This window comes from Dactylosporangium sucinum (assembly GCF_014647515.1).
GTDB lineage: Bacteria > Actinomycetota > Actinomycetes > Mycobacteriales > Micromonosporaceae > Dactylosporangium > Dactylosporangium sucinum.
On sequence record NZ_BMPI01000017.1, the window covers coordinates 1 to 115,343 of the forward strand.

Sequence of the window (115,343 nt, forward strand, 5' to 3'; positions counted from 1 at the left end):
CTGACGGCCGCGGTTTTGTGGGGGGTTCCCACCCCACACCCCCCATGCGTCGCTTCGCGCCGCACAAGAGCTGTTTCAGTGCTTGGAGCCGGTGCCATGACACCGAGTACTTACGGGTTTGCTGGCGTAGCGTACACGACCTGCACTTTCGTCGGATATTTCGCAGCTAGCAGCCGTGCGGCCTCGATATTCGACGGTGCGAGCGGGTCACCGAACGCTACCGGCAACGGCTGTCCGGCCCGCACGGCGGGTCGGTTCGGATGCTCCACATCGACAACGAGCATGCTCGCCTCGGGGTCGTGGACGAAGAACCGCACGGTCACGGGGCTGTCCACGACCAGGCGCTCCAGGTCGGCGTACGTGCCGCCCTTGCCGCCGGGGTACAGCAGCCGTGACCAGCCGGGGACGTGCCGGTACTGCCGCTGCAGTGTCGATGCACCGAGCGTCGCCGACCAGTTACGCCACGGGTTCCCCATGAGGTCGACGTTGATCGCGTTTCCGCCGTCGGGGTACATCCGCGCCATCAGCAGGGCGTCGCGGGCCGCCTCCGGAGAGCCACGATCCTTCCCGAGGGCGAGTTTGACGCCCGGTGCGACCGGCGTCGCGTGCCATTTGCCGCCGGCGACGGCCATTGCCAGTACCACCGGGAAAGCCACCGCCGCCCGCAGCGGCAGGCCTCGCCGGGGCAGCACCCGCGCCAGGCCGCCCAGCCCGGCCAGGCCGACCACGATGAGCAGGTGGAGCAGCTTGTCGAAGTAGTAGACCGGCCGACCGATGGTGGCGATCTGATACAGGCCCAGCCCGGCCGCCATCGCGAGCGCGACGCCCACGGCGAACAGCGCGGCCCGCTGGCTCGGCGCCCGCCGGTTCGCGAGCAGCCCGAGCGTCGCCAGTACCGCCAGTGCCAGCGTCGCCGGCCGGTCCACGACCCGCGCGGTCCCGTTCAGCAGCAGCTGCTCGCCGGTCGACGCCGCGGCGGCGGTCAGCGGCCCGATCGCGGCGACGGCGAGTGTGACGATCGCCACTAGCCAGGCCCACCAGTGCCGCCACAGCCGCGCGCGCCACGCCCACCAGGCGGCCACGATCCCGGCGTACGGCAGGAAGAGCGGATAGCTGAACGACACCCCCACCAGCAGCAACGCCACCGTCACGAGCTGCTCGCCGCCGCGCGTGAGCGGGCGGGCGACCAGCCCGGTGAGCACCACGGCGCAGGCGAGCCCGGCCATCTCGTTCGGGTAGCCACGGGACAGCACGGTGACCGGGTCGCCGAGCACGAGCCAGGCGGCGATGACGAACAGCACCGGCAGCAGGCGGGCGGGGCTCGCGCCGGGCCCGGCGATGCGCCGCGCGGCCCACAGCACCGCGAGCGCCAGCAGCAGGAACGTCCCGACGAGCAGCCACACCAGCACGTCCACGGAGGTCGCCGGCGCGCCGTTGTGCCCGGACGAGCGCACGAACCGGTCGAGCACCGCGTACGCGAAGTGCAGGCCCTGCGGGTAGTTCGCGATGCCCTGCCACTCCTCGTCGGGCACGAAGGGCCGCAGCGCCTCCGGCCGGAGGAAGGGATATCCGCCGATGCGGCCGATCACGTCGTACAGCAGGAAGTGGCGGGTGATGTCCTCCCCGGCGAGCGGCAGGCCGAGCCGGCCGCCGAGGTCGCGGGCGACGTACGGGACGAGCGTGACGGCCGAGACGCCGGCGGCCGCGAGGGCGAGCAGCCGCTCGACGCGCGGCTTCGGCGGCTTGGTCAGCCGCTTCGTGGCCGCCGCGACGAGCACCAGGACGGTCAGCGCGACGCCGGCGACGAGCGTCGGGTGCAGGTGCCCCGGCCAGTACGTGATCGCCAGCCCGAACAGGCACGCGGCGCCGAAGAGCTGGGCGCAAGAAACGACGAACCGGTCGAACAGGCCCACGCAGCCGCGCTGCACGGCCATCGTCCCGGCCAGCACCACGAACGGCAGGAGCACGTCGAGGTGGACGGCGTGCGTGGCGAGCGGCAGCAGCCAGGCCAGGGCAATCCCGCCGGCGATCCACATGCCTCGCTGCCCGGTCGCCGCCGGGATCTCGCTGGTCCCCTTCGGGATCACCGTCACCACAGCACGCTCCGTATCGGTCAGGGCACCGCTCCGCCGGGACGTGACGATATCGCGTTGTCCGGGTACGGTGCATTTGGCTTCCGGGGGTCGGCAATGCTGACTCACCGTAATCAACTGTTCGGAGATGGCCCCCGTGGGACTTCGGGGACTGTCGGGGACTATCGGGGAGTGGAGGCGTTGGCGAAGGGCGGCGTGGCGCGGCGCACGGGCCGTGGCCGGCGGGACCCGTTGTGGGCTCGCATTCTCGTCGTGGTCGGCTCGCTGTTGATGATCAGCGCGGGCACCACGTTCGTCCTGAAGGACGTCGTGTTCGGGTATGCCACCCGGAGCGTCCACAAGGAAGATCTGCTCCCCGTCGAGGACGGCAAGCGCGCCTCGGTCAGCGGCGCCAAGAACCTCCTGCTGATCGGCATCGACCCCCGCCCGAACCAGAACCCCACCGACTCGATCCGCTCGGACTCGATTCTCATCCTGCACATCCCGGCCAGTCACGACATGGCGTTCCTCATCTCCATCCCGCGTGACACCTGGGTGTCGATCCCGAAGTACAACAACGGGAAGCAGGCCTTCAACGGCGGCAAGGACAAGATCAACGGTGCCTTCGCCGCCGGCGGCAACGGCCTGACCGGCAAGGACCAGCGCAAGCACGGCACGACGCTGCTCGCCTCGACGATCAAGCAGAACTGGGGCGTCACCTTCGACGCGGCCGCGATCATCGACTTCGTGGGCTTCCAGGAGGTCGTGAAGGTGCTGGGCGGCGTGGACATGTACGTCGACCAGCGCACGGTCTCGGTGCACAACGGCACGGACGCGCAGGGGAACCACAAGGTCCCGTTCGAGCAGCGCGACAACGGCCGCGGCGGCACGGACCTCATCGCGATCAAGGGCGTGACCCCGAAGGTCTACGAGGTCGGCTACCAGCACCTGGCCGCCTGGGAGGCGCTGGACTTCGTCCGCCAGCGCGAGACGCTGCCAAACTCGGACTACGACCGCCAGCGGCACCAGCAGCAGTTCATCAAGGCGCTGCTGAAGAAGATCGCCAGCAAAGAGGTCCTGGGCAACCCGAGCAAGCTCAACAGCGTCCTGAGCGTGGTCGGCAGCGCCATGACCATCGACACGGGCCCGATCGGCCTGGACGACTGGATCTTCGCGATGCGCGGCATCGACGGCGACCGCCTGCTGACCCTGAAGACGAACAACGGCGGCTTCCACGCCTCGACGGAGCACCCGGGCGCCGAGGCCCTGGACCAGACGACGCTGGACCTGCTGGCGGCGGTGCGCGACAAGAACGTCCCGGCGTTCGTGACGGCCAACCCAAGCATCGTCAGCTCCAGCTGACCCACCCCGGGCCGGGGTCGCCGCCGCGCCGGCCGTGCCGCAGCGGGGCTGTGTACCGACGGGCTGGCCGCCGTGCTGTGAGCTGGGCGCCGGCGGGCTGGGGTCGCCGCCGCGCCGGCCGCGCCGCAGCGGATGTTGTGCACTGATGGCTGGTCGCCGTGCTGTGGGCTGGGCACCGGCGGGCTGGCAGCCGCAGTGAGCGCTGGGCGTCGGCGCGTCGGCGGCGCCCGCGGGCACTTCACCCGGGGCGCCGGCGGTCCGCTGTTTCACAGACGTTGGTCGATCTACCCTCGTCTTGATCTTCCGGATCGAGGGTAGATCGACCAACGTCTGTGGGTGGGGGGCCGGGCGCGCGTCGACGTGGGGTCGGGCTCGCCAGGCGGCAGCCGGGTCGACCGGTGCCCGGCAGGTAGCCGCCCCTCGCCAGTCCGGTTCCGAAATGTCCGATCCGGGCGTCCGGCGTCCCAGGTGTGGCGCCGCCCCAGCCTCTCGCGGCGCAACCGAGTCGACCGGCCCCATGATCGATGGAGACTTCTGGCTGCCCGGACGACCAGAACTCTCCATCGATCACGAAACCCCGGGCTCGATCGCCACCTCTACAGAAGCGTCATGGACGCCGCAGGGCCGCGAAGGCGTTGGTCGTAGTGCGCCATTTCGCACAAGTCGGAATTGTGATTTGCGACGCATTCCGGCAGGGAGGCAGCGGGTGGGAAATGGACAGCGCACCGGCTCGCGGAAGGGTGCGCGAGCCGGTGCGCTGTCGTCGACTGCGGCAGTCGGGGAGCGGATGGGTCCGCGACCGGGGAGGCCGCGCGTCAGTCCGTGATGGCGGACAGTTCCGTGCGCAGGGTGCGCAGCGCGCCCGCCAGCAGGCGCGACACGTGCATCTGCGAGATGCCCAGCTCGGCCGCGATCTGCGACTGGGTCAGGTTGCCGTGGAAGCGCATCGCGATGATCTTCTGCTCGCGCTCCGGCAGCTTGGCCAGCAGCGGCCGCAGGGCCTCGCGGTTCTCGACGTTCTGCATGTCGGGGTCCTCGCCGCCCAGCAGGTCGCCGAGGCCGGCGGCGGACGAGTCGGCGTTGTCGCCCGCGGGGGCGTCCAGTGACAGTGCGCGGTACGCCTGGCCGCAGTCCAGGCCCTCGATGATCTCCTCCTCGGAGACGTTCAGGCGCGCGGCCAGGTCGGCGACCGTCGGTGAGCGGCCCAGGTCCTGGGCCAGGTCGCCGGAGACCTTGCTGATCTCCAGGCGCAGCTCCTGCAGCCGCCGCGGGACGCGGACGTCCCAGCCCTTGTCGCGGAAGTGGCGCTTGAGCTCGCCCACGATCATCGGGATCGCGTAGCTGGTGAAGGCGGCGCCCCGCGCGGGGTCGTAGCCGTCGACGGACTTGATGAGGCCCAGGTTCGCGACCTGGACCAGGTCGTCGAAGTGCTCGCCGCGGTTGCGGAAGCGGCGGGCGAGGTACTCGGCGAGCGGGATGTAGAGCTCGATGAACCGGGCCCGGACGCGGTCGCGGTCGGGGCCGGCGGGGAGGTCGGCCATCAAGGACAGCAGCGCCTTGGCCTGTGCGTCGGTCGCGCGGGTGTTGCCGGAGTGCTCCTGCTGGCCGGCCGGTCCGGCGGCGGCGAGTGCGCGGTCGATGGCGTGGTCGACGGAGATGGTCACTGGTCAGACCCTTCTGGTGCGGGTGACCGGGCGACGGTGACGGGCACGCAGGGCGAACGCCCGCGCGAAGGGGTTGGGTGACGTCACCGGCCAGCGAGGGAGCGCTGGCGCCGGTCGGAGTCGCTCTCGGCGCCCGTTTCTTGAGCGCCGGTGCAAGACCTGCGAGGTTCACCGGGGACGATCCGCCGCTGCTGGACGGGGTCCCACAGCCCGTGGCCGGTTGATTTGACCGTTCGGACGATGTGAACGGAGCCGACTGTACTAGATCCCGCCGACGAACGCGAGATGAGCGCTCCCATGAGGTTGAAGCAGGTCGCTATATCACTGACCGTTCAGTAGTTCAATACGCTGAGTGTTCACAACTATTGGTGGTGCATTTCAGTTTGTAGTCGATCAGGTCCGTATCCCGATACCGGGGCTGCGTTTTGGCAGCGCGCAAGCTACCGTCTCACCGTGGCGTGCGCCTGTTTCAACATTGACTCGTGAGGTGCGGGTCGGGGCGCCGTCGCTAAGGAGTTACACGTGGCATCAGGCACGGTGAAGTGGTTCAACTCGGAGAAGGGCTACGGCTTCATCTCGCAGGACAACGGCGGCCCCGACGTGTTCGCGCACTACTCGGCGATCCAGGCCACCGGCTACCGCGAGCTGACCGAGGGTCAGAAGGTCGAGTTCGAGATCACGCAGGGCCAGAAGGGGCCGCAGGCCGACAACATCCGCGCGGTCTGACACACCCCAAGTCGTAGGCCGAGACCCGCTTCACGGCCGAAGGATTCGCAAGCCCCCGCCCGACCGGGCGGGGGCTTCGCAGTTCCCACGAACGGTTCTCCCGGGCAGCCCCGGGGACCCCCCCCGGGCAGCCGCCCGGGCAGTTCCCACGAGCGGTTCCCGGAGCGATTCCCCGACGCGACACCCGACCAATCGCCAACCGTCGGCCACCAACCGCCAGCCACCAACCGCCACCAACCGTGCAAGTTTCAGGCCAGCGCCGCCCGGGGTGCGTTGAAGACCTCCGGCGTGCAGGACTCGGCGTAGGCGTGATGGATCATGCGCAGCGCCCAGTGCATCCGCGGGCTGGCCGTCTCGGGGTGGTCGCCGAACTCGGTCGCGACGCGCGCCACACAGCCCTGCACGCCAATCCCGCGCAGGGTCATGGTCACCGCCGCGCGCACGTCCGCGTCGGCCGGGGACTGGGACATCTGCAACGTGGAGGCGAAGAGCGCTTCGGCGCGTACCGCTTCGAACGTGGACTCCATCGTGCACCTCCTGCTGACAATCCCTGCTGTGGTCCAGCTAACTCCGATCCGGGTGCCGGGGTGATCATTGTTCGGTTGCCAACTGGTTGTCCGCGACACCGAACTCACCGAGCAGGCCCGTCATCCGGAGCAGCCGGTGCACGGCCGGGCTGGTACCGGTGATGCGTACCCCTCCCTTGACGTCTGCTTTCGCGGCGACGAGCACCTGGATACCCGTCGAGTCCAGGAACGGCACGCCGGACAGGTCGAGATCGACCCGTTCCGGCCGGTATCGCCGGATGGCGTCGCGGAGGACCGTGATCAGCTCGGGGGCGCTGGTCATGTCCAGGTCTCCGGTGGCGGTCACGGTCACCGTGCCGTCCGCGGCGGGGGTGGCCAAGGCGGCGAAGGCGGTCATAGCTTCTTCGTGACTTTCACGAGCAGGCCGTCGCTGTCCACGTCGACGGCGTCGGCGAGGGCGGCGACGATCCGGAGGGAATGCCCGGAGGTGGTCAGCGCGTTGATGACCTCAGAAGCCTGGTCCCCGGGATGCGTGACTTCAATCACACACTGGTCCTCGTCGACGGTCGCCCGCACCTGAAAGGCGGCCCCGACCCTGACGTGGGCGATCACGTTCGCCCAGGTCTCGCTGATGATCAGGCCGACGTCCTCGCGTGCCTGCGCGGCGACGCCGAGGCCGTCCAGGGCACCGTCCAGCACGTGCCGGAGCGTGTTCATCCGGTCGAGGTCCCGTGGCAGGTCGACGGTCAGGCGAAGGTCCACATCTTCACTGTTACCGCTGGGGCGCCGCCGGAAACGTCAGGCGTCAGCCCGCGTACGCGAACTCTTGGGAGGCGAGGTCCTCGTAGGCCGACCGGATCATCTCCAGCGCCCACGACATGCGGGCGGCGGCGGTCTCCGGGTGCTCGCCGAACTCGCCGGCGACACGGGCGGTGCAGCCGTTGACGCCGAGCCGGCGCAGGGTCTGGGTGACCGCGGTGCGGATCTGGAGCGGCGTCGGCTGCTGTGAGGCCTGCAGAACGGAGGCGAAGAGGGCCTCGGCCCGGACCGTGTCGAACGTCGTGTTCATGTCAACCCCCCGGTTGCTGTGCTCCATGACACCATCCAGAGAACCGGCGCCCCGGTGCCGGTCAGGCACCCTTTCGGGTGCCGGACGGTAGCGCGCCGGGCCGCGACACGCACCGCACGCTGGAGCGCCAGGGCTTGCTCAGGGCACCGGCACGCGTTACCGTCGAGCCAGTCCCGCGGATGTCGGCAATCTGGCCGCCCGGGGACGACCTTCGCCACCGCGTGTCACGCTCTCGCAGGAAGCCAGCCAAGTCAGCGGCCACCGCACACGCAGCGCCCATCGCGCACAGCCGGTCACGCGAACCCAACCAGGCACCACCGAACACCGGCCGCGAGTCCCTTAGGAGGACGCCCATGGCCCCAACCGAAGTGTTGGATCGCACCACCCCCAAACAAAGCGCACAGAACAAGACCCGTCGCACGCGCTCGCGCAACCGCGACCACAGCCGCCCGGCCAACCAGCCGCAGCCGCCGAGCTCGTCCGAGGCCCGCGACGTCGCCGGCATCGTCGACGTCCACCGCGACAAGATGATCCTCCGCGTCGAGAGCTACCTGCCCAGCCCCGAGGACGTCGCCATCCCGGCGGCCATGGTCCGCAAGTACGGCCTGCGGCACGGCGACGCCATCACCGGCAGCGCCAACGGCTCGACCCTCACCCGGCTCGACACCGTCCACGGCACCGACCCGGAGTGGGCCCGCAACCGGCCCGAGTTCAGCAAGCTCACCGCGCTGTTCCCGCAGGAGCGCCTGCGGCTGGAGACCGGCCCGCGGCAGCTGACCACCCGCCTCATCGACCTGGTCATGCCGATCGGCAAGGGTCAGCGCGCGCTCATCGTCTCGCCGCCCAAGGCGGGCAAGACGATGGTGCTCCAGGCGATCGCCAACGCCATCGCCACCAACAACCCCGAGTGTCACCTCATGGTCCTGCTCGTCGACGAGCGGCCCGAGGAGGTCACCGAGATGCAGCGGTCGGTGCAGGGTGAGGTCATCGCCTCGACCTTCGACCGGCCGGCCAACGAGCACACCGGCGTGGCGGAGCTCGCCATCGAGCGCGCCAAGCGCCTCGTCGAGCTGGGGCACGACGTGGTCCTGCTGCTCGACTCCATCACCCGGCTCGGCCGGGCCTACAACAACGCGGCGCCCGCCTCCGGCCGCATCCTGACCGGTGGCATCGACGCCAACGCGCTCTACCCGCCGAAGCGCCTGCTGGGCGCGGCCCGCAACATCGAGAACGGCGGCTCGCTGACGATCATCGCCTCCGCGCTGGTGGAGACCGGCTCGGCCGGTGACACGGTGATCTTCGAGGAGTTCAAGGGCACCGGCAACGCGGAGCTCAAGCTCGACCGGAAGCTCGCCGACAAGCGCGTCTTCCCGGCGATCGACGTCGACGGCTCCAGCACCCGGCGCGACGACGTCATCCTCCACCCGGACGAGCTGCTCGCCGTGCAGCGGCTGCGGAAGGCCCTCAACGGGCAGGCGTCGACCGAGCAGCTGCTCGACCGCCTCGTGCGGACGCAGTCGAACGCGGAGTTCCTGACCCTGCTGCTCCGCGGTCAGGCCTGACGGCCCCGGAGGCGGGCCTGCGGGGTGAGGCGGACGAGCGCCTCGTCCGTCGACAGCACCCCCAGCGCCGAGGCGAACGCCATGTCCCGGCCCCATGAGGCGATGTCCGCCGGGGCCAGGTCGGCCACGCCGTCGACCGCCTCGAGGTGCGCCCGGTAGGCGAGCCACTCGGCGGCGGCCAGCTGCCCCTCCGGCGTGTTCTGGTCGCTCCAGCCGAAGTCGACCACGAGGTACAGCGCGATGCTCAGGCCGATCGTGGCGATGGTCGCGCCGGTGAGCTGGTCGGCCAGGTTGGCGCCGAGGTCCCGGGCCACCCACCACCAGCTGAACCAGGTCAGCAGGACCGGGCCGACCGCGCCCAGCAGGAGCGCCTGGGTGGTCTTCCGGGAGAGCCGGCGGCGGGACAAACCGCGGTTGCGCGCCTCCTCGACGACCGCCCGGTAGAACGCGCCGCGCCAGCGCCGAGCCTCCGACCAGCTGCCGAACGCCAGGCTGCGCAGCGAGGTCTCGCCGTTGACCGACAGGTGGTGGACGCGATCGAGGATCTGCTGCTCGTAGGGCGTGAGGCTGCGGCCGTCGCCCTTGCGCAGCCGCACTGTCGTCTCGTCCGGGTCGTCACCCGGCTGGCGCAGCTCGAGGAAGCCGCGCGCGGCCAGGTCGAGCAGGGTGGCGTCGATCGCGTCCTCGTCGGCCCGCCAGCGGTTGATCATGAGGCTGACCACGGCCGGCGGCTCGTCGCCCGGCGGGTCGGTCCGGGCGGGCCCCGCCTCCGGCAGCCGGGCGCGGGACCGCCAGAGGCCGACCGCCGCGAAGGCGATCCAGATGGCCAGCGCGATCAGCGCGCTGTAGTCCAGCAACACGGACGGTCCCTTCCAGCGGGGCGGTTGGAAAGTTCGGCAACCACCCTACTGGCCCGGCGTCACCATCCGGCGACCACCACCTTGCCCGTCATGTGGCCCTCCTCCACGAGCTGGTGGGCCTCACGCAGGCGTACCGCGGAGATCGGGCCCACCTGCCGGGTCATCGTGGGCCGGACGGTCCCCGCGTCGACCAGCCCGGCGACCCGGTCGAGCAGCTCGTGCTGCACGCCCATGTCCGGCGTCTCGAACAGCGGCCGGGTGAACATGAGCTCCCAGTGGAAGGTGATGCTTTTCTCCTTCAGCGGGAGCAGGTCGAGCCCCGGCGGCTCGTCGATCGCGGTGATCTCGCCGCCCGGCCGGAGGATCCGGGCGAACGTCTCGATCTGCCCGGCGGTGTGCGGCGAGAAGACGAAGTCCACCCCTTCGGGGAGGTGGGCGTGGTCGACGACGTCGTGCGCGCCGAGCCCGAGCGCCCACTCGCGCGACTCGGGCCGCGACGCCGTCCCGACCACGGTCAGCCGGGTCAGCGCCCGGGCGAGCTGGACGACCATCGAGCCGACCCCGCCGGCGGCGCCGAGCACCAGCAGCGTGCCGGTGCTCTCCGGGCCCAGCCGGAAGCGGTCGAACAGCGACTCCCACGCCGTGATTGTGGTCAGCGGCAGGGAGGACGCCTCGGCGAACGTCAGCGAGCGCGGCTTGTGCCCGGCGATGCGCTCGTCGACCAGGTGCAGCCGCGAGTTGGTGCCGGGCCGGTCGATCGAGCCGGCGTAGTACACCTCGTCACCCACCCGGAACAGGCTGACCTCGGCGCCGACCGCGGCCACGGTCCCGGCCGCGTCGTAGCCGAGGACCTTCGGCTCGCGGCCCGGCTCGCTGCTCGCGCGCACCTTCACGTCGACCGGGTTCACCGAGACCGCCTCGACCCGCACCAGCAGGTCGCGCGGGCCGGGAACCGGGTCCGGCAGCTCGAGATCCTGCAGTACCGCCGGATCCCCGGCCTTCCGGTATGCCACCGCTCGCATGGTTCCGAAGGTACCGTCGGGGCCGTGGCCGTCCCGCTCCTTCCCGAGGTGACGCTGGACCTCGCCCACGAGGACGTCGGGCTGTTCGACGCGACCGGCGGCTACCGCAGCGACACCCCGCCGCCGTTCTGGTCCTTCGCCTGGCCGGGCGGGATCGCGCTGGCCCGGTTCGTGCTCGACCGCCCGGAGCTCGTCGCCGGGCGGACGGTGGTCGACCTGGGCGCCGGCTCCGGCCTGGTGGCGATCGCGGCGGCCAAGGCGGGCGCCGCGGCGGCGACGGCCGTGGACAGCGACCCGGCCGCGCTCGCGGCCGCCGTGCGCAACGCGGCGCTCAACGGCGTCCCGATCGCCACCGCGCCGGCGGTCGTGCCCGCGGACGTCCTGCTGGCGGGGGACGTGTTCTACAGCCCGACGGTGGTGGCAGGTGTACTGCCGGTGCTGCGCTCCGCGACCGGAACCGTCCTCGTCGGCGATCCCGGCCGCGGCTACCTCCCCGAACGGCTCTTCGAGCCGCTCGCCACCTACGACGTCCCCGTCCGCCCGGCCCTGGAGTCCACGGGCCGGATGCGGACGACGGTCTGGCGCCTGCGGGCTACTTCTTCTTGTTGAGGGCGTCCAGGCCCTTGTCGAGGCCGGCCCGGCGCAGGGCGTCGGCGAGGGCGCCGCCGCCCTGGAACGAGTCCCGGCTGCCGCCACGACCGTCGCGCGACTGGCCGCGCTGACCACCCTGGCCGCCCCGGCCGCCGCCACCCTGGCCACCCTGGCCACGCTGGCCGCCGCCGCCCTGGGCGCCGCCCCCGCGCTGGCCCCCGCGTTCGCCGCGCGGGGCCGACGGGTCGCGCTGCTGCGTGGCCTCGTCCTCCAGGCGCAGGGTCAGCGAGATGCGCTTGCGCGGGATGTCGACGTCGAGCACCTTCACCCGCACGATGTCGCCCGGCTTCACCACCTCGCGCGGGTCCTTCACGAACGTGCGGGACAGCGCCGACACGTGCACCAGGCCGTCCTGGTGGACGCCGATGTCGACGAACGCGCCGAACGCCGCCACGTTGGTGACCACGCCCTCCAGCAGCATGCCCGGCTTCAGGTCGGCGAGGGTCTCGACGCCGTCGGCGAACTCGGCCGTGCGGAACGCCGGGCGCGGGTCGCGGCCCGGCTTCTCCAGCTCCTTGAGGATGTCGGTGACGGTCGGCAGGCCGAACTGGTCGTCGACGAAGTCGGCCGGCTTGACCTTCGACAGCACCCGGGAGTTGCCGATCAGGGACTTCACGTCGCCCTCGGTCGTGGCCAGGATGCGGCGGACCACCGGGTACGACTCCGGGTGCACCGAGGACGCGTCGAGCGGGTCGTCGCCGTCGGGGATGCGCAGGAAGCCCGCGCACTGCTCGAAGGCCTTCGGGCCGAGGCGGGCCACGCTCTTGAGCGCGCTGCGGTTGCGGAACGGGCCGTTGGCGTCACGGTGGGCCACGATCGCGTCGGCCAGGCTGCCGCCGATGCCCGACACGCGGGTCAGCAGCGGCGCCGAGGCGGTGTTCACGTCGACGCCGACGCCGTTGACGCAGTCCTCGACCACCGCGTCGAGCGAGCGGCTCAGCTTCGTCTCCGAGAGATCGTGCTGATACTGCCCGACGCCGATCGACTTCGGGTCGATCTTCACCAGCTCGGCCAGCGGGTCCTGCAGGCGCCGGGCGATCGACACCGCGCCGCGCAGCGAGACGTCGAGGCCGGGCAGCTCCTGTGAGGCGAAGGCGGAGGCGGAGTACACCGACGCGCCGGCCTCCGACACCATCACCTTGGTCACCTTGAGCTGCGGGAACTCCTTGACCAGGTCGGCGGCGAGCTTGTCGGTCTCGCGGGAGGCGGTGCCGTTGCCGATCGCGATCAGCTCGACGTCGTGCTTCTGGCACAGCGCGGCCAGGACCGCGACCGACTCCTTCCAGCGGTTCTGCGGCACGTGCGGGTAGATCGTGTGGGTGTCGACCACCTTGCCGGTGGCGTCGACGACGGCGACCTTGACGCCCGTGCGGAAGCCCGGGTCGAGCCCCATCGTGGCGCGGGTGCCGGCCGGCGCGGCCAGCAGCAGGTCGCGCAGGTTGGCCGCGAAGACCCGGACGGCCTCCTCCTCGGCCGCCTGCCACAGCCGCATCCGCAGGTCGATGCCGAGGTGGACGAGGACGCGCGTGCGCCAGGCCCAGCGGACGGTGTCGTTGAGCCACTTGTCGGCCGGCCGGCCCTCGTCGCGGATGCCGAACCGGGACGCGATCGCCGGCTCGTACAGCGAGACGTCGTCGTCGGAGGCCAGCGGCTCCATGACGAGGTCGAGCATCTCCTCCTTCTCGCCGCGGAACATGGCGAGGATGCGGTGGGAGGGCAGCTTGGTGTACGGCTCGCTGAAGTCGAAGTAGTCGGCGAACTTGGCGCCGTCGCTCTCCTTGCCGGCGCGGACCCGCGAGACCAGCCGGCCCTGCGCCCACATCCTCTCGCGCAGCTCGCCGATCAGGTCGGCGTCCTCCGACATCCGCTCGACCAGGATCGCCCGCGCGCCGTCGAGCGCGGCGGCGGCGTCGTTGACGCCCTTCTCCGGGTCGACGAAGACCGCGGCGGCGGCCTGCGGGTCGACGCTCGGGTCGGCGAGCAGCCCGTCGGCGAGCGGCTCCAGGCCGGCCTCGCGGGCGATCATCGCCTTGGTCCGCCGCTTCGGCTTGTACGGCAGGTAGATGTCCTCCAGGCGGGCCTTCGAGTCGGCCGCCATGATCTGCGCCTCGAGCGCCTCGTCGAGCTTGCCCTGGCTGCGGATCGACTCGAGGATCGCGGCCCGCCGCTCCTCCATCTCGCGCAGGTAGCGCAGCCGCTCCTCCAGCGTGCGGAGCTGGGCGTCGTCGAGCATCTCGGTCGCCTCTTTGCGGTACCGCGCGATGAACGGCACGGTCGCCCCGCCATCGAGCAGCTCGACCGCGGCCGTCACCTGCCGCTCCCTGACGCCGAGCTCTTCCGCGATGCGCTGATGAATGGAGGTCGTCACGATCCTGCATTCTGCCCCACCAGCCGCGCTGTGCCTCACCAGCCACATGCCAAAACTTCGCCGCGTGACTGAGCGCGGCGACTGTATGGGACGGGCGCCTGAGAGTGACAGCAAGCGGGACACCGATCCGAGCCGAATTCACCTATGCTCTCGCGTCGTGATCGACTTCGACCCCGCGGCGCCCTTCCCGGAGCTGCGGCAACTGGTCGCCGCGGTGCGGCGGAGCGACTGGCCGGCCGTGGCGGCATTCTTCGCCGGCGTGACCGATCCGGACGATCATGAGTACGCCGTACGGCTGGTCGCGGACGTCCCCGGCAGCGACGCGTTCCTGCAGGCCGCCGCCCAGCGTGAGCCCGGCACGCTGGCCCAGGTGCTCCACGCCGCCCGGCTGATCAGCGTGGGCTGGGACATCCGCAGCGGCGCCCGGGCCAACCGGGTCAGCGCCGAGCAGTTCGCCGGCTTCCACGACCACCTGCGCCGGGCCGAGCGGATCCTGATCGACGTCACCGCACTGGAGCCCGGCAACTCCTCGGCGTGGGTCCAGCGACTGAAGATCAACCGCGGCCTGCAGCTCGGCCAAGCGGAGGTCCGGCGCCGCTACGACCGGCTCAGCCGGCACGTGCCGCACCTCTACATCGGCCAGGCCCAGGTCGTGCAGCAGTTCTGCCAGAAGTGGGGCGGCACGGACGAGAAGCTGCACGCGTTCGCGTTGGAGTGCCTGCGGGGCGCCCCCGGGGGCTCGCTCGCGCCGATCAGCCTGCTCGAGGCGCACCTCGAGATCGGCATGGACTGGCAGAACGAGGCCAACACGGTCGCCTATCTGCGCCGTCCCGAGGTGCGGACGGAGATCGACGAGGCGCGGGCCCGCTCGGTCGGCCACCCGGACTTCCGCGCCAGCGGCTACCGGGCGATCACCGCCCACAACAACTTCGCCCTGCTCTACGCCAAGATGGGCGACCTCGCCGCGGCCCGGCCGCACTTCGAGTTCATCGGCAACCACGGCGGCGGCTTCTTCTGGGGCTACTTCGGCGACGAGAAGATCGTCTTCTCGGCACTGCGATCGAGGGCGTTGAAGGCATGAGCATGCGGCAGCAGGAGGTCGACGGCGTCCCGGCGCTGCTCGCCCCGTACAACGGACCGATGATCGCCGGCCTGACGTTCCGCGTCGGCCAGGTCGACGAGACCCTGCCGTACCGCGGCATCACCCACCTGCTGGAGCACCTCGCCCTGCACGGCCGCGGCCTCACCGACTACCACTACAACGGCTCCACCGGCCCGATCGCCACCACCTTCACGCTGCAGGGCGGCGAGGACGACATCGTCGCCTTCCTCGGCGGCGTCTGCGCGGCGCTGCTCGACCCGCCGATCGACCGCCTGGAGGCGGAGCGCTCGATCCTGCGCGCCGAGGCGGCCGGCCGCAGCGGCGGGGTCAACGAGGCGCTGCCCCTGTGGCGCTACGGCTCCCGCGACTACGGCCTGCTCACGTACCGCGAGATGGGCCTGCCCCGGATCACCGGCGACGACGTGCGGCAATGGGCGGAGACCTGGTTCACGCGGCAGAACGCCGTGCTGTGGATCGCCGGCGACCGCATCCCCGAGGGCCTGCGCCTGCCGCTGCGCGACGGCGTGCGCCGCCCGGTGCCGGCTCCGTCCTCGGCGCTGCCGGTCACGCCGGCGTACTTCCAGGGTGACGAGGGCACGGTCGTCTTCGACGGCGTCATGCGCCGCAGCGTCACGGGCAGCGTCCTGGCCGGCGTCCTGGAGCGCGAGCTCTTCCGCGGCCTGCGCCAGGAGGACGGCAACTCGTACACCGCCAGCGCCTCCTACGACCCGCGCGGCGACGGCTTCGCGGTCGTGACGGCCTTCGCCGACGTGGTGCCCGGCAAGGCCGACGCCGTGCTCGGCGGGTTCGTCGACGTGCTGGCCAAGCTCAAGGTCGGCCGGATCGACCAGGCCGACGTCGACGCCGTCCGGGCCAAGGCCGAGGACTCGTTCGCCGACCCGGCCGTCGAGGTCGGCATGCTGCCGGGCCGGGCGATCAACCTGCTCACCGGCCAGCCGCTGCTGGGCGTCGAGGAGCTGCGGGCCGAGCTGCACGCGGTGACCGCCGCCGACGTGCACGCCGCGTTCCTGGAGGTGCACGGCAGCGGCCTGCTGCAGGTGCCCGACGGCCACGGCGCGGACTGGGCCGGCTACACGGCGGCGCCGACCTCGTCGCCGACGGCGGTCACCGGCGAGCGGTTCGGCAACCTGATCGTCAGCGCGGAGGGCGTCAGCGCCAAGTTCGGCGACGGCGCGGCGACGGTGCTGTTCAAGGAGTGCGCGATCGCCGTCGCGTTCCCGGACGGCGGCCGCCAGCTGATCGGCCACGACGGCATCACGATCCGCATCGAGCCCACGGTTCATCCGGTACCGCCGGAAGCCCTGCGGCGGATCGACGCGGCCGTCGCCGAGGTCACCGTCTGGCAGCCCGCCCGCGACCCGGCGAGCATCCCGAAGCCGCAGCAGCCGGACGCCAAGCGGGCGGCGGGCGACCGGCAGCCGCCGGGCACCGGCCGGCTCGTCGGCGGCATCCTCGCGCTGGTCGCGGCCACCATCGCGCTGTGCTGCGGCGGCAGCTGGACCTGGGTGGTCGCCGACAACAGCGACCCCGAGCTCGACGTCCCGTTCGACGCCGGCTCGGGCATCCTCATCGCGGTGTGCTTCGCCGCGGCGATCGGGCTGGGCCTCTTCGGCGTCTCGCTGTTGCGGGGCCGTCGCCAAAAGTAGTTTTCCGGAACCTGTTATTGACCCTGCGTGTCCGCGTCTCCTGAATAGGTTCGACAGGAGGACGCGGATGAGCACGGCCACGGTGATCGCGGCGCGCGCCGGCGACCAGCGGGCACTCGATGCCCTGGTCGGTGAGTACCTGCCGTTGATCTACAACATCGTCGGGCGGGCGCTGCAGGGGCACGCCGACGTCGACGACGTGGTCCAGGAGACGATGCTGCGCATCGTCGACGGCCTGCCGCGGCTGCGCGAGCCGGAGAGCTTCCGCTCCTGGGCGGTCGCGATCGCCATGTCCCAGGTGCGCGACCGCCACCGCCGCCAGGTCCAGGCGCCGCTGGTCGGCGACTGGGCCGACCCCACCGACACCGCCGACCCGGGCGCCGACTTCGCCGACCTGGCGATCACCCGGCTGCGCCTGTCCGGCCAGCGGCAGGAGGTCGCCGAGGCGACCCGCTGGCTCGACCACGACGACCGCGAGCTGCTGTCGCTGTGGTGGCTGGAGGCGGCCGGCCAGCTCGACCGCGACGAGGTCGTCGAGGCGCTGCACATCACCCGGCAGCACGCCGCGGTGCGGATCCAGCGGATGAAGGCCCAGCTCGACGCGGCCCGGGCGGTGGTGCGGGCGCTGGCCGTGCGGCCGCGCTGCCCGGAGCTGCACGCGATCGTCACCCGCTGGGACGGCCGGCCGAGCGTGCTGTGGCGCAAGCGGCTGGCCCGGCACACCCGCGAGTGCCAGCGCTGCGACCAGGCCTGGACCGACATGGTCGCCGCCGAGCGCCTGCTCGCCGGGGTCGCGCTGGTGCCGGTGCCGTTCGTGTTCAGCGCGATGGCGACCAAGACGGGCGCGCTGTCGGTGGGCGCCGGCGCGGCCGGGGTGAAGGCCGGCGGGATCAAGGCGGTGATCGCCGGTTGGTTCGCCGCGCTGAAGCCGGCCATGGTCGGCGTGGCCGCCACGGTCGCGATCGCCGGCGCGGCCGGCGCCGTCTACCTCACGACGCAGGGCGAGGAGCAGCCCGAGCAGCAGGTCGCGGCCGCCGCTTCGGAGACCCCCTCCGCGGAGCCGCCGTCCTCGGCCGCACCCCCGCCGTCCAGCGCGCCGCCGTCGTCCTCGCCGCCGGCATCGAAGAGCGTGGTGGCCGCACCGCCCGCGGTGAAGACGGCGAAGAAGGGCGTGAGCACCTACAACTTCTCGGGCAACGGCCAGGCCCTGCGCGACGTCAAGGCGTCCTGGTACTACAACTGGTCGGCCGACCCGAGCGTCTCGGCGATCTCCGGCGTCGAGTACGTCCCGATGATCTGGGGCGGCGCCTCGGTCACCACCGCCAACCTGAACAAGGCCAAGGCCGGCGGGAAGGTGCTGCTCGGCTTCAACGAGCCCGACCTCAAGGAACAGGCCAACATGTCGGTGCAGCAGGCGCTCGACCTGTGGCCGCAGCTGCAGGCGACCGGCCTGCGGCTGGGCAGCCCGGCCCCCGCCTACGGCGCCGACACGCCCGGCGGCTGGTTCGACCAGTTCATGAGCGGCATCCAGGCCCGCGGCTACAAGGTCGATTTCATCGCACTGCACTGGTACGGCGGCGACTTCTCCACCGCCGCCACCAACCAGCTCAAGAACTACATCCAGAACGTCTACAACCGCTACAAGCTGCCGATCTGGCTCACCGAGTACGCGCTGATGCGCTTCGACAACGGGACGGTCTATCCGACGACGGACCAGCAGGTGACGTTCGTGAAGAACTCGACGGCCATGCTGCAGGGCCTCTCCTACGTCGAGCGCTATGCCTGGTTCTCGCTGCCCAGCAGCAAGTCCGGCGACACCGGCCTCTACAGCAGCGGCACGACCCCGACCTCGGTCGGTGCCGCATACCGAGCAGCAGGAGGATGACGATGGACCCACGTTCGACCGGTGCCGCCACGCTGCTGGCCGCGCTCAACGCCAGCTGTGAGGACTTCCAGCGGTACGGCCAGCAGATCGCCGCCACCCACGGGCCGATCCACTGGGAGCTCATCGGCCGCATCGGCCCCGGCGAGGCGCCCTTCGCGCTCGTCGGTGTCGTCCTGCGCTACGACCGCACCACCGTCGACCTGGGCGTCGACCTGTGGGTCCGCGAGGGTGCGTTCGAGATCAGCGGCTACGGCACGATCGACGGCCGCCGGCTCCTCGTCGACCTGCCGGACGTGCTCACCGACGACCTCGACGAGGCGATCCGCGTCCTGCGCGAGTACACCGCCCGCCTGTGCGCCTACCGCAACGTGCTGGACGAGGTGGCCTGAAGCTCCGGGGTGACCCGGCCGCGCAGGTGCACGACCAGCGCCACGCAGCCGACCGCCACCGTCCCCGCGCCGCACAGCACGAACGTCGCCGCCGGCCCGGCCGTGTGCACCAGCGGCGCGCCGAGCAGCGTGCCCACCGGCGTGGCCAGCACCAGCACCGCGCCGCGGGCGGCCAGCACCGGCGAGATCCGCTCGGCCGGCACCGCGCGCTGGAAGAGGGTCGTGCTCGTCGCCGGGAACGGCGCCCAGGCCAGGCCGGCCAGGGCCAGCGTGAGCAGGTCCACCCACAGCGGCAGGCCCAGGCCGAGCGGCACCACGAGCAGGCCGAAGCACAGGACCGCGCCGATGGTCACCGGCCACAGCGGGAGCCGCCGCAGGTGGCCGACGGCGACCGCACCGATGACCGCGCCGACGCCGAACGCCGAGTACAACAGGCCGACCTCGGCCGCGGAGCCGGCGAACAGCGGTACCGCCACCGGAATCGGCCCGAAGAGCAGGAAGAACCCGGCCGAGAGCGCGGTCAGGCCGAGCAGCTGCCGGTCGTGCCGGATCACCGCCAGCCCCGCGGCGCGCCCGGCGCCCGGCCCGGCCCGCGGCATCGGCCGGACCAGCCGGAACGACAGCGCCAGCACCGCGAACGTTGCCGCGTCGACGGCCAGCACCGCCGGCGCGCCGAGCACCGCGATGAGCAGCCCGGCGAGCGCTGGACCGGCCACTGTGGACGCTTCGGCGATGGCTGTGAGCAGCGCGTTCGCCGCCAGGTGGAGTTCCTTAGGGAGCAGTTGGGCCACCAGGGTGTACCGCCCCGCCGTGCCCCAGGCGGTGAGCAGCGCCGACAGGGCGAGCAGCCCGATGTACCGCCCGATCGTCAGCGCATCGAGGGCCGACAGCAGCCCGATCGCGCCCAGGAACACCGCCCGCAGGGTCGCGTCGAGCCCGGCCAGGTGCGCGCCGCTGCGCCCGCGCAGGGCCGGGGCCAGCACGACCGCGCCGACCGCGCCGGGCAGCGCGTAGGCGGCCACCGCGAGCCCGACCCACAGCCCCCGGGCCGGCGGTGGCGCCAGCTCCAGCGCGAGCCAGCCCACCGCCACGGCGCTCATCCCGTCGCCGACCGCCGAGAGCACCAGCGCCGGCAGCACACGGCCGAAGACGGGGTGCCGAACCACCGGCCGATAGGGAGACATCAATTGATTCTCCCCTATGTGCTGCGCCTTTCCCAAGAATGTTCCGACGCATCCCAAATCGGCGTAACCGGCCCCGCAGCGGGTATCCGAGCCGCATGGTGAACTTCGGCTACACACTCATGTGTGAACAGTCCGGCCCCAACGAGCTCGTCGACGACGCGGTGCGGGCGGAAGAGGCCGGCTACGACTTCGCGGCCGTCTCCGACCACTTCAGCCCCTGGCTGACCGAGCAGGGGCACTCACCGTTCGCCTGGTCGGTGCTGGGCGCGGCGGCCTACGCGACCGAGAGCCTCGAGCTGATGACCATGGTCACCTGCCCGACCCGCCGCTACCACCCGGCGGTCGTCGCGCAGCAGGCGGCGACGATCGGCGTCATGTCCCAGGGCCGGTTCACCCTGGGCGTCGGCGCGGGGGAGAACCTCAACGAGCACGTCGCCGGCGCCTGGCCGCACCGCACCCAGCGGCACGAGATGCTGGCCGAGGCGCTGGAGATCATCAACCCGCTGCTCGACGGCGAGACGGTGCGCCATTCCGGGACCTATTACGAGGTACCGGAGGCCCGCCTGTGGGACCGCCCCGACGAGGGCGTCCCCGTGGTCATGGCCGTCTCGGGCCACGACTCCCTGGAGGTGGCGGCCTCCCTCTCCGACGGCGTCGTGGCGGTGCAGCCGGACCCGTCGCTGCGCATTCCGGACAAGCCGTTCTACGGTCAGGTGGCCCTCTGCTACGGTCCGGACGAGTCGGAGTGCCGCAAGCGGGCCCTGGACCAGTTCCGCTGGTTCGGCCTGCAGTGGCCGGTGATGGCCGAGCTGCCGGACCCACGTGCCTTCGACGCGGCGTCGTCGTTCGTCACGGAGGACGACGTGGCATCGTCGATCCCGTGCGGCCCGGACCTGGACCGTCACGTGACGGCGATCCGCGCCTTCATCGACGCCGGCTTCACGCACATCGCGTTGCTGCAGATCGGCGGCGGCAACCAGCACGACTTCCTCGACTGGTCCGAGTCGCAGCTCCTCCCAGCCCTACGCGCCTCCTGACCACCACTGCCCTCACGCCCGTCCTCGCCCCGCCGCCCGTCCTCGTCCCGCTGGCGTCGCGCCGCCGCCTCTGCCGCGCCCGCCGCCGCCCCGCGCGTCGCCCCCTCGCGTTGGCGTCTCCCGCGCCGCCCCCTTTGCCGCGATCTTGGAGTTGTGGTCCCGACTTTATGCCCACAAATCCGACAAATCCGGGACCACAACCCCAAGATCGGCGCGGGGAGGGTGCGTGCCGCGGGCAGGGCGCCGTCGTGGCGGGCGGCGCGGGGGAGGGTGGGTGTGGCAGGCCGTGGGTGTGGCGGGCGGCGGCGGGAGTGCGTGGCCGCCTGGAGGGTGCCAGGAGGAGCCGTCGGCATCCCGTTCCGCGGTGCCGCGGGTGATCGCGGCACCGACCCCCCGGGCGTCGTCCATGATCGATGGAGACTTCTGGTTGCCATGGCAGCCGGAAGTCTCCATCGATCATGAAGCCGGGCCTACACGCCGCCGGGGCGGAGGCGGGGGAGGCGGGTGTCCACGTCCGGGACGGAGTAGCCCAGTGCTCGCAGGCGGGCGCTCACGTCCTCGATCGGCTTGCGGGTCTTCTGCGCCGCGGCCAGCAGGTGGTTCAGCGGTACCGGCTGCGAGGCGTCCAGCCACGGCCGGGAGCCGTCGAGGTCGGTGCTGGCCAGCAGGAGGTCGTTCGGCTTCACCGAGTCGACCGCGATCGAGGTCAGGTCCACATCCACGTTGTAGCCGAGCGTCTCCAGCCGGGCCGCGATCTCGTGCACCGGGCGGCGGACCCGCCGGGCCGCCTGCAGCAGGTGGGGGAGCGGCACCTGCTCGTCCAGGTCCAGCCAGGGCTGTGAGCCGTCCAGGTCGCGGCTGGTGATGAGCAGGTCGTCGGGCTCCACCTGGTCGAGGGAGGGGCCGGCGCCGTGCAGGCTCACCGCATACCCGAGGAAGGTCAGCCGCGCAGCGATGTCGTGCACGCTGCGCCGGGTGCGCTGGGCCGCGCGCAGGACGCGGATGGTCGGGATCGGCTTCATCGGGTCGAGCCACGGGTCGGAGCCGTCGAGGTCCTCGCTGGTGATGGTGAGGTCGTCGGGCTCCAGGTGGTCGATGAGGATCGCGTCCGGGTCGACGTCGACGCGATACCCGCACGCGGCCAGCCGGGCGGCCACGTCGCCGACCTCGCGGCCGGTCGACTCGGCGGCGCGGAGCAGGTGGATCAGCGGTACCGGACGGGACGAGTCGAGCCAGGGCTGCGAGCCGTCGAGGTCTCGGCTGGCCAGCTGCAGGTCCTCCGGCTCGAGCTTCACCACCTCGATGGCGTCGAGGTCGCCGCCCAGCCGGAAGCCGAACGACCGCAGCCGGGCCGCCACCTCGGACACCGGCCGGGAGGTGCGCTCGGCGGCGCGCAGGACGTGCACCGGCGCCACCTCCTCGGCGAGCTCCAGCCACGGCGAGGTGCTGTCCAGGTCGCGCGAGATGAGCACCAGGTCGTCGGGCTCGGTGACCAGCGTCTCCCAGCCGGGCTCCAGCGGATACCCGAGCAGCGCAAGCCGCGCCGCCGTCTCGTCGGCCGGCAGGTTCACCTTGTGGGCGGCCCGGAGCAGGTGCAGCAGGGTCACCGGCTCCCGCGGGTCCAGCCACGGGTGCGAGCCGTCGAGGTCGCGGCTGGCGATGGTGAGGTCCTTCGGCCCGAACTGCTCGATCGGCAGCACGTCGACGTCCACGTCCACGTCGAAGCCCAGTTGCCGGAGGCGTTCGACGATCTGGGCGACGGGACGGCCGGACCGATGTGCTGCCCGCAGCAGATGCACAAGGTGTACCGGCTGATCGGGCTGCAGCCACGGCCGCGTCCCGTCCACGTCGCGGCTGGTGAAGATGAGGTCGTCGGGGTCGACGCCCACGGTCGCGGCGCCCACCGACGGCTCGAAGCCCAGGGCCTCCAGCCGGACGGCCACCTCCGGCGCGCTCCGGCCGGTCTTGCGGGCGGCCCGCACCAGGTGCACCAGGGGCACGATGTCGACCGGGTCCAGCCACGGGCCGGTGCCGTCGACGTCCACGCTCAGCAGGAGCGCGTCCGACGGCCGGGCCCGCATCGCCCGCCTCCAGTCCGCGCCGGGCTTGAGCACCTTGCGGTAGCGACCGCCGGCGGCCAGCGCGGTCAGGCGCCACTCCACCAGCTCGTCGGGGCCGCCGACCGGGCCGTCGTTGGCCACGAAGCAGCCGGTCACGGCCGCGTCGACGGTTTCGCCGTCCATGTCCCACTTGCCGTGGCCGCGCTCGATGGCCTGCTCGAAGATGAGGTCCGCCACCAGCGGTCGGGTCGGGGCGAGCCGGCACAGCCAGTCGTAGCCGAGCAGGGTCGTCCCCGGCGCCGTCAACGCCGGCACGGCCTCCCACAGCAGGCGGTCGACGTCCTCCTCGCGGTACGCGAGAATCTTGGTCCGATCGACGGACAGGCGCGGCGCGAGGTCGCGGTTGAGGTTGACGACCGCGCCGAAGATCTCCTTGCCGGCGTAGAGGCCGTCGGCGAGCAGCGCGCCGGTGCCCTTGCACCACCAGACCCGCGCGCCCTCGGCCGCCACGACGCCCGAGCCGACGAGGTCCTCGTCATCCTCGTCGTCGTCCTCCGAGACGGCCGCCTCGGACAGCTCGCCGGGCGCCCAGTGCTGGCTCTGCACGCCGTCGGTGGCCTCGGTCGCGAACTCGGCGACCCACAGCAGCTTGCGCAGCTCCTCGACGGAGGAGACGGTCACGCCCTCGCGCAGGTGCAGCCGGACGGTCGTGCCCGACTCGGTGCCGGGGCCGAGATCCTGGATGCGGAACAGGCTGCCCGGGCCGGCGATCGAGACCCGCAGCCGCTCGCCGGCCTGGCCGTCGCGGCCCATCCGGCAGGTCTCCACGGTCAGCTCGTCGGCGAGCATGAAGTAGCTCAGCACGCCGATGCCGAACCGGCTGTTGGGGAACAGCTGCACCGGCGGGTCGAGCCGGGCCCACTCGGCCTGCTCCTCCAGGAACTCCGGCAGGTCGGCCAGGCGCACGCCGGCCTGGGAGAAGACCTCGCTGAGCTCGCGCACGCCCATGCCGATGCCGTTGTCGACGCAGTCGAGGTAGGCGCGGCCGTCCACGTCCACGCCCTGCTCGAAGCGGATCCGCCCGTCCCACGGCAGCTTGCGGTCGTGGGCGCGGGTGAGGTACTCCGTGCGCGCCTCCCGGTAGCGGCAGGCGTCGAGGGCGTTCTGGTACAGCTCGCGGATGGCGAGGGCGGGGTCGCCGTAGAGCTGCTCACCCATGAGCAGCTCCCGGACCCGGTCCTCGGCCAGCCGGAAGCGGACCCCGGCCGACTGGTACGCGGGCACGCCGTCCTGCATCGCCGGCCCGACGTCGTCGGTCGCCGCCCGGTTGGGCAGGTGGCGCAGCGGCTGCAGGGACTCGTCGCGGGCGGCGGCCCGCTGCGCCTCGGCCAGCAGCTGGTTCAGCGTGTCGATGTGGGCGCGCAGCGCGACCTCGATGGACGGGTGGGCGCAGGCGGCGCTGAGCACCAGCGTCGCCCCGCGCGGCTCCCAGTGGCTCGCGCGCACGGTGTCGAGCACCTGGCGGGCGGTGACGGGATCGCCGATGCCCAGGTGCTCGCCGACGACCTCCGGCAGCACCGTGACCTCGATGGCCAGGCCCCGGGCGATGGTCAGCAGGAACGCCACCAGCCGCTCGCGCACGCCGGTGTTGTCGCTGACGAGGGCCTCGGGCCGGTCGTGCCGGTTGAGGAAGGCCGGGTCGGCGCGCACCGCCCGGATGAACTCGGCCGTGCGGGCCTCGCTCTCCCGGCCGGTCAGCGCCTCGATGGTCGCCGGCTGGTACGCGGCCGGGCGCCGCCCGATCCACCGGTGCAGCAGCCACCAGCCCAGCTCGGCGGCGGTCTCCCGCTTGCCGGCCCGGGTGGCCGCGAGCGCCCGGCGGTAAGGCTGGGCGTAGGTCTGGGTGAAGCGCTCGAACGCGGCCCGGTCGCTGGTCGCGTCCTGCGACGGCTCCAGGTCACCCGGCTCCACGACGCGCTCCGCGGTGGCGATGCTCGCCCAGAGGGCGTCATGCAGCAGCGGTACCGCCACGAGCAGCTCCGCCTCCGCGCCCGTGAACGTCACGTCCGCGGGCAGCGCGTCGACGAGGGTCGCGACCTGCGCGGACATCCGCGCGGCGAACTGCGGGTCCTGCCACGGGTCCGCGGCGAGCACGGCTTTTCGGCGGTGCTCCGCGAGGCGCCGGGCGAGGGCGACCGTGTGCGCACGGGGCGCGTCCGCATCCTGGACGCGGCTCCACACCGAGTGCTCCGCCGCGATCGTTTCCCAGCCTTCTGGCACCATGCGGGCAAACTTACCGGCCGATCGCAACGCAACGCCCTTGTGGCGCCCGTTTCGTGCCACTGGTTTCCCGCCGTCCCTTTATCTGACGGGCATCGGACGCTTGGACGGTAGAGGTTTGTTGCTTGCGCAAGCTACGGTGCTCCGGGCGGTACTGGCCAACAAGGGGGTAGGGCGGGAAATGTCGGTCTCTGGAGACGAGCAGGAACCGGAGCGGGACGCAGCCTCGTCCGCCCGGCGGGCCCGTCACCGTGTGCCGCCGACCGCCTCCGGTGCGGCGTCGGTCCCGGTGCTGCCGGAGCCGTTCAACCCGGCGAAGCCGACCTTCCCGGCGATTCCCCGCCAGCAGCGCCGCGAGGGCCCGACCGCCATCGCGACGGCGTCGGTGCCGGCCGCGGATCCGGCGACGGTCGGGACGTTCGCGGGTGAGGTCCGCGCGGCGTCCGCCGTCGAGATCGACCAGCCGCAGCACCTCGAGTTCGTGGTCAGCCTGCCGGGCGTGGAGGAGCAGACCGCCGTCGCGCCGGTGTCGGCCGCTCCCGTGTCGGCGTCGCCGGTCCTGCTCGAGCCGGCTCCACCGGCGGAGCCCGTCCCGGTGCCCGCGCCGCCGTTCGTGTCGGCGGACGACTCCCCGACGGTCGCCGACTACGTCCCGCCGGCCTTCGCCATCGTCACCGACGAGCCGCACGAGGAGGACGGCCCCGACTACCGGGGCAGCCGCCGCAAGCTGGCCCGTTGGCGCCGCATTCCGGTGGGTGCCGTGGCGGTGGCGGTCCTGATCCTGCTCGTCACCGGCGCCGTGGTCTTCCAGCTGGTCCGCGACGACGGCCCGAGCGACCCGCCGAGTGACCGTCTCCCGCAGAAGGTCCCCGGCGTGGGCGCCCTCCCGGGCGGCCCGGCCGGCGACCCGTCCGAGTCCCCGACGTCGTCGGCGACCGAGACGACGACCGGTTCCCCGGCGGCCAGCCCGTCGGCCACCCGCTCGCCGGGCGGCGCGGCCTCGCCGCTGCCGTCCGCCTCGACCGGCGCCTCCCCCTCCCCGTCCCCGCGCGTGAGCACGACGACCTCGCCGCCGCCCCCGCCGCCCTCGACGACGGGCCGGCTGGTCGGCGTGGGCTCGAACAAATGCGTCGAGTACCGGTCCGGCGACAACCGCCGCGTGGTGCTGGACACCTGCGACGGCCGCAGCAACCAGCACTGGGAGGTCCGGCCGGACGGCACGGTCCGCGCCGACGGCCTCTGCCTGGACGTCCAGAACGCGGGCACGGCCAACCGCACGCTCGTCCAGGTGTACGGCTGCAACGGCACCCCGGCCCAGAAGTGGGTCATCCGTGCCGACAAGACCTGGCTGAACCCCAACTCGGGCCGCTGCCTGGACGCCGAGAACGGCGGCACCGGCGCCGGCACCCGCCTGATCATCTGGGACTGCTCGGGCGCCCCCAACCAACGCTGGAACCTGATCGCCTTCTGAGCCCGGCCGGCGCCGCGACAACGACGCCCGCGTGATCCATGATCGTGCGCCGCGAGCGCGACGTTTCCCCTAACTGGGACATATCTTCCACCTGAGCGAAGAACCGGGCAGTCGGACACGGTAGGGCCTTCCGTGGGCGAAGCTGGGGCGTTAGTTTGTTAGGCAACACAACGAACCACCCTGCGGCTCGGACGCTCCTCGGCGGGAGGGTCCAAGCCGGGCACCACGAGACACAACTGAAAATGCTCAGCGGTATCGGCGACCGTCTGCGCGAAGCGACCTCGTGTCTTCACCCCGCACAAGGAGCTCCGTGTTCAAGGTCCGAAGGCGCGCGTCCCGCGCCTTGCTCAGCAGTGCCGTCCTCCTGCTCGCAGCGGGAGCGGCGGTCGCGCTGCCCGCCTCAGCTCAGGCAGCGCCAGCCCAAGCCCCCGCCGCGCCCGGCATTCCGCAGGTGCAGGTCGCGGCCGATCCGTTCGACGCCCTGGTCTTCTCCAAGACCGCCGGGTTCCGCCACGATTCCATCCCGGCCGGTATCACCGCCATCCAGCAACTCGGCGCGGCCAACAACTTCACCGTCGACACCACCGAGGACGCGGCGGTCTTCACCGACGCGAACCTCGCCAAGTATGAGGTCGTCATCTTCCTCTCGACGACCGGCGACGTGCTCAACGCCGACCAGCAGGCGGCCTTCGAGCGGTACATCCGCGCGGGTGGCGGCTACGCGGGCGTCCACGCGGCGTCGGACACCGAGTACGACTGGGCGTGGTACGGCGAGCTCGTGGGCGCGTACTTCACCAGCCACCCCGAGCAGCAGCAGGCCACCATCAAGGTCGAGGACCCGGCCCACCCGTCGACGAAGGACCTTCCGCAGAAGTGGAGCCGGTTCGACGAGTGGTACAACTTCCGCGCCAACCCGCGCGGGAAGGTCCACGTGCTGGCCAGTCTCGACGAGACCAGCTACACACCGGGCACCGGCGCGATGGGCGCCGACCACCCCTTCTCCTGGTGCCGTGACTACGACGGCGGCCGGTCCTGGTACACGGGCGCCGGGCACACCCAGGCGTCCTACACCGACCCGCAGTTCCTGAGCCACCTCCTCGGCGGCATCCAGTCCGCGGCCGGCGTCGTCAAGTCCGACTGCAGCGCCACGCTGACCAGCAGCTTCGAGAAGGTGACGCTGGACAGCAACACCAACAACCCGATGGAGCTGGACATCGCTCCGGACGGGCGGGTGTTCTACATCGAGCGCGACGGGCGCGTGCAGATCGTCAAGCCCGACACGCACACGACCGTCACGGCGGCCACGGTCCCGGTGTTCACCGGCAACGAGGACGGCCTGCTGGGCATCACGCTCGACCCGGGCTTCGCGCAGAACCACTGGGTGTACCTCTACTACGCACCCAACGGCGGCGGCCCGCGCAACGTGCTGAGCCGCTTCACGGCCGTCGGGGACACCCTCGACCTGGCCAGCGAGAAGCAGCTCCTGCAGGTCGACACGCAGCGCAACACGTGCTGCCACGCCGGCGGCACGATGACGTTCGACAGCAACGGCAACCTGTACCTCGCGACGGGCGACAACACCAACCCGTTCGAGTCCAACGGGTACTCGCCGATCGACGAGCGGTCGGGTCGCCAGGACTACGACGCCCAGCGCAGCTCGGCCAACACCAACGACCTGCGCGGCAAGGTGCTGCGGATCACGCCGCAGGACAACGGGACCTACACGATCCCGAACGGGAACCTGTTCCCCGTCGGTACCGCGAAGACCCGCCCCGAGATCTTCGCGATGGGCTTCCGCAACCCGTTCCGCATCGGCGTCGACCCGCTGACCAACACGCTCTACGTCGGCGACTACGGCCCCGACGCGAGCACGGCCGACCCGAACCGCGGCCCCGGCAACACGGTGGAGTGGAACATCGTCCAGCCCGGCAACTACGGCTGGCCGTACTGCACCGGCAACAACGCGCCGTACCGGGACTTCACCTTCCCGTCCGGCCCGTCCGGCCCCGCGTTCGACTGCGCGGCGCCGGTGAACAACTCGCCGAACAACACCGGCCTGACCAACCTGCCGCCGGCCCAGCCGGCCACGGTGGACTACGACTACGACGGCAACCCGCGCTTCCCCGAGATCGGGGGCGGCGGGGCGCCGATGGGTGGTCCGGTGTACCGCTACGACGCGAACTCCACCTCGGAGACGAAGTGGCCGGCGTACTACGACGGCAAGGCCATCTTCGGTGAGTGGAACCAGAACAAGCTGTACACGATGCAGGTCAGCCCGGACGGCAAGTCCCTTGTGGACATCAACCAGCTGCTCGCGGGGATGAGCACCATCCGGCCGATGGACATGGAGTTCGGCCCGGACGGCGCGCTGTACCTCATCGAGTGGGGCACCGGCTTCGGCGGCAACAACGACGACTCCGGCGTGTACCGCATCGACTACATCGCGGGCGACCGCGCCCCGATCGCGCAGGCGAGCGCCCAGCCGACCAGCGGCCCGGCCCCGCTGGCGGTGCAGTTCTCCAGCCAGGGCTCCCGCGACCCGGACGGGCAGGCCATCACCTACGCGTGGACGTTCGGTGACGGTGGTACCTCCACCTCGCCCAACCCGACGCACACCTACACGACGAACGGCAACTTCACCGCGCAGCTCACCGTGACGGACACGGAGGGCCGCAGCGGGACGGCGAACGTGCTGGTCACCGTGGGCAACACGGCGCCGACGGTCACCATCACGGTGCCGCCGAGCGGTGGCTTCTACGAGTGGGGCGACCAGATCAACTTCACGGTCACGGTCACCGACCCGGAGGACGGTCAGGTCGACTGCTCGCGCGTCCAGGTGCAGTACCTCCTGGGCCACGACGAGCACGCCCACCCGCTCAACCAGCTGACCGGCTGCAGCGGCTCGATCCAGACGTCGCTGGCCAGCGGCCACGGTGCCGAGGCGAACGTGTTCGCGGTCATCGAGGCGGCCTACGTGGACAACGGCGGTGCCGGTGGCGCCGCGCCGCTCACGGGGCGCTCGCTGATCCAGCTCCAGCCGAAGCGCAAGCAGGCCGAGTACTTCTCGGCGACCGGCCGGGTGCCCGGCTCGACGTCCGGCGGTGACCCGGGCGTGCAGCGGGAGACCACGGGCGACTCGCAGGGCGGCTTCCAGAACATCGGGTTCGTCGAGGAGGGTGACTGGTTCTCGTTCAACCCGACGAACCTGACCGGCATCACCAGCCTGCGGATCCGGGCCGCGACGAACAACGCCAGCGGCGGGACGATCCAGATCCGCACCGGCGCGCTCGACGGGCCGGTCGTCGGCTCGGTGGCGGTCCCCGGCACGGGTGGCTGGCAGCAGTACGTCAACCTCGACGTGCCGATCACCAGCAGTACCACATCTGGGCCTCTGTTCTTCATCGCGACGGGCTCGGGCGCCGGATACAACATCAACTGGGTCGACTTCATCGGCCGCGGCGTGACCGACAACGCGCCGCCGGTGGTCACCGCCTCCGCGGCGGCGACGTCGGGCACGGCGCCGTTCGCGGTGTCGTTCACCGGCTCGGCGACCGACGCCGAGGGCGACAACCCGCTGACCTACGCGTGGGACTTCGGTGACGGGGGCACGGCGGCGACCGCCAACGCCACCCACACCTACACGGCGCCGGGCAACTTCACGGCGACGCTGACGGTCACCGACGCGCGCGGCGCCAAGGGGTACGCCACCGTCAACGTGCGGGTCGAGGCGCCGAACACGTCCTGCTTCGGGGCACGGTCGGACGACTTCCTCGGGTCCACGTTGGACCGTACGAAGTGGACGGTCATCCGGGAGAACCAGACGTTCTCCGTCAGCGGCGGTTCGCTGCTGCTGCCGACCGCGGTCGGTGACCTCTACGGCGCCACCAACGGGGCGACGAACCTCGTCGTCCAGCCCGCGCCGGCCGGCGCCTGGCAGGCCACCGCGAAGGTGACCCTGCCGACGACGGCGAACTACCAGCAGGCGGGCATCATCCTGTACGGCGACGACGACAACTACGCCAAGCTGGACCTGCTGCACTCGACCACGCGGCGGGTGGAGTTCATCCGCGAGACGGCCGGCACCCCGCGCAACGAGGGCTCCGACTCGATCGCGGCCCAGGCCGGCGACACGTTCTACGTGCGGCTCAGCTCGGACGGCACGAACCTGACGGGGGCCTACTCGGCCGACGGCACGACGTTCGTCCCGGTCGGGCGCTCGGCCGCGCTGGCCGGCATCGCCAACCCGCGAGTGGGGCTGTTCGCGCTGAACGGCAACACCACGGCGCCCGTCGTCAACGCGGCGTTCGACTGGTTCCAGCTCTCGCCCGACGAGCCGCCGGCCGGCATCCTGCCGAGCGACGAGTTCACCGGCCCGACGCTGGACCACTGCCGGTGGAACGCGATCGTGCGGGAGGACTCCACGAAGTACCGCATCGTGAACGGCGGTCTGCAGATCGACGTTCCCAGCGGGGACATCTACGGCACGGGCAACTCCGGGCCGTCGAACTTCATCCTGCAGAAGGCCCCGGCCGGTGACTGGACCATCGAGACCAAGGTCGACGGCTCGCTGTTCAACGAGCAGTACCAGCAGGCCGGTCCGATCGTCTACCTGGACGACGACAACTACCTGAAGGTGGACTACATCGCCGACAACGCACCCGGCTCGACCCTGGTGCGGCGGATCGAGTTCCGCAGCGAGATCGGCGGCGTGGTGCAGGATCCGCAGCCGAGCGTGAGCAACCTGACCTCGGGCGTGTGGTACTTCCGCATCGCCAAGGTCGGTAACGCCTACACCGGCAGCTACTCCGCCGACGGCACGAACTGGACGGTGATCGCCACGCTGACGAACGCGGCGGTCGCGGCCAACGCGAAGGTCGGCCTCTACACCCTGGGGGCCGGGCAGCAGGCGTCCAAGCCGGCGACGTTCGACTACTTCCGCCTGACCACGGCGGTGGTGGACAACGTGGCGCCGTCCGTGACGGCCGCGGTGAGCGGCACGGCGACGGGTGGCTTCTACACCGGCCCGGTCGAGGTCACGCTCACGGCCACCGACAACGCGGGTGGCTCGGGCGTCGACAAGGTGGAGTACCAGCTCGACGCCGACAGCACCTGGACGGCCTACACCGCCCCGATCGCGGTCAGCGGTGACGGCACCCACCAGGTGCGGTTCCGGGCCTCCGACAAGGCCGGCAACGTCTCCATGCCGGGCACCCAGGAGGTGAAGATCGACGCCACGGCGCCGGTCACCACCGCCTCCTTCGCCCCGGCCTCGGACGCCGGCTGGCACCAGGGCGCCACGCCCGTGACCCTCGCGGCCACGGACGCCGGCTCCGGCGTGTCGAAGGTGGAGTGGTCGCTCGACGGCGGCCCCTGGACCGCGTACACCGCGCCGGTGAACGTGACCGGCAACGGCCAGCACGAGCTGCTCTACAAGTCGACCGACGCGGCCGGCAACGTGGAGACGCTCAAGTCGGCGATCCTGAAGATCGACGGCACCGCGCCGACGGTCATCGTCGCCGGCCTGGCCGACGGGCAGCTGTACGGCGACAGCCAGGACGTCCGGGTCACCTGGCAGGCGATCGACCCGGTCTCCGGCATCAAGTCGGTGACCGGCTCGCTCGACGGCGGGGCGTACCAGACCGGGACGCTCCAGGCGATGTACGAGCTCGACCTCGGCATGCACCAGCTCGTCGTGGTCGGCACCGACAACGCCGGCAACGCCACGACGAGCACGGTGACGTTCTTCGTCACCACCTCGTTCCGGGACATGCAGAACCTGCTGGACCGGTTCAAGGCGACCAGCCGGCTGACCAGCAAGGCGTACACCCAGCTCTCGGACCAGTTGTCGAAGGCCCGCAAGGCGGAGGCCAGCGGCAACGACAAGAAGGCCCTCAAGGAGCTGGCGGCGTTCCGCGACCTGCTGACCGCGAAGCTCGTGCCCGAGGCCGAGGTCCGCGACACGCTGATCCGTGACGCCGACGCCATGACGATCCGGCTCGGCGGCACGCCGCCGAACAACGCCGGGGTCAAGGCCAACGCCGGCAAGTCGCTGAAGGGCACCGGCCGGCTGGACGAGGACCCGAACCGGCTGAAGAAGAACGGCAAACTGTGAAGTTCATGTTGGCCGCCCTCTGTGGGCTGCTGATCCTCCTGACGCCGTCCGCGGCGTTCGGTGAAGTTCCCGGCGACCTCAAGATCGAGGTCGCCGGGGACGGCGCCACCGGGGTGACCGTCCGCGCCCTGCGCGCGGACGGCCGCCCGGTCGAGTACGACGTTCGCCTCGTCCTCACCGCGACCGGTGTGGGCGGGCGGACCGTCGGCCCGATCCAGCTCAACCCGGCGGGGGAGGGGCGGGGCTTCTACTCCTCCGGCCCGGTGCTCACGCCGGGCACCTGGACGGTGGTGGTGACCGCGCCGTCGCCGAGCACGGCCCGTGCGGAGTCGGTGGTGGAGGCGCGGACCGCGCAGACACCGCCGTCTCCCGCGGCCGTCGCGGCTCCGGCCCCGCAGCCCGCACCGTCCCGGTTGTGGGTGTGGGGGCTCGTGGCCGCGGCAGCGGCGGCGGCGTTCGCGGTGGCGGCGGTGGTCCGCCTCCGCCGCTCGTCGCCGTGATCCTTCTCCGTCCTGGTCAGGGCGACCACGGCGGAGAGGAGCAGGAGGGCACCGAGCGCTGACCACGGGGTCAGCGGCTCATGCAGCACCAGCACGCCGAGGGCGACCGCGGCGAGCGGCTCGACGAGGGCGACCACCGACGCGGTGGTCGCCCTCACGACCGTCAGGCCGCTGAAGAACATCGCGTACGCCAGGGCGGTCGGCACGACACCGAGGAACACCAGCAGGCCGATCGTGCCGGCCAGCCCGTCCCGGGCCGGCAGCAGCCCCTCGGCGGCGGCCAGCGGCAGGAGCACCACCGCGCCGACCGCGAAGCCGCCGAGCGCCGAGTCGAACGCGTCGGCGTCGCTCGCCCGGTTGAGCAGCGTCACCGCCGCGTACCCGGCCGCCGACACCAGCGCGACCGCGATGCCGGCCAGCGGGTGCCGGCCGACGGCGCCGCTCTGGGTGACCAGGAGGACCAGGCCGACCAGCGAGACGCCCAGCGTCATGAGGCCGAACCGCTCGCCGAGGAACAGCCGGGCGCCGATCGCGATCAGCACCGGGCCCGAGCCGAGCGTGACGACGGTGACGATCGCGACGCCGGCGAGGTCGATGGCGACGTAGTAGGCGGTCTGATACAGCGCCATGCCGAGCCCGTTGACGATCAGCCATCGGGGCTTTGCGTGGAATTTTCCCTTTTTGAGCAGCGGCCGGAGCGCGGCCAGCAGGGCGAGGCCGCCGAGGTACCGCCAGCAGGTCACGGCGATCGGGCCGAGCCCGCTGTGCCGGTAGAGGATCGCGGCGACGAACCCGCCGACGCCCCATGACGCCGCCGCGAACGCGATGAAGAAGAGGCCCCACCTGACCGGCAGGGCACGAGTCTGTGCCATGTGAACGGATCTCCCGAGATCGGTCGTGTCGAAGGACGCGAGGAACGCGGGCAGCCGTCACCGCCCCGACGGGATCGTCAGGGTGTCAGGTTCGAGGGCGTCGCCTGCCCGCTAGCGAACGGGTGGCGACAGCACGACACGAAGGCACATGGCGCGCACGATAGCGATCGCTCGGCGGAGGTACATCCGAATATCGAGGTGCTGATCACGATGTGGTGACAAGTCTCCGACATCGCAGTGCGGCAACGTTTCGGGCGCACGTCGCTGACCTGCGGTTTCTTGGCCGCCGATCGCGCTGGGTGCCCAAGCTTTCATGGGATTGTCACTCTTCTATGGGATGCCGGGGGTGGCCGGTGGCCACTACGCTGTAGCTCCACAGCACAGCCGGAGGTGTCGCGCCGTGGCTCTCTCTGCACCCGCCACCCTGGGTTCGTCGTCAGTGGATCTCCCGTGGACCCTCGACGGAGGCCGGGGCATCCTCGGGCTCGACCCGGTCAAGGGCGCGGTGGTGCTGTGGGTCGGCCTGATGCTCTTCATTCTCCTGTTCATCCTGCTCGCCGGCGTGCTCTCCCGGTGGAATCTGCACCGCCTCGACCGCGCCGACCGCCGCGCGCAGGCGGAGGAGGCCGAGGCGAGCCTGAGCCCGGCCGAGCGAGCCCGGCTGCGCACCGAGGCCGGCGAGCTGATCCGCCAGGCCGCCGCGACGGCCGCCGCCGCCAAGCGCGCGCAGATCACCGTCGTCGAGGCGCAGGCCCGCCGCGACGCGGCCCAGCAGGCCCGCGAGGTGGCCTGGGCGGCGTTCGACGTGGCCCAGAAGGCCTACCAGGACGCCCTCAGCGCCGCGAGCACGCACGCGGCCTCCGTCGAGGCCGCGGCCGACGTGGACGAGGACGGCAAGCGCGAGCTGTCCCGAGCCGCCCTCGACGCCTTCAAGCGCGGCGACATCACGGTCGACGCGCTGGAGCAGGTGTTCAAGGGCGTGAGCGGCGCCGACCCGCTGGTGGAGCTGCAGGCCCGCGAGGTCGAGCTGCGCCGCTCGGCCGAGAGCCGGGCCCGCCGCCTCTACGAGGCCGCCGCGGCGGCCGAGCGCAACGCGGTGAAGGCGGCCGACGTGGCCGTGGTCGCGGCCCAGGCGCTGGCCGAGGAGGCCGCCGAGGTGGCGGAGGAGGCGGCCGAGCTGCGCGACACGCTCGACGCGGCGCGCGAGGCCGGCATCACGGCGGCGTCGCTGACCGCACGGACGCGCGCACCGCGCGTCCCCCGCCAGCGCTCGAAGCCGGCCAACGCCCGCTCGGAGAGCCCGGCCGCCCCGGCCCGCACCGAGAACCCGGCCCTGACCGAGGCCTAAGGCCTGGCGGCCTCAGCTGGCTTCCTGCTCTGGTAGCGGCAGCGGTATGCCTTCGGTGATGGCCTCGGCCTCGGCTTCCGCGACGGCCATCCCGTCCAGCGCGGACCGCAGCCGCGGAAGATCGGCCTCGGGAAGCTGAAACGAGGCCCGGCAGATCTTGTCCACCCACAGCGACACGACAACGGTCCCGTGCTGCGGATGACAGGTCACCCGCATGGTCCGATCGTGCCCACGCACGTCTTCGAACACGTCGCCCGACTTGGGCAGCGCCACCAGCTCACCCATGCAGTTATGCTGCGCCACTGAACGCTCGTTCGACAAGCGTTCGCCCCGAGCTCCCCCGCGACCTCCCCCGGGGGTCGTAGCTCGCGCCGCCCCCGAAATCCGAGGCCGAGCCCATGATCAAGGGAACCGAACGGCTGTCCTGGCAGCCAAAGTCTCCCCTGATCATGGGAGCTCGGCGACGGTGCTATCGGAGGGGGACGACGACGCTCGGCGATGGGTGCTCGATGAAGGGGCGGGCCGGGTGCGGCACCCCCGAGTCCGGGTCCAGGTCCAGCGTCGTCACCGTGTCGGAGTGCTGGTTGGCCACGCACAGCATGCCGTCCAGCACGGCGAAGTGCCGCGGCCACGTGCCGCCCGTCGAGACCTCGTCCACCGGCAGCAGGCCCGACTCCTCCACCGCGAACGTGGTGATGGTGTCGTTGCCGCGATTCGCGACGTACAGGTGGCGGCCGTCCCGCGACAGCGCCAGCTCGCTCGGCAGGTTGTCGCCCATCGGCTCGACCAGCACCGATGGCCGCACGTCGAGCAGCTCGAATCCCGACGTGTACGTGGCCACCGTCGACGTCAGCTCGTTGGCCACGAACACCCGGCCCGACGGGTGGAACACCAGGTGGCGCGGGCCCGAGCCGAGCGGCTGGACGGTCGTCGTGCGGACGTGCTCCAGCTCGCCGGCGGGAGTCAGGCGGTAGTGGACCAGTGAGTCCATCCCCAGGTCCACCACGTGCACCATATGGTCACGGACCGTCACCTGATGCGCGTGGGCGGCCTCCTGCCGCGACGGGTGCACGCTGCCCCCGACGTGCTGGGCCAGGTCCGTCCGGCGGTCCAGCGAACCGTCCGGGCGCAGGGCGAACACCGCGACGCTGCCGCCGCCGTAGTTCGCGGCCAGCAGGAAGCCGTCGGTCAGGGCCAGGTGGCACGGGCTGGCGCCGCCCGTCGGCAGGGTGTTGAGCAGCTCGCCGTCGGGCGTGAAGGCCGAGACGCTGCCCTCGTCGAGCTCGCCCACCGCGTACCGCACGCCGGCGGGGCCGACGACGACGTAGCTCGGCGCGGTGGCGTGGACGGGCGCGCCCAGCGGCTTGCCGTCGTCGTCGAAGGTCGAGTAGTGGTCTGCGTAGGAGCCGATGAGCACGGGCACCCGTCAAAGCCTAGGCGGCCGCCCATGGGCGTGCACCGCGGACGCCCGGGTGCGGCCGACGAGCGTCTGCTCCCTGGACGACGCGTGGTTCACGGCGACCCCGACGAGATGGATTTCGGACCCTTACGGCCCGTAAGGGTGGGGCCAGCCCCACCAAGAAAGGGCGGGGCTGCCCGGTTCGATCTCGAGTTGCTCGACCGGGACACTGATCGGCATGACAATCACGGCCGAGCGAACCAGCGACTTCACCACGTTGTCCCAGCGCATCAAAGCCGCCGGCCTGCTCGACCGGCGCCCTGGGTACTACGCGGTCCGGCTCACCCTGGTCGCCGCCCTCTACGTCGGCGGCTGGGTGGCATTCGCAACGGTCGGCGCCAGCTGGTGGGTCCTCGCGATCGCCGCCGTGCTCGCGGTCGCCTACGCCCAGGTCGCCCTCGTCGCCCACGACCTCGCCCACAAGCAGGTGTTCAAGGGCCGCCGCTGGTCCGAGGCGCTGGGCATGCTGGTCGGCAACCTCGGCATCGGCATGAGCTACGGCTGGTGGATGAACAAGCACACCCGCCACCACGCCAACCCGAACCACGAGGACCACGACCCCGACGTCGCGCCGGACATCCTCGTGTGGTCGACCCGGCAGGCCGAGAACGCCAAGGGTCTGGCCCGGCTGATCGGCGGGCACCAGGCGCAGCTGTTCTTCCCGCTGCTGCTGCTGGAGGGCTTCAACCTCCACGTGTCGAGCGCCCGCGCGATCCCCGGCGTCAAGCGCCGTTGGCTCGAGGGGATCCTGCTGTACGGGCACATCGCCCTGTATCTGGCCGCGGCGTTCCTGCTGCTGCCGCCCGGCATGGCGATCGCGTTCATCCTGGTCCACCAGGCGCTGTTCGGCCTGTACCTCGGCTGCACGTTCGCGCCCAACCACAAGGGCATGCCGATGCTGACCGCCGAGGACGAGCTCGACTTCCTCCGCAAGCAGGTCCTGACCTCACGCAACGTGCGCGGCGGGGTCTGGGTCGACGTGGTGCTCGGCGGGCTCAACTACCAGATCGAGCACCACCTGTTCCCGAACATGCCGACGCCGAACCTGCGCAAGGCCCAGCCGATCGTCGAGGCACACTGCCGGGAGATCGGCGTTCACTACGAGTCGGCCACGTTCGTCGACTCCTACGCCCAGGCCCTGCGCCACCTGCATGCCGCCGGAGCGCCGCTGCGCGGGTAGGTTCGGGACGCGTGGACGCTCTCTCCCTCGCCGACTTCCGGGCCCGGGTCGCCGCCATGTACCTGTCCGACGTGGACATGGCGGGGTTCCGGGCCCTTCGCGACGACCTGTTCGCGACCCATGCCCAGTCCGCGGCGCCCGGCCCGCTGCGCTACTTCCCGGTTGATCAGGCATTCGTCACGGTCGTACGTCCCGAGCCCGCTGAGGGCGCCCTGGAGATCGCGACCGGAGGCGAGGACGGCGTGCTGCGGTACACCCGCATCGCCCACCTGCCGACGCCCTGGGGCCGCCTGACCCTCTTCTGGCTCCAGGCCTACGGCGGCGGGCTGTTCCTGCCGTTCCGCGACGCGACCTGCGGTCACGAGTCGTACGGCGCCGGGCGGTACCTCACCGACACCGTCAAGGGCACCCACGGCCGGGGCGTCGAGCCGCTGCCCGACGGCCGGGTCCGGCTGGACTTCAACTACGCGTACAACCCGAGCTGCGCCTACGACGACGCCTGGGCCTGCCCGCTGGCGCCCTACGAGAACCGCCTGGATGCCCCGATCCGCGCGGGGGAGATGACCTACCACTGACCCCAAATGCGTCGATCTTGCAGTTGTGGTGCCAGGACACTCCGTGAATGCCCCGATTTGTCGCCACCACAACTGCAAGATCGACGGGGAGGAGGTCAGCCCAGGAGGTTGCCGATCAGCGGCAGCTGGCCGCCGCCTAGCAGCGGAAGGCCGCCGACGACCGGCAGGGCCTCCTCGTCCTGCGCGTGGCGCGGGCTGTACTCGGTCGCGTGCTTCGGCGCGTAGGTCTTCTCGGTGACCAGCGGCAGCTGGCTGGCCGCGTACGGCAGGGCGCCGGTCGTCGGGACGAGCCGGTTGGCCACGGCCGTGGTGCTCACGCCGGGCGTCGGGCCGATGCCGCCGATGACCGGGATGCCGGTGACCGAGTCGTTCTTCAGCACGTCGCTGCCGCCCAGCGGGACGTCGCCGACGATCGGCAGCCCGCCGGCCTCGGTGCCCGCGCCGCCGACCGGGATCGCGTAGTTGTCCACCGGCCGCAGGTTGCCGCGCACCGGCAGGCCGCCGTTGCCCACCAGCGGCAGGCTGCCGACGACCGGGAGTCCGCCGACGAGCGGCAGCGCGGCGAGCGAGTCCTCCTTCTTGCCGGTGTTCAGGCTGTTCACCGCGACGGCGTCGGTCGGCAGGGCGGGCAGGCTCGGCAGGCGGCTGGACATCGTGCGGGGCAGGGCCAGGCCGTTCGTCGGCAGCCACTCGCTCAGCGGCAGGTCGATGTTGGAGCCGCGCGCGTCGAGCTGCAGGTCCCCGGGCACGAGTGGATCGTCCAGCTGGCCGGAAGCCGTTTCATCGGCCGCGTGTGCGACACCGGCGCCGAGCAGCAGCATGCCGCCGGCCACACCGGCGGTGCCTACCGCCCGGCGAAACCACGTGTTCATCCTCGAATACCCATCTGGTCGACAAAATCCGATCGCCGGGTTCAACGAGGTCGCGGGACATCGGGTACTGGTGATCTTCGCTAGGATCGCCCGGTGACCTCCGAGTCTTGGCTGATGAGGCGGCTTCGCGGCGGGTTGCCCCGGGTCCAGGCGATCACCCGTCCGTGGTCGATCGAGTCGCCCGGGCAGGAGCATCGGCACGTCGTGCACGCCCCGGCCAAGCGCGTGGTGGTGTGCGGCGACGACCCGCTGGCCCACCGGCTGATCGCGGAGCTGATCCAGCAGTACGGCGTGCAGGTCACCGCGATCATGCCCAGCGTCCGCGGCCGGCACGGGCCGGAGATCGCGCAGCTGCTGGCCGACCACGGCGGCCGGGTCGTCGAGGCCGACAAGCCCGACATCGACGCATTCCGCAAGGCCGAGCTCGGCTCGGCCGACGCGCTGGCCCTGGTCCGGCAGGACGACATCGGCAACCTCGACGCGGCCCTGCAGGCCCAGGAGATCCACCCCGGCCTGCGGCTGGTCATCCGGATGTTCAACCTGCGCCTCGGCCAGCGGGTCCGGCGCAACTTCGCCGACGTGCGGGTGCTGTCGGACGCGCAGATGGCGGCGCCCGCGTTCGTGTCGGAGGCGCTGGGCGAGGTCGCCCCGGTGCACGTCCGGGTCGCGGGTCGCACGCTCTTCGTGGCCCGCCGGGCGGAGGTGCGCGCCGACGACGTCGTCTGCGGTCTGGCCCGTACGGTCGGCGCGGGGGAGCCCGACCTGCTGCCCGCCGACCAGGAACGCGCCGACCTGGTGCTGGCGGTGGCGACCGGCGAGCGGGCCGCCACGGTGCTGCCCCGCGACGAGCGGGGCGAGCTGCCGCGGCGCAACCGGGGCCGGCTGCGCCGCTGGTTGCGCCGGCAGCGGCACCGGCCCTTCGCCACCCTGCGCAGCCTGATCAGCCGCAAGCTGTGGGTGACCGCGCTGCTGCTGGTCGGGCTGCTCGCGGCCGGCACCGCGATCATCGCGTACCACCGGCACATCAGCTGGTGGGACGCCGCCTACGTGACGCTGCTGTCGGAGCTCATCGGGGCCAGCCCCGACCTGCAGGCGCACTGGCTGGAGAAGCTGGTCACGACCCTGCTGAGCCTGGTGAGCATTGCGCTGATCCCGGTGATCACCGCGGCCGTGGTCGACGCCGTCGTCAAGGCGCGGCTGGCGATCGCGCTCGGCCGGCTCCGCGAGCCGCTCTCCGACCACGTCGTGGTCGTCGGGCTCGGCAACGTCGGCACCCGGGTCATGCACTCGTTCGTCGACCTGGGCGTGCCGGTCGTGGCCATCGACCGCGACGACAACGCCCGCGGCGCGCAGTCGGCCCGGGAGCGCAACGTGCCGTTCATCGTGGGCGACGCGAGCAACGTCGAGACGCTGCGCGCCGCCTCGGTCGACACGTGCCGCGCCCTGGTTGTCGTCTCCACCGACGACCAGGCCAACCTGGAGGCGGCGATCGAGGGCCGGGAGCTGAACCCCGACCTGCGGGTGATCCTGCGGCTGTTCGACGGCGGGTTCGCCTCCCGGGTGCAGCGGGCGTTCGGCATCACCGCGTCGCGCAGCGTCTCCTACCTGGCGGCGCCGGCGTTCGCGGCCGCGTTGCTGGAGCGCGAGGTGATCGGGACGATCCCGGTGGACCGGCGGGTCCTGTTGCTCGCCGAGGTACCGGTGATCGCCGCCTCGGAGCTCGACGGTCGCCCGGTCGCGGTCGCCCAGGACGTCGGCGAGGTGCGGGTGCTCTCGGTCACGACCGAGGAGGGCCGCCAGACGGTCTGGGCCCCGCCGGCCACATATGTCCTGCGTGCCGACGATCTGCTCACCGTGGTGACCACCCGGACGGGTCTCGGCAACCTGTTGGCGCAAACCGGCGGGACGGTCGACGGATCCCGCTGAGTTCCGCGCGCCTCGCCGCGTCGTCGGTCGTTAAATGGGCGGATCGCCCGATTTACCCCTAACAGTCCGGGCGTTCCCTTCTGCAGACCTTTGGGAGGACGCGCGCATGCGGCGTAGGGCGTTGTTGACGGCAGGGGTCTGTACCCTGCTCGCAATCACCGGGGCGGGGGTCGCGGCGGCGACGACCTTCGGCCCCGCACGACCGGCCTCAGTCGCCGCCCCTGACCGGCCGGAGCGGATCGAGCCCGGCGCCGAGACCGCCGGCGTGCTGGAGGCGGTCACCGGCGGCACGATCGAGCGCGCCGCGAGCCGCACGTTCACCTACCCCGGCGCCGACTACGTCAAGGTGCACTTCGCCCAGCTGCGGCTCGACGCGGGCGACCGGGTCCGGGTGAGCGACGCGAGCGGGGCGGAGCACTACTCGTACACCGCCGCCGAGCTGCAGAACCTCGACAACTGGTCGATGTCGGTCTCCGGCGACCGGGCCGTCGTCAGCGTCGAGAAGGCCGACGGCGACCCGCTCGGGATCAGGTCGCGCCTGGCCGGCCTCGGCATCACCGTCGACAGGATCGCCCGCGGCCAGACCCCGGCCGAGCGGACGGCCGCACTGGAGGCGAAGGCGCGGCTGCCGCACGAGGAGAGCATCTGCGGGCGGAGCAACGAGACCGAGAACGCGGCCTGCTACAAGTCGTCCGACCCGGTGGCGTACGCCAACTCCAAGCCGGTGGCCCGCATCCTCATCGACGGCGTCGAGCTGTGCACCGCCTGGCGGGTCGGCTCGCAGAACCGGATGCTGACCAACGCCCACTGCCTCACCTCGACGCGCGAGGCGCGCAGCACCGAGGTCTGGTTCAACTACGAGTGTGCCCGGTGCGAGGGCGGCGCGGTCCTGCGCCCGACCAAGGTCATGGGCGACCAGGTGCTCGCCACCGACGACATCCTCGACTACACGCTGTTCAGCGTGCGCAACTTCGACGCGATCCAGCGCTTCGGCTACCTGCAGATCGACGACCGGGCGCCGGTGCGCGGCGAGGAGCTGTACATCCCGCAGCACCCGCGCGGCGCCCCGACCGTGATCACCGTGCAGGACAACACCGAGCGCAACGGCAACTGCGCGGTGTCGAACCCGGCGTACGACGGCTACGCCAGGGACACGGACATCTCGTACTACTGCGACACCGACGGCGGCTCGTCCGGCTCGCCGGTGATCTCGCGCAAGACCAACAAGGTGATCGCGCTGCACCACTTCGGCGGCTGCCCGAACTCCGGCGTCAGGATGGACCGCATCGCGGCCCAGCTGCGTGGACTTGTCTGAGAGCTTTTGTGAAGGGCCTGGGCAGACGCCCGGGCCCTGCTCCGTTTTCGGGTACCGTCGGTGCCGTGCTACGCCCCGTCCGCCCGTCCGGCTGGTGGTTCGACGCCGTCCTGCTGGCCGGCTTCGCCGCCGTGACACTCGCCCTGGTCTGGCGCACCCCGCTGCTCGACCTGGACCTCGCGGTGCGGGACCTCGTCGACGCGCACCGCCCCGGCTGGCTCGACACCACGCTGCGCTGGTGCAACCGGCTCGGCCAGGGCGGCCAGGTGCTCACCCCGCTGGCCCTGATCGCCGCCTTCGTCATGGCCCGGCGGCGGCACACGGTCCGGCCGTTTCTGCTGGTCGTGGGGGCGTTCGCGCTGACCTACGTGACGATCGGCCCGCTGAAGCTGTGGACCGACCGGCTGGCCGCCAGCGAGCCCACCGACCCGCATCCCGAGCTGCTGTTCCACGCCGAGCAGGGGATGTCCTACCCGTCCGGGCACGTGGTCAACGCCATCGTCTGGTATGGGGTGCTCGCCGCCCTGCTCACCGGCGTGCTGCGGCCCGGGCTCGTGCTCGCGATCCGCTACACGGTCCCGGTGGTGCTGCTGTTCACCACCACGTATCTCAGCTTCCACTGGCTGAGCGACGGGCTGGCCGCGATCCTGCTCGGCCTGTTCCTCGACCGCGTGCTGCAGCGGGTGCCCTGGGACGCCGTCCCGCTCGGCCGGATCGACCGGGCGGGCTGGGGCGTCCCGTTCTTCGGTGCACCGGGCGCCGGTCAGACCCAGGCGCCGGCCCGCATCACCCGCTGAACGTTCAGGTCCTCGTCGAGCACGACCAGGTCGGCCCGCTGCCCCGCGCGCAGGGTGCCCAGCTCGTCGCCGAGCCCGATCGCCGCCGCCGGGGTGCCGCTCGCCATCCGCGAGGCGTCCACCAGCGACAGCCCGGCACCGACGGCCCGGCGCAACGCCTTGTCCATCGTCAGCGTGCTGCCGGCGATCGAGCCGTCCTTGGTGAGCCGGGCGACGCCGCCGGCGACCTCGACGGTCTGCCCGCCGAGCTCGTACTCGCCGTCGGGCATGCCGGCCGCCGCCATCGCGTCGGTGATGAGCGCGGCCCGCCCGGGGCCGGTCACCGACGCCGCGAACGCCAGCGTGCCGTCGTGCAGGTGCACCCCGTCGGCGACGAACTCGCAGGTCACGGTCGCGGCGCCGAGCAGCGCGAACACCGGGCCGGGCTGGCGGTGGTGCGGCGGGCGCATGCCGTTGAAGACGTGCGTGCCGACGGTGGCGCCGGCTTCGATGCCGGCGAGCGTCTCCTCCCAGGTCGCGTCCGTGTGCCCGAGCGCGACGACCACGCCCCGGTCGACCAGCAGCCGGATCGCCGCCAGCGCGCCGGGGAGCTCGGGGGCGACGGTCACCAGGCGCACCGCACCCTCACCCGCCTCGATGAGCGCGCTCAGCTCGTCGAGGGAGGGGTGGCGCAGGTGCGCCGGGTTCTGGGCGCCGCAGCGGGCCTGGGAGAGGTACGGCCCCTCGAAGTGCACGCCGGCCAGCAGCCCCTCGGCGACCAGCGGCGCGAACGCCTTGGTGGCGCTCATCATCAGCTCGGGCGGCGAGGTGACCAGGCTGGCGAGCATGGTCGTGGTGCCGTGCCCGAGGTGGTACCGCGCGGCCCTCCGCGCGTCGACCGGGTCCCCGGTGGTGAAGGTGGCGCCGCCGCCCCCGTGGACGTGGATGTCGACGAATCCGGGGACGACGGTGTGGCCATCGTTTTCCGATTTGTCGGATGCGTCCACCTCGGCGATGCGGTCCCCTTCTATCCGGACGAAGCCGTTGTCGATGACGCGGTCACCCGCCACGACCCGGACCCCGGACACCACCGTCATCGCGTGCTCCTGTTCATCTTGTCCAGTGCTATCAGCGCCGCACCCTGGCAGCCCGCCTCATCGCCGAGCGCCGCCCGGGTGATCGCCGGCTCGCGGTGGAACGTCTTCCGGGCCCGGACGCCGTCCCGCAGCGGGGCCAGCAGCGCCTCGCCGGCCTCGGCCAGCCCGCCGCCGAGCACGATCACCGCCGGGTCGAACAGCGCCATGCCGACGAGCAGGCCGTCGGCCAGGGCGTCGATCGTCTCCTGCCAGACCGCGGCCGCGGTCGGATCGCCGTCGGCGGCCAGCTTGGCGACCTCCTCGGCGGTGGCCGGTCGGCCAGCCTGCTCGGAGTACCGCCGGCCGACCGCCGACGCCGAGGCGATCGACTCCAGGCAGCCCCGCTGGCCGCACTGGCACTGCGGGCCGTCGGGTCGCACGACGATGTGGCCGATCTCGCCGGCGGCGCCGTGCGCGCCCGTGTACACCTGCCCGTGCACGACGTTGGCGGCCGCGATGCCGGTGCCGATCGGGATGACGAGCACGTAGTCGTGGCCCCGGCCGGCGCCCAGCCGGGCCTCGGCGAGACCGCCGGCGCGCACGTCGTGGCCGAGGGCGGCCGGCAGGCCGAGGCGCTCTTCGAGCTTGGCTTTCAGTGGTACATCGCGGAATCCGACATTCGCGGCCCAGACGGCGACGCCGTTGACCTCGTCGATCACGCCTGGGACCACGAGGCCGGCCCCGACCGGTTCGAGGCCCTTGGCCCGCGCCGTCGCGGCGAGCCCGTCGGCGATGTCGAGGATGGTCGCGACGACCGCGTCGGCGCCGCGCTCGCGCCCGGTCGCGTGCCGCTCGGCGTGCTGGACGGTGCCGTCCAAGCCGACCAGCGCACACTTGATCCCGGTGCCGCCGACATCGAGGGCGATCACGGTCTGCGTCATGTGCTCTTCGTCCTCGGCTGTTCGTTACGGCAGCAAACCCCGCTCGTTCGCGCATCATTGCGCACCGGCCGGTCGGCTGGCAACCGTACCCGCTTTGGTTAGTTCGAGCAGTTGCCTTTGCGTTTACCCACTGTTTCGCGCATTATTGTGCACACATCTCGCACCGTACGCGCAAAGGAGGGTCACCGTGGACCGCTATGCGCGCTGGAACGCGCTCCTGGAGATCCTCACCGACAGCGGACGGATCAGCGTCGAGGACGCCGCCGACCGCCTCGACGTGTCGCAGGCCACGATCCGCCGCGACTTCGACCAGCTGGCGCAGCAGCAGATGATCACCCGCACGCGCGGCGGCGCGGTTGCCAACGGCGTGTCGTACGACCTGCCCCTGCGGTACAAGACGGCCAAGCACGCGCCGGAGAAGCAGCGGATCGGCGCGGCGGCCGCGGCGCTGGTGTCGCCCGGCATGGTCGTGGCGCTCAACGGCGGCACCACCACGACGGAGGTGGCCCGGGCCCTGGCGGTGCGTCCGGAGCTGACCGGCGGCGTGGACGACGCCCAGCTCACGGTGGTCACCAACGCCCTGAACATCGCCAACGAGCTGCTCGTCCGCTCGCGGATGAAGATCGTGGTGACCGGCGGCGTGGTCCGCCCCCAGTCGTTCGAGCTGGTCGGCCCGCTGGGCGGCAACATCCTGCGCGACGTCACCCTGGACATCGCCCTGCTCGGCGTCGACGCGCTGGACGTGACGCTGGGCGCCGCGGCCCATCACGAGGGCGAGGCGGCGATGAACAGCCTGATGGTCGCCCGCGCCCGGCGCGTGGTGATCATCGCCGACAGCTCCAAGCTGGGCGGCCACGCGTTCGCCCGCATCTGCCCGATCGACCGCATCGACACCCTGGTCACGGACTCCAACGCCACCCAGGACACGCTCAACGCCTTCGCCGAGGCGGGCGTGAAGATCGTCACCGCCTGACCGCGCTGCGGGGCGCGATCGTGGGGCCGGGCCGTTAGGGTGGAGCCACCCCCCGACCCCGCTGGAGTTCGCGATGAAGCGCGAGGAAGTCGCGCACGTCCCCGGTCAGCCGTCCCCGCAGGACGCCGACGACTTCGTCGACGGCGACCTGGCCGAGGCGGCGCCGGCCGCGGACCTCGCGGTCGAGGAGGAGCCGGCCGAGCTCGACGAGCGGAGCAAGAGCATCCTGGCCTTCGAGAAGCGCTGGTGGCGGCAGGCGGGCGCCAAGGAGCAGGCCATCCGCGACACGTTCGGCCTGTCCGCGACCCGCTACTACCAGCTGCTCAACGCCCTGCTCGACAACCCGCTGGCGCTGGCGCACGAGCCGGTCGTGGTCCAGCGGCTGCGCCGCCTGCGAGTCTCCCGCGCCCGTCGCCGCTGAGTCCGCAAGGCCGTGCTCAGCGGGCCTTCTGCTGTTCGGCGTAGTTGGCGAGCCACGTGACCTGGGCCGGGTCGAGCGACGGGCGGACCCGCTCGCGGGCCAGGGCCACGTGCTCCGCCGTCACCTCGGTCGCGTCCAGGGACTCGCGCATCGCGGCCAGGGCCGACTCGCGGACCAGGGCGGCGCAGTCGGCCGCCGAGAAGCGCTCCAGGTCCGCGGCCAGCGTCTTCAGGTCGACGTCCGCGGCCAGCGGCACCGACTTTGCCGCGGCCCGGAGGATCTCGGCGCGTGCGTCCGCGTCCGGAGGCGGCACGAACACCAGGCGCTCCAGGCGGCCCGGGCGCAGCAGGGCCGGGTCGACCAGGTCGGGGCGGTTGGTCGCGCCGATGACGACCACGTTGCGCAGGGCCTCGACGCCGTCGAGCTCGGTGAGCAGGGCGGCGACCACGCGGTCGGTCGTGCCGCCGTCGGTGCCCTGGCCGCGGGGCGGGGCGAGCGCGTCGACCTCGTCGAGGAAGACGAGCGTGGGCGCGGCCTCGCGGGCCCGGCGGAACAGCTCGCGGACCGCGCGCTCGGACTCGCCGACCCACTTGGAGAGCAGCTCGGCGCCCTTCACCGAGAGCACGTTGGCCTTGCCGGTGCCGGCGATCGCCTTGACGAGGTAGGTCTTGCCGCAGCCGGGCGGGCCGTAGAGCAGCACGCCGCGCGGCGGTTCGATGCCCAGCCGGGAGAAGGCGTCGGGGTACGACAGGGGCCACAGCACCGACTCGGTGAGCGTCTGCTTGACCTCGACCATGTCGCCGACGTCGTCGAGGGTGACCTTGGCCAGCTCCAGCGACGACTCCGCCATCGAGGTCGGCCGGACCACCTCCAGGGCGGCCTCGAAGTCGGCCATCACGACCCGCGGCGGCTCGCCCTCGCGGCGGTGGCGCAGCGCTGCCCGTACACCTGCCTCCCTGGCCAGCGCGGCGAGGTCCGCGGCGACGAAGCCGGGCGTGCGCCCGGCCACGTCGTCGAGCTTGACGTCGTCGTCCAGCGGCATGCCCCGGGTCAGCACGCCCAGCTGCTCGCGGCGCAGCGCCGCGTCGGGCAGCGGCAGCGCGATCTCGTGTGCGAGCAGCTCGGGGGAGTGCAGCGCTGGGTCGACCGACTCGGGCCGGCTGGTGGTGCAGACGACGGCCTCGCCCTCGCGGATCAGCTCGCCGAGCAGCTGGCGGAAGACCGTCGACAGCGGGCCGGGCTGGTCGCGCGGGGCGAGCGCGTCGACGTCGGAGATGAGCAGGACGGCCGGGCCGGGGGCGCGCATCTCGTCGGCGGCCTTGCGCAGCCGGGCGGCCGCGTCGTTGTTGGTCAGGGCCGCGATCTCCGGCGCCCAGAGCGCGACGACCTGGGCCTCGACCTGCGCGGCGACGGCGTGGACGAGGGCCGACTTGCCGGAGCCGGCGGGGCCGGTGACGAGCACGCCGAGCGACATGGTGGTGCCCAGCTTCGACAGCACCTCGGCGTGGTGGAAGCCGAGGTCGAGCAGCTCGATCAGCTGTTCCGCCTGGGCCCGCAGCCCGGGCAGGTCGTCCAGGCTCACGGCGGGACCGGCGGGGCCGGCGGGCGTGGACGCGGCGGTGGGTGCCACGACCGAGCCCGGCGCGTGGGTCTGCTGGCCGTGCTGCCAGCCGACGGCCGTGTCCATGGTCACCAGGGCGCCCGGGCCGGGGTCGGCGGCGACGACGGTGAGCAGCGCGCTCGTCCAGGCGTAACCGACCGTGTTCGACAGGCTCTTGCGGGCGGCCTCGACCAGCCCCCGGTCGACCATGACGGTCGCGGTGGCCGGGGCGGTCGGCAGCGTGCCGAGCGAGACGTCCTGCGGCAGCAGCGAGACGTTGTCGCCGACCGTCACGACCTTGCCGAGCAGGGCGAGCCGCAGCATCTCGGGCGAGACGACGGCGACGATCTCGGGCGGCCCGGCGAGCGTCACGGTCTGCGCGGCCCGCAGCGGCGCGGCGGCCACGGTGACCTGGCCGCCGTCGCGCAGGCCGAGGTTGCCGAGCACCAGATCGTCCGCGTAGAGCAGGGCGCGGCTGGCGCCCGGCTCGGCGACGGCGACGATGCCCGCCGACGCGCGGCGGCCGGTGAGCGAGATCGGGTCGCCCGGGCGCAGCCCGAGCGCGGTGAGCACCTCGGGGTGCAGCCGGACCACGCCTCGGCGGGCGTCGAGCGCGGCCGGGCGGAGGCTGGCAGTGAGCGTCAAGGTCGCCGACACGCACCCGAGCGTAGCCGTTGCTGTGAAGGGCCTGAGGGATTCGCCGACGCGCAACATGCGATGCGTACCGTTTAGCAATGCGATTGCGCGTCACCCGCCGCCAGCTCATCGCCGGCTCCCTGGTCACCGTGCTGGTGGCCGGCCTGGTCGGCTGGGCGGCGCTGCCCTCGCCGGCCAGCTATCGGACGTCGGAGCAGCGCATCTCGGTCCGCACCGGGCCCGACGACGCCACCGAGGTCCAGCTCGACACCACGCTCTACCTGCCGAAGTCGGCGACCGCGGACAAGCCTGTCCCGGCGATCCTGCTCGCGCACGGCTTCGGCGGCACGAAGCAGAGCGTGCGCGGCGACGCCGAGGACTTCGCCGATCTCGGGTATGCGGTGCTGACCTGGACCGCCCAGGGCTTCGGCCGCTCGACCGGCGAGATCCACCTCGACCACCCCGACTGGGAGGTCAAGGACGCCCAGCGGCTGATCGACTGGCTGGCGGCCCGCCCGGACATCGCCAAGGACGGCGGCGACCCGAAGGTGGCCGCGGTCGGCGGCTCCTACGGCGGCGCGCTCGCCCTGCTGCTCGCCGCCCAGGACAAGCGCGTCGACGCGATCGTGCCGATGATCACCTGGAACGACCTGTCGACCGCGTTCCTGCCCAACGGCGTGTTCAAGAAGCAGTGGGCCGGCCTGTTCTTCGGCAACGGCAGCGCCGACCCGCTCAACGCGGCACCGCAGGGCAGCCCGGGCGACCCGCAGTGCGGGCGCTTCGCCAAGGACATCTGCCAGGCGTACCTCAAGATCGCCACGAGCGGGCAGGCCGGACCGGGCGAGATCGCGCGGCTGAAGGAGTCCAGCCCGGCGCCGGTCCTCGACCGGATCAAGGCGCCCACGCTGCTGATCCAGGGCCAGGTCGACACCCTGTTCCCGCTGAGCGAGGGCGACGCCAACGCGCGCGGGATCGCCGCCAACGGCACGCCGGTCCGCGTCGCCTGGTTCACGGGCGGGCACGACGGGGGCACGGGTCCGCAGTCGGAGGTGGATCGCCTGCGGTACCTCACGGCGCAGTGGCTCGACCACTACGTGAAGGGCAACGGCGACGCGCCGTCCGGCAGCTTCACCTACGCGCGGGTGTCCGGCCTCAACGCGCAGGGCCGCGGGCTGGTCACCAGCGCGTCCTCGGTCGACGACTACCCGGGCCTCGGCGGCACCGGCCGGTCGTTCGACCTGCAGGGCCCGCCGCAGTCGATCGCCAACCCGCCGGACGGCACCCCGGCGGCGATCTCGTCGCTGCCGATCGCCAACATCGCCAGCCTGCTCAACGAGGGCGTCTCGGCGGAGATCCCGGGCCAGCACGCCGACTTCGTCTCGGCGCCGCTCACCGAGGCGTATGACGCCGCCGGCGCCCCGACGGTCCGCATCCGGGCCGCGTCGGAGACCGGCGAGGCGGTGCTGTTCGTCAAGCTCTACGACGTGCCGGCCAAGGGCGCGGCGTCGATCCCCGACGGGCTCATCGCGCCGATCCGGCTCACCGGCCTGCCCAAGAGCCTCGCCGACGCCCAGCCGGTGACGGTGACCCTGCCGGCGGTCGTGCACCGCTTCGAGGCCGGCAGCCGGGTGCGCGTCACCGTCGCGACGGCCGACACCGCCTACTGGTCGCCACCCGAGCCGGCCGTCTACCAGGTCGCCGTCGACGGTGCGGTCACGCTGCCCACCATCGCCGGGACGCCGATCGCCAACCCGAACGTGATCTGGCGGTACGTGCTGGCCGGGCTGATCGCCGCGATCCTGCTCGGGCTGGCGATCGTCCTGGTGGTCGCGCGCCGCCGGACCCGGCGCATCGACCGCAGCGTCGACGCCGACCTCGTCGACACCCCGCTGGTCGTGCGCGGGCTGCGCAAGGAGTACGCCGACTTCGTGGCCGTGTCCAAGGTGGACTTCACCGTCCAGCGCGGGCAGGTGGTCGGCCTGCTCGGCCCGAACGGCGCCGGCAAGACCACGTCGCTGCGGGTGCTGATGGGCCTGACCCGCCCGACCGCGGGCGAGATCCTGGTCTTCGGCCACCGGCTGCTGCCCGGTGCCCCGGTGCTTTCCCGGGTCGGCGCGCTCGTCGAGGGGCCGGGCTTCCTGCCGCACCTCACCGGCGCGCAAAACCTGGAGCTGTACTGGAAGGCGACCGGCCGCCCGCTCGAGGACGCGCACTTCGAGGAGGCGTATGACATCGCCGGCCTCGGCACCGCCGTCACCCGCCGGGTCAAGACCTACAGCCACGGCATGAAGCAGCGCCTGGCCATCGCCCAGGCCATGCTCGGCCTGCCCGAGCTGCTGGTGCTCGACGAGCCGACGGACGGGCTCGACCCGCCGCAGATCGCCGAGATGCGCAAGGTGCTGCGCCGGTATGCGACCGGCGGCCGGGCCGTGCTGGTCTCCAGCCACCTGCTCGCCGAGGTCGAGCAGACCTGCACCGACGTCGTCGTCATGCACAAGGGCGAGGTCGTCGCGGCCGGCCCCGTCGACGACATCGTCGGCGACTCGCCGACCGTCCAGCTCGATGTGTCCGATGTGGATGCCGCCGAGAAGGTGCTGGAGGAGCTGACCGGCGTGCGCTCGGTGGCCTGGTCCGGCGGGCGCGGCCTGGTGGTCGACATCGACGGGCGGCCGCGCGCCGAGGTGGTCGCGGCACTCGTGCAGGCGGGGGTCGGCATCGACCGGGTCACCCCGCGCCGGCGGTTGGAGGACGCGTTCCTGTCGCTCGTCGGCGGGGACACCAAGGCGAGCGGAGAGCGCTGATGACGACCGACGTGGTGGGCGGCGCGGTCGGCTACCGCCCGGGCGCGACCCTGTCCCTGTGGACGGAGATCCGCCGCCAGGCGGCCCGCCGCCGCACCCAGCTCGCACTGGGCTTCATGGTGCTGCTGCCGCTGATCATCCTGGTGGCGTTCCAGCTCGACAGCGGCAACGGCGACGACGGCGGCGGTGGCGGCGAGTTCGCCCGCCTGTCCGAGCTGGCCACCTCGGGCGGCCCGAACTTCACCCTGTTCACCCTGCTGGTCTCGGCCGGCTTCCTGCTGGTGGTCGTGGTGGCGCTGTTCTGCGGCGACACGGTGGCGAGCGAGGCAAGCTGGGGAAGCCTCCGGTACCTCTTGGCGATGCCGGTCCCGCGCGCCCGCCTGCTGGGCGTCAAGGTGACGGTGGCCCTGCTGTACAGCCTGTTGGCAATCTTGACCCTGGTGGGCACGGCGCTGCTGGCCGGCACGCTCCGCTACGGTTGGTCCCCGCTGAGCGGCCCGATCGGCGGCGAGATCACCGGCGGCCAGACGGTCCTGCGCCTGCTGGAGATCGTCGGGTACCTCTGCATCTCCCTCCTGGTCGTCGCCTCCCTGGCCTTCCTGCTGTCGGTCCTGACGGACGCCCCGCTGGGCGCCGTGGGCGGCGCGGTGCTCCTCCAGATCCTGTCGAACATCCTGGACCAGATCACCGCGCTGGGCAGCCTGCGCAGCGTCCTGCCGACGCATTACAACGACGCCTGGCTGGGCCTGCTGTCGACGCCGATGCAGACCGACGACCTGGTGAAGGGGAGCATCGCGGCGCTGGCGTACGCGACGGTGTTCTTCTCGCTGGCGTGGTGGCGCTTCCTCCGCAAGGACGTGGTCAGCTAACGCTCGTCGCTCGTCGCCCGTCGCGCGGTGCCCGTCGTGTGTCGCGCGGTGCCCGTCACTCCCCGCCCGCCGTGACCGTCGCCGCCCGCCGCCTGCCGCCCACTCGGCGTCGGGCGGCAGGCACCTCCATTCCTCACCCACCTCCACTCCCCGCCGCGGTCGCTCTCGCCGCCTGCCTGGACTCTCGGCCGCGGTAGCTCTCGCCGCCCGCCCCCGCTCTCGCCGCCCGCCTCCGCTCCCGCCCGCGATCTTGGACTTGTGGTCCCGAATTTGTCCGACATGTAGCAAATATCCGGGACCACAACTCCAAGATCGCGGCGGTGCTCGGCGGTGCGCGGTGCGCGGACGGTGCGCGGGCGGTGCGCGGTGCGCGGCGGGGGTGGTGGTGGGCGGCGGCGAGGTGGGCGGCGGGGGTGGCGGGACGGAGCGGTTACCGGGCGGTAAGGTGCCCGTCCATGCGGATCTCGGCCCTCAGCGGCGCGTCGCTCCTGGTGCTCGGCCTCGCCGGCCTCGCCGGTGCGCTCTACTACGACCAGGCCCACGCCGCAGAGTGGACCACGTACGCCGAGCATGCCAACGCCATCAACGGGCCCGCCGAAGCCCTCACCGCCCAGGTCTTCACCCTCATCGGAGCCATCGCCGCCGGGTTCGGAGCGGTGATCTCCGGCGGCAGCGCCATCCTCGCGGCCGTCGGTGGGCGTATCGGGCACTGGATGCTGCGGGTCGCCGCCGTGCTCATCCTGGTTCTGCTCCTGCTCGTCGCCGCCGCGCTCGCGGTCGGAGCGCTCACCGGGGACGAGCCCGCCGCCATTATCGACACGCCCGGATGGCTGCTCACGGCCGAGATCGGCGCATTGATGGTCGCCGTGCTCGGGGCCGGCATGACGACCGTGAATCTCTGGCGATTCACCCCCGCCGAAGACAGCGCCGAAGAGCACTACGCCTGATAGCCGTCGACGGTCACCATCGGTGGGCGGTCCGGGAGCGACACGTCGGTCACGTGCGGTACAACACCTTCTCCATCGCGCCGGAACTGCGTCAACGTCGGCCACAGCTTGTGCGCGGGTGCCACGCGATCGTTGATCGTGTGGACGATCGTCGCCGCCATCCGGCCCAGCGCCGCCGTGTCCTGGTGGCCGTGCGTGCGCTGACCCAGGTCGACCTGGGCCAGCGCGGACAGCCCGGCAGTGCGATACGTGTCGATGAGCAGCCCGGTCTCGACGCCGTAGCCGTACGCGAACGGCAGGCGCTCCAGCAGCGACCGCCGAGCCGCGTACTCGCCCGCGAGCGGCTGCACGACCCCCGCCAGCTCCGGGAAGTAGGCGTTCAGCAGCGGGCGCGCGGCCAGCTCGGTGACCCGCCCGCCGCCGGAGGCCGAGACGTCCAACAATGGCCGGTCATAGAACGCCTTCACCATCAGCGTTGACGGGTCGGCGAACAGCGGCCCCAGCAGGCCGGTCACGAAGTGGGGTCGGAAGTCGGTCAGGTCGGCGTCGACGTACACCAGGATGTCCCCCGTCGTGACCGCCAGGGCCTTCCACAGGACCTCGCCCTTGCCAGGCCGCGAGCCGGTCCACGGCAGGATGTCGTCGCGGTGGTGCACGACGGCGCCGGCCGCGGCGGCCACCTCGGCCGTGCGGTCCACGGAGCCCGAGTCGACCACGACGACCTCGTCCACGAGTGAGCCGAGGGTGAGCACGCCGGTGACGATCTCGCCGACGGTCGGCTCCTCGTCGAGCGCCGGCAGGACCACCGAGACGCGGGCCCCGCCCTTCGCCGCGGCCAGCGAGGCGAGGGAGAAGTCCAGCCAGGAGGCGGTGCGGGCGGCGAACCAGGCGGCCGCGGAAGGGTGCATGAATGAAACCGTAGTCAGGTCCATGTCGTGAGATGACTCATACAGCGGGTGCCGTGGTGCCCCTTACACTGAAGCTACAACTGCATACCTCATCCAGAGGGGCAGAGGGATACGGCCCGATGAAGCCCCGGCAACCCCTGCGCGGACGACTCGATGACGAGTCGCGCGCGGTAGGTGCCAATTCCGTCCCGGTGAGACCCGGGAAAGATGAGAGGAAATCCTCGCATGACGTCGACGCTCAGCGTCTTCACCGAAGCCGGCTCGCCCGCCCGCCACCTCGTGTGCCGGGGCTGTGGCGCCACGTTCCCGCTCGCCGCGCAGCACGCCTGTTACGAGTGTTTCGGCCCGCTCGAGGTGGGCTACGACGCCGCGGCGCTGGCCAAGGTCACCCGGGCGGAGATCGAGGCGGGGCCGAAGAACATCTGGCGCTACGCGCCGCTGCTGCCGGTGGGCAAGGACCCGGCCGGCCGCGTGACGCTCGACCCGGGGCTCACCCCGCTGGTCAAGGCCGACGTTCTGGGCGCCGAGCTCGGCTTCACCGCCCCGCTGTGGGTCAAGGACGACTCGGCCAACCCGACCCACTCGTTCAAGGACCGCGTCGTCTCGGTCGCGCTGACCGCGGCCAAGGCGCTGGGCTTTACGCGCTACTCCTGCGCATCTACCGGCAACCTCGCCAACTCGGTCGCCGCGCACGCGGCCCGCGCCGGCGTCCGCTCGACCGTGTTCATCCCGGCCGACCTGGAGCCCGGCAAGGTTCTCATGACCGCGGTGTACGGCGGCGAGGTGGTCGCGATCGAGGGCTCCTACGACGAGGTCAACCGGCTCTGCTCGGAGCTCACCGAGACCGACGAGTTCGAGGACACGGCGTTCGTCAACGTCAACGTCCGCCCGTTCTACGCCGAGGGCTCCAAGACGCTCGGGTATGAGGTGGCCGAGCAGCTCGGCTGGCGCATCCCGGCCCAGGTGGTCATCCCGATGGCCAGCGGCGAGCTGCTCACCAAGGTCGACAAGGCATTCAGCGAGCTGGTCGAGATCGGGCTGGTGCCGCCGACCGAGTGGAAGGTGTTCGGCGCGCAGTCGGCCGGCTGCAACCCCATCGCGACGGCGCTGCACAAGGGCGTCGACGAGATTGTCCCGGTCAAGCCGACGGGCATCGCGAAGTCGCTGAACATCGGCGACCCGGCCGCGGGCGTCTACGCGCTGGAGTCGGTGCGCCGCACGGGCGGCTGGATGGAGTACGCCGACGACGACGAGATCCGCGCCGGCATCCAGCTGCTGGCTCGCACGACGGGCGTCTTCGCCGAGACCGCGGGCGGTGTGACCACGGCGGTACTGCAGAAGCTCGTCCAGACCGGCAAGCTCGACCCGGCCGCCGAGACCGTCGTCTTCAACACCGGCGACGGACTGAAGACCCTCGATGCCGTTGCCGACCGGGTGGGCTTCACGCACCGCGTCAAGCCCTCGCTGAAGTCGGCCCGCGAGGCCGGGCTGCTGGGATGATTTTTCCGCCCACCCAGGGGTGATTTCGCTACTGTCCGTTCACGGAGAGAGAGCGCTTCCACGCTTGGACGAGGGCGCGCTCGTCCGATCGGAGGATCCGGTCGCAACGCAGCGTGATCACTCTCGCGCGGTCCGCTGCGCGAGGGACTTGACGCCCTTTCTCGGGGGGTCCAGGATGCTCGGTGCGGGAGGACGTGTCGCCGCGAGACCCGGGCCCTGGCCCCAAAGTCCGCGACCACAACACCGGAGGTGTTGGCGAGCGTCCTCTCGACCATTTCCTGGCCAGGGCCGCATCGGCGGGAAAATTTGTTGCCGGTCGATGAACGGTCGGTCAGGCTGGCCCAATGACCCAGGACCTCTCCACGCTCGAGATCGTCGAGGTGCGCGCCGATGATCCGGCGGCGGTCGACGCGGCGTTCCAGGTGGGCAACGAGGCGATGCTCGCGGACTATCCCGAGCTCCCGCCGAGCTGTCGCTACGAGCACGACCAGCGCCTGCTGGTGCCGATGCCCGGCCTGGCGCGGCACACCTTCCTCGGCCACCGCGACGGCGTGCCCGTCGGCGCGGTGGTGGTCGACCTGCCGCTCTGGGACAACCTCGACAAGGCGATGTTCGACGTCTCCGTGGTGCCCGCGGCGCGGCGCCTGGGCGTCGGCCGCGCCCTCTACGCGCACGCGGCGGCGTTCGCCCGCGAGCAGGGCCGCCGGTCGGCCCTCGGCTTCAGCACCTTCCACGCGGAGGGCTTCGCCCAGGCGCTGGGCCTTGAGTCGAAGCTGACCGATGTCCGCCGCCGTCTCGACCTGTCGACCGTGGACGAGGCGGTGCTCGACCGGCTGTACGCCGAGGGCCTGGCCAAGGCCGCCGGCTACTCCGTGGTGCGGTGGGGCGACCGCACGCCCGACGAGCTGCTCGCGGACGTGGCCGCGCTGGACAGCTCGTTCATCGACGAGACGCCGATGGGCGACCTCGACTACGAGGCCGAGAAGCTCGACGCCAACCGGGTCCGGCAGAACGAAGAGGTTCGATCACGGCACGGCAAGCGCACCTACAACACGGGCGTGATCCACGACGCGAGCGGCCGCCTCGTCGCCTGGAGCGCGATCCGGAAGTCGAAGACCGTCGACTGGCACGCCTGGCAGCAGATCACGCTGGTGCACCCGCAGCACCGCGGTCATCGGCTCGGCGCGATAACGAAGGTCGAGAATCTTCGCTACCTGCGCGAAGAAGCGCCGGCCGTCCGCGTGATCGACACGTTCAACGCCGAGGTCAACTCGCACATGATCGCGATCAACGAGGCGATGGGGTTCCAGCGGCGCGAGCTGTGGGCGAACTGGCAGGGCTCAATCGCGTGAGCGGTCCTCGTAGAGGGCCAGGAAGATCGAATACGGCCGGCCCGGACCCTTGCGGTCCCGGGCCGCGTACTCGTCGAGCAGGTCGACGAAGCGGTCGTGCAGCTCCTCCCACTCCTCCTCGGTGAGCCGCAGCCCCAGCCGGGCGAACCGTGCGGGCTGCTCGGCGATCGCCAGCTCCTCCTGAAACGCTTCGAGCACCGCCTGGTGGCCGCCGCCCATGTCGAGATCCCAGGACTTGCCCGTCGACAGGTAGGGCACCTCCCGCGACCCGCGCGGGCCGCGCCGCTCCTCCTGTGGCTCCAGGAAGCCGGTCGCGACCAGCGTGCGCACGTGGTGCAGCGCGGTGGCCGGGTTGAGATCGAGCCGGTGCGCGATCTCCTTGTTGGTCAGGGCGCGGTCCAGGCAGACCCGGATGATGCGCAGCCGCGTCGCCGACGCGAGCGCCTTGGCCTCGGCCTCCGTGGCCGGCCGCAGTTGTCTGCCCACGGCGTAAATCTTACCGATTGACTTTTCCCAATCAGTCGCCGACAGTGGGCTCGTGAGGGCCGGACTGCTGCGGGACCATGATTTTCGCCAGCTGTTCACCGCCGACACGATCAGTCAGGTCGGCACCCAGGTGAGCGTGCTGGCGCTGCCACTTGTCGCGGTGCTCACCCTGCACGCCTCGCCGCTGGAGGTGGGCGTGCTCACCGCCGCCGAGACCGCGGCGTTCCTGCTCGTGGGCCTGCCGGCGGGCGCCCTGGTCGACCGGCTGCGGCGGCGCGGCGCGATGGTCGTGGCCGACCTGCTGCGGGCGTTGCTGCTGGTCTCGGTCCCGATCGCCTGGTGGCTCGACGCCCTTTCGATGCCCCAGTTGTACCTCGTGGGCCTGCTCGCCGGCGTCTGCACGGTCTTCTTCGATGTTTCGTATCAGAGCTACCTGCCGTTCCTGGTCGGCAAGGAGCGCCTGGTCGAGGGCAACTCCCGGCTCGAGCTCGTGCGCTCCACCGCGCAGATCGGCGGCCCGACCGTGGCCGGCCTGCTCGTCAAGGCGGTCGGCGCGCCGGTCGCGATGCTGCTCGACGCGGTCAGCTACCTGGTCTCGGCGCTCTTCCTGGGCCGGATCCGCCGGATCGAGGATCGGCCGGAGCGGCGCCCCGACGCGCACCTCGGCCGCGAGATCCTCGAGGGGCTGCGGTTCGTCGTCGGCAACCGGCTGCTGCGGGCCATCGCGGCCTGCACCGGCACCTCCAACTTCTTCGGCGCCATCGTCCAGGCGACCCTGGTCGTGTTCCTCGCCCGTGAGCTGGCCCTGTCGCCGGCCCTCATCGGCCTGTTCTTCACGGTCGGCGGCCTCGGCGCGCTGGCGGGTGCCTTCCTGGTCCGCCCGATCACCCAGCTGGTCGGCGCGGGTCCGGCGATCTGGCTCGGCATCCTGGTCGGCGGCCTCGGCGGCCTGCTCGTCCCGCTCGCGGCGCCGGGCTGGCGACTCTGGCTGGCCGCGGCCGGCAGCGTCGTCTACGGCATCGGGGTGATCGTCTACAACGTCAACCAGGTGAGCTTCCGGCAGGGCATCACCCCCGACGCCCTGCTCGGCCGGATGAACGCGACGATGCGGTTCATCGTCTGGGGCACGCTCCCGCTCGGCGGCCTGGCCGGTGGCGTGCTCGCCTCGGTGATCGGCGTGCACGAGGCGCTCTGGGTCGCCTCGGCCGCCGGGTTGGTCGCCGTCGTCCCCATTCTCGTGTCACCCTTGCGTTCGATGCGGGAACTGACTCCCGCCGTCTCCGCGGGCACGGAGGCGGTGCGGAAATAGCCGATCTTGTGGTTGTGCCGGGCGGTGCCGCCTCCAGTCGCTGAAGCTCGACACAACCGCAAGATCGGCGCTCTCCCGGTGGCAGGATGGCGGCATGGAGAACTCACACCCCATGTTCACCAGGCACACCGACACGCTGGAGCGGGCGCTGACCGCGATCGCCGAGCGGTCGTACTGGTCCGCGTTCCCCGAGTCGCCCAGTCCCCGCGTCTACGGCGAGACCGCGGCGGCCGACGGCGAGGCGGCGTTCCGGGCCTACCTCGGCGCCGACTTCCCCCTCAAGGACCAGCCCGGCGTGACCGACTGGGTCGCGACCGAGACGTCCCCGTTCGGCATCGCGCTCGACGTGCGATACCCCCACCTCGACCTTTCCTTCCTCGACGCCATGGCCGCGGCGATGCCCGCCTGGCGCGCGGCCGGCCCGCAGACCCGCACCGGCGTCTGCCTGGAGATCCTCACCCGCCTGCACGCCGCCTCGTTCGAGCTGGCCAACGCGGTGCACGCCACCACCGGCCAGGCCTTCGTCATGGCCTTCCAGGCCGGCGCCCCGCACGCGTTCGACCGTGCCCTGGAAGCTATCGCCTACGCGTACCGCGAGATGACCCGCACGCCCGCCACGGCCGACTGGGAGAAGCCGGCGGGCAAGGGCCAGACGCTGCACATGAGCAAGACATTCCATGTGGTGCCGCGGGGCATCGCCCTCGTCATCGGCTGCAACACGTTCCCGACCTGGAACTCGTACCCGGGCTTCTTCGCCTCCCTGGCCACCGGCAACCCGGTCGTCGTCAAGCCGCACCCGCGCGCCGTGCTGCCGCTCGCCATCACCGTGAAGATCGCCCGTGAGGTGCTCGCGGAGGCCGGCTTCGACCCCAACCTGGTCGTGCTCGCCGCCGAGGCGCCCGGCGAGGGCCTGGCCAAGACGCTCGCCCTGCGCCCCGAGGTGCGCATCATCGACTTCACCGGCTCGACCGAGTTCGGTGACTGGCTGGAGGGCAACGCGCGGCAGGCCGCCGTCTACACCGAGAAGGCCGGCGTCAACACCATCGTGGTGGACTCGACCGACGATTTCGCCGGGATGTGCCGCAACATCGGTTTCTCGCTCGTCCTGTACTCCGGGCAGATGTGCACGACACCGCAGAACATCCTCGTGCCGTTGGCCGGTATCGCGACCGACGAGGGGCACAAGAGCCTCGACGAGGTGGCGGCCGGCATTGCGGGGGCGGTCGGGAAGCTCACGCAGGACCCGGCCCGCGGCGTCGAACTCACCGGCGCGATCGTGAACGACAACGTTCTCTCCCGCATTGAGAAAGCGTCCCGCGTCGGTGCGCCGGTGCTCGAATCCTCAGACGTTTCACACCCGGCGTACGAAGGCGCCACGGTCCGTACACCACTCATCCGGAAACTCGGTGCGGACGATGCCGAGACGTATGGCACCGAGTGGTTCGGCCCCATTTCGTTCGTTGTCGCCACCGATTCCACTGCGGGCAGTTTGCGGATCTTCGCGGCCACCGTCGGCCGGAAGGGCGCATTGACCGCTTCGGTCTATTCCACTTCCCCGGATGTGCTCGACGCGATGGAAGAGGCGGCGTTGGACGCGGGCGTGCATTTGTCAGTCAACCTGACCGGTGGGGTCTTCGTGAACCAGTCGGCCGCGTTTTCCGACTTCCATGCCAGCGGGGCCAATCCAGCGGCCAATGCGGCGCTCACGGACGGTGCGTACGTGGCCAACCGGTTCCGGGTGGTCCAGTCCCGCCGCCACGTCTAGTTACCAACACGTAGTCGCCGGGCGATGCTTCACTTGGCAAAGAAAACTGCCGAGAAGGCATGCTCGGCGACCTTTTCCACCTGCTTGATTCGTGACCTTGCTGTCCGATTTGGGCCTGTCGGGGGTTGCCTTAACTCGTGTACCGTGCGTTTCGGTCGTCGTCCTTCGCCGGTGCCACCCCCGGACCCGGCGTGCTGGGCCGAAGATCCGCAGGCTGGTCCCCACAGCCAGCCGAGTGACGCAGAAGGACCGAAGTAGAGGAAGTGCACCGTGGCACAGGGCACCGTCAAGTGGTTCAACAGCGAGAAGGGCTATGGCTTCATCGCGGTCGACGGGGGACAGGACGTGTTCGTCCACTTCTCCGCGATCCAGATGGACGGCTACAAGTCGCTGGAAGACGGACAGCGCGTCGAGTTCGAGATCGCGCAGGGTCAGAAGGGCCCCCAGGCTGAGGGGGTCCGGCTCCTCGCCTGACGAAACGTCCGCAAACACCCCGCCGGGGCACCGTCCTCATCGATGAGGATCGGTGCCCTGCGTCTTTTCCCGGGGCGATTCGGGGTGAGCGGAGCCATTCGCCCGAATTAACGCGTTGGTCGCTTCTTCGGGACGTTTCTGATCTTTATCCGGCCCTGGTCGGCCCGTCTCGGCCCTTTTTGTCGGCTCTTGGGGCTCCTGTGGCGGTTGCGCTCCGTGACCGGCCGGTCGTCGCGCTGCGTGGCCGGCCACCTCCCGCGTCACCCGGGCTTTGCTTGCACTCGACGGGGCAGAGTGCTAAACAAGGTGTTGGCACTCCCATCTGGTGAGTGCCAACGGTCGGGGCGGTGCAGTCCTCCGGTGCGCAAACACCGAGAGGCTGGTCGTCGCGGGCTATTCCGGCCCGACCAACGGAGGATCCGGTGGATCCCCGAAGGTGCGAAAGCAGGCGGTGAGCCGCCGGCCCCACGCGGGTCGCAGGCGAATCGTGAGCGTCCAGGAGGACAACGCCGAATGGCCAAGATTATCGCGTTCGACGAGGAAGCCCGCCGCGGTCTTGAGCGGGGCATGAACACCCTCGCCGACGCCGTCAAGGTGACGCTGGGCCCGAAGGGCCGCAACGTCGTCCTCGAGAAGAAGTGGGGCGCCCCCACCATCACCAACGATGGTGTGAGCATCGCCAAGGAGATCGAGCTCGAGGACCCGTACGAGAAGATCGGCGCCGAGCTGGTCAAGGAGGTCGCCAAGAAGACCGACGACGTCGCCGGTGACGGCACGACGACGGCGACCGTCCTCGCCCAGGCGCTCGTGCGCGAAGGCCTGCGCAACGTCGCGGCCGGCGCCAACCCGATGGCCCTGAAGCGCGGCATCGAGGCGGCGGTCGCGTCCGTCGCCGACGAGCTCGCCAACCTGGCCAAGGACGTCGAGACCAAGGAGCAGATCGCCTCCACCGCCTCGATCTCCGCCGGTGACTCCACGGTCGGCGAGATCATCGCCGAGGCGATGGACAAGGTCGGCAAGGAAGGCGTCATCACCGTCGAGGAGAGCAACACCTTCGGGCTCGAGCTGGAGCTCACCGAGGGCATGCGCTTCGACAAGGGCTACATCTCGCCGTACTTCGTGACCGACACCGAGCGGATGGAGGCCGTCCTCGACGACCCCTACATCCTCATCGTCGAGTCGAAGATCTCCGCGGTGAAGGACCTCCTCCCGGTGCTGGAGAAGGTCATGCAGTCGGGCAAGCCGCTCGCGATCATCTCCGAGGACGTCGAGGCCGAGGCCCTGGCGACCCTCGTGGTGAACAAGATCCGCGGCACCTTCAAGTCGGTCGCCGTCAAGGCCCCCGGCTTCGGTGACCGCCGCAAGGCCATGCTGACCGACATCGCGATCCTGACCGGCGGTCAGGTCATCAGCGAGACCGTCGGCCTCAAGCTGGAGAACGCCGACCTCAGCCTGCTCGGCCGCGCCCGCAAGGTCGTCGTGACCAAGGACGAGACCACGGTTGTGGACGGCGCCGGCGACTCCGAGGCGATCAACGGCCGCGTCGCGCAGATCCGCGCCGAGATCGAGAAGAGCGACAGCGACTACGACCGCGAGAAGCTGCAGGAGCGCCTGGCCAAGCTGGCCGGCGGTGTTGCGGTCATCAAGGTCGGCGCCGCGACCGAGGTCGAGCTCAAGGAGCGCAAGCACCGCATCGAGGACGCCGTTCGCAACGCGAAGGCGGCCGTCGAGGAGGGCATCGTCCCGGGTGGTGGCGTCGCGCTGGTCCAGGCCGGCAAGACCGCCTTCGACAAGCTCGACCTGGTCGGCGACGAGGCGACCGGCGCGCAGATCGTGAAGGTCGCGCTCGACGCCCCGCTGCGTCAGATCGCGGTCAACGCGGGCCTCGAGGGCGGCGTCGTCGTCGAGCGCGTGCGCAACCTGGAGGCCGGTCACGGCCTCAACGCCGCGACGGGCGACTACGTCAACCTGCTGGCCGAGGGCATCATCGACCCGGCCAAGGTGACCCGCTCCGCGCTGCAGAACGCCGCTTCCATCGCGGCCCTGTTCCTCACCACGGAGGCCGTGGTGGCGGACAAGCCGGAGAAGGAGAAGGCCCCGGCCGGCGCCCCCGGCGGCGGCGACATGGACTTCTGAGTCCGTGACTTCTTGAACGGGCCGGGCACCGCGAGGTGCCCGGCCCGCTTCGCTTTTCCGGCCCCGCTGTTCGCGCCGGCTATCCGCAGGTTTCGCGCAGGACGCGCAGCGTGTTGTCCCAGCCGAGGGCTCGCAGCTCCGGCTCCGACCAGCTGCGGGAGCGCAGCTCCTCGAACAGGGCCGGGTACGTGCTCACGTCGTGGAGGCCGTCGGGCAGCACCTCGGTGCCGTCGAAGTCGCCGCCCAGGCCCACCGAGCCCGGTCCGGCCACCTCGCGGACGTGCTCGATGTGGTCGGCGACATCCTTGATGCTCGACGGCGGGCACGGGTTGGCCGCGATCCAGGCGGCTCGTTCCCGCTCGAACTCCTCGGTGTCCCACGGGGCGGCGATGGCGTCCTCCACGCGGTACAGCTCGTCGCCCCACTGCCGGCAGGCCTCGTTCAGGAAGAACGGTACGAAGGTCACCATGACCACGCCGCCCGTGTCGCGGACCCGGGTGAGGACGTCGTCGGGGACGTTGCGCGGGTGGTCGCACAGCGCCCGGGCGGACGAGTGCGAGAAGAACGCCGGCTTCGTCGATGTGTCCAGAGCGGCGTGCATCGTGCTCGGGGCCACGTGCGAGAGGTCGACGAGCATGCCGAGGCGGTTCATCTCGCGGACCACCTCGTGCCCGAACGGCGACAGGCCCCCGACGCCCGGCCCGTCGGTCGCACTGTCCGCCCAGGCGGTGTTCCGCGAGTGCGTCAGCGTCAGGTACCGCACGCCGAGGCGGTGCAGCGCCCGCAGTACACCCAGGGAATTGTCCAGGCAGTGACCGCCCTCCGCGCCGAGCAGTGACGCGACCCGGCCCGTGGCCGCGATCCGTTCGACGTCGTCGGCGCTCGTCGCGATGGCCAGGTCGGCGGGGTGCTTGTCGGCCAGCCGCCGCACGAGGTCGATCTGTTCCAGCACCTGGACCGCGGCGGTTGCCCCGGGCCGGTCGACGGGCACGTACACGGACCAGAACTGCGCCCCGACGCCGCCCTTGCGCAGCCGCGGCAGGTCGGTGTGGAGGCCGTGCCCGGCGAGATCGGCCCCGGCGTCGAGCCGTTCCTGCGGGTCGCGTACGCGCAGGCGCCACGGAAGGTCGTTGTGTCCGTCGATGACCGGTACGGCCGCGCTCATGACTCGACCTTAAGCCGCTCGCGCCGGTTGCTGAAGCCGCTCCCGCGGCGCCCGCAGCCCCTCCCGCAGCGTGCTCGGCGCCCGGTGCGATATGCGCGTTTTGCCGCGGTGATCCGAACCGTCCTCATATGGTGAAGGCGGCCGGCAGACGTCGCTGCAGGACAAGCGCGGCAATCAGCCCGATCGGTAGGTGAACGGGAGACGTCGGCTCCTCGTGGCATGACGGGGGATCACGGGGTACCGGCGGCAGGTGTGCGGGGCGGGACCGGATGGCGAACCCATCGGCCCGCCTCGCATGCCGCTACAACGCCTTACCGTAGATCCAGAAGATCCGCTCGATGCGAGCGCCGACGGCCTTGGAGTAGAACGCGATCGGCCCGGCCCACCCGATCTGGGCGGTATCGTGGCGGTTCGCTCGCTGGTCGGCGAGGCACCGCCGCAGCAGCACCCGCCCGACCCCGAGCCCTTCCGCCGCGGGCGCGGTGCCCATCGGCCCGAACCAGCTGGGCCGGTTCGCCCCGTACGCCGCGAACCCGAGGATCTCCCCGTCCCGCACGGCGACGTAGCACCCGGCGCCGTCCCGCCCGATCGACTGGCCGACCTCCCAGGCCCAGCCGTCCCCCCAGATGTTCCGCACCCACTCGACGGTGTCCGGCCCGCCGTCGACGACCTTGACCCCGCTGCCGGCCAGCCGCTGCTCGTCCCGCTCGGCGTCGTCACCGGCCCGGCGCAGATCGGCGGTCATGTTCCAGGCGGTGTTCTCGAGGTCGTATCCCGCTCGCTTCGCCAGGCAGATCGCGCCGGTGTACCGCACGTCGATCCCCGGCCACGCATAGCAGGGCGGATTCCCCCCGATCCGAACCCGCTCACACCCGAGCCCCCGCAACCGCTCCTCGGCCGCGGCAAGCAGCTCACTCCCGACTCCCCGCCGCCGCGCCTGTTCTCGTACGGCGAGCAGCTCGACATGCCCGAGCCGGGAGTCCCGATCGCTGACGGAGCCAAAGAGAACCCCGTGGCCGCGGTCGTCAACGAGCCGAAACCCGACCCGCCCGGCCGGCGGCCGAGCCAGCCGCCGCACCAGCACCCCGGCCTCGGCGCCGTCATCGTCAAGATCAAGCGCCCCGGCCGCGATCCGCGCAGCGGTATCCAGCTCCTCAAGGTCCACGATCATTTGGTAAACATACCTAACTGTTACCGCGCCCTGGGACAAAACGGGCCCCGGCCGCCCAGACCGTCACCACGATGTAACAAACGCTGTTACACGCCCCATGCTGCCAGCCACCCACCCACGCCACAGTGGAACCCCATGATCAATGGAGCCCCCTGGCTGCCATGGCAACCAGAACTCTCCATCGATCACGGCCACACCCGAACGCAACTCCCAGCCGCGCAGCACCCCATGATCAAGGGAGCCATTGAGCCCCAGCAACCAGAACTCGCCCACGATCATGGGCGGGGCCGGGTCGAGCCGGATCGGGCAGGGCCGGGTCGGGCCGGATCGGGCAGGGCCGAGCCGGGTCGGGATCGGGCGTGGTTGGTCCGGGGTTTGCGTGAGGTTGGGCAGGGTTGGGTGGGCGCGGAGGGCTCGGCTCCCCTGGGTGCTTGCTGGCCGTGGCCGTCTCCGGCCGAGATTGCCACCTACTTGACCGGCCACGGAAGGCTCTTACCCGACATTTCCGATTTATCGGGCAACGATGCGGCGGAGACTGTCCCCGTTGCGTGCCGAGGTGCGAGCACGGGCAGCGACCAGCGACGACGAGTCGAGTCACGGCGCCGAATCCAGTCGTGGCGCCAGGTCGAGACGCGGCACGAGATCCCGGCGCGGCGGCAGGTCGAGTCGCGGCGCCGGATCCGGGCATGGCGCCAGGTCCACGCGCGGCGCGAGATCCGGGCATGGCGGCGGGTCGAGTCGCGGTGCTGGAACGGGTTGGGGCGCCACCTCTGCGGAGGGTCGGGCGCCTGGGCCCCGCGGCGACGTCACACCCGGCCGACCTGGTGGCGGCGGGCCAGGGTGTGACGTCGGCCGGGGCGTGCGGAGCGGCGGGTTACGGCGTGGGGCGCGGCGTTGCGGCCACCGCGGCCAAGGCGTCCACCAAGCCGGAGCCCACCACGTCGGCCGGGGTGGCGCACGGGGAGGTCAGCGGGGTCAGCGGGCGGGCCGTGCGTTCCAGGATCGCCCGGGTCTCCTCCACCTTGCCGATCAGGGACGGGTTGGCCGACCACATCAGGGCCACGACGCCGGCCACGTGTGGGGTGGCCATCGACGTGCCGCTCAGGTAGCCGTAGCGGCCGCCCGGCAGTGCGGACAGCACGTTGACGCCGGGGGCCATGATGTTGGGCTTCGTCAGGCCGGCGGGGGTCGGGCCGCGGCTGGAGAACTCGGCCACCTCCGACGCTCGGTCGACGGCGCCGACCGTGAACGTGGCGGCGAAGTTGGACGGTGGGTCCGTGATGGTCTCGCAGTTGGGGCCCGTGTTGCCGGCCGCGGCCACGAAGAAGATGCCGGCGGCGGCGAAGGCGTCGATGGCCGGGCGCAGCGAGGTCAGGTCGCAGCCCTCGACCTCCGGGCAGCCCCACGAGTTCGTCAGGACCTGCGGGGCCCGATCGGGGCGGCCGGCGTGCCAGGGGTCGGCGCCCGCCGGATAGGGCGCGAGCATGAACTGCAGGCAGCTCAGGTAGTTGGCCATGCTGCCCAGGTTGCGGGGGAGGTTTTCGCAGGCGATCCACTGCGCGCCCGGGGCCACGCCGACGCCCTTGCCCACGGCGGTGGCGAGCGTGTGGGTGCCGTGGCCGTTGTTGTCGGTGGGGGTCCTGGCGTGGCCGAACGGGTCGAGCCACGAGTCGTCGCCGCCGCGGAAGTTGCCGCGCAGCGCCGGGTGGTTGCCGTCGACGCCGGAGTCGGAACTGCCGACGACGATGCCCTTCCCGTCCCCATAGCTCTTCCAGACCGCATCCGCCTGGATCAGCGTCAGGTTCCACGGCGTGGACGGCGGCGCGTCGACCGTGCCGCGCATCGGCTCGGCCGTGGCCGGCAGCGGCCGCAGGTGCGGGTTGAGCAGCACCTTGGCGACGTCGGAGCGGCTCTCCAGCCACTGCCGCGCCACCGGCCCGGCGTCGACCTCGATCCCGTTGACGAGGTAGAACGGCGTGTAGCCGACGCGCTTGTCGCGCAGCGCCTTGCGCAGCGAGGCCTGGGACCGCTCGGCGGTGGCGACCAGCCGCTCGTAGGTCTGCCGGACCCGCGCCGTCTGGTCGCTGACGCCGCTCAACCCGCTCAGGTCGGCCTGCTCCTTCATGACCACGAACAGCCGCTCGCCGGCGAACCCCGGCTGGCCCAGCGCCGTGTAGACCACCGCGGCGCCGACCGCGACGACGGCGGCCGCCACCCCGGCGAGCCACGCGTGCCAGCGCACCCGCCGGAAGACGACCAGCACGAGCGCGGCGACGAGCAGGGCGAGCACGAGCGCCGCCGCGGCGCCCACGAGGCCCCAGAACAGCCCGTCGCGCAGGCCCAGGATGAGCGAGGTCTCCTCCGGGTCGACGAACCCCAGCGGCCCGAACAGCGTCGGCGTCAGCAGGGCCACCACCGAGGGGCGGCCCCGCCGGTGCAGCGCGGCGATCGCGAACGCCGCCGGCGGCACGCACAGCAGCGCGAGCAACTGCACGGCCGGCTCGCCGACCCCGCCCGCGATCGAGGCCAGCCCGACCCCGATCGCCAGCCCGCCGACGACCGCGCCGCCCCAGTTGCTGCGGAAGCCCATGCCGATCGAGGCGAGGGCGGTCACCGGGCGCGCGGCGAGCCAGCTCACCGCGAGCGCGGCGAGCAGGGCGAGGACGGTCTCCAGGAGGCCGCCGAGCGCGCCGACCCACAACCACGGGAGCAGCAGCACCAGGCCGGCCGCGAGGCTGAGCCAGAACAGCCAGCCGTCGGCCCGCTCGCGGCGGCCGGTGACGCTCGTGTGGATGGCCGCGCCGATCGCCGCCACGACGGCGACGATCGCCAGATAGAGCTCGTGATAGGTCTCCGGGACCAGCCGCACCGCGCTCAGCACGCCGCCGAACAGCGCGGCGAACGCCCACTGCCGGCCGGCCGTGCGGGCGAACGGCACCCGCGACAGCAGCCCGAGCAGCAGCGCCGGCACCCCCGCGAACAGGGTGACGAGCACCGCGGCGAGCAACCAGAACGCCCGCGGCATCGACAGCCCGCTGATCGTCAGCGTGTCGCCCACCAGCCACAGCACGGCGTTGACCACCACGACGAGGGCGACCGTCCACAACCCCACCAGGATGGTGAGGGCGATCGCCCAACCGCGACTCGGCGGCCGGGGCGGCGGCGCGGCAAACGGCACCGGCGGGACCTGAACCATGCTCGGACTCTACGGCGTGCGTACGACAATCCCGGGGGAGCAGACTGGGGGTTATGACGGAGACGGTGGACGCGGTCGTCGTCGGCGCCGGTCACAACGGACTCGTGGCGGCCAATCTGCTGGCCGACGCGGGCTGGGACGTGGCCGTGCTGGAGGCGACCGAGCACGTCGGCGGCGCGGTCCGCTCGGCCGAGCTGGTCAGGCCCGGGTTCCGCAGCGACGTGTGCAGCTCGTTCTACCCGCTGGGTGCCGCGTCCCCGGTGTTCACCGCCCTCGATCTCGAGGCGCACGGGCTGCGCTGGACCCACGCCCCCGAGGTCGTGGCGCACCTCTTCCCCGACGGCCGCGGGGCGGTGCTCAGCCGCGAGCTGGACCTCACGGCGGAGTCGCTGGACGGCTTCGCGCCGGGGGACGGCGAGCGGTTCAAGCGGCTGTACCGCGAGTGGCGCGCACTGTCCGACGACCTGGTCCCCGCACTGCTCACCCCGTTCCCACCCGTCCGCTCCGGCGCCCGGCTGGCGGCCCGCGCGGGCCTCGGCGGAGCGCTGCGGCTGGGCCGGCGGTTCCTGGCCCCCGCGCGGGTGCTCGGCGAGGAGCTGTTCCGCGGCGAGGGCGCCCGGATGCTGCTCGAAGGCCTCGCCCTGCACACCGACCTGGCCCCCGACGACGCGGCCAGCGGCGCGTACGGCTGGCTGCTCGCCATGCTGGGCCAGCAGTACGGCTTCCCGGTGCCGGTCGGCGGGGCACAGGAGCTCACCGACGCGCTGGTCCGCCGGTTCGACGGGGTGATCCACCGCCGGTCGCCGGTCGAGCGGGTGATCGTCGGCGCCGGCCGGGCGCTGGGCGTGCGCTGCTCGGACGGCCGCCTGTTCCGGGCCCGCAAGGCGGTGCTCGCCGACGTCGCGGCGCCCACGCTGTACCGCAGCCTCGTCGACGCCGGGGAGCTGCCCGCGCGGCTGCTGGAGGATCTCGCCGGCTTCCGCTGGGACAACCCGACGCTGAAGGTCGACTGGGCGCTCTCCGGGCCGGTGCCGTGGCTCGCTCCCGAGGTGAGCGGGGCCGGCACGATCCACCTCGGCGCCGACCCGCACCGCTACGCGGCGGACCTCGCGCTGGGCCGGCCGCCGGAGGACCCGTTCCTGCTCGTGGGGCAGATGACCACGACGGACCCGACCCGTTCGCCGGCCGGGACGGAGACGCTCTGGGCGTACACCCACCTCCCCCGCGGCAGCAAGCCGGACGACGTGGACGCCCAGGTGGCGCGGGTCGAGCGGGCGATGCGCGCGCATGCCCCGGGCTTCGACGACCTGGTGCTCGGCCGGCACGTGGCCGGCCCCGCCGAGCTCGCGGCGAAGAACCCGTCGCTGGTCGACGGGGCGATCAACGGCGGCACGGCGGCCGCGTTCCAGCAGCTCGTGTGGCGTCCGCTGCCGGGGCTCGGGCGGGCCGACACGCCGATCGACCGGCTGTTCCTGGCCAGCTCCAGCGCGCACCCGGGCGGCGGCGTGCACGGGGCGCCCGGCGCCAACGCGGCGCGGGCGGCGCTGGCCCGGCACCGGCCGCTGCTCGGCGACGCGTACCGGCTGGGCATCGGCGCCGCCATGCGCGCGATCTACCGCTGACGGCGCTCCGCCAGGTCGGCGAGGCGCCGCAGTACCTCCGCGTTGCGGTAGTGCAGGAAGACGTCACCGACCTTGTTCCGCGCGCCGATCATCGGCCCGTCGGTGAATTGCTCCTGCATGGTCACCCGCGTGGCGCCGGCGTCGAGCTCGTCCAGCGTGAAGCGCACCTCGCCGGCACCCAGCGGCCACAGGTGCACCTTCAGCCGCAGCATCCGCCCCGGCTCGCACTCCAGCGACTCGCTGCGGTCCTTGACCGACGCCGGCCAGGGGCCGGCCTTGTGGTGGAGCCGGGTGCCGGCCCGCGGCCAGCCCTCGTCGACGTCGCGGACGTGCGTCGTGCCGACGACCCAGTCGCTGTACGTCCAGCCGTCGGACAGGACGCCATAGACCCGGTCGGCGGGCGCGCGGACGATGCGTTCGGTGATGGACACCTCATCCTGATTCCCCGCGCGCCGCATCGCACACAATCCCGGGACACGCGCGGCTACCGTGTTGGTGTGCGTCGTGAACCCTCCACGTCCCGTTTCGAGGCGAGCCGTCTCTCACCTGCCCGCCGCGCCGCGGACGTCGCCCGCCTGCGCCGGGAACGCTTCGACGTCCTGATCATCGGCGGTGGCGTCACCGGGGCGGGCGCCGCGCTCGACGCCGCCTCCCGCGGGCTGTCAGTGGCCCTGGTCGAGGCCCGTGACCTGGCCTCCGGGACGTCGAGCCGATCCTCCAAGCTGATTCACGGGGGCCTGCGGTACCTCGAACAGCTCGAGTTCGGCCTGGTCGCCGAGGCCCTCCAGGAGCGCGGCCTGCTGGCGACCCGCCTGGCGCCGCACCTGGTCCGCCCGGTGCCCATCCTGGTGCCCCTCCCGGCGCACCGCGGCCTGACCGGGCTCGCGCAGCGGGCCTGGCAGCGTGCGTACTACGGCACCGGCGTCGGGCTCTACGACGCCTTCGCGGCCGCCGCCCAGCTGCGTGGCTCGGCGCCCCGTGGCATGCCGCTGCACCGCCACCTGTCCCGCACGGAGACCCACCGGCGCTTCCCGTCGCTGCGCGAGGATGCGATCAGCGGCGCGATCCAGTACTTCGACGGCCAGGTCGACGACGCCCGCCTGGTCGCGACGCTCGCCCGCACGGCCGCGAGCCTCGGCGCCGCCGTGGTGCCCAGCGCCCGGGCCGTGGGCCTGCTGCGCGACGCCCGCGAGGTCACCGGCGTGCGGGTCCGCGACCTGGAGTCCCGCGAGGAGTTCGAGGTCCACGCCCGCACCGTGGTCGCGGCCACCGGCGTGTGGATGGACGACATCGCCGGCCTGCTGTCCGGCGAGGGCCCGCGCGAGTCGGCCGGCATGCAGGTGCGCGCCTCCAAGGGTGTGCACCTGGTGGTACCGCGGAGCGCCATCACCGGCGAGGCCGGCCTGATCCTGCGCACCCCGACGTCGGTCCTCTTCGTCATCCCGTGGGGCGGCCACTGGATCATCGGCACCACCGACACCGACTGGACCCTCGACCGCGGCCATCCGGCGGCCTCCGCGACCGACATCTCATACCTGCTGGGTCAGGTCAACGCCGTCCTCGAACGCCCGCTCACCACCGAGGACATCGAGGGCGTCTACGCCGGCCTGCGCCCGCTGCTGTCCCGCGAGGCCAAGCAACGCCAGCCGCACAGCCGCGACGAGCAGACCTCGGCCCTCTCCCGCACGCACGCGGTCGTCGAGCCGATGCTGGGCCTGATGCTGATCGCCGGCGGCAAGTACACGACGTACCGGGTGATGGCCGCCGACGTCATCGACCGCGTGGCCCACCGCCTGGGCGGCCTGCGCCGCCACGGCGGCCTGGTCCCGGCGTCCCGCACGGCCGACCTCCCCCTGCTGGGCGCCGACGGCTACCACCAGCTGTGGACGAACCGCGCCGACCTGGCCCGCCGCCAGGGCGTCTCGGCGGGCGTCCTGGAGCACCTGCTGGAGCGCTACGGTTCGCTGGCCTTCGAGGTGCTCTCCCTCGACCCGGCGCTGCGCCGCTCGCTGCCGGGCGCGCCGGAGTACCTGGCGGCCGAGGTGGCCTACGCCGCGCTCGCGGAGGGCGCCCTGCACCTGGAGGACGTGCTGACCCGCCGCACCCGGATCTCGTTCGAGACGGACCACCGCGGCGTGGCCTCGGCGACGGACGCGGCCCAGGTGATGGGTGACGTGCTGGGCTGGGACCGCGCGACCCGGTCCCGGGAGGTGGACCACTACCTGGCGCGGGTGGCGGCCGAGCAGGAGTCGCAGCGCATGCCGGACGACCTGACCGCGGACGCGGCCCGGCTGGGCGCCCCGGACGTCCGCGGCTTCATGGCCGACCGCGCCTCCGTCTAGCCGCGCCCCATGATCGTGGGAACCATTTGGCTGCCCGGCAGCCAGATGGTTCCCTTGATCATGGCCGGGCGGAGGCTAGAAGATCTTGCCCGGGTTCAGGATGTTGTCCGGATCCAGCGCTGCCTTGATCGAGCGGTGCGCCTTCAGGCCCGTCGGGCCGATCTCCCGCGCCAGCCAGTCGCGCTTCAACAGCCCCACGCCGTGCTCACCCGTCGACGTGCCGCCCAGGGACAGCCCGAGGGACATGATCGCGTCGAAGACCTTCTGGCCCTGCGCGATGCTCACCGGGTCCGACCGGTCGATCACGATGATCGGGTGCAGGTTGCCGTCGCCCGCGTGGCCCACCGTGGCCACCACCATGCCGTGTTCGGTGGAGATGCGCTCGATGCCCTCGATCAGCTCCACCAGCCGCGTGCGCGGGACGGCCACGTCGTCCACCATGACGCCGCCGCCGGCCGGGAACAGGTTCGCCGCGAACTGCTCCAGCGCCGGGTGGGCCAGGCGGCGCGCCGCCAGCAGCGCGTCGGCCTCCGCCGCGTCCGAGGCCACGTACACGTCGGCCGCGCGGGCCTCGTGGCACGTCGCCGCCAGCCGGGCCAGGTCGTCCGGGGCGCGGCTGCCGGAGTCGACCGCCGCGATGAGCAGGGCGGCGGCGGTCGTCGGGAGGTCCATCGGGCGGTACGCCTCGATCGCGCTCAACGTGACCCGGTCGATGACCTCCAGCATGCTCGGCTGCAGGCCGGAGCGGACGATTCCGGACACGGCCGCGCCGGCGGCGGCGAACGTGTCGAAGACGGCGACCAGGGTCAGGGCCGGCTCCGGCGCCGGGCGGAGCCGGACGGTGACCTCGGTGATGACGCCGAGCGTGCCCTCGGAGCCGACGAACAGGCTGGTCAGGTCGTAGCCGGCGACGCCCTTCGCGGTGCGGCGGCCGCAGTGCAGGACCTCGCCGCTGGCCAGCACGACCTCCAGGCCGATGACGTATTCGCTCGTCACGCCGTACTTCACGCAGCACATGCCGCCCGCGTCCGTCGACACGTTCCCGCCGATGGTCGACTGCTCCCATGAGCCCGGGTCCGGCGGGTAGTACAGGCCCTTCTCGGCCACGGCCCGGTGCAGCTGCGCGTTGACGACGCCCGGCTGGACGACCGCGATGTGGTTCTCCGTGTCGATGTCCACGATCTCGTTCATCGCGGTCAGTGACAGGACGATCGCGCCCTCGATCGCGTTCGCGCCGCCGGCCAGGCCGGAGCGGGCGCCCTGCGGGATCACGGGCACCCGGTGCCGGCTCGCTGCGCGCAGGACCGCCGAGACCTGCCCCGTCGTGCGCGGCCGCACGACGACCGAGGGCGTGCCGTAGGGCACCAGGTCGGCCTCGTCATGCCGGTACGACATGACGAGGTCGGGGTCGGTCAGCACGCCACCCTCGTGAGGCAGCGCCGCGCGAAGTTCCTCAACGAGATCCATACCTGGCACGCTAGTGGGTGTGCTCTACATAGACACGCCGCGGTGGCCCGCTCATGGTCGACTTTGGTCACACCTCGTCAGTGACGTGTCGCCGGCCGAGCTCCACGCCTTCGCGGAGCTGATCGGCGCGCCGCGGCGCGGGTTCGAGCGCGACCACTACGACATACCCGCCGACCGCGTGCAGGCGGCGATCTGGCTGGGCGCCCGGTTGACGTCGTCCAGGGAGATCATCGAGCGCCTGCATGCGGCCGGGCTGCGCCGCCCGCGGCATTTGTCCAGATCGACAACCGCAAAATAGCAGCTCAGGCCTTGTGGAAACGAGAACGTTAGGACACCCTTGCTTAGGCAAGCCTAAGCAAGGAGTACGGCCGTGTATGTCTGCATCTGCCACCGGGTCAGGGAGTGCGAGGTCCGGCAGGCCATCCGCGCCGGTGCGCACAGTGAGGACGCCGTCGGTGACGAGTGCGGTGCCGGCACCGGCTGCGGCACCTGCCTCGACCGCATCGCCGACCTGATCGACGCGGAAGCGACAAATGCCGTGTTGCCCGCTTTGGCCTAAAAAAGGCGTTACCCTGCCCACATGCAAGGGGATGCACGCGTCATCGAGTTCTTGAACGAACAGCTCACCGCCGAGCTCACCGCCATCAACCAGTACTTCCTGCACGCCAAGATGCAGGAGAACTGGGGCTACACGATTCTCGCCAAGCACACCAGGCACGAGTCGATCGACGAGATGAAGCACGCGGAGGTGCTCACCGATCGGATCCTGTTCCTGGAGGCCCTGCCGAACTACCAGCGCCTGTTCGCGCTGCGCATCGGCGAGACGGTCCCGGAGCAGTTCAGGTGCGACATGCAGGTCGAGATGGAGGCCATCGACCGGCTGCGCCGGGGGATCGAGTACATGCGCTCGATCGGCGACGTCACCTCGGCGAACATCTTCGAGGACATCCTGGCCGACGAGGAGCACCACGTCGACTACCTGGAGACCCAGCTCGGGCTGATCGAGAAGCTGGGGGAGGCGTTGTACCTCCAGAACGTCACCGAGCACCCAGAAGCGTCCTGATCTCCGTCCGCAGGTTCGCGTGTGCGCGGGCGGTCCAGGCCGCCCGCGAAGGAACGGCGCGATAGAGCTCGGGCAGCTCCAGCAGCTGCTGGAGGATCGCCGCCCGGCCCGGCCGGAACACCTCGTCCGGCACGGCCGCGTACTCCTCCCGTACCGCCGCCGCATACCGCTCGTAGTCGGGCCGGTCCGCCGCCAGGATCGCCAGGTCGGCGTCCGCGAGCAGGGCGCCGTTGCGGTCGCCGGGCGCCACCCGGTGCCCCGCGGTGAGCCGCACCAGCCGCGCGACCTCCTCGGCGCGGGATGCGGGCCACCCCAGCCGCGAAAGGCGGTCGAGTGCCAGTTGGGCGCTCTGCTCCTCGTTGTCCTGCGCGAACGGGACGTAGACCGCGTCGTGGAACCAGGCCGCCAGCCGAACGGCGTCGGCATCGTCGGCCAGAACCGAGTGCTCATCGATGACGCGAAGCATCGCCGCCAGGTGTTCCAGGGTGTGGTACCGCCGGTGCGGCTCCGAGTACCGCGCGATCAGGTCCGGTCCGACGACGGAGTCGCCCGGGAAGAGCCACTGCTCGATCACACCGACGAGCCTAGATCCTTGAGGGTCGCGACGATGTGGTCGAGGCTGGCGGCGCGACCGGCCGCGCGGTCCCTGGGGTAGGCCGAGAGCATCGGCAGCGTCGCGGACCGTAGCGTCTGTTCGTCGGGCGGCTCCGTGAGCCGGTGCTTGGCGCGCAGGTTGTCGGCGGCGCCGACCAGCCGGGCCGCGTGGGCCGGGTCATCGGGCGCCAGCAGGGCGGCCACCACGTCGAGCGAGATCGCCAGGTCCAGCCGGTCGCCCACCTCGTGCCGGGTGACCAGCGCCGCCACCAGCAGCCGCAGCGCCTCGGCCGGGTCGCCGTCGGCCCGGGCGGCCAGGCCGAGCTGGTGCTGGGCCATCGCGGCGCCGAACGCGTCGCCGATCTGCCGGCTCAGCGCCAGGCTCTCGCCGAGCGCGGCGCGGGCCGCCGCCACGTCGCCCCGCGCGAGCATGATCTGCCCGCGGCACTCCAGCGCGAGCAGGATCCCGCGGGTGTTGCCGTTCGCCCGCTCCAGGTCGAGGCACTCGCCCGCGTAGCGCTCGGCCGCCGCCAGCTCGCCGCGGCTCAGCGACACCTTGCTCAGGTTGCCCAGCGCCGCCGCCACCCCCGGCGGCACACCCAGCTCCCGCCAGACGACCAGGCTCTGCTCGAAGTGCGCGACGGCGGCCTCGTGGTCGCCGCCGCCGATCGCCGCGATGCCGAGCGCGTTGTGCGCGTGGCCGATCGTCGCCCGGTCGCCGGCCGCGGTGGCCCGGCCGAGACTGTCGACAGCGAACCCGTAGGCGGTCTCGTGCTCGTCCTGCGTGGCGGCCAGGATCGCGGCGCCGTGCAGCAGCCGCGCCCGCACGTCGTCGCCCAGCTCGTCGGGCGCCGCCAGCACGAGGGCCAGCCAGTCCCGCCCCTCGCCGATGTGGGCGCCATTTCGCCAGTACCGCCAGAGCCCGAGACACACGCGAGCCTTCGTCCGCCCGTCGGCGTGCTCGAACGCGGCCCGGACGTTCAGGTAGTCGGCCTCCACCCGGCCGGTCCACTCCACCTGCTCCGGCCCGGCCAGCCCGACCTCCGGCGCCGCACCGCCCCGGGAGGTCGGTGGTGGCGTAGACGACCGCCGGCCCGGCCGGTCGAGGCTCGCCGACGTCGGCGAACGCGAGCTGCGCCTCGACGCCCCGCATCCGGGCGATCTTGCGCACCTCGGCCAGGAACCGGGTGTGCCCGGCACCCGTCGGGCCGGCGACGCGCAGCGCGCCCGGCAGCCCGGCCGCGACCCGGGTCAGGAACTCCTGCGCGACGGTGAGCTGGCCGTCGCGCTCCCACAGCCGCGACGACCCGTCCGCGGCGGTCGCCTCGACGTGTCGCCCACGGCCTGCCCGCGCCCGCGCCGTTTGGCCAGGTAGTTGCGGCGGTCGGCGGCTGCGACGAGGGCCTCGGCGTCGGCGCCGTCGGCGGGGCTGCTCGCCACTCCGAGGCTGATCGAGAGATGCAGCGGCGGGGTCCCCGGGAACTCGCGGGCCCGGACCTCGTCAGCGAGCCGGATCGCCAGCCGGAGTGCCTCCTCCGGCCCGGTGTGCGGCAGCAGCAGCACGAACTCGTCGCCGCCGTAGCGGCACAGCAGGTCGTCGGAGCGGATCAGCTCCTGGATCCGCTCGGCGAGCTGGCGCAGCAGGACGTCGCCGCGCTGGTGGCCGAAGGCGTCGTTGACCGTCTTGAAGTGGTCGACGTCGAACAGGAGCAGCCTGGCGGCGTCCAGGGTGCCGTCGCGGTGCAGCAGGTCGTCGAGGGCGGCGCGCGGTCGAGGCCTGGTACGACGACACGTGGTCCGGGCACTACTGGTCCGGCGGCACCTGGTCCGGCCATTACTGGAGCGGTCACTACTGGAGCTCCCGCACCTGGTCCGCCAAGCGCTGGAAGTAACGGGTTCAGGCGGCCGGGCTCCGCAGCGTCTCGAGGTCTCTGACGAGGCCGTCGAACGCTGCGTCCCGGTCGTCGGCGCGCAGCACCGCCGACGGGTGGATGGTCGCGACCAGCACCGCGCCGGGCGCGGCCGGGAACTCCTCCGGCACGGCCAGCGGTACGCCCCGCTGCTGCGTCACCCGGAACGACGGGCCCAACAGCGCCTTGCCGGCGGTGGCCCCGAGCGCGACCACCTGGGCCGGGCGCAGCTGCCGGAACTCCTCGACCAGCCAGGGCCGGCAGGCGGTGATCTCGCGCTGGTCGGGCGTCTGGTGGATGCGCCGCTTGCCGGGCGCCGACGCGCGGTACTTGAAGTGTTTGACGGCGTTGGTGACGTACATCAGCCCGCGGTCCAGCCCGGCCGCGTCGAACGCGCGGTCCAGCAGCTTCCCGGCCGGCCCGACGAACGGCTCGCCGCGGCGGTCCTCGACGTCGCCGGGCTGCTCGCCGACGACCAGGATCCGGGCCCCGGCCGCGCCCGCGCCGAAGACGGCCTGCGTGGCGTCCCGGTACAGCGGGCACCCGCGGCAGCGCTGCACGGCCTCGCGTAGCTCGTCGAGGTCGGCGCCCTCCGGGACGTACTCCTCAGCCGACATACGGTTGGACATACCCGCCACCGGCCGGGTGACACAGGGCCTACTTCTTGGGCTTCCGCAACTGCTGGCCGGTCAGCGCGTCGGGGCCCTTGCCGGCCAGGCAGCGGAACGTCGTCGGGCCGGCCTGCTGCGCCTCCAGGGTCGGCAGGATCACGTCCGTCTTCCAGGCCGTGGCGTTGATGTCGACGAGGATGAGCACGCCGCGGCCGCACACCTCGCGCACCGGCGACTGCGACGTGCTGCTGACCCGGCTGCCCTTGTTGAGCTCGCCGAACGCGAACAGCTCCCAGGTGTGCTTGCCGGCGCAGGACACCGCGTTGTGGTCGGCGTCGTAGCACTCGACGGCGCTCGTGCACCGGGCCTCCGCCGGCGCGTCGAAGCCGCAGTCGATCGCCGGCAGGGCCGCCGTCGCGGTCGCCGTCGGGCCGGTCGTCGGGCCGTCCGTGGGCGTCCCGCCGTGCAGCCCGTAGGCGATGCCGACGCTGACCAGCGCGGCGACGACCAGGACGGCGCCGGTCACGAGCAGGGCGATGCCGCGCCGGTTGACCGGCGGCGTCGGCCGCACGGGCGGCACGAACGGGTCGGCCGGCGGCGCCAACGGCCCGTGTGGCACCGTCTGCTCCGGGTCGCCCCCGGACATGAACGGCGACGCGAGCAGGCGGTTCGGAGTCGGGGGAGTGTGCGCCGGGTCCACCGGGGGCGGCGTGTAGACCGGTTCGACCGGGGGCGAGCCCAGCGGTGGCACGATGACCTGCGGCACCGGGTCGAGGCGCACGGCGATGAGCCGGTCGCGCAGCTCGATCGCGCTCGGCCGGGCCGACTCGTCGTTGGACATGCCGGCCCGCAGGATCTCCATCAGCTCGGCCGGGCAGCCGGGCAGGTCGGGGATGTGCTCGTGGAACATGTCGACCAGCGACATCAGGCTCGGCATCTGGTCCTCGCGCCAGCGCGGCGGCTTGCCCCGCATCAGCGCGTAGAGCGTCGCGCACAGTGCGTAGACGTCGGCGGCCGGCGCGGGCGGTGCGTGCCGGAACGTCTCCGGCGGCGCATAGGCCGGGGTGAGGACGTCGAGCGTGATCGACACGTCGCGCCACTCGGCCAGGATGGCCAGGCCGAAGTCGGCCAGCGCCGGCTCGCCGAAGCGGCTGAACAGGATGTTGGCCGGCTTCACGTCGCGGTGCAGCACGCCGAGCGAGTGGGCGTCGGCGAGCGCATCGGCGATCTTGAACCCGACCTCCCGGACCTCGGCCGCCGACAGCGGGGCGCTGCGCATGCGCTCGGCATACGAGCCGTCACACAGCTCCATGATCAGGTACGGGTGGCCGTCGGTGGTCACACCCGCGTCGAAGAGGTCGACGACGTGCGGGTGGCTCGACATCCGGCCGGCGGCCCGGGCCTCGCGCAGGAACCGCCGGCGGTCGCGCTCGGTCTCCAGCGTGCGGTTCTCCACCTTCACGGCGACGTCGCGGCCGACGGACTCCTGCACGGCCCGGTAGACCGTGGCGTAGCCGCCGCGGGCCAGCACGGCGAACCCGGTGAGGCCGGGGACCGTGGGGATAGGGGCCGATGCGGTCACGGCAAGAACGGTACGACAGCCGCCCGGCATTCGCCGTCACGCATCGGCCACAGCCGGGGCACACTGTCCGTTCGCGTCGAGCGCCTCCGCCAGTACCGTCTCCGCGTAGATCCGGCTGCGCACGTCCTCACCAGCCAGGGTCTGCGCCTGGCGGGCCCAGTCGAGGGCCTCGGCGTTGCGCCCGGCGGCCAGCAGCGCGCCGGCGTAGGCGGCCACGGCGTGTCGCCGGGAGAAGATCACCGACGGGGCCGGGCGCTCGGCGGCGACGCACCCGAGCACGTCCAGGGCCGCCTCGACGTCGCCCTGGGCCAGCCGGGCCAGCCCGAAGAGCACCTTCGGCCCGACCTTGGCCGCGTCGAGCACGTCGTGGGTCTCGACGACGTTGAGCACGGCCCGCGCGTCGGCCTCGGCCGCCGCCGCGTCGCCCCGGTCGAGGCTGACGAATCCGCGCAGCGTCCGGGACATGCCGATGAGCAGCGGGTGGCCGGTCTTCTCGCCGTACTCGGTGGCGTCGGAGAGCAGGTCGTAGGCGTGCGCCGGCTCGTCGAGGCCGCGGGCGACCACGCCCCGCACGACGAGCGCGAGGCCGCGGCCCCAGTCGTCGCCGGCGGCGGCGAACTCGCGGTATGCCCGGCGGGCCTCGCGGTCGGCCTCGGCCAGGTCGCCGCTCTCGGCCGCGGCGAACGCCTCGACGGCGCGCAGCGTGCCGACCGCCCACGCGTCGCCGACCCGCTCGCCGAACGGCAGGAACGCCTTGGCCAGCCGCCGCGCCTCGCCGAGCCGGCCGGCGAGCAGCCGCACGAACGCCGTGGTGCCGCGCAGCCAGGCCCGCCCGACGGGGTCGCCGAGCTCGGCGAAGCGGCGCGCGGCCCGCCCGAGGGCGGCGTCGGCGCCGGCGAAGTCGCCGCGGGTGGTGCTCACCCAGGCGAGGTGCTGCAGCGACCAGGCCTGGGCCCGCCGGTCGCCGGACATGACCGCGACCTGGAACGACTCGGCGAACCGGCCGCCCGCCTCGGCGAGCCGCCCCTCCAGGAAGTCGGCCATGCCGAGCCGGCGCATCGCGTCGCCGCGCTCGTAGGTCAGGCCGGCCGCCGTCGCCGCCTCCAGGGCCTCGGTCAACGTCTGGTAGCTGCGCCGGTGGTCGCCGGCCGCCCGGTAGGCCCGGCCGGCGACGAGGAGCGCGCCGACGCGCACCGCGGCGTCGTCGCCCGCGTTGGCGGACACCTTCTCCGCGTGGGCGAGGGCTTCAGCGGTACGGCCGAGCTGCAGCAAGGCGCGTGCGTGCACGAGCCGGTCGGCGGCCGGCAGCGCACCGCCGCTCAGCGCCGCGGCCCGGTCGGCGGCCTGTGCGGCCTGGGCCGGCTCCCCGGTCGCCAGCGCGGCGCGGGCGGCCCGGCCGAGCGCCTGCACGCCGAGCGGCGCGGCCGAGCGGGCCAGCGAGTCGGGCCGCAGGCCGACCACGTCGGCGAGCCGGCCGGCGCTCTCGGCGTGCTCGGCGATGAACGCGTCGGCCGCGCCGAGGGTCATGTTGAGGCCGGGCACGTTGCCGGTGCCGCCTGAGGCGAGGTAGGCCGAGACGGCGGCGGCCGCCCACCGGGACAGCGCGGCGTGCCGCTCGGCGAGGTCGGCCTTGCCGATCCCGGCGTATGCGGCCTCGCGCAGCAGCGGGGTCGCGAACGCGAACCCGCCTCGGCCGCGGCGCAGCATGCGGCGCTGCAGCAGCTCCTCGACGGCCCGCTCCAGCTCGACCGCGGCGACGACCGCCGGCCGGGCCGGCTGGCCGGGCGGGTTGAACCGCAGCGCCTCCAGCGCGCGGGCCGGCACCGTGTCGCCGATGACGGCCGCGTCGCGCAGCACGGCGCGGGTGTCGACGGGCAGCGCGTCGATGCGCGCCGCCAGGACGGCGGCCAGGTCGCGGGAGAGCAGCCGGCCGCCGAGCGAGCCGGGCGTGAGCCGCCAGCCGGGCGGGTCGGCGCCGGCGACGGTGGTCAGGGCGCCCCGCTCCTGCAGCAGGGTGACCAGCTCGGCCAGGTAGAACGGGTTGCCCTGGGCGGTGGCGAGCAGCCGGTCCTCGTCGGGCGCGGCGAGGCGCCCGCCGCCGAGGTAGGCGGTGAGCAGGCGGGCCGCGTCGGCGCCGCGCAACGGCGGGATCGGCACCACCTCGGCGTCGGAGATGTGCGTGAGCACGCCGGCCGAGCGGACCAGCTCCGGGCGGCCGAGCAACACGATGAGCACCGGGCCGGTGAGCTCCTCGATCGTCGCGCCGAGCCCGTCCAGGGTCTCCGGGGTGGCGTCGTGCAGGTCGTCGACGATGACCACGAGCGGCGTCTCGGCCGCGAGGCCGGACAGCAGCTCGGCGACCGCGTTGGGGATGGCGTTGAGGTCGAGCTCGTCCGGCTTGCCGCCGGGCGCGACCCAGCCGGTGTCGCCGACCGTCTCCGTGTAGCCGATCAGGCTGAGCAGCAGGTCGCTGGCGAACCGGGGCGGCTCGGGCCGGCCGCGGGCGGCCCGGGCGAGCCGCTGGGCCATCCGGCGCAGGCGCTCCTCGACGGCCTCGCGGGTCAGCGCGACGTCGGCGGGCAGGCCGATCGCGCCGCGGACCAGGTCGGCCAGCGGGGCCAGCCGGCGTCGCTCGCCGAACGCGGCGCAGTGCACCGACAGCACGCGGGCGCCGCCGCCGGGGGCGAAGCCGGCGCTCGGGGTGTAGCCGGCGCCGCCGAGGTACCCGGCCGCGAACCGCTCGATCTCGCCGGCCAGCCGGCTCTTGCCGAGCCCGGCCTCGCCGGTGAAGACCAGCACGCGCGGCTCCTGCCGGTCGGCGATCTCGGCCAGCCGGCCGGAGACGCGGGCCAGCTCGGCGTCGCGCCCGACGAACGGCGCCTCGTCGCCCAGGCCCGACCGGGTGCCGGGGGCGTCGAGCAGGCCGAGCAGCTCGAACGCGTCGACCGGCTCCCGCTTGCCCTTGAGTCGCAGCGGCCGCAGCGCCCGCCAGGAGGCGAGCCGGCGGGTGGACGAGGCGGTCCGGTCGCCCGCGTAGACGGCGCCGATCGCGGCGGCGTCGGCCAGCCGGGCCGCGGTGTTCACCGTGTCGCCGATGACCGTGTACTCGATCCCGGCCTGCACCCCGGCGACGACCGTGCCGGTGTTCAGCCCGATGCGCAGGCCGAGCGGGGCGCCGCCGCCGCGCTCGTCGTCGAGCACCCGGCGCACGGCGCGCTGCATCGACAGGGCGGCCCGCACCGCACGCTCGGCGTCGTCCTCGTGGGCGACGGGCGCGCCGAAGACGGCCATGATGCCGTCACCGGTGAGCTTGTCGACGTGCCCGCCGAAGGTCTTGACCGCGCCGGCCAGCGCGGCCAGCACCCGGTCGGTGACGGCGCCGACCCGTTCCGGGTCGAGGTCCTCGGACCAGGCGGTGAAGTCGGAGAGGTCGCCGAAGAGCACGGTGACGATCCGCCGCTCGGCGGCCGGCAGGGTGGCCGCGGCCGCGAGCGCGGAGCCGCAATGGTGGCAGAACCGCGCGCCGGGAACGGCCACGGTCCCGCACACCGAACACGTCACGCCGCCACCTCCGCTTCGCTCCGGCGCCGTCGTGACCTCGCCGAACTGAGCCTCTGGTGGCCGGCCCCTCCGCTTCGCTCCGGACCGCCCACGTCCTACCCCAACTCGCTCGGGGTGGGATGTGATTCCCGCCTCAGAAAGTCCAGCTGTGCGCGCACGGACGACTCGGCCGCCGGCCACAGGACCCGGTCGACGTCGGCGTAGACCATCGCCACGACCTCCGGCGCGTCGGTGGCGCCGGCCGCGACGGCGGCGCGGACCTGCTCGAGCCGGGCCTCGCGATGCTGGTGGTAGTAGCGGGCGGCGACCGCGGTGTCGGTGAGCGCCGGCCCGTGCCCGGGCAGCGCCGGGCGGCCGTCGAGCCCCGCGAGGGTCCCCAGGCTGCTCAGGTAGTCGCCGAGGTCGCCGTCGGGCCAGGCCACGACGGTCGTCCCGCGGCCGAGGATGGTGTCGCCGGTGAGGACCAGCTCCTCGCCCCGGTAGCTCGCCACGAAGCAGACCGAGTCGCTGGTGTGCCCCGGCGTGGCCAGCGACGTCACCGTCAGCCCGTCGACCTCGAAGTCCGCGCGCACGGGCGGGTGGTGGATCGGCGCGCCGGTGAGCTCGGCGAGGCGCTCGACACCCTCCGTATGGTCGATGTGGCCGTGGGTGAGCAGGATGGCGGCCACCGGCGCGTGCTCGGCGACGGCCCGCAGGTGGCCCTCGTCGAGCGGGCCTGGGTCGACCACCACGCAACTCTTCCCGGGCGCGCGGAGGAGCCAGGTGTTGGTGCCGTCGAGCGTCATCGGACCCGGGTTGGGGGCGCGGACGAGCGTCACCCAGCCGGGCAACGCGTCGAGCACCTGGGCGGTGGGGGCGGTGACGTGGCTTACCACGATGCGATCGTACGGCGGGCCGGTTCCCCCGACACGTCACCCGACCGGCCATGGGACGGCTCCGCACAGCCGGTCGGACGACAGCGCTCAGGCGATCTCGAAGATGGCCTCGACCTCGACCGGCGCATTGAGTGGGAGCGCGGCGACGCCGACGGCGCTGCGCGCGTGCTTGCCGGCCTCGCCGAACACCTCGCCGAAGAGCTCGCTGGCGCCGTTGACGACGCCCGGCTGGCCGGTGAAGCCCGGCGCCGAGGCGACGAACCCGACGATCTTCACGACCCGCACGACCCGGCCCAGCCCGACCAGCCCCTCGACGGCGGCGAGCGCGTTGATGCCGCACTGGCGGGCCGCCTCCTTGGCCTGCTCGGCGGTGACGTCGGCGCCCACCAGGCCCTCGGCGAGCAGCTTGCCGTCGGCCAGCGGGACCTGGCCGGAGACGTAGACGTAGTTGCCCGTCTGTACGGCCGGCACGTAGGCGGCGACCGGCGGCACGACCGGCGGGATCTGCAGCCCGAGCTCGGCGAGGCGGGCGTGGACGTCGGCCATGTCAGCCCGCCTTCGGCCGCTTGAAATACGCGACGAGGTTCTCCGGGTTGGGGCCGGGGACGATCGCCACGAGCTCCCAGCCCTCCTCGCCGAAGTTGTCGAGGATCATCTTGGTGTTGTGCACCAGCAGCGGCGCGGTCAGGTACTCCCATTTCTGCATGTGGCGACAGTATCGGTGGGCACAGCCTGATATCGGTGTACCCCGCGATGTGCTTTGTGCCGCTACTGTGATGGCCGCCGCCGCACACTGCCGGGGCATAGAGGTGTCGCACAGAGGTGGGAGAGATGACGCAACCGCCGCAGTACCCGGGTCAACCGGAGTACCCAGGCCAGCCGGGCGACCCTTACGCCATGCCCGGCCAGCCGCCGCAGGCCCCGCCGCCGGGGCAGGGTTGGCCGCCGTCCCCGCCGGTGCACGACCCCTACGCGGCGCCGCCCACGTCCGCCCCGCCGACCTCCGGCCAGCCGTACTACCCACCGGCGCCGCAGCCCTACCAGGACCCCGCGCAGCAGTATGCGGCGCCGACCGGCCAGTTCCCCGGCGGGCCGCCGCCGACCGGCCACTTCGGGCCCCCGACCAGCCAGTTCCCGCCGCCGCCCACCGGCCAGTTCCCCACCGGGCCGATGCAGGGCGGGATGGCGCCCCCGTTCTCCGGGCCGCCGGCGCCGACGTCGGGCTTCCCGGGGTACCAGCCGATGCCCCCGCCGAAGAAGAACCGCGGCCTGACGATCACCCTCATCGTGCTCGCCGCGGTCCTGGTGCTCTGCGGCGGCGGTGGCGCGGCGGCCTACTTCGTCGTCAAGGGCAACTCCGGCAAGGGCCAGACCAGCGCGGTCGAGGCGGTCAACGGGTTCCTCAAGGCCGTCTACAAGGACAAGAACACGGACGAGGCGCTCAAGTTCGTGTGCGCGTCGGCGCGCAACAAGGAGAAGCTGGCCCAGCGGGTCGACGACATCCGCAAGTACGACGCGGGCCTCAGCAGCCCCGAGTACACCTGGCCGACGCCGACCGTCGACAAGCAGGAGGGCTCCACCGCCACGCTCACGGTGCCGGTGAAGGTTGCCACGAGTGACGAGAAGGTCGCAGAAACGAAGTACAAGTTCCTCGCCACGAACGACAATGGTTGGTTCGTGTGCGAGATCACTGCCGCCTGATTTCTTGGGCTGCGGCCTTCGGCTCTTGGCCTTACGTGATCCCCGGCGAGGACCAGGTAGCGTCGAAGGCGTGACGGCACGCGAGTCTTCGGACGGGCGGGGCAGCTACGGCTGGCCTGCCCGTCTGCATGTGGTCACCGGCAAGGGTGGGACCGGCAAGACGACGGTCGCCGCGGCGCTGGCCCTGGCGCTCGCGCGGGACGGCCGGCGCACGCTGCTCATCGAGGTCGAGGCGCGGCAGGGCATCGCTCAGCTGTTCGAACGCGACCCGCTGCCCTACCGGGAGACCCGGATCGCCACCGCCCAGGGCGGCGGGGAGCTGCGGGCGCTGGCGGTCGACGTCGAGGAGGCGCTCCTGGAGTACCTCGAGATGTTCTACCGGCTGGGCGTCGCCGGGCGGGCGCTGCGCAAGGTCGGCGCCGTCGACTTCGCCACCACGATCGCGCCCGGCCTGCGTGACGTGCTGCTCACCGGCAAGATCAAGGAGGCGGTGACGCGCACCGTCGACGGCCGGCGGGTCTACGACGCCGTCGTGCTCGACGCGCCGCCGACCGGGCGGATCGGCCGGTTCCTCAACGTGACGGCCGAGACCGCGCGGCTGGCCAAGGTCGGGCCGATCAAGACGCAGAGCGAGGGCGTGGCGGCGATCCTGCGCTCGCCGATGACCGCGGTGCACGTGGTCACCCTGCTGGAGGAGATGCCCGTCCAGGAGACCGCCGACGCGATCGAGGAGCTGACCCGGCTGGGGATTCCCATCGGTACCGTCATCGTGAACGCCACCCGGCCACCCATGCTGGCGGGGGCCAAGGTCACCCAGGCCGACCTGCGCAAAGGGCTGACCGCCGCCGGCCTCGCGCCCGACAAGGAGACGCTGGCGGGCCTGGTCGGCGAGGCGAAGGCCTACCAGACCCGGGTCGCCGCCGAGGCCTCGCTGCGCGCCGACCTGCAGGGTCTTGGCCGGCCGGTGGTCGAGCTGCCGATCGTTCCGGAGGGCGTCACGGCCGCGTCGCTGGAGTCACTCGGTGATCTGCTGCTCACGTCTGCTGACGCGGGTACGGAGCGGATACGCTCGCTAGGTGCGAGTGAACGCTGAGCCGCCGGACCTGGACGTCGACGCGCTCCTCGCCGACCCCGCGATCCGGATCGTGGTGTGCTGCGGCTCCGGCGGTGTCGGAAAGACGACAACCGCGGCCGCGCTCGCGCTGCGGGCGGCCGAGGAGCACGGCCGGCGCACGGTCGTCCTGACCATCGACCCGGCCCGCCGGCTCGCCCAGGCGCTCGGCCTCACCGAGCTCGACAACACCCCGCGGCAGGTCAAGGGCCTCCAGCCCGACTCGGCCGAGCTGCAGGCCATGATGCTCGACATGAAGCGGACCTTCGACGAGGTCGTGCTCACGCACACCGACCCGAAGAAGGCCGAGGAGATCTTCGCCAACCCCTTCTACCAGGCCATGAGCTCGACGTTCTCCGGCACCCAGGAGTACATGGCGATGGAGAAGCTGGGCCAGCTGCGCGCCCGCGACGAGTGGGACCTCATCGTGGTCGACACGCCGCCGTCCCGCTCCGCGCTGGACTTCCTCGACGCGCCGGCCCGGCTGTCGCGGTTCCTCGACGGCAAGATGCTGCGGCTGCTGCTCGCCCCGGCCCGGGCCGGCGGGCGCAGCGTGTTCAACCTGGTCTCCGCCTCGTTCGGCCTGTTCAGCCGCACCGTCACCAAGATTCTCGGCGCGCAGCTGCTGACTGATCTGTCCGGCTTCGTCGGCGCGCTCGACTCCATGTTCGGCGGCTTCCGCGAGCGGGCCGAGCAGACGTACCGCGTGCTGCAGGCCCCCGAGACCGCCTTCCTCGTGGTTGCGGCTCCCGAGCCGGACGCGGTGCGGGAAGCGGTGTACTTCGCCGGCCGGCTCGCCGCCGACCGCATGCCGCTGGCCGGCCTGGTGCTCAACCGGGTCGTGCCGGTGGCGGCGCCGCAGCTGGCCGCCGCCGACGCGCGCGCGGCCGCGGCCCGGCTCGACGAGCTGGGCACCCACGCTTCGACCGCTGACGTGCTCCGCGTCCATGCTGAGCTGGCCGATCAGCACGATCGCCAGGCCGAGGTCTCCGGCCGTTTCTTCAACGCGCACCCGGGCGTTGCGGTGGCCCGGGTCCCCGCACAGCCCGCCGACGTCCACGACCTCGACGGGCTGCGCTCTATTGGTTTGACCTTCGCGTAGCTGTTTCCGGCTCCGCGGGCTGGCGCCCACGGTTTTGTGGGGGGTTCCCACCCCACACCCCCCATGCGGCGCTGCGCGCCGCACTCGAGCTGTTTCCGGCTCCGCGGGCTGGCGCCCACGGTTTTTGTGGGGGGTTCCCACCCCACACCCCCCATGCGGCGCTGCGCGCCGCATCTGAGCTGTTTCCGGCGCCTCAGCCGGTCGGGACCAGCTCCTTGGTGGCATCCTTCGAGTTGCGGTCCATGGCCGCTTCGAACATCTTGCGCCAGCTGGGCACCTGCGGGTGACGGCGCAGCAGCGCACGGCGTTCGCGCTCGGTCATACCGCCCCAGACGCCGAACTCGATACGGTTGTCCAGGGCGTCCGCCAGGCACTCGTACCGCACAGGACAGCTGCGGCAGATCCGCTTCGCCACGTTCTGCTCGGCGCCCTGGACGAACAATGCGTCCGGGTCGCCATTGCGACACGCGGCGATGCTGGGCCAGTCGACGACCATGCTCATATTTCCTCTTCCCCCCTTGGACTCCCCCCGGGTCCATCCGCCGCTGTTGCCCCGGCGAAAAGCGCCCAAACCACGTCCCCCATGGCATTCGGGTGCAGTTCGCCGATTCGTGCGGCGCGACGGCAGGGTCCCCGGCCACGGGAACCCCGAGAGGAGCTTTCCGGAACATCATGCTCTGTAGTCGTCCAGTTACGCAACGTTGTTGCACCAGGTTAACCGGCCCATTGCGATCCCCCAAAGGGCCGAAGCGTGCAACCGCGGCGTCACGACCGGGTGCGATTTACCCAAAATGCCCGCACGTCAGAGATTCATGGATCAGACTCGGCTACGGGTCAACCTCACGCTCAGTGTCACGCGTCTTAGACAACGAGGGCCGCACCGTCAGGACGCGGCCTTATGACGTCGTCACGTAGTCTGAGGCGGTGACCTGGATGCGCAAACGCGAGCACGGCCTGCTGCCCAACGCGGCTTCTTTACTGCTGTGTGGGCTCTTGGCGGGCCTTGTGGTCGCTGCGGCCGCGTTCCCTGCGGTCGCGATGTCGGGCCTGGCCGCGAAGGCCGGCGCCGACACGTTCGACAATCTTCCGACCGACATCGATGTGCTGCCTTCGCCGCAGATCTCTTACGTTTACGCATCCGACGGCAAGACGCTGCTGGCGATGATGTACGACGAGAATCGGCGCGATGTTCCGCTGGCGGACGTCGCCGACGTTATGCGCAAGGCCATCGTCGCGGCCGAGGACAACCGCTTCTACCAGCACCGCGGTGTTGACGTGAAGGGTGTCGCCCGCGCGTTCGTGGCGAACCAGAACGCCGGCGGCCAGACGGAGCAGGGTGCCTCGACCCTCACGATGCAGTATGTGCGGCAGGCGATCTCCTACTCGGCCAAGACGCCGCAGGAGGTCGTGGACGCCACCGACAAGACCCCGACGCGCAAGCTGCGCGAGATGAAGTACGCGATCGACCTGGAGAAGAAGCTCAGCAAGGACGAGATTCTCGAGCGGTACCTCAACATCGCCTCCTACGGTCACGGGTCATACGGCATCTTCGCCGCCTCGCACGTCTACTTCGAGAAGGACCCGAAGGACCTGACGCTGCCCGAGGCCGCCCTCATCGCCGGCCTGGTCAAGGCGCCCGGCACGAGCGACCCGGCGACGGCCGAGGGCCTGCCGGTGGCGCTCAACCGGCAGAAGTACGTGCTCAACCAGATGGTCGCGATGGGGTATATCAACAAGCAGCAGGCCGACGAGGCCGCCGCGGTGAAGCTCAACATCATCGGCAAGCGCACGCCGGAGGGCTGCGAGTACGTGCAGCAGCCCACGCTCGGCGCCGGCTTCTTCTGCGACTACCTGCGCCGCTGGTGGCTCGACCAGCCGCTGTTCGGCGAGGACACCTACCAGCGGGCCAACCGGTTGCGGTCCGGCGGCTACACCGTGGTGTCGTCGCTGGACATCCAGACCCAGACGGCCGCGTTCAAGTACGCGCAGCAGCAACCCAACGTCTCGAAGGACCAGCAGGTCAAGCTGGGCCAGTCGCAGGCGCTGATGCTGGCCGCGATCGAGCCCGGCACCGGCCGGGTCCAGGCGATCGCCACGAACCGCAAGTTCAGTAACGACCAGACCGCCAACGGCAACAACACCAACCCGGGTAAGAAGGGCCAGAAGGGCAACTGGCCCAACACGACGGTCCCGATCGTGACGGGTGACGCCGACATCCCGGGCTATCAGGCCGGGTCGACGTTCAAGATGTTCACCGCCGTCGCGGCGCTGGAGTCGGGCCTGCCGCTCGCCACCACGATCAACACCGAGAAACAGTTCCAGTCGAACTACCGCATCGACCCGAAGAGCCCGGCGGCCTGCAACGGCCCCTACTACTGCCCGAAGAACGCCGGTGGGCAGTCCGGTCCGTACAACATGTGGACCGCCTTCGGCAGCTCGATCAACACGTACTTCGTGCCGCTGGAGCAGCAGGTCGGCGCCGACAAGGTGGTCGACGTGGCCAAGCGGCTCGGCATCCAGTTCAACACGCAGGTCGACAAGGACAACGCGGCCAACGCCAAGGGCTGGGGCGCCTTCACGCTCGGCGTCAGCGCGACGACGCCGCTGCAGCTGGCCAACGCCTACGGCACGCTCGCGGCCGACGGCGTCTACTGCGACCCCACGCCGATCCTGGAGCTCAAGGACAACAAGGGCAACAAGGTCGCCGGTGTCGAGCCCAAGTGCAAGCAGGTCGTCGACCCCGAGGTGGCCCGCGCCGCCGTCGACATGGCCCGCTGCCCGATGGGCGACCAGTCCGCCAACGGCAAGTGCGCCGGCGCGACCGCCGGTTACGCCCGCAGCTTCGTGAAGCGGCCGATCGCCGGCAAGACCGGCACCACCGACTCGGAGAAGAGCGCGACGTTCGTCGTCATGACGAAGCAACTCGCGGTCTCCGGCTTCCTCACCGACCCGGACTGGCCCGAGACCAACAAGGACATGAAGCACCCTCCGATCAACAACGCCGCGCTGGCCACGCTGCGCGACGGCCTCAACGGCAAGCCGGTGGTCGGCTTCATCGCGCCGACCAGGGACAAGTCGCAGGGCAAGCTCGTCGACATTCCGTCGGTGAAGTGCCTCTCCGTCGACCAGGCCCGCAACAAGATCCGCAACGCCGGGTTCAACGTCTCGGTGTCGTCGCAGCAGGTGGCGTCGGACTGCCCGGCCGGCACGGTCGCGCGCACCGAGCCCGGCGGTGCGACGGTCCGCGGCGGCCCCGTCTCGCTGGTCATCAGCAAGGGCCCGGGGGCGGGCGCCCCGCCGTACACGAACAACGGCAACAACGGCGACAACCCACCCGGACGCCGCAACGGCGAGTGTCCGCTGCCCTGGGTCTGCTGAGGTCCGCGGAACGACGAACGGCGGGCGCCTCCTCCGGGAGGTCGCCCGCCGTTGTGATTCGCGGTAGCCGGTGCCTTGCTCAGGCGGCCAGCTGGGCCTTCACCGCGGCCGCGACCCGGCCGCCCTCGGCCCGGCCCGCGACAGCCGCCTGAGCGGCCTTCATGGCCGGACCCATGCTGCCCATGCCGCTGAGCCCGGCGGCCGCCAGCGCGTCGCGCACGATCCCGTTGAGCTCCTCGTCCGACAACTGCTTCGGCAGGTAGCCGGCGATGACCTCCTCCTCGGCGCGCTCCTTCGCGGCCTGCGCCTCGCGGCCGGCCTCGGCGAACGCCTCCGCCGCCTCTCGGCGCTTCTTGGCCTCCTTGGTGAGCACCCCGAGGATCTCGTCGTCGGACAGCTCACGGGCGGACTTCCCGGCGACCTCCGCATTGCGTACCGCGGCGATCGCCATCCGCAGGGTCGACGTCACGAGCTCGTCACGCGCCTTCATGGCGTCGCGGAGGTCGGACTCCAGGCGTTCCTTCAACATGAACGAAGTCTATCCGTCGGATCTTGTCCATATTGGCTTGCAAAGCGGCCGGTAGGCTGAGTCAATGCGCTCGAAGACCGTACTGCGCCTCGCGACCGGCACCGTCGCGGCCGGCGCCGCTGCCCTTGCCTACGCCTCGCTCGTCGAGCGCAACATGTTCACCCTGCGCAGGTTCGACGTGCCGGTGCTGGCCCCCGACGCCGAGCCGCTGCGCATCCTGCACCTCAGCGACTTTCACCTGACCCCGGAGCAGCACCGCAAGCAGCGCTGGATCGCTGAGCTGGCCGGCACCGACCCCGACCTGGTCGTGGTGACCGGCGACAACATGGCGCACGTCGACGCCGTCCCGGCCGTGGTGCGGGCCCTGACCCCGCTCCTCGACCGCCCCGGCGCCTTCGTGTTCGGGTCGAACGACTACCGCGGCCCCAGGCTCAAGAACCCGTTCGGCTACTTCAACAAGAACAGGCCATACGTGCAGGGCGCCGTCCTGCCGACCGAGGAGCTGCGCGACCTGCTGACCGGCTCCGGCTGGGCCGACCTGAACAACGCCCGCACCACGCTGAAGGCCGGCGGGCGCACGATCGAGCTGGTCGGCGTCGACGACCCGCACGTCGACCGCGACGACTACGACGCGGTCGCCGGCCCGGCGTCCCCGGACGTCGACGTCCGCATCGGCCTGACCCACTCGCCCGAGCCGCGCATCCTCGACCGGATGGCCGACGACGGCTTCGACCTGCTGCTGGCCGGGCACACCCACGGCGGCCAGGTGGCGGTCCCGTTCTACGGCGCGCTGGTGACCAACTGCGGCCTCGACCGCCGGATGGCCAAGGGCCTGCACCGCTGGCCGTACTCGTCGGCGTTCCTGCACGTGTCCGCCGGCCTGGGCACCCATCCGACCGCGCCGGTCCGGTTCGCCTGCCCGCCGGAGGCGTCGATCCTGACGCTCATCCCGCGATGACCACCACACCGCCGGCCCCGCTGCCGACGATCCGGAGCTGGCCCCGGCGCGCCGCCTACGCGGGCATCGCGGGCGCCGCCGGCCTGGCGGTGCTGCTGCCCACCGGTACCGCCGGAGCCGGCTGGTTCCTGGCCGGCCAGGTGCTGAACGTCGGCGGTGCTCGGGTCTACCCGGTGCGCGTCCGCTCGTACCTGCGCGGTCAGGTCACCCTGACCCGCACCCCGGACACGGCCCGCTCGATGCCGCTGTCGTTCGTCTGGGCCGCCGGCCACGCCCGGCTGGGCGAGGTGATCTCGCTCGACCGGGCCTCGGTCACCCGGGAGGTGACGGAAGTCACCCGGGGCACGCTCCTGCCCGGCATCCGTGGATACACGTCCGGTTACGTGTTCGAGGGCGACCCGCTGTCGGCCCGCGGCCTACCATTCGAGGAGGTCACGGTGCCGGGCGAGCTCGGCGACCTGCCCGCCTGGCTGGTGCCGCCGACGACGGAGACGGCCGACGACACCTGGATCATCGCCGTCCACGGCCGGGGCGCCCCGCGCGGGGAGGCCCTGCGCGCCCTGCCGACCCTGGCCGAGAGCGGCCACCCGACCCTCGTGGTCACATACCGCAACGACCCCGAGGCCCCGCCGTCCTCCGACAACCGCTTCCACCTGGGCCACACCGAGTGGCACGACATCCGGTCCGCCCTGACCTACGCCCGCTCCCGCGGCGCCCGCCAGGTCATCCTGATGGGCTGGTCGATGGGCGGCGCCGCCATCCTCAACCTGCTGCGCAACTGGGACCACGAGGGCTTCCTCCGCGGCATGGTCCTCGACTGCCCGGTCGTCGACTGGGTGGCCACCCTGCAGATGAACGCCCGCCAGCTCAACGTGCCCCCGCCGTGGACCTGGACGGCGCTGAAGCTCATCCAGCACCGCCTGGGCGTGCGCGCGGCCGACCTGGACTACCGCCCGGTGGCCGGCCGCCTGGACGTCCCGACGCTGATCTACGTGGACCACGACGACCGCACGGTGGCCCCGTGGCCGACGATCGAGTTCGCCCAGTCCTCAACGCACGTCACTCTGGTCGAGACGCGTGAGGCCGGCCACTGCCGCGGCTGGAACCTGGACCCGTCCGCCTACGAGACCAACCTGCGCAACTTCCTGAAGTCCCTGTAAGGGCAGGTCGCGCCGGGTGGGGGATACCGAGTTGGAGGCTCGGCGCGGGTGGGCTACGATTACTCGGCACGCTCGGGGTATAGCGCAGCTTGGTAGCGCGCTTCGTTCGGGACGAAGAGGTCGTCGGTTCAAATCCGGCTACCCCGACCACGTGAAACACCAGGCCAGGGCCGGTTTCCTCAGACGAGGAGATCGGCCCTGAACCGTCTCTGGCACCGTTCGGGAGTGGACCGGGGGCACCACGCACGGTCTAGGAATGGGGAATCGAACCGTCCGGCCCCGGTGGCTCCGTGGCGGCGGCCGCGACGATGAGCTCCAGCGCGGCCGCGTGTCGCTGAAACGCTTGCCGTCCTTGCGGGGTGAGCTGCACGGAGGTGCGCCGTGCCCGGCTTTGCTGGTCTTTGCGAACCGTGACGTACCCGGCCTCGGCCAATGCTGAGACATGCTTGGACAGGGCCGAATCGCTCGTCCCGATCGCGTCCCTCAGGAAACCGAAGTCCACCCAGGCGGCCGGTGCCAGCAGGGCGACGATCGACAACCGTGCCGGGACGTGCAGAAACTCGTCAAAGCGGGGGTCCATCAGGCCCGTCCGCCGTCGCGCAGCACGATCTTCTTGAAGGCCCGGCGGGTCAATGGCGTCATGGCGACGTAGGTGGCAGCCGTGGCCGTAGCGGCGATCGTGCCCTGTGACATCAGTCCGTGCGACGGAAGACTGAACAACGCCCAGGCGGCGATTCGGAAGGCGCCGAACAGCAGCATCAGCCCGGCCGGCAGTCCCACCCAGAACAGCCACTCCGGGCTGGTGGGCTTTCGCCGCACCAGGGCCCGCCGCTCGCGCACGATCCCCACTGCGACGAAGAGTCCGAACCCAAGCAGGACCGCGGCGGTGCGCCAAGGGTTCCGGAGATCGATGGACGCCAGCCCGACAAGAAGGCCCAAGGCTGCGAGCAGGACGTACGGGAGGGCGAAGCCCTGGCGGACGACCTGCTCCCGAGTCCTGTCCTGGAGGCGTCGGATGTCGTCGAGCGAAGACTGCGCATCGCGAGGGTGCATGGACCCATCCTTGATCGTTGGACTGCTTTCCTCTAAGGAAAGTAGCAGATACTTTCCTTAGAGGAAAACAGTCGGACCAGGTGGGCAGCAGCCTCGTCCCGCCACGCCGGCGCGCGGCCGGCGCCGGCTCAGTAGGACTTCTCCTGGCCCAGGAGGTGCTGGGCGACGAAGTTGAGGATCATCTCCCGTGACACCGGGGCGATCCGGCCCGCGCGGACCGAGCCCAGCAGGGTTGCCACGCCGTACTCCGTCGTCATGCCGTTGCCGCCCAGCGCCTGGATCGCCGTGTCCACGGCCAGGGCGGCCGCGTCCGCGGAGGCGTACTTGGCCATGTTCGCGGCCACGCCCGCCTCCAGGTCGCGGCCCGCGTCGTACAGCGCGGCCGCCTTGGCCACCATCAGGCGGGCCAGCTCCACCTGGATGTGCGCGTGGGCGAGCGGGTGGGCCACGCCCTGGTGGCTGCCGATCGGGCGGCCCCACACCGAGCGGGTCGCGGCGTAGGTCGACGCCCGCTCCAGCGCGTACCGGGCGACCCCGCACGCCATCGCGGCGACCGTGATGCGCTCCGGGTTCAGCCCGGCGAACAGCGCCGGCAGGCCGGCCTCCACGTCCTCGCCGATCAGGGCCGACGCCGGTACCTCCACGTCGTCCAGGAACAGCAGGAACTGGTTCTCGGGGGAGACGATCTCCATCTCCAGCTTCGACGCGGTCAGACCGGGCGCGTCACAGGGCACCAGGAACAGGGCCGGCTTCAGTTTCCCGGTCCGCTCGTCCGCGAGCCGGGCGACGACGAGCACGTGGGAGCACTCGTCGACGCCCGAGATGTACACCTTCCGGCCGGTCAGGACGTAGCCGTCGGAAGAAGCCCGCGCGACCGTCGACAGCTTGTGGAAGTTGGAGCCGGCATCGGGCTCCGTGATGGCGAAGCACATCTTCAGCGAGCCGTCGGCGAAGCCCGGCAGCAGCGCCGAGCGCTGCGCGGGCGTGCCGTGGCGGTTGACGATCGTCGAGACGATGGCCGGCGACACCACGAGCAGCAGCAGCGGCGACCCCGCCGCCGCCAGCTCCTCGCACACGATCGCCAGCTCGGTGATCCCGCCACCGCCGCCGCCGAACTCCTCCGGGACGCTGACGCCGAGGTAGCCGAGCCGGCCGGCGTCCTGCCACAGCTCGTCGGAGTGTTCGCCCGCCTTGGCCTTGCGCACGAAGTACTCGTGACCGTAGCGCTTGCCGAGCTTGGCGACGGCGTCGCGGAGGTCTTGCTGTTGAGGGGTGTAGTCGAAGTCCAACGAAGGCTCCAAAGAAGAACGAACTACGAGGGGGTGAGCACCGCCAGCAGTGCGCCGGACTCGACCTGCGAGCCGGCCGCGACCCGCAGGTCGCTGATGACACCGTCGGTGGGGGCGTGCACGGGGTGTTCGAGCTTCATCGCCTCCACGGTCAGCAGGAGCTCGCCGGCGGCGACCCGCTGGCCGGGGACGACGAGGACCCGCCCGACCGCGCCGGGCAGCGGCGCGACCAGTGAGCCCTCGGGCTGCTCGGCGACGGGCAGCGGGTACCGCGGGAGCTCCGTGAGCGTCATCGACCCCTCGGGACTGTCCACGAACGACACCCCGTCGACCTCGTGCACCGCGAACTGCAGGCGCACCCCGGCGACGTCGAGCACGACCCGCTCGCCGGTGGCGGAGAGGATCGCCGCCGGCGGGTGGTCGGGCGCGCCGGTCGGGTCGAGGGCGGCGCCGGGCAGGCCGATGTCCTCCGGGTCGATCCGGCGCACCGCCCAGGCGGCCAGGTCGTTGCTGCGGTCCAGCCGGTAGCCGACCTCGATCGTGCCGGTCGGCCCCTCGTACACCACCGTCTGCAGGGCGCTGGGAACGTTGCGCCAGCCGGACGGCAGGCCCGGCAGCGCGGCCGACTTGCCCCGCCGCGCGGCGCCGGCCAGCGCGACCGCGAGGCACGACAGCCGCACCGCGTCGACCGACGACAGCAGCGGCGCGAACACCTCCGGGTGCCGGTCGAGGAAGCCGGTGTCGGTGCCGCCGGACAGGAACGCCGAGTGGCGCAGCACCCGGACCAGCAGGTCGCGGTTGGTCGTGACGCCGTGGATGCGGGCCCGGGCCAGCGCGTTGGACAGCATCCGGGCGGCCTCGGCGCGGGTGGGCGCCCAGGCGATGAGCTTGGCGAGCATCGGGTCGTAGTGCACGCCGATGACCGAGCCGTCGGTGACGCCCGAGTCGAGCCGCAGGCCGGGTGCGGTCAGCGGGCCGAAGGCGTGCCCGGCGCCCGGCACGTCGAAGCGGTGCAGCGTGCCGGTCGACGGCATCCAGGCGTACGCCGGATCCTCCGCGTAGAGGCGGACCTCGATCGCGTGGCCGCGCAGCGGCGGCGACCCGTTGAACGGCAGCGTGCCGCCCTCGGCGACGTGCAGCTGGAGCCGGACGATGTCGACCCCGATCACGCACTCGGTCACCGGGTGCTCGACCTGCAGGCGGGTGTTCATCTCCAGGAAGAAGAACTCGCCGGACGGCGCGAGCAGGAACTCGACGGTGCCGGCGCCGACGTAGGAGACCGCGCGGGCGGCGGCGATGGCGGCCTGGCAGAGCTTCTCGCGCAGCGTCGCGTCGACCGCCGGCGACGGGGTCTCCTCGACGATCTTCTGGTGGCGCCGCTGGATGGAGCACTCGCGCTCGCCGAGCGGCACGACGTTACCGTGCGAGTCGGCCATGATCTGCACTTCGATGTGGCGGGCGCGCTCGATGTACCGCTCGCAGAACACCGTCCCGTCGCCGAACGCCGACGCCGCCTCCCGCCGCGCGGCGGCCACGGCCTCGGCCAGCGCCTCGCGGTCGCGGACCACCCGCATGCCCCGCCCGCCACCGCCGGCCGACGCCTTGACCAGCACCGGGAACGTGTCGACCTGCTCCGGCTCGACGGCGGTCGGCAGCATCGGCACGCCGACGTCGGCGAGCAGCTGCTTCGCCTCCAGCTTCGAGCCCATCATGGCGATGGCCTTCGGCGATGGCCCGACCCAGGTGAGGCCGGCGTCGATGACGGCCCGCGCGAAGTCGGCGTTCTCCGAGAGGAAGCCGTACCCCGGGTGCACCGCGTCGGCGCCGCACTTGCGCGCGGCCGCGATCAGCAGGTCACCGCGCAGATAGGTGGCGTTCGGCGCGCTTCCCGGCAGGTGTACCGCGTAGTCGGCCTCGCCGACGTGCGGCGAGTCGGCATCCGCGTCGGAGTACACCGCGACCGTCTCGATGCCCATGGACCGGCAGGTGGCGAAGACCCGGCGCGCGATCTCGCCGCGGTTGGCGACCAGCAGCCTGCGAATCACGTTGTACCCCTAGTGTCGGAAGACGCCGAAGTGAGCCGGACCGTCGGCGCCCGCGGCGTCGACCAACGCCAGGCACATGCCGAGGACCGTGCGGGTGTCGCGCGGGTCGATGACGCCGTCGTCGTACAGGCGCCCGGACAGGAACAGCGCCGCCGACTCCTGCTCGACCTTGTGCTCGACCATGAACCGCATCGTGCGGTCCTGCTCCTCGTCGTAGGTGTGGCCCTTCGCCTCGGCCGCCTGGCGGGCGACGATCGACAGCACGCCGGCCAGCTGCTGCGGCCCCATCACCGCCGACTTCGCGTTGGGCCAGGTGAACAGGAACCGGGGCTCGAAGGCCCGGCCGCACATGCCGTAGTTGCCGGCGCCGTAGGAGGCGCCGATGTTGATCGTCAGGTGCGGCACCCGCGAGTTGGCCACCGCGTTGATCATCAGTGCGCCGTGCTTGATGATGCCGCCCTGCTCGTACTCGCTGCCGACCATGTAGCCGGTGGTGTTCTGCAGGAAGATCAGCGGCGTCCCGCTCGCGTTGGCGAGCTGGATGAACTGCGCCGCCTTCTGCGCCTCCTGGGAGAACAGGATGCCGCGGACGTTGGCCAGCACCCCGACCCGGTGGCCGTGCACCGCGCCCCAGCCGGTGCACAGCGCCGTGCCGTAGGCCGGCTTGAACTCGTCGAACTCGCTGCCGTCGAGCACCCGGGCCAGGATCTCGCGCGGGTCGAACGGCACCCGCAGGTCGGCCGACGGGATGCCGAGCAGGTCCTCGGGGTCGAGCTTGGGCTCGGCGCCGTAGCTGCGGCCGGCGAAGCCGGCGAAGTTCTTCACGCATGAGCGGGCCAGCCGCAGCGCGTCGCGCTCGTCCTCGGCGACGAAGTCGGCCAGGCCCGAGCGGGTCGCGTGCATGAGCGCGCCGCCGAGCGTCTCGTCGTCGACCGTCTCGCCGGTGGCCATCTTCACCAGCGGCGGGCCGGCCAGGAACACCTTGGCCCGGTCGCGCACGAAGATCGTGTAGTCGGACATGCCCGGCACGTACGCGCCGCCGGCCGTCGCGTTGCCGAACACCACGGCGACGGTCGGGATGTTCTGCGCCGACAGCCGGGTCAGGTCGCGGAACGCCGCGCCGCCCGGAATGAAGATCTCCGCCTGCTGCGGCAGGTCGGCGCCGCCCGACTCGACCAGGTTGATCATCGGTAGCCGGTTCTCGCGGGCGATCTGGTGGGCCCGCTGGGTCTTCTTCAGCGAGTACGGGTTCACGGCCCCGCCCCGCACCGTCGGGTCGTTGGCGACGATCACGCACGGCTGGCCCTCGACGATGCCGATGCCGGTCACCACGCTCGCCCCGACCGGGTAGTCGGTGCCCCAGGCGGCCACCGGGCACACCTCCAGGAACGGCGCGTCGCGGTCGATCAGCAGCTCGATCCGCTCGCGGGGGAGGAGCTTGCCGCGCGCGTGGTGGCGGGTCACGTACTTCTCGCCACCGCCGCCGCGCGCCTGCCGCAGCGCCGACTCCAGCTCGGTCAGCCGCTCCAGCATCGCCTCGCGGTTCTCGCGGTAGGCCGTGCTCCGCGGGTCGAGGTTGCTCGTCAACACCGGCATGCCTCAGACCCCCAACTGCTTCGCGATGATCTCGTTCATGATCTCCGTGGTCCCGCCCCCGATGCCCAGGATGCGGGCGTCTCGGTAGTGGCGCTCGACCTCGGCGTCCCGCATGTAGCCGAGGCCACCGTGCAGCTGCACGGCCTGGTCGACGACGTGGTCGCAGGCCAGGACGGCGGTGTTCTTCGCCATCGCCACCTCCGTAACGAGTCGCTCGCCGCTTGCGACACGCAGCGCCACGTGCCGGACGTAGGCGCGGGCGGCGTCGACCTGCCGGGCCATCTCGGCCAGCCGGTGCCGCACGAGCTGCCGGCCGGCGAGCGGCCGGCCGAACGTGTGCCGGTTGCGCACCCAGGCCAGCGTCAGGTCGAGGCAGCGCTGCGCGGTCGCGTACGCCTGTACCGCCAACGAGATCCGCTCGGTGGCGAAGTGGGTCATCAGCTCGGCGAACCCGCCGACCCTGTGGTGTGCCGGGACGCGAACGTCCACGAAGGACAGCTCGGCCGTGTCCGAGCAGCGCCAGCCCATCTTGTCCAACCTTCGGGTGACGGTGAACCCCTCGGTGACCAGCAGGGCGAACCCATCCGGCGTCTGCACGGCGGTCGTCGCGAAGTCGGCGCGGGTGCCGCTGGTGATGTACGTCTTGGCGCCGTTGACCAGGTAGTGGTCGCCGTCGGGTTGCGCGCTCGTCCGGATGCCGGCGACGTCGGAGCCGCCGTCCGGCTCGGTGATCGCCAGGCAGCCGATCTTCTCGCCGGCGAGGGTGGGCATCACGTACCGCTCGATCAGCTCCCGGTCGCCGTGGGCGACGATGTGTGGCAGCGCGATGCCGTGCGTGAACAGCGCGGCGACCAGGCCGGACGAGCCGCCGGCCTGAATCAGCTCCTCGGTGACGACGATGGTGTCGATCAGGTCGCCGCCGGAGCCGCCGACCTCCTCCGGGAAGCCGACGCCGAGCAGTCCCAGCTCGGCCGCCGTGCGGTGCAGCGCGCGGGGCACCTCGCCGGCGTCCTCCCAGGCGTTGAGGTGCGGCAGCACCTCGCGGGTCACGAACGCACGGGTCAGCTCGCGCAGCCGCCGCCGCTCCTCGGTCTGGAATTCGTCGATCACGGAAGGTCGACCACCCTGGATCGCAGCCACTCGCCGAGCGCCTTGCCCTGGGGGTCGAAGCGGGTGCTCGCCGCGACGCCCTGGCCGAGGATGCCGCGGATCACGAAGTTCACCGCGCGCAGGTTGGCCAGCTCGTACCGCTCGATCTCCAGGTCGCGGGTCTCCGGCAGCAGCGCTGTGAGCTCGGCGGTGCCGAAGCCGCGCAGCCAGGCAAAGCCGTCGTCGTCGCGGGCCCAGACGCCGAGGTTGGCGTCGCCGCCCTTGTCGCCCGACCGGGCGCCGAACCGCGTCCCGAACGGCTGTTTCGTGGTCGGGGCTGCGCCTCGCGGCCGCTCCGGCGTCTGGGTGGTCGTCGGCTCGGCCGTCGTCGGCGGCGGCGCGATGCGGCGGCGCGTGCCGTCGGGCAGGACCGCCACGTGTTCGACGGCCTCCTGGGGTACCGGATGATGAGCAAAGAAGCCGAAGGGCGTGGCGTCGCCGGGCGGGGCGGTCAGCGTCAGGCCGGGGTAGGACGCCAGCGCCAGCTCCACCGCCGCCTGGGAGAACGCGCGTCCGGCCCGCTTCTGATCCGGCGCTTTCAGGTGTACCGCCAGCAGCGCGCTCGCCGCCTGCTCGTCCTCGGCGTCGGGGTGGTCGGTGCGCGCCAGGACGAACTCCAGGCCGTCGGGGCCGATCGCGTCCTCCAGCTGGGCGCGCACCAGGGCGGCCTTCTCCTCGATCTGCAGGCCGCAGAGCACGAACGTCATGCTGTTGCGGAAGCCGCCGAGCCGGTTGGTGCCGACCTTCAGCGTGGGCGGCGGCGGTGTGCCCGTCACGCCGCCGACGAGCACCCGGTCGGGGCCCTCCTGGCTGAGCCGGATGGTGTCGAAGTGCGCGACGACGTCGGGGCCGAGGTACTGCGGTGCGCCGATCTCGTAGAGCAACTGGGCGGTGACGGTCTCCACGGTGACCGCGCCGCCGGTGCCGGGGTGCTTGGTGATCACGGCGCTGCCGTCGGGGTGCAGCTCGGCGATGGGGAAGCCGGGGCGGCGGCCGCCGTCGGGCAGCTCGGTGAAGAAGGCGAAGTTGCCGCCGGTCGCCTGCGCGCCGCACTCGAGGATGTGGCCGGCGACGGTGGCGCCCGCGAGGGCGTCGAGGTCGGCGTGCGTCCAGCCGTAGTGGGCGATGGCGGGGCCGACGACGAGGCTGGCGTCCGTGACCCGGCCGGTGACGACGATGTCGGCGCCGGCACGGAGGCACTCGGCGATGCCGAACGCGCCCAGGTAGGCGTTGGCGGTGAGGGCGGTCGGGTCGTCAACCTGGTCGCCGGTCACGTAGGCGACCTTGACCTGCTCCGCACCCGCGATCTTGCCGATCGCCGCGGCGAGGCCCGCGGGGTTGAGACCGCCGGCGTTGGTGACGATCTTGGTGCCCTTGTCGAGGGCTTTGGCGAGGATGCCCTCCAGCTGGCGGAGGAACGTCTTGGCGTAGCCGGTCGACGGGTCCTTCATGCGGTCGCGGCCGAGGATGAGCATGGTCAGCTCGGCGAGGTAGTCGCCGGTGAGGACGTCGAGGTCGCCGCCGTCGAGCATCTCCTGCCAGGCGGTGGCGCGGTCGCCGTAGAAGCCGGAGGCGTTGCCGATCCTGATCATCGCTTCGGCTCTCGCTTCGCTCCCGGCGGGCCGGCGAACGCCTGGGCGACCGTGGTCCACTCGCCGGCCTCGTCGCCGGTGACCTGCAGGGCGAGGTCGACCGGGTTGCGCCGCTGGGTGACGAGCAGGCAGAAGTCGAGCACCGGGCCGGTGACCCGGTTCGGCGCGTCCTCGGGGCCGAAGGTCCACAGCTCGCCGTCCGCCGTGGACAGTTCGACGCGGAACGGCTGCGTCGGCTCCGCGCGGCCGTGCATGGCGAAGCTGTGGGCGATGGTGCGGTACCCCAGGTACGCCACGTGTCGCAGCCTCGCCGTGGGTCGCAGGTGCTCCTCGGCCGTCGGACCGTCGAGCGTCTCGGCGACGTCCCGGCCGTGCGCCCAGGTCTCCATCATTCGGCCGGTGGCGCTGGACAGCGGCGACATGGCGGTGCCGAACCAGGGCAGCTTCCGCCCCTCGGGAACGTCGATCAGCGCCTTCGCCAGCTCCGCCCGGCCTCGCCGCCACTTCGCCAGCAGCTCGGCCGGCGGCGCGAGGCCTTCGGCGGCGGCGTGGTCCACCAGGTGGTACGGGTCGTCGACCGCGCCCAGTTTCCGCAGGAACGCCTCGGGGCCGGTGGCGGCGAGCGTGGCGACCGAGTCGGTCCAGTGCAGGTGCGAGATCTGGTGGGCGACGGTCCAGCCGGGGGCCGGGGTCGGCCGGCTCCAGTCCTCGACCGGCAGCGCGCTGACCAGGCGGTCGAGCGCGGCCGACTCCGCGTCGAGGTCGGCGAGCACTTCGGGCAGCGTTGCCATCGGCGTTGTCCCTTACAGGTGGGTTGCGAGCTGCTGCTTCCAGGCGGCGAGGAGCTGGTTGCGTCGCGGGGTGTCGTCGGTGAGCAGGTTGGCGACGCCGAGCCCGCGAAGGAGATCGAGGGTCGCCTGGACCGCCTCGCGGACGCCGGGCTTCGACTCGTCGGCGCCGAGCACGTCCACGGTCAGGCGGTGCATCTCGCGGCCGACGCGGGCTTCCAGGGGTACCAGCGCGTCGCGCAACTCCGGATCGGTGCGCGCGGCGACCCAGACCTCGAGCGCCGCGACGAACAGGGGCCCGGTGAACGCGGCGGCGAGCAGGTCGATGACCTGGTCGACCCGCTCGGTCCGGTCGAGTCCGGCCGCGAGGTTGGCGGCCTCGGCCCGGATCTCCTCCGCCCGCCGCTCGGCGAGATGCTGGACGGCGGCGAGCACGAGGGCGGCCCGGGTGGGGTAGTGGTGCAGCTGGGCGCCGCGGGAGACGCCCGCCCGCTCGGCGATGACGGTGGTGGTGGCGCCGGACCATCCGTAGCGGTACAGGCAGTCGACGGTCGCCTCCAGCAGCCGCTGCTGCGTGGCCCGGCTGCGATCCTGCTGCGGCTCCCGCCCGGCGGCGGCGCTGGGCTGCCGGCCGTGCGGCGCGTCCTTGACGGCCGTGGGGGCGCTCGTGTGCCGGCTGTGCGGTGCGTCCGGCTCGGGGGTTGCGCTCGCCCGGCGACCTGTCGCGCCGCCGTCCCCGTCTGATCCGCGGCCGGTGATCGTGCCGCTCAACCTCCTGCCGCCGCGGTGCTCTTCCGGTCCGCGTGCCGTGGTCACCTCGACCACCCGCGGCCCCGTTGCCGATCCCCGCTCCGCTGCCACCACGCCAGCTTGCGCCCTTCAGAAACAAACAGTCAAGACTGATTTTTTCGCTCGTGGACTGAGCTGTCCTTGTCCAGGAGCAGCTCAGGGGTGTCTCGGGGGTTCTTTTCTCGCGGTCTTCGGTGGTTCTTTTCCGGTGGTTCTTTTCCGGCGGTTCAGACTCGGGCGCGGCGGGCCAGGCGCTCGGGGTCCATGATGATCACGCTCTTGCCGTCGAGGCGGAGCCAGCCGCGCGAGGCGAAGTCGGCGAGGGCCTTGTTGACCGTCTCGCGCGACGCGCCGACGAGCTGGGCCATCTCCTCCTGGGTCAGGTCGTGGTTGACCCGCAGCACGCCGCCGTCGCGGGTGCCGAACCGGCCCGCCATCTGCAGCAGCGTCTTGGCGACACGGCCGGGGACGTCGGTGAAGATCAGGTCGGCCAGCGAGTCGTTGGTGCGGCGCAGGCGGCGGGCCAGCACGCGCAGCAGCTGCTCGGCGATCTCCGGGCGGTTGGTCAGCCAGGGACGCAGGGCCTGCTTGCGCAGCCGGGCCAGGCGCGTGTCCAGCACGGCCGTGGCCGTGGCCGTGCGCGGACCGGGGTCGAACAGCGACAGCTCGCCGACCATGTCGCTGGGCCCCATCACAGCGATGAGGTTCTGCCGCCCGTCGGCAGCGCGGCGGCCAACCTTGATCTTGCCGGACAGCACGATGTACAGGCTGTCACCCGGCTCGCCCTCGCTGAACACGATCTCGCCCTTGCGGAGGTCGATCGTTTCCATCTCTTTGGCGAGGGATTCCGCGGCCTCGGGCTCGACCCCTTGGAAGATGCCGCTCCGTGCCAGTACCTCATCCATCGCATCCACCTCGCATCGTCGGCGCTCCGCCCGCTCTTGAGCGATCGCGCGAACGCCAGTTTATGCACACAGGGGCGTTCGATGAGCGTCGGGCGGGATGCTGACAGTACCCTGCGACCTGCGCAAGCCCCATTCCGGATTCGGCCGGCAACGAAGTCGCGGAGGTGCGATATGTTGCCGGGGCACGGTGATGCCGACCGCGTTGGGGTGGAGAGATCGCATGACGGTATACGGCGGCCCGTCGCGCTGGCCGGACGAACCGGCCGACCGCGACGACCGGACCGGCTCGGGCACCCCGTCACCGGATCAACCGGCCCGGGACGCTCAGGGTTACGCCCGGCCCCCTTCCTATTCTCCTCCGCCACCGCCGGCCGAGCCCACCGGCTCGTTCGGCGCACCGCCGGCCGGTCCGCCGCCGGGCCGCGCGTCCTCGGGCCGGGCCCGGGTGGGCGGCACCGGCTCGTTCGGCAGCGTCCCGCGCGACGCCACCGGCCCGGTGTACGGCGGCGCACCCGTGCCGCCGACCCAACCTCCAGGCGGCCCAGCCTTTGGCGGCCCGTCGTTCGGCGGCCCGGCGTCGGGTGGTCCGGCGTTTGGCGGCCCCGCGTCGGGTGGTCCGGGCGCGCCGCCACCGGACGGCCCGGCGTTCGGCGGGCGCGCGTCCAGCGGTCCGGCGTTCGGCGGAGGGTTCGGTGCGGAACCGCCGGCCGGTCCGGGCTTCGGCCGCGGCGGCTTCGAGCCCACCGGACCCGCTTCGGCCCGTGGCGGCTTCGAGCCGCACGGCCCCGCCTCCGGACGAGGCGATGCGACCGGCCCCGTCTACGGTCGCGGCGACTCGACCGGCCCCGTGTACGGTCGCGGCGACGCCACCGGCCCGCTCTACGGCCGCGACGACGCCACCGGCCCCTACGGCGGCCGCGACGCCACCGGCTCGGTCTTCGGTCAGCGCGGCGCCGACGCGTCCGGCCCGCTGTACGGCGGCTCTCGCGACCCCATTCCCGGCCCGGCGCGGCCCGAGGACCTGTATGCGGCCCAGGCCTACCAGCCCGAGGAACGAGCCGGCCGCCGCAAGCTGCCCCTGCCCGGCGAGCCCCCGCCCGAGGGCCGGGGCGGCCGCCGCCGGACCGCCATCCTCATCGGCGTGATCGCCGTGCTCGTGGTGGGCGCGGGCACGGCCGGCGCCGCGACGCTGCTCGGCGGCGACGGGGACCCGAAGCCGACCGCCAGCTCCCCGTCCCGCCAGCAGCAGGCGGCCGGGGCCTCCGGCTCGCCGAACGGATCGCCGGCCGCGCAGGGCGTGCCCGGGCCGGCCGAGGGCATCACGATGACCGCCACCGGCGACATCGTCATGGGCATGGCCCCCAACGGCCTGCCGCCGAACGGGGGCAAGGGCTTCTTCGACCCGGTCAAGGAGTTCCTCGTCGCCGACTTCCAGATGGGCAACCTGGAGCAGACGCTGACCGACGACACCGGCGTCGGGAAGTGCTCGGCCGAGTCGGCCGGCAAGACCTGTTTCGCCTTCCGGACGCCCCCGTCGTACGTGAACAACCTCAAGGACGCCGGGTTCATGATGATGACGATGGCGAACAACCACGCCTACGACTTCGGCGAGCAGGGGTACAAGAACTCGCAGAAGGCGCTCGACGGGGCCAGCATCAAGTACACCGGCTGGCCGGGCATGATCTCGATCGCCGAGGTCAAGGGCGTCAAGATCGCCGTCGTGGGCTTCTCGTCCTACAAGTGGTCGAACCTCTGCAGCGACCTCGACGGCGCGAGCAAGATCATCAAGGAGGCGGCCGGGCAGGCCGACCTCGTCGTGGTGCAGGTCCACCAGGGCGCCGAGGGCTCCGACAAGACCCGCACGAAACCGGGCACGGAGTACTTCCTGGGCGAGAACCGCTGCGACACGATCGCGTTCGCCCACACGGTCATCGACGCCGGCGCCGACCTGGTCGTCGGCCACGGCCCGCACGTCATGCGCGCGATGGAGTTCTACAAGGGCCGGCTGATCGCCTACAGCCTGGGCAACTTCGCCGGCTACCGCGCCCTGAGCTACAACGGCGTGGTCGGCGTCGGCGGCGTGCTGAAGGTGCAGCTCGCGGGCGACGGCACGTGGAAGAGCGGCTCGCTCACCGCGACGTACATGGTCGCCCCAGGTCTGCCGAAGCCCGACCCGAAGAAGCAGGCCATCCCGATGGTCTCGAACCTCACCAAACAGGACTTTCCGACCACCGGCCCGAAGATCGCGGCCGACGGCACGATCACACCGCCGGCGGCCGGATAGCCATCGGCACGGCGCGGACGGCGGGTCGCTCGATCGGGCCCGCCTGCGCCCCGACGTATTGTCGGTGCGTGACCGAGACAGCGCTGGGACTGAAGCGGCGGGCGCGACGCATGGGGCGCGCGCTCGCCGCGATCCATCCCGACGCGCACTGCGAGCTTGACTACACCACGCCGCTCGAGCTGGCCGTCGCGACCATCCTTTCGGCCCAGTGCACGGACGAGCGGGTCAACCAGGTGACGCCGAAGCTGTTCGCCCGCTATCCGGACGCGGCCGCATACGCCGGCGCCGACCGGATGGAGATGGAGGAGCTCATCCGGCCGACCGGATTCTTCCGGAACAAGACCGACTCACTGATCCGGCTGGGTCGGGCCCTCGTCGAGCAGCACGACGGGGAGGTGCCGGGGACCCTCACCGAGCTCGTCGCGCTGCCCGGCATCGGGCGCAAGACCGCCAACGTCATCCTCGGCAACGCGTTCGACGTCCCGGGCATCACCGTCGACACCCACTTCGCGCGGCTGACCCAGCGGTGGGCGTGGACCACGGAGAGCGACGCGGTGAAGATCGAGTTCGCCGTCGCCGCGCTCATCGAGCCGCGCGACTGGACGATGCTCTCCCACCGCGTGATCTTCCACGGCCGCCGGGTGTGCCACGCCCGCAAGCCCGCCTGCGGCGCCTGCACCCTGCGGAGGGACTGCCCGTCGTACGGCATCGGCCCGACCGACCTCGAGACGGCGATCTCGCTGCTCAAGGGCCCGCGCGCCCACGAGCTGGCCGAACTGGCGCTGGCCTCGTGACCCGTCGTCCCGCCGCGGCCACGGTACTGCTGGTGGCCGCACTCCTCGCGCTGGCCGGCTGCACGGCGGCGACCCCATCGCCGGACCCGGCGCCGACCGCCGTGCCGTCGGGGCCGCGCTGCATCGAGCCGGCCGCGTCGCCGGCCGCCTCCGCCGCCCCGTCGAAGGGCCCGGCGCTGCCCGCGATGGCGCTGCAGTGCTTCGAGGGCGGCCGCTGGACCCCGGTCTCCGACCTCGGCGGCGCTCCCACGATCGTCAACCTGTGGGCGTCGTGGTGCGAGCCGTGCAAGACCGAGCTGCCGGCCGTCCAGCGGGTCGCGACCGTCGGCGCGGGCAAGGTGCGGGTCGTCGGCATCGTCACCAAGGACCGCCACGAGTGGGCCAAGTCGGTGATCGAGCGGCAGCAGCTGACCTTCCCGATGCTGGAGGACCCGGACCAGCATTTCGCCGTCGCCGTCAGCCCGCTCGTCGGCAAGGCCCTGATCAACCTGCCGGTGACCCTCTTCGTCACCGCCGACGGGCGCATCGCGCACGCGTACCAGGGGCCCGCGCTCGACGAGGCCGAGCTGCGTGAGCTCACCCAGCAGTATCTCGGCGTGGCGGTACCGTCATGATCAAAATGGTGCGGGAGGCCCTGTGACCGATCCCGGAACGCCCGCGGGCCTGCCCGCCTGGTTCGAACCCCTGCTCAGCCGGTTGCACGACACGGAGGCGGCCGACTTCACCCGGCTGCCGACGCCCGACGGCGAGGGCCGGCGGCAGAGCGCCGTGCTCATTCTCTTCGGTGAGCAGCCCGCATCCGGCCCCGACGTGCTCGTCCTGCAGCGCGCGGCGACGATGCGCAACCACGCCGGGCAGCCGGCGTTTCCGGGCGGCGCCGTCGACCCCGGCGACGCCGACACGATCGCGTGCGCGCTCCGCGAGGCGGAGGAGGAGGTCGGGCTCGACCCGAGCACGGTCGAGGTCGTCGCGACCCTGCCGACGCTGTGGATCCCGGTGAGTAACTTCCTGGTCACGCCCGTGCTCGCCTGGTGGCGCGCGCCGCACCCGGTCGGCCCCGCCGACCCGGCCGAGGTCGCCCGCGTCGAGCGCCTGCCGATCCGCGACCTGGCCGACCCGGCGCACCGCCTGCGGCTGCGGCACCCCAGCGGGTGGATCGGCCCGGCATTTCGGATACACGACATGTTGGTGTGGGGTTTCACCGCCGGCGTGCTGTCTACGCTGCTGGAACTCGGTGGTTGGGCGGTGGACTGGCCGACCGGCCGAGTCGAGGAACTGCCGGCACCTGGTGCCGCACCCGTACCCTGAAGGCGTGTTTGGCAGCGTGATCGATATCGTCCTCCTGCTCCTCGTGGTGATGTTCGCCATCAACGGCTACCGCCAGGGGTTCCTCGTTGGTCTGCTGTCATTCATCGGCTTCTTCGGCGGTGCCCTGCTCGGCCTGCAGTTGGGTCCGCTGATCGCCGACCAGTTCGAGGGCGACCCGGTCCGGGTCGTCATCTCGTTGTCCTGCGTGTTCGGCCTCGCCGTGGCCGGCCAGGCGCTCGCGAGCTTCGTGGGCAACCGGCTGCGCAGCGCGATCGTCAACCGCAAGGCCCAGGCCGTCGACAACGCCGGCGGCGCCGTCGTCTCCGTCGTCGCGGTGCTGGCCGTCGTCTGGCTGGTCGCCACCCCGCTGAGCGCCTCATCGCTCCCCTGGCTGGCCCGCGCGGTCAGCAACTCGATCATCCTGAACGTCGTCGACGACGCGATGCCGGCCCAGGCCGACGCCCTCTCCCAGGCGCTGCGCGACACCGTCGACACCCGCGGCTTCCCCGACGTCTTCGACGGCCTCTCGCCCACCCGGGTCAAGGAGGTCTCGCCGCCCGACCCGAAGCTGGCCGGTTCGGAGGTCGTCAAGAACTCGAAGAAGTCGGTCGTGAAGGTCCTCGGCACGGCCCCGAGCTGCTCCCGCCGCATCGAGGGCTCCGGCTTCGTCTACGCGCCGAACCGCGTGATGACCAACGCCCACGTGGTGGCCGGCACCAAGAGCGTGAGCGTGGAGGTCAACGGCTCGCAGAAGAAGGCCGTGGTCGTGGCCTACGACCCGGAGCGCGACCTGGCCGTCCTGTACGTGAAGGATCTCAACGCCCCGGTCATGCCCTTCGCCACGAAGAAGGCCGAGACGAACGCGGACGCGATCGTGATCGGCTACCCGCTCGACGGCCCGTACGACGCCCAGTCCGCCCGCATCCGCGACCACCGCGACATCACCGGCCCGGACATCTACGAGGACGGCAAGGTGACGCGGGAGATCTACACCATCCGCGCCTGGGTCCGCAGCGGCAACTCGGGCGGCCCCCTGGTGGCCACGGACGGCCAGGTCCTGGGCATCATCTTCGCCGCCGCGGCGGACGACCCGCAGACGGGCTTCGCGGTGACGGCCGACGAGGCCGCGGTGGTGGCTGAGGCGGGCAAGACCCACAACGACCCGACAAGCACGGGCAAGTGCGCCTGACCGCTGCTCGCGGTGCTGGTTGCTCGCGGTGCTGGTTGCTCGCTGTGACCGTTGCTTGCGGTGTCCGGCTGACGGGCCGTGGTGGGCGGGTTCGCTGTGAGCGGGCGGGACGGCTCTTGATCTAGAAGGTTGATCGCCCACGGTGCCGTCGCCGGTGGTGCAGCAGCACCCCGGCGGCCCCGCCGACCATGATCAGAATGGTCGCCGCCATCCCGACCGCGACGCTGGACCCGAGCCGCCGCCCATCCGCCACCGGCTCCACGAGCGCCACGCTCGTCTCCGCCTCGGGCATCGGCGCCGCCCCACCCTCCCGCGGTGCCGCACTCGCGCTGGCCACCGGCACCCGCCCGCCCGACGGCCCGGGCCGCGGCGGCACCGTGGCCAGCGGGTTCGCCGCCACCTCGGGCACCCGCTCCCGCAAGGCCGCGACCGGATCAACCTCCCCGAACCCGAACCGGTCGTCGCGCCCCACGGGCCCAAGATCCCGAGCGGTCTCGATCATCCGGTTGATGACGTTGGCCGCACTCATCTCCGGGTACCGCGCACGAATCAACGAGGCCACCCCGGCCACGAGCGGCGCGGCGAAGCTGGTGCCCTGCACCTCCCAGTACCCACCACCCGGCCGCGCCCCGGTCAACCGGTCCGCGGGCGCGGTGAGCACGGTCTCGGGCCCCGTGAGCGACCCGGCCCACAGTGCGTCCCCGGTCGACTTGATGGAGCCTCCCGCAGCCGACCGGTTGAGCCCGGCGACGGCGACCACCCCGGGCTCCCGGGCCGGGTACCAGACCTGATGCACGGAGGGGTCGGTGGCGATGTTCCCGGTGCAGGCAACGACAACGACATCGGCCGCCGCCGCGTACCGTAACGCCGCCGCGATCGCCTCACTGCGCAGCGCACCCCCGAGCGAGAGGTTGATGACGCCGGCCCCATGCTCGACCGCCCACCGAATCCCGGCGGCCACGACCTCGGGATCGTCGTACTTGTTCAGCTGATCGAGCACCCGAACCGGCAAAATCTTGGCCCCGGGCGCAATCCCGACAACCCCGGCGCTGTCGTCGTCACTCCCGGCGATCAACCCGGCGACGGTGGTCCCATGCCCAACCGGATCGGTTTGCACAACCCCGGCGCCGGCCTCGGACCGTTCCGGGTCGCCAACAAGGTCAATGCCGGGCAACACCTGCCCGACAAGATCCGGATGCTGCGCATCGACCCCGCTGTCAACGACCGCGACGACGACACCCTTCCCGGTCGACAACTTCCAGGCGTCCCGCACATCGAGCGCACTGAGCTGCCACTGCTCCCGCCGCACCTGATCCGCACCGGCCGCGGTCCCCCCACCGAGCACGATCACCGCACAGCTCAACGCCGCCGACAGCCCAACAACAAGGACCCGAACGGCGGCGCGGACGAGGGCGGCAGGCACGATGCCGACCATTCTGTCCCGTACGGCCCCCCTTGTCAGTCCGCTTCCCCCCACCTCGCCGTTTCGAGCACACCCACCCAGCACCACCAACCCTCACGCCACGCTGTCCCTGGCGTTCGCGCTCGCGCCGCGCTGATCCCGCGCCGCGCGTTCGTGCTCCTGCGCCGCCCGTCGTCGCGCCGCGCTTGTCCCCGCGTCCCTCCCTCCGTGCGCCGTGCTCGCGCCCGTCTCCGTCCGCACGTCTCCGTCCGCACGTCTCCGTCCGCACGTCTCCGTCCGCACGTCTCCGTCCGTACGTCCGTTCTCGCGTTCGTGCCTGTCGGCGTGGCAGGTCCGCGCGTCGCGGGCTACGTGGACGGAGGGCTCGCCACCTGGATGAGGCGGGCCGGGGCGCGGCGGGTGGTGAGCCAACCCCGCCCCGGAGGTAGCGGTCCCGGGCGGACGGCGCCGAGCAGGGTGCCCTCGTCGGGATCGCCGGAGAGTTGGAGGCCGGCCGACGAGAGTTCGCGGAGGCGCTGGAGGATGGGCTCATACAGCGCCCGGGAGGCGCCGCCCGTGCGCCGGGTCAGGATCAGGTGCAGGCCGATGTCGCGGGCCTGGGCCAGGTACGGCAGCAGCGGTTGCAGCGGGTTCGACGAGCCGGTGGCCACCAGGTCGTAGTCGTCCACCAGCACGAAGCACTCCGCGCCGGTCCACCAGCCGCGGGTGCGGAGCTGGTCCTGGGTGACGTCGGGGCCGGGCAGGCGGCGCTCCATGTAGTCGGCGACCGAGGCGATGAGGTCCTCGGTCTGCGCTGCCCCGGTGCCGTAGCCGATCAGGTGCTCGGTCTCGATCGCGCCGAGCAGGCTGCGACGGTAGTCCACGAGCACGATCCGCGCCTCCTCGGGCGCGAACCGGGCGCTGATCGAGGTGGCGAGGCCGCGCAGCACGGTCGACTTGCCCGACTCGGCGTCGCCGAACACCACGAAGTGTGGCTCGGCGGCGAAGTCGACGCGGACCGGCCGCAGGTCGCTCTCTGCGATGCCGATCGGCAGCGCCATCCGGTTCGCCGGGTCGGCGTCCTCGGCGATCGTCGCGAACGGCACGCGCGCCGGCAGGAGACGCACCCGCGGTGCCCGGGCGCCGGCCCAGGCGTCGGCGACCGCGCTGACGAGCCCCGGCGTGTCGCCGCTCGCCAGCCGGGGCTGGGCGACCAGCAGGTGCAGGCCCTCCTGCGTGATGCCCCGGCCGGGTGTGCCCTTCGGGACGTTGGCCGCGGCCTTGCGGGACACCGTCGAGTCGATCTCGTCGCCGAGCCGCAGCTCCAGCCGGGAGCCCAGCAGGTCGCGCAGCGCCGGCCGGAAGTCCATCCATCTCGACGCCGAGGCGGCCACATGAATTCCGTAGGAGAGCCCGCGTGTCGCGATGTCCGTGATGACACCCTCCAGGTCCTCGTACTCCCCGTGGACCGTCGCCCACCCGTCGACCACCAGGAACACGTCGCCCCACGGGTCCACGGCCGAAGCGTTGTCGACGGCACCGCGGGCCGCGGCGGCGGCGCGGCGCCGTCGGTAGGTCGCCACGCTGTCGATGCCCTCGCCTGCGAAGCGTCGCTCCCGGTCGGCCAGCAGCGTCGCCACCTCGCCGACCGTGCGCCGGACCGCGGTCGCGTCCAGGCGGCCGGCCACCCCGCCGACGTGGGGGAGCCCGCGCAGCCCGGCGAGCTGGCCGCCGCCGAAGTCCAGGCAATACACCTGGACCTCGGTCGGCGTATGGGTCAGCGCCAGCCCGGCGATCAGCGTGCGCAGGGCGACCGACTTGCCGCTCTGCGTGCCGCCGACGACGGCGACGTGCCCGTCGGCGCTGTCGAGGTGCATCCACAGCACGTCGCGGCGCTGCTCCAGCGGCTTGTCCACGAGCGCGACCGGCACCCGCAGCGAACCCCGCAGGTCCGGATCGGCGACGGTCAGCCCGC

General features: G+C 72.1%; 90 protein-coding genes, 1 tRNA gene, 2 pseudogenes and 1 riboswitch (1 of these 94 running past the window's edge). Of the genes and pseudogenes, 45 read left to right on the forward strand and 48 right to left on the reverse strand.

The genetic code is table 11. The annotated features are described in order from the left end of the window. Positions 1-110: 110 nt before the first annotated feature. Positions 111-2,096, reverse strand: coding sequence for a hypothetical protein (locus IEZ31_RS18865; RefSeq protein ID WP_190251211.1), 1,986 nt, complete (start codon positions 2,094-2,096; stop codon positions 111-113). 168 nt (positions 2,097-2,264) lie between these two features. Between IEZ31_RS18865 and IEZ31_RS18870 the strand changes: the two genes are divergently transcribed. After that, on the forward strand, positions 2,265-3,434 hold the full coding sequence (locus tag IEZ31_RS18870; protein ID WP_190251212.1) for an LCP family protein: 1,170 nt from the start codon (positions 2,265-2,267) through the stop codon (positions 3,432-3,434). An 815-nt stretch (positions 3,435-4,249) separates the two neighbouring features. On the opposite strand, the gene IEZ31_RS18875 is transcribed toward IEZ31_RS18870, so the two are convergent. Continuing rightward, the gene (locus IEZ31_RS18875; protein WP_308429408.1) at positions 4,250-5,098 is read right to left on the reverse strand and encodes an RNA polymerase sigma factor SigF; all 849 of its coding nucleotides are present in this window, start codon (positions 5,096-5,098) and stop codon (positions 4,250-4,252) included. A gap of 522 nt (positions 5,099-5,620) precedes the next feature. Here IEZ31_RS18875 and IEZ31_RS18880 point away from each other — a divergent pair. Continuing rightward, positions 5,621-5,824 (forward strand): cold-shock protein, encoded by a 204-nt coding sequence (locus IEZ31_RS18880; RefSeq protein WP_190251213.1) that lies wholly within the window; start codon positions 5,621-5,623, stop codon positions 5,822-5,824. Positions 5,825-6,072: 248 nt separating this feature from the next. Here IEZ31_RS18880 and IEZ31_RS18885 read toward each other — a convergent pair whose 3' ends face one another. The 4 genes from IEZ31_RS18885 to IEZ31_RS18900 form a co-directional block, all read right to left on the reverse strand. Next, positions 6,073-6,351 (reverse strand): hypothetical protein, encoded by a 279-nt coding sequence (locus IEZ31_RS18885; RefSeq protein ID WP_190251214.1) that lies wholly within the window; start codon positions 6,349-6,351, stop codon positions 6,073-6,075. Positions 6,352-6,415: 64 nt separating this feature from the next. Continuing rightward, complete coding sequence (locus tag IEZ31_RS18890; protein ID WP_190251215.1) at positions 6,416-6,748, reverse strand: STAS domain-containing protein; 333 nt, start codon at positions 6,746-6,748, stop codon at positions 6,416-6,418. Further along, positions 6,745-7,113, reverse strand: coding sequence for an ATP-binding protein (locus IEZ31_RS18895; protein ID WP_268241674.1), 369 nt, complete (start codon positions 7,111-7,113; stop codon positions 6,745-6,747). The genes IEZ31_RS18890 and IEZ31_RS18895 overlap by 4 nt, the downstream gene beginning before the upstream one ends. Before the next feature lie 43 nt (positions 7,114-7,156). After that, positions 7,157-7,420 (reverse strand): hypothetical protein, encoded by a 264-nt coding sequence (locus tag IEZ31_RS18900; protein ID WP_190251217.1) that lies wholly within the window; start codon positions 7,418-7,420, stop codon positions 7,157-7,159. A gap of 374 nt (positions 7,421-7,794) precedes the next feature. Between IEZ31_RS18900 and rho the strand changes: the two are divergent. Then, positions 7,795-8,982, forward strand: a pseudogene (gene rho / locus IEZ31_RS18905) (transcription termination factor Rho); the annotation flags it as partial. Here rho and IEZ31_RS18910 read toward each other — a convergent pair. Then, positions 8,973-9,842 (reverse strand): DUF2207 family protein, encoded by an 870-nt coding sequence (locus tag IEZ31_RS18910; RefSeq protein ID WP_190251219.1) that lies wholly within the window; start codon positions 9,840-9,842, stop codon positions 8,973-8,975. The pseudogene rho and the gene IEZ31_RS18910 overlap by 10 nt on opposite strands. A 59-nt stretch (positions 9,843-9,901) precedes the next feature. Then, complete coding sequence (locus IEZ31_RS18915; RefSeq protein WP_190251220.1) at positions 9,902-10,864, reverse strand: zinc-binding alcohol dehydrogenase family protein; 963 nt, start codon at positions 10,862-10,864, stop codon at positions 9,902-9,904. Between the two features lie 24 nt (positions 10,865-10,888). Here IEZ31_RS18915 and IEZ31_RS18920 point away from each other — a divergent pair, with 24 nt between their 5' ends. After that, positions 10,889-11,473, forward strand: a complete 585-nt coding sequence (locus IEZ31_RS18920; RefSeq protein ID WP_190251221.1) for a class I SAM-dependent methyltransferase — start codon at positions 10,889-10,891, stop codon at positions 11,471-11,473. Here the strand turns inward: IEZ31_RS18920 and IEZ31_RS18925 are convergent. Next, entirely contained in the window at positions 11,457-13,883 is a 2,427-nt protein-coding gene (locus IEZ31_RS18925; RefSeq protein WP_229835463.1) for a Tex family protein, read from the reverse strand. The two genes, IEZ31_RS18920 and IEZ31_RS18925, sit on opposite strands and share 17 nt — an antisense overlap. Before the next feature lie 157 nt (positions 13,884-14,040). Here IEZ31_RS18925 and IEZ31_RS18930 point away from each other — a divergent pair, with 157 nt between their 5' ends. The 4 genes from IEZ31_RS18930 to IEZ31_RS18945 all read left to right on the forward strand — a co-directional run bounded on the left by IEZ31_RS18930 (position 14,041) and on the right by IEZ31_RS18945 (position 18,926). Beyond that, positions 14,041-14,964, forward strand: coding sequence for a hypothetical protein (locus IEZ31_RS18930; RefSeq protein ID WP_190251223.1), 924 nt, complete (start codon positions 14,041-14,043; stop codon positions 14,962-14,964). Then, positions 14,961-16,652, forward strand: a complete 1,692-nt coding sequence (locus IEZ31_RS18935) for a M16 family metallopeptidase (RefSeq protein WP_229835465.1) — start codon at positions 14,961-14,963, stop codon at positions 16,650-16,652. Before IEZ31_RS18930 ends, IEZ31_RS18935 begins: the two co-directional genes overlap by 4 nt. A 67-nt stretch (positions 16,653-16,719) precedes the next feature. Next, positions 16,720-18,537: a sigma-70 family RNA polymerase sigma factor gene (locus IEZ31_RS18940; RefSeq protein ID WP_190251224.1), complete on the forward strand. Its 1,818-nt coding sequence runs from the start codon at positions 16,720-16,722 to the stop codon at positions 18,535-18,537. Between the two features lie 2 nt (positions 18,538-18,539). After that, a complete protein-coding gene (locus IEZ31_RS18945; protein ID WP_190251225.1) occupies positions 18,540-18,926 on the forward strand; it encodes a hypothetical protein in 387 nt (128 codons plus the stop codon). Here IEZ31_RS18945 and IEZ31_RS18950 read toward each other — a convergent pair. Then, positions 18,896-20,110 carry an MFS transporter gene (locus IEZ31_RS18950; RefSeq protein WP_190251226.1) on the reverse strand — a complete coding sequence of 405 codons (1,215 nt, stop codon included), beginning with the start codon at positions 20,108-20,110 and terminating at the stop codon, positions 18,896-18,898. The genes IEZ31_RS18945 and IEZ31_RS18950 overlap by 31 nt on opposite strands. 95 nt (positions 20,111-20,205) lie before the next feature. Between IEZ31_RS18950 and IEZ31_RS18955 the strand changes: the two genes are divergently transcribed. After that, a complete protein-coding gene (locus IEZ31_RS18955; protein WP_190251227.1) occupies positions 20,206-21,147 on the forward strand; it encodes a TIGR03557 family F420-dependent LLM class oxidoreductase in 942 nt (313 codons plus the stop codon). A 470-nt stretch (positions 21,148-21,617) separates the two neighbouring features. On the opposite strand, the gene IEZ31_RS18960 is transcribed toward IEZ31_RS18955, so the two are convergent. Further along, positions 21,618-25,490 (reverse strand): wHTH domain-containing protein, encoded by a 3,873-nt coding sequence (locus IEZ31_RS18960; protein ID WP_190251228.1) that lies wholly within the window; start codon positions 25,488-25,490, stop codon positions 21,618-21,620. 250 nt (positions 25,491-25,740) lie between these two features. Between IEZ31_RS18960 and IEZ31_RS18965 the strand changes: the two genes are divergently transcribed. Both IEZ31_RS18965 and IEZ31_RS18970 read left to right on the forward strand, forming a co-directional pair. After that, positions 25,741-26,958, forward strand: coding sequence for a ricin-type beta-trefoil lectin domain protein (locus IEZ31_RS18965; RefSeq protein WP_190251229.1), 1,218 nt, complete (start codon positions 25,741-25,743; stop codon positions 26,956-26,958). Positions 26,959-27,409: 451 nt separating this feature from the next. After that, on the forward strand, positions 27,410-33,070 hold the full coding sequence (locus IEZ31_RS18970) for a ThuA domain-containing protein (RefSeq protein ID WP_229835477.1): 5,661 nt from the start codon (positions 27,410-27,412) through the stop codon (positions 33,068-33,070). A gap of 247 nt (positions 33,071-33,317) precedes the next feature. Here IEZ31_RS18970 and IEZ31_RS18975 read toward each other — a convergent pair whose 3' ends face one another. Next, positions 33,318-34,442, reverse strand: a complete 1,125-nt coding sequence (locus tag IEZ31_RS18975) for a DMT family transporter (RefSeq protein WP_229835480.1) — start codon at positions 34,440-34,442, stop codon at positions 33,318-33,320. Positions 34,443-34,842: 400 nt separating this feature from the next. Here IEZ31_RS18975 and IEZ31_RS18980 point away from each other — a divergent pair, with 400 nt between their 5' ends. Further along, positions 34,843-35,790, forward strand: coding sequence for a hypothetical protein (locus IEZ31_RS18980; protein ID WP_190251231.1), 948 nt, complete (start codon positions 34,843-34,845; stop codon positions 35,788-35,790). Between the two features lie 12 nt (positions 35,791-35,802). Here IEZ31_RS18980 and IEZ31_RS18985 read toward each other — a convergent pair whose 3' ends face one another. Next, the gene (locus tag IEZ31_RS18985) at positions 35,803-36,075 is read right to left on the reverse strand and encodes a hypothetical protein (protein WP_190251232.1); all 273 of its coding nucleotides are present in this window, start codon (positions 36,073-36,075) and stop codon (positions 35,803-35,805) included. Positions 36,076-36,259: 184 nt separating this feature from the next. Continuing rightward, positions 36,260-37,213 carry a lactonase family protein gene (locus IEZ31_RS18990; protein ID WP_190251233.1) on the reverse strand — a complete coding sequence of 318 codons (954 nt, stop codon included), beginning with the start codon at positions 37,211-37,213 and terminating at the stop codon, positions 36,260-36,262. A 214-nt stretch (positions 37,214-37,427) separates the two neighbouring features. Here IEZ31_RS18990 and IEZ31_RS18995 point away from each other — a divergent pair, with 214 nt between their 5' ends. Both IEZ31_RS18995 and IEZ31_RS19000 read left to right on the forward strand, forming a co-directional pair. Beyond that, positions 37,428-38,429 (forward strand): fatty acid desaturase family protein, encoded by a 1,002-nt coding sequence (locus tag IEZ31_RS18995; RefSeq protein ID WP_190251234.1) that lies wholly within the window; start codon positions 37,428-37,430, stop codon positions 38,427-38,429. 11 nt (positions 38,430-38,440) lie between these two features. Beyond that, the gene (locus IEZ31_RS19000; RefSeq protein ID WP_190251235.1) at positions 38,441-39,004 is read left to right on the forward strand and encodes a DUF1684 domain-containing protein; all 564 of its coding nucleotides are present in this window, start codon (positions 38,441-38,443) and stop codon (positions 39,002-39,004) included. A 95-nt stretch (positions 39,005-39,099) separates the two neighbouring features. Here the strand turns inward: IEZ31_RS19000 and IEZ31_RS19005 are convergent, their stop codons facing one another. Then, on the reverse strand, positions 39,100-39,876 hold the full coding sequence (locus IEZ31_RS19005) for a hypothetical protein (RefSeq protein ID WP_190251236.1): 777 nt from the start codon (positions 39,874-39,876) through the stop codon (positions 39,100-39,102). A 93-nt stretch (positions 39,877-39,969) separates the two neighbouring features. Between IEZ31_RS19005 and IEZ31_RS19010 the strand changes: the two genes are divergently transcribed. The 3 genes from IEZ31_RS19010 to IEZ31_RS19020 all read left to right on the forward strand — a co-directional run bounded on the left by IEZ31_RS19010 (position 39,970) and on the right by IEZ31_RS19020 (position 43,914). Beyond that, the gene (locus IEZ31_RS19010; protein WP_229835490.1) at positions 39,970-41,802 is read left to right on the forward strand and encodes an NAD-binding protein; all 1,833 of its coding nucleotides are present in this window, start codon (positions 39,970-39,972) and stop codon (positions 41,800-41,802) included. Positions 41,803-41,908: 106 nt separating this feature from the next. Further along, positions 41,909-43,117 carry a trypsin-like serine peptidase gene (locus IEZ31_RS19015; protein WP_190251237.1) on the forward strand — a complete coding sequence of 403 codons (1,209 nt, stop codon included), beginning with the start codon at positions 41,909-41,911 and terminating at the stop codon, positions 43,115-43,117. 65 nt (positions 43,118-43,182) lie between these two features. Next, positions 43,183-43,914, forward strand: coding sequence for a phosphatase PAP2 family protein (locus tag IEZ31_RS19020; protein ID WP_190251238.1), 732 nt, complete (start codon positions 43,183-43,185; stop codon positions 43,912-43,914). Here IEZ31_RS19020 and nagA read toward each other — a convergent pair. Together nagA and IEZ31_RS19030 are read right to left on the reverse strand one after the other, a co-directional pair. Then, positions 43,881-44,990, reverse strand: coding sequence for an N-acetylglucosamine-6-phosphate deacetylase (gene nagA, locus IEZ31_RS19025; protein WP_190251239.1), 1,110 nt, complete (start codon positions 44,988-44,990; stop codon positions 43,881-43,883). The genes IEZ31_RS19020 and nagA overlap by 34 nt on opposite strands. Further along, entirely contained in the window at positions 44,987-45,910 is a 924-nt protein-coding gene (locus IEZ31_RS19030; protein ID WP_190251240.1) for an ROK family protein, read from the reverse strand. The genes nagA and IEZ31_RS19030 overlap by 4 nt, the downstream gene beginning before the upstream one ends. A 187-nt stretch (positions 45,911-46,097) precedes the next feature. Between IEZ31_RS19030 and IEZ31_RS19035 the strand changes: the two genes are divergently transcribed. Together IEZ31_RS19035 and IEZ31_RS19040 are read left to right on the forward strand one after the other, a co-directional pair. Further along, entirely contained in the window at positions 46,098-46,883 is a 786-nt protein-coding gene (locus tag IEZ31_RS19035; RefSeq protein WP_190251241.1) for a DeoR/GlpR family DNA-binding transcription regulator, read from the forward strand. Positions 46,884-46,956: 73 nt separating this feature from the next. Beyond that, on the forward strand, positions 46,957-47,304 hold the full coding sequence (locus IEZ31_RS19040; protein ID WP_190251242.1) for a DUF3263 domain-containing protein: 348 nt from the start codon (positions 46,957-46,959) through the stop codon (positions 47,302-47,304). A gap of 16 nt (positions 47,305-47,320) precedes the next feature. Here the strand turns inward: IEZ31_RS19040 and IEZ31_RS19045 are convergent, their stop codons facing one another. Then, positions 47,321-49,561 carry an AAA family ATPase gene (locus tag IEZ31_RS19045; protein ID WP_229835492.1) on the reverse strand — a complete coding sequence of 747 codons (2,241 nt, stop codon included), beginning with the start codon at positions 49,559-49,561 and terminating at the stop codon, positions 47,321-47,323. Positions 49,562-49,638: 77 nt separating this feature from the next. Here IEZ31_RS19045 and IEZ31_RS19050 point away from each other — a divergent pair, with 77 nt between their 5' ends. From IEZ31_RS19050 to IEZ31_RS19060, 3 genes are all read left to right on the forward strand, one after another. After that, a complete protein-coding gene (locus tag IEZ31_RS19050) occupies positions 49,639-52,341 on the forward strand; it encodes an alpha/beta fold hydrolase (protein WP_190251244.1) in 2,703 nt (900 codons plus the stop codon). Then, the gene (locus tag IEZ31_RS19055; RefSeq protein WP_190251245.1) at positions 52,341-53,210 is read left to right on the forward strand and encodes an ABC transporter permease; all 870 of its coding nucleotides are present in this window, start codon (positions 52,341-52,343) and stop codon (positions 53,208-53,210) included. Before IEZ31_RS19050 ends, IEZ31_RS19055 begins: the two co-directional genes overlap by 1 nt. A gap of 455 nt (positions 53,211-53,665) precedes the next feature. Beyond that, positions 53,666-54,157, forward strand: a complete 492-nt coding sequence (locus tag IEZ31_RS19060) for a hypothetical protein (RefSeq protein WP_190251246.1) — start codon at positions 53,666-53,668, stop codon at positions 54,155-54,157. Here IEZ31_RS19060 and IEZ31_RS19065 read toward each other — a convergent pair. Beyond that, positions 54,148-55,065 carry a glucosyl-3-phosphoglycerate synthase gene (locus IEZ31_RS19065; protein WP_190251247.1) on the reverse strand — a complete coding sequence of 306 codons (918 nt, stop codon included), beginning with the start codon at positions 55,063-55,065 and terminating at the stop codon, positions 54,148-54,150. The two genes, IEZ31_RS19060 and IEZ31_RS19065, sit on opposite strands and share 10 nt — an antisense overlap. An 86-nt stretch (positions 55,066-55,151) precedes the next feature. Next, a riboswitch (SAM riboswitch) is annotated at positions 55,152-55,279 on the forward strand. Between the two features lie 11 nt (positions 55,280-55,290). Between IEZ31_RS19065 and thrC the strand changes: the two genes are divergently transcribed. Both thrC and IEZ31_RS19075 read left to right on the forward strand, forming a co-directional pair. Continuing rightward, on the forward strand, positions 55,291-56,565 hold the full coding sequence (gene thrC / locus IEZ31_RS19070) for a threonine synthase (protein ID WP_190251248.1): 1,275 nt from the start codon (positions 55,291-55,293) through the stop codon (positions 56,563-56,565). Positions 56,566-56,909: 344 nt separating this feature from the next. After that, the gene (locus IEZ31_RS19075; RefSeq protein ID WP_190251249.1) at positions 56,910-57,917 is read left to right on the forward strand and encodes a GNAT family N-acetyltransferase; all 1,008 of its coding nucleotides are present in this window, start codon (positions 56,910-56,912) and stop codon (positions 57,915-57,917) included. On the opposite strand, the gene IEZ31_RS19080 is transcribed toward IEZ31_RS19075, so the two are convergent. Next, on the reverse strand, positions 57,906-58,403 hold the full coding sequence (locus IEZ31_RS19080) for a winged helix-turn-helix domain-containing protein (RefSeq protein ID WP_190251250.1): 498 nt from the start codon (positions 58,401-58,403) through the stop codon (positions 57,906-57,908). The two genes, IEZ31_RS19075 and IEZ31_RS19080, sit on opposite strands and share 12 nt — an antisense overlap. Before the next feature lie 52 nt (positions 58,404-58,455). On the opposite strand from IEZ31_RS19080, the gene IEZ31_RS19085 reads away from it, so the two are divergent. The 4 genes from IEZ31_RS19085 (at position 58,456) to groL (ending at position 64,087) form a co-directional block, all read left to right on the forward strand. Beyond that, positions 58,456-59,712: an MFS transporter gene (locus IEZ31_RS19085; RefSeq protein ID WP_190251251.1), complete on the forward strand. Its 1,257-nt coding sequence runs from the start codon at positions 58,456-58,458 to the stop codon at positions 59,710-59,712. A gap of 94 nt (positions 59,713-59,806) precedes the next feature. Beyond that, positions 59,807-61,477 (forward strand): phenylacetic acid degradation protein PaaN, encoded by a 1,671-nt coding sequence (paaN, locus tag IEZ31_RS19090; protein ID WP_190251252.1) that lies wholly within the window; start codon positions 59,807-59,809, stop codon positions 61,475-61,477. A 270-nt stretch (positions 61,478-61,747) separates the two neighbouring features. Further along, entirely contained in the window at positions 61,748-61,951 is a 204-nt protein-coding gene (locus IEZ31_RS19095) for a cold-shock protein (RefSeq protein WP_190251253.1), read from the forward strand. Between the two features lie 513 nt (positions 61,952-62,464). Continuing rightward, positions 62,465-64,087 carry a chaperonin GroEL gene (gene groL / locus IEZ31_RS19100; RefSeq protein ID WP_190251254.1) on the forward strand — a complete coding sequence of 541 codons (1,623 nt, stop codon included), beginning with the start codon at positions 62,465-62,467 and terminating at the stop codon, positions 64,085-64,087. 79 nt (positions 64,088-64,166) lie between these two features. On the opposite strand, the gene IEZ31_RS19105 is transcribed toward groL, so the two are convergent. The 3 genes from IEZ31_RS19105 to IEZ31_RS19115 form a co-directional block, all read right to left on the reverse strand. Next, a complete protein-coding gene (locus IEZ31_RS19105) occupies positions 64,167-65,252 on the reverse strand; it encodes a dipeptidase (protein ID WP_190251255.1) in 1,086 nt (361 codons plus the stop codon). A 301-nt stretch (positions 65,253-65,553) separates the two neighbouring features. Next, complete coding sequence (locus IEZ31_RS19110; RefSeq protein ID WP_190251256.1) at positions 65,554-66,423, reverse strand: GNAT family N-acetyltransferase; 870 nt, start codon at positions 66,421-66,423, stop codon at positions 65,554-65,556. An 874-nt stretch (positions 66,424-67,297) separates the two neighbouring features. Further along, complete coding sequence (locus IEZ31_RS19115) at positions 67,298-69,619, reverse strand: S8 family serine peptidase (protein ID WP_190251257.1); 2,322 nt, start codon at positions 69,617-69,619, stop codon at positions 67,298-67,300. A gap of 53 nt (positions 69,620-69,672) precedes the next feature. On the opposite strand from IEZ31_RS19115, the gene IEZ31_RS19120 reads away from it, so the two are divergent. Continuing rightward, entirely contained in the window at positions 69,673-71,241 is a 1,569-nt protein-coding gene (locus IEZ31_RS19120; RefSeq protein ID WP_190251258.1) for a phytoene desaturase family protein, read from the forward strand. Here the strand turns inward: IEZ31_RS19120 and IEZ31_RS19125 are convergent. Further along, positions 71,232-71,672, reverse strand: coding sequence for an SRPBCC family protein (locus tag IEZ31_RS19125; protein WP_190251259.1), 441 nt, complete (start codon positions 71,670-71,672; stop codon positions 71,232-71,234). The two genes, IEZ31_RS19120 and IEZ31_RS19125, sit on opposite strands and share 10 nt — an antisense overlap. A 66-nt stretch (positions 71,673-71,738) precedes the next feature. Between IEZ31_RS19125 and IEZ31_RS19130 the strand changes: the two genes are divergently transcribed. Beyond that, on the forward strand, positions 71,739-73,583 hold the full coding sequence (locus IEZ31_RS19130; protein WP_190251260.1) for a glycerol-3-phosphate dehydrogenase/oxidase: 1,845 nt from the start codon (positions 71,739-71,741) through the stop codon (positions 73,581-73,583). Between the two features lie 75 nt (positions 73,584-73,658). On the opposite strand, the gene IEZ31_RS19135 is transcribed toward IEZ31_RS19130, so the two are convergent. Further along, positions 73,659-75,050, reverse strand: coding sequence for an FAD-binding oxidoreductase (locus IEZ31_RS19135; RefSeq protein ID WP_190251261.1), 1,392 nt, complete (start codon positions 75,048-75,050; stop codon positions 73,659-73,661). Between the two features lie 19 nt (positions 75,051-75,069). On the opposite strand from IEZ31_RS19135, the gene IEZ31_RS19140 reads away from it, so the two are divergent. From IEZ31_RS19140 to bfr, 3 genes are all read left to right on the forward strand, one after another. Next, positions 75,070-75,348, forward strand: a complete 279-nt coding sequence (locus tag IEZ31_RS19140) for a DUF4031 domain-containing protein (RefSeq protein ID WP_190251337.1) — start codon at positions 75,070-75,072, stop codon at positions 75,346-75,348. A 72-nt stretch (positions 75,349-75,420) separates the two neighbouring features. Then, positions 75,421-75,609: a (2Fe-2S)-binding protein gene (locus IEZ31_RS19145; RefSeq protein ID WP_190251262.1), complete on the forward strand. Its 189-nt coding sequence runs from the start codon at positions 75,421-75,423 to the stop codon at positions 75,607-75,609. A gap of 21 nt (positions 75,610-75,630) precedes the next feature. Next, the gene (gene bfr / locus IEZ31_RS19150) at positions 75,631-76,113 is read left to right on the forward strand and encodes a bacterioferritin (protein WP_190251263.1); all 483 of its coding nucleotides are present in this window, start codon (positions 75,631-75,633) and stop codon (positions 76,111-76,113) included. Here the strand turns inward: bfr and IEZ31_RS19155 are convergent. The 9 genes and pseudogenes from IEZ31_RS19155 to sp36 form a co-directional block, all read right to left on the reverse strand. Further along, a complete protein-coding gene (locus tag IEZ31_RS19155) occupies positions 76,088-76,687 on the reverse strand; it encodes an HD domain-containing protein (protein WP_229835499.1) in 600 nt (199 codons plus the stop codon). The two genes, bfr and IEZ31_RS19155, sit on opposite strands and share 26 nt — an antisense overlap. Next, positions 76,684-77,724 (reverse strand): tetratricopeptide repeat protein, encoded by a 1,041-nt coding sequence (locus IEZ31_RS19160; RefSeq protein WP_229835502.1) that lies wholly within the window; start codon positions 77,722-77,724, stop codon positions 76,684-76,686. The genes IEZ31_RS19155 and IEZ31_RS19160 overlap by 4 nt, the downstream gene beginning before the upstream one ends. A gap of 234 nt (positions 77,725-77,958) precedes the next feature. Further along, positions 77,959-78,456: a GGDEF domain-containing protein gene (locus IEZ31_RS19165; RefSeq protein WP_190251339.1), complete on the reverse strand. Its 498-nt coding sequence runs from the start codon at positions 78,454-78,456 to the stop codon at positions 77,959-77,961. A 148-nt stretch (positions 78,457-78,604) separates the two neighbouring features. Further along, the gene (locus tag IEZ31_RS19170; RefSeq protein ID WP_229835504.1) at positions 78,605-79,234 is read right to left on the reverse strand and encodes a UdgX family uracil-DNA binding protein; all 630 of its coding nucleotides are present in this window, start codon (positions 79,232-79,234) and stop codon (positions 78,605-78,607) included. Positions 79,235-79,274: 40 nt separating this feature from the next. Beyond that, positions 79,275-80,810 (reverse strand): serine/threonine-protein kinase, encoded by a 1,536-nt coding sequence (locus IEZ31_RS19175; protein ID WP_308429410.1) that lies wholly within the window; start codon positions 80,808-80,810, stop codon positions 79,275-79,277. A gap of 39 nt (positions 80,811-80,849) precedes the next feature. Further along, positions 80,850-84,371: pseudogene (locus tag IEZ31_RS19180) on the reverse strand (adenylate/guanylate cyclase domain-containing protein); the annotation flags it as partial. Between the two features lie 95 nt (positions 84,372-84,466). Beyond that, the gene (locus IEZ31_RS19185; RefSeq protein ID WP_229835505.1) at positions 84,467-85,246 is read right to left on the reverse strand and encodes an MBL fold metallo-hydrolase; all 780 of its coding nucleotides are present in this window, start codon (positions 85,244-85,246) and stop codon (positions 84,467-84,469) included. Between the two features lie 87 nt (positions 85,247-85,333). After that, positions 85,334-85,792 carry a RidA family protein gene (locus IEZ31_RS19190; protein ID WP_190251268.1) on the reverse strand — a complete coding sequence of 153 codons (459 nt, stop codon included), beginning with the start codon at positions 85,790-85,792 and terminating at the stop codon, positions 85,334-85,336. A gap of 1 nt (position 85,793) precedes the next feature. Beyond that, entirely contained in the window at positions 85,794-85,952 is a 159-nt protein-coding gene (gene sp36 / locus IEZ31_RS19195) for a Sp36 family protein (RefSeq protein WP_190251269.1), read from the reverse strand. A gap of 125 nt (positions 85,953-86,077) precedes the next feature. On the opposite strand from sp36, the gene IEZ31_RS19200 reads away from it, so the two are divergent. The 3 genes from IEZ31_RS19200 (at position 86,078) to bagB (ending at position 89,160) form a co-directional block, all read left to right on the forward strand. Further along, positions 86,078-86,947, forward strand: a complete 870-nt coding sequence (locus IEZ31_RS19200; protein ID WP_190251270.1) for an Rv0361 family membrane protein — start codon at positions 86,078-86,080, stop codon at positions 86,945-86,947. 70 nt (positions 86,948-87,017) lie between these two features. Next, entirely contained in the window at positions 87,018-88,040 is a 1,023-nt protein-coding gene (gene bagA / locus IEZ31_RS19205) for an ATPase BagA (RefSeq protein WP_229835507.1), read from the forward strand. Further along, a complete protein-coding gene (gene bagB, locus IEZ31_RS19210) occupies positions 88,024-89,160 on the forward strand; it encodes an ArsA family ATPase (protein ID WP_190251272.1) in 1,137 nt (378 codons plus the stop codon). Before bagA ends, bagB begins: the two co-directional genes overlap by 17 nt. Positions 89,161-89,353: 193 nt before the next feature. On the opposite strand, the gene IEZ31_RS19215 is transcribed toward bagB, so the two are convergent. Then, on the reverse strand, positions 89,354-89,662 hold the full coding sequence (locus IEZ31_RS19215) for a WhiB family transcriptional regulator (protein ID WP_190251273.1): 309 nt from the start codon (positions 89,660-89,662) through the stop codon (positions 89,354-89,356). A 431-nt stretch (positions 89,663-90,093) separates the two neighbouring features. Between IEZ31_RS19215 and IEZ31_RS19220 the strand changes: the two genes are divergently transcribed. Next, positions 90,094-92,538, forward strand: coding sequence for a transglycosylase domain-containing protein (locus IEZ31_RS19220; protein WP_190251274.1), 2,445 nt, complete (start codon positions 90,094-90,096; stop codon positions 92,536-92,538). Between the two features lie 79 nt (positions 92,539-92,617). Here the strand turns inward: IEZ31_RS19220 and IEZ31_RS19225 are convergent, their stop codons facing one another. After that, positions 92,618-93,067, reverse strand: coding sequence for a GatB/YqeY domain-containing protein (locus IEZ31_RS19225; protein ID WP_190251275.1), 450 nt, complete (start codon positions 93,065-93,067; stop codon positions 92,618-92,620). A gap of 64 nt (positions 93,068-93,131) precedes the next feature. Here IEZ31_RS19225 and IEZ31_RS19230 point away from each other — a divergent pair, with 64 nt between their 5' ends. From IEZ31_RS19230 to IEZ31_RS19240, 3 genes are all read left to right on the forward strand, one after another. Beyond that, positions 93,132-94,025, forward strand: a complete 894-nt coding sequence (locus IEZ31_RS19230; RefSeq protein ID WP_190251276.1) for a metallophosphoesterase — start codon at positions 93,132-93,134, stop codon at positions 94,023-94,025. Then, a complete protein-coding gene (locus IEZ31_RS19235) occupies positions 94,022-95,185 on the forward strand; it encodes an alpha/beta hydrolase family protein (RefSeq protein ID WP_190251277.1) in 1,164 nt (387 codons plus the stop codon). The genes IEZ31_RS19230 and IEZ31_RS19235 overlap by 4 nt, the downstream gene beginning before the upstream one ends. 73 nt (positions 95,186-95,258) lie before the next feature. Next, positions 95,259-95,335 (forward strand) — tRNA-Pro (locus IEZ31_RS19240). A 100-nt stretch (positions 95,336-95,435) separates the two neighbouring features. Here the strand turns inward: IEZ31_RS19240 and IEZ31_RS19245 are convergent. The 10 genes from IEZ31_RS19245 to IEZ31_RS19290 form a co-directional block, all read right to left on the reverse strand. Next, complete coding sequence (locus IEZ31_RS19245; RefSeq protein ID WP_190251278.1) at positions 95,436-95,765, reverse strand: winged helix-turn-helix domain-containing protein; 330 nt, start codon at positions 95,763-95,765, stop codon at positions 95,436-95,438. Beyond that, positions 95,765-96,238 (reverse strand): hypothetical protein, encoded by a 474-nt coding sequence (locus tag IEZ31_RS19250; RefSeq protein ID WP_190251279.1) that lies wholly within the window; start codon positions 96,236-96,238, stop codon positions 95,765-95,767. Before IEZ31_RS19250 ends, IEZ31_RS19245 begins: the two co-directional genes overlap by 1 nt. 128 nt (positions 96,239-96,366) lie before the next feature. Beyond that, the gene (locus IEZ31_RS19255; protein ID WP_190251280.1) at positions 96,367-97,527 is read right to left on the reverse strand and encodes an acyl-CoA dehydrogenase family protein; all 1,161 of its coding nucleotides are present in this window, start codon (positions 97,525-97,527) and stop codon (positions 96,367-96,369) included. Positions 97,528-97,550: 23 nt separating this feature from the next. Further along, a complete protein-coding gene (locus tag IEZ31_RS19260; RefSeq protein ID WP_190251281.1) occupies positions 97,551-99,572 on the reverse strand; it encodes an ATP-binding protein in 2,022 nt (673 codons plus the stop codon). 9 nt (positions 99,573-99,581) lie between these two features. Further along, positions 99,582-101,168 (reverse strand): acyl-CoA carboxylase subunit beta, encoded by a 1,587-nt coding sequence (locus IEZ31_RS19265; protein WP_190251282.1) that lies wholly within the window; start codon positions 101,166-101,168, stop codon positions 99,582-99,584. Between the two features lie 3 nt (positions 101,169-101,171). Then, a complete protein-coding gene (locus IEZ31_RS19270) occupies positions 101,172-102,275 on the reverse strand; it encodes an acyl-CoA dehydrogenase family protein (RefSeq protein ID WP_229835535.1) in 1,104 nt (367 codons plus the stop codon). Continuing rightward, the gene (locus IEZ31_RS19275) at positions 102,275-103,909 is read right to left on the reverse strand and encodes an acyclic terpene utilization AtuA family protein (RefSeq protein WP_190251284.1); all 1,635 of its coding nucleotides are present in this window, start codon (positions 103,907-103,909) and stop codon (positions 102,275-102,277) included. The genes IEZ31_RS19270 and IEZ31_RS19275 overlap by 1 nt, the downstream gene beginning before the upstream one ends. After that, complete coding sequence (locus IEZ31_RS19280; RefSeq protein WP_190251285.1) at positions 103,906-104,700, reverse strand: TIGR03084 family metal-binding protein; 795 nt, start codon at positions 104,698-104,700, stop codon at positions 103,906-103,908. Before IEZ31_RS19280 ends, IEZ31_RS19275 begins: the two co-directional genes overlap by 4 nt. Positions 104,701-104,712: 12 nt before the next feature. After that, complete coding sequence (locus IEZ31_RS19285) at positions 104,713-105,261, reverse strand: TetR/AcrR family transcriptional regulator (RefSeq protein WP_229835538.1); 549 nt, start codon at positions 105,259-105,261, stop codon at positions 104,713-104,715. A gap of 452 nt (positions 105,262-105,713) precedes the next feature. Beyond that, on the reverse strand, positions 105,714-106,391 hold the full coding sequence (locus tag IEZ31_RS19290; protein WP_190251286.1) for a Crp/Fnr family transcriptional regulator: 678 nt from the start codon (positions 106,389-106,391) through the stop codon (positions 105,714-105,716). Between the two features lie 1,078 nt (positions 106,392-107,469). On the opposite strand from IEZ31_RS19290, the gene IEZ31_RS59385 reads away from it, so the two are divergent. The 5 genes from IEZ31_RS59385 to IEZ31_RS19315 all read left to right on the forward strand — a co-directional run bounded on the left by IEZ31_RS59385 (position 107,470) and on the right by IEZ31_RS19315 (position 111,966). Further along, positions 107,470-108,675, forward strand: coding sequence for a CapA family protein (locus tag IEZ31_RS59385; RefSeq protein WP_373294634.1), 1,206 nt, complete (start codon positions 107,470-107,472; stop codon positions 108,673-108,675). Positions 108,676-108,785: 110 nt separating this feature from the next. Then, positions 108,786-109,469, forward strand: a complete 684-nt coding sequence (nth, locus tag IEZ31_RS19300) for an endonuclease III (protein WP_190251342.1) — start codon at positions 108,786-108,788, stop codon at positions 109,467-109,469. Then, on the forward strand, positions 109,466-110,083 hold the full coding sequence (locus IEZ31_RS19305) for a TlpA family protein disulfide reductase (protein WP_190251288.1): 618 nt from the start codon (positions 109,466-109,468) through the stop codon (positions 110,081-110,083). Before nth ends, IEZ31_RS19305 begins: the two co-directional genes overlap by 4 nt. A 22-nt stretch (positions 110,084-110,105) precedes the next feature. Further along, positions 110,106-110,777, forward strand: coding sequence for an NUDIX hydrolase (locus tag IEZ31_RS19310; protein WP_229835510.1), 672 nt, complete (start codon positions 110,106-110,108; stop codon positions 110,775-110,777). 4 nt (positions 110,778-110,781) lie between these two features. Further along, a complete protein-coding gene (locus tag IEZ31_RS19315) occupies positions 110,782-111,966 on the forward strand; it encodes a MarP family serine protease (protein WP_268241675.1) in 1,185 nt (394 codons plus the stop codon). A gap of 121 nt (positions 111,967-112,087) precedes the next feature. Here IEZ31_RS19315 and mycP read toward each other — a convergent pair whose 3' ends face one another. Both mycP and eccCa read right to left on the reverse strand, forming a co-directional pair. Next, positions 112,088-113,401 (reverse strand): type VII secretion-associated serine protease mycosin, encoded by a 1,314-nt coding sequence (gene mycP, locus IEZ31_RS19320; RefSeq protein ID WP_190251345.1) that lies wholly within the window; start codon positions 113,399-113,401, stop codon positions 112,088-112,090. 335 nt (positions 113,402-113,736) lie between these two features. Then, positions 113,737-115,343 carry the end of a type VII secretion protein EccCa gene (gene eccCa / locus IEZ31_RS19325; protein ID WP_190251289.1) on the reverse strand. The gene runs 2,410 nt beyond the window's last position, so only the last 1,607 of its 4,017 coding nucleotides appear in the window; the start codon falls outside the window, past its right edge; the stop codon is at positions 113,737-113,739.

Excerpts from the sequence above, each read along its gene's own strand:
- IEZ31_RS18995 (WP_190251234.1), top strand. The coding sequence starts at position 37,428 with ATGACAATCACGGCCGAGCGAACCAGCGACTTCACCACGTTGTCCCAG.
- mycP (WP_190251345.1), bottom strand. The coding sequence starts at position 113,401 with ATGGTCGGCATCGTGCCTGCCGCCCTCGTCCGCGCCGCCGTTCGGGTC.
- IEZ31_RS19190 (WP_190251268.1), bottom strand. The coding sequence starts at position 85,792 with ATGGCCGACGTCCACGCCCGCCTCGCCGAGCTCGGGCTGCAGATCCCG.
- IEZ31_RS19060 (WP_190251246.1), top strand. The coding sequence starts at position 53,666 with ATGCGGATCTCGGCCCTCAGCGGCGCGTCGCTCCTGGTGCTCGGCCTC.
- IEZ31_RS19065 (WP_190251247.1), bottom strand. The coding sequence starts at position 55,065 with ATGCACCCTTCCGCGGCCGCCTGGTTCGCCGCCCGCACCGCCTCCTGG.
- IEZ31_RS18900 (WP_190251217.1), bottom strand. The coding sequence starts at position 7,420 with ATGAACACGACGTTCGACACGGTCCGGGCCGAGGCCCTCTTCGCCTCC.
- IEZ31_RS19275 (WP_190251284.1), bottom strand. The coding sequence starts at position 103,909 with ATGATCAGGATCGGCAACGCCTCCGGCTTCTACGGCGACCGCGCCACC.
- IEZ31_RS19245 (WP_190251278.1), bottom strand. The coding sequence starts at position 95,765 with ATGGACCCCCGCTTTGACGAGTTTCTGCACGTCCCGGCACGGTTGTCG.
- IEZ31_RS18885 (WP_190251214.1), bottom strand. The coding sequence starts at position 6,351 with ATGGAGTCCACGTTCGAAGCGGTACGCGCCGAAGCGCTCTTCGCCTCC.
- IEZ31_RS18935 (WP_229835465.1), top strand. The coding sequence starts at position 14,961 with ATGAGCATGCGGCAGCAGGAGGTCGACGGCGTCCCGGCGCTGCTCGCC.
- IEZ31_RS19170 (WP_229835504.1), bottom strand. The coding sequence starts at position 79,234 with ATGTCGGCTGAGGAGTACGTCCCGGAGGGCGCCGACCTCGACGAGCTA.
- IEZ31_RS19215 (WP_190251273.1), bottom strand. The coding sequence starts at position 89,662 with ATGAGCATGGTCGTCGACTGGCCCAGCATCGCCGCGTGTCGCAATGGC.
- IEZ31_RS19110 (WP_190251256.1), bottom strand. The coding sequence starts at position 66,423 with ATGATCGTGGACCTTGAGGAGCTGGATACCGCTGCGCGGATCGCGGCC.
- IEZ31_RS19050 (WP_190251244.1), top strand. The coding sequence starts at position 49,639 with ATGCGATTGCGCGTCACCCGCCGCCAGCTCATCGCCGGCTCCCTGGTC.
- IEZ31_RS19230 (WP_190251276.1), top strand. The coding sequence starts at position 93,132 with ATGCGCTCGAAGACCGTACTGCGCCTCGCGACCGGCACCGTCGCGGCC.
- sp36 (WP_190251269.1), bottom strand. The coding sequence starts at position 85,952 with ATGCAGAAATGGGAGTACCTGACCGCGCCGCTGCTGGTGCACAACACC.
- IEZ31_RS19290 (WP_190251286.1), bottom strand. The coding sequence starts at position 106,391 with ATGGATGAGGTACTGGCACGGAGCGGCATCTTCCAAGGGGTCGAGCCC.
- paaN (WP_190251252.1), top strand. The coding sequence starts at position 59,807 with ATGGAGAACTCACACCCCATGTTCACCAGGCACACCGACACGCTGGAG.
- IEZ31_RS18890 (WP_190251215.1), bottom strand. The coding sequence starts at position 6,748 with ATGACCGCCTTCGCCGCCTTGGCCACCCCCGCCGCGGACGGCACGGTG.
- IEZ31_RS19200 (WP_190251270.1), top strand. The coding sequence starts at position 86,078 with ATGACGCAACCGCCGCAGTACCCGGGTCAACCGGAGTACCCAGGCCAG.
- nagA (WP_190251239.1), bottom strand. The coding sequence starts at position 44,990 with ATGACGGTGGTGTCCGGGGTCCGGGTCGTGGCGGGTGACCGCGTCATC.
- IEZ31_RS19115 (WP_190251257.1), bottom strand. The coding sequence starts at position 69,619 with ATGGTTCAGGTCCCGCCGGTGCCGTTTGCCGCGCCGCCGCCCCGGCCG.
- IEZ31_RS19040 (WP_190251242.1), top strand. The coding sequence starts at position 46,957 with ATGAAGCGCGAGGAAGTCGCGCACGTCCCCGGTCAGCCGTCCCCGCAG.
- bfr (WP_190251263.1), top strand. The coding sequence starts at position 75,631 with ATGCAAGGGGATGCACGCGTCATCGAGTTCTTGAACGAACAGCTCACC.
- IEZ31_RS19235 (WP_190251277.1), top strand. The coding sequence starts at position 94,022 with ATGACCACCACACCGCCGGCCCCGCTGCCGACGATCCGGAGCTGGCCC.
- IEZ31_RS19055 (WP_190251245.1), top strand. The coding sequence starts at position 52,341 with ATGACGACCGACGTGGTGGGCGGCGCGGTCGGCTACCGCCCGGGCGCG.
- thrC (WP_190251248.1), top strand. The coding sequence starts at position 55,291 with ATGACGTCGACGCTCAGCGTCTTCACCGAAGCCGGCTCGCCCGCCCGC.
- IEZ31_RS19120 (WP_190251258.1), top strand. The coding sequence starts at position 69,673 with ATGACGGAGACGGTGGACGCGGTCGTCGTCGGCGCCGGTCACAACGGA.
- IEZ31_RS18945 (WP_190251225.1), top strand. The coding sequence starts at position 18,540 with ATGGACCCACGTTCGACCGGTGCCGCCACGCTGCTGGCCGCGCTCAAC.
- IEZ31_RS19105 (WP_190251255.1), bottom strand. The coding sequence starts at position 65,252 with ATGAGCGCGGCCGTACCGGTCATCGACGGACACAACGACCTTCCGTGG.
- IEZ31_RS18985 (WP_190251232.1), bottom strand. The coding sequence starts at position 36,075 with ATGGGTGAGCTGGTGGCGCTGCCCAAGTCGGGCGACGTGTTCGAAGAC.
- IEZ31_RS18975 (WP_229835480.1), bottom strand. The coding sequence starts at position 34,442 with ATGGCACAGACTCGTGCCCTGCCGGTCAGGTGGGGCCTCTTCTTCATC.
- IEZ31_RS19225 (WP_190251275.1), bottom strand. The coding sequence starts at position 93,067 with ATGTTGAAGGAACGCCTGGAGTCCGACCTCCGCGACGCCATGAAGGCG.
- IEZ31_RS18960 (WP_190251228.1), bottom strand. The coding sequence starts at position 25,490 with ATGGTGCCAGAAGGCTGGGAAACGATCGCGGCGGAGCACTCGGTGTGG.
- IEZ31_RS19280 (WP_190251285.1), bottom strand. The coding sequence starts at position 104,700 with ATGGCAACGCTGCCCGAAGTGCTCGCCGACCTCGACGCGGAGTCGGCC.
- IEZ31_RS19265 (WP_190251282.1), bottom strand. The coding sequence starts at position 101,168 with ATGCCGGTGTTGACGAGCAACCTCGACCCGCGGAGCACGGCCTACCGC.
- IEZ31_RS19250 (WP_190251279.1), bottom strand. The coding sequence starts at position 96,238 with ATGCACCCTCGCGATGCGCAGTCTTCGCTCGACGACATCCGACGCCTC.
- groL (WP_190251254.1), top strand. The coding sequence starts at position 62,465 with ATGGCCAAGATTATCGCGTTCGACGAGGAAGCCCGCCGCGGTCTTGAG.
- IEZ31_RS19005 (WP_190251236.1), bottom strand. The coding sequence starts at position 39,876 with ATGAACACGTGGTTTCGCCGGGCGGTAGGCACCGCCGGTGTGGCCGGC.
- IEZ31_RS19075 (WP_190251249.1), top strand. The coding sequence starts at position 56,910 with ATGACCCAGGACCTCTCCACGCTCGAGATCGTCGAGGTGCGCGCCGAT.
- IEZ31_RS18940 (WP_190251224.1), top strand. The coding sequence starts at position 16,720 with ATGAGCACGGCCACGGTGATCGCGGCGCGCGCCGGCGACCAGCGGGCA.
- IEZ31_RS18955 (WP_190251227.1), top strand. The coding sequence starts at position 20,206 with ATGGTGAACTTCGGCTACACACTCATGTGTGAACAGTCCGGCCCCAAC.
- IEZ31_RS19135 (WP_190251261.1), bottom strand. The coding sequence starts at position 75,050 with ATGGATCTCGTTGAGGAACTTCGCGCGGCGCTGCCTCACGAGGGTGGC.
- IEZ31_RS18950 (WP_190251226.1), bottom strand. The coding sequence starts at position 20,110 with ATGTCTCCCTATCGGCCGGTGGTTCGGCACCCCGTCTTCGGCCGTGTG.
- nth (WP_190251342.1), top strand. The coding sequence starts at position 108,786 with ATGGGGCGCGCGCTCGCCGCGATCCATCCCGACGCGCACTGCGAGCTT.
- IEZ31_RS19220 (WP_190251274.1), top strand. The coding sequence starts at position 90,094 with ATGCGCAAACGCGAGCACGGCCTGCTGCCCAACGCGGCTTCTTTACTG.
- IEZ31_RS19015 (WP_190251237.1), top strand. The coding sequence starts at position 41,909 with ATGCGGCGTAGGGCGTTGTTGACGGCAGGGGTCTGTACCCTGCTCGCA.
- IEZ31_RS18915 (WP_190251220.1), bottom strand. The coding sequence starts at position 10,864 with ATGCGAGCGGTGGCATACCGGAAGGCCGGGGATCCGGCGGTACTGCAG.
- IEZ31_RS19030 (WP_190251240.1), bottom strand. The coding sequence starts at position 45,910 with ATGACGCAGACCGTGATCGCCCTCGATGTCGGCGGCACCGGGATCAAG.